This window comes from Frigoribacterium sp. VKM Ac-1396, from assembly GCF_015350895.1.
Taxonomy (GTDB): Bacteria; Actinomycetota; Actinomycetes; order Actinomycetales; family Microbacteriaceae; genus Frigoribacterium.
Genome location: NZ_JADKSD010000004.1, coordinates 113,300 through 226,448 on the forward strand (window position 1 = coordinate 113,300; position 113,149 = coordinate 226,448).

A 113,149-nucleotide genomic window follows, 5' to 3' on the forward strand; every position below is an offset into this window, starting at 1 on the left:
GATCGAGATGGCGATCAAGAACAACGGTCGGCGGCCGAAGATGTCGCTGAGCTTGCCGTAGATCGGCGTCGAGATGGTCGACACGACCAGGTAGGCGGTGGTCACCCACGCTTGCAGGCTGAGTCCGTCGAGGTCGTCGGCGATCGTGCGCATCGAGGTGCCGACGATCGTCTGGTCGAGGGCCGAGAGGAACATGCCAGCCATCAGGCCGAAGATGACGTAGAGGATCTGACGGTGGGTCATGAGGCCCTCGCGTTCGGCGGGGGCCGTGGTCGTGGGGGCGGGGACAGCGCTCGACATGATGTCTTCCGGTCTGGTGAGGAGGGGCGCGACTCGACATTGCGCGGTACGCAAAGTTACTTCACGGGCAAGAATTCGACAAGAAGAGGGATCGTCCGTTCCTCCCTCGCACGCCGGCCCTGACGCCACCCATGACTAGGCTCGACGCGATGTCTCGACGCCCCTCCCTGCCGCGCCCTGCGACGACCGTCCTGGCCGTCGTCCTCACCACGGGCCTGCTCGCCGCCTGCTCGGGCGGTGCATCCGAACCGAGCTCGAGCCCGGCCCCGAGCACGTCGGCCGCGACCGCGACACCGACGGCCACCGAGACCCCGACCCCGACCGAGGAGGCGCCTCCCACGTCCCCCACGACACCCGCGTTCGACAAGACGGCCCTGTCGGTCGACGACCCCGCCAGCCTCTGGGTCGTCAGCGACAAGCTGCGTCCGCTCGATCCGGTCGACTACGCACCCACCGACCTCGTCACGCCCGACGTCGTCCACCAGAACCCACCCACGCTGCGGGCCGAGCCCGCTGCCGCCGTGGTGGCGATGTTCCAGGCCGGCGAGGCCGAGGGGGCCGGGTCGTTCCAGGTGCAGAGCGCCTACCGTTCGTACGACACCCAGGTCAGCGTCTACGCCGGCTGGGTGCAGCGCCTCGGCCAGGCCCAGGCCGACGCCCAGAGCGCACGCCCGGGCTTCAGCGAGCACCAGACCGGGCTCGCCCTCGACATCAGCCCGGTGCCGCTGAGCTGCGCGCTGCAGGCGTGCTTCGGCGACACGACCCAGGGGCGGTGGCTGGCGGCGAACGCGTGGCGCTTCGGCTTCTTGCTGCGCTACCCGGCCGACAAGGTCGCCGTGACCGGCTTCACCTACGAGCCCTGGCACTTCCGGTACGTCGGCGTGCCGCTCGCGACCGAGATGCACGACACGGGCGTGACCACGCTCGAGGAGTTCTTCGGCCTGCCCGCCGCTCCCGACTACGCCCGCTGACGCACGTGTTCGTCCGACGCCCGCCCTCTGACGAGAAGCCCGCCACGGGCTGGCAGCTCGTCGTCATCGGTCTGGTCTTCATCGCCCTCGGCGTCGGGGCGTTCCTGGCCTTCAGCTACTGGGACTGGCAGGGGCGCATCGAGGGGCTCGCCCTGTTCGGCGTGCCGATCGGCATCGTGGTGATCATCTGGGGCATCACCCGGCTCGTCCGTGACGCGGTGCGCATCCGACGGGCCCGCCGCGCCAGCTGACGCCGGAGCCCGCCACCGGAAGACGGGCGTGTCCAGCGGACAGGGGCGACCGTAGTCGCCCGTCGTCGCCGGACAAGCCCGTCGGGCGATGCGGGAGGCCCGGTTCAGGCGCCCAGCGCCGCGTCGACGATCGTCTTGGCCTCGGCCTGCACGCGGGCCAGGTGCTCGGGGCCCTCGAACGACTCGGCGTAGATCTTGTAGACGTCCTCGGTGCCGCTCGGGCGGGCGGCGAACCAGGCCTTGTCGGTGACGACCTTGACGCCCCCGACGGCCGCATCGTTGCCCGGAGCCTTGCTGAGCTTGGCCGTGATGCGGTCGCCCGCCAGCTCGGTGGCCTCGATGGCGTCGCCGTCGAGCTTGCCCAGACGGGTCTTCTGCTCTTTGGTGGCGGCCGCGTCGACCCGTTGGTACACCGGGTCGCCGAACTTCTCGACCAGCTCGGTGTACAGCTGCGAGGGGGTCTTGCCCGTCACGGCGATGATCTCGCTCGCGAGCAGGGCCAGCAGGATTCCGTCTTTGTCGGTCGTCCAGACGGTGCCGTCCTTGCGCAGGAAGGACGCACCGGCGCTCTCTTCGCCACCGAACGCGACCGAGCCGTCGACCAGGCCCGGGACGAACCACTTGAACCCGACCGGGACCTCCCACAGGCGACGCCCGTGCGACTCGGCGACCTTGTCGATGATGCTCGACGAGACGAGGGTCTTGCCGATCGCCGCGTCGTCGCGCCACTCGGGGCGGTGCGTGTAGAGGTAGTCGATGGCCACGGCGAGGTAGTGGTTCGGGTTCATCAGGCCGCCGTCGGGCGTGACGATGCCGTGGCGGTCGGCGTCGGCGTCGTTGCCGGTCAGCACGTCGAACTCGTCCTTGCGGTGCACGACGCTGGCCATGGCCGAGGGGCTCGACGGGTCCATGCGGATCTTGCCGTCCCAGTCGAGCGTCATGAAGCGCCAGGTCGGGTCGACGCCCGGGTTCGTGACGGTCAGGTCGAGGCCGTAGACGTCGCGGATGGCGCCCCAGTACTCGACGCTCGCGCCGCCGAGCGGATCGGCACCGATCTTGACGCCGGCCGCCTTGATGGCGTCGATGTCGATGATGTTGACGAGGTCGCCCACGTAGCCGCGCAGGAAGTCGTGGCGGCCGGGGGTGCCGACGCCGCGCTTCACGTCGACGTTGCTGGCGGCGATGATGTCGTTGGCCCGGTTCGCGATCCACGTGGTGGCGTCGCTGTCGGCCGGGCCGCCGTGCGGCGGGTTGTACTTGAAGCCGCCGTCACGGGGCGGGTTGTGGCTCGGGGTGACGACGATGCCGTCGGCCTTGTCGGTGTTCGCCGGGTCGTTGTTGTAGACCAGGATCGCGTGGCTCAGCGCAGGAGTCGGCACGTAGCCGCCCTCGGCGTCGGCCAGCACCGTGACGTCGTTGCCGGTCAGCACCTCGACGGCGGTGCGCTCGGCCGGGCCGCTCAAGATGTGGGTGTCGCGCCCGATGAACAGCGGGCCGGTGATGCCCTGCCCGGCGCGGTACTCGACGATCGCCTGCGTGATGGCGGCGATGTGGGTCTCGTTGAACGCCGCGTCGAGCGACGAGCCGCGGTGACCCGAGGTGCCGAAGACGACCTTCTGCTCGACCTTCGTCACGTCGGGGACGAGGTCGTAGTACGCGGCCGAGACCGCTTCGGGGTCGATCAGGTCGCTGGCTTCTGCGGGGGTTCCGGCACGGTCGGTCATGGGGACATCCTGGCACCAGCCGACGACCTTCGTCGCGGTGCCCCGACGGCTCTCAGTAGGCTCCTCGACATGCCGACCCGCGCCTCCTCGACGACCTACAGCTACCTCGGGCCCGCGGGCACCTTCACCGAGGCGGCGCTGAAGCAGGTGCCCGAGGCCGTCGGCGCCACCTGGAAGAGCGTCAACAACGTCGGAGAGGCGCTCGCCGACGTCGTCTCGGGCGTCAGCACCGCGGCGATGATCGCCATCGAGAACAGCGTCGAGGGCGGCGTCAGCGCCACGCAGGACGCCCTCGCCACGGTGCCGGGCCTGCGCATCGTGGGCGAGTACCTGGTCCGCGTGAACTTCGTGCTCGTCGCCCGACCCGGGACGCGCCTCGAGGAGGTGCGGCTCGTCAACGCGCACCCGGTCGCCTACGCGCAGACCCACCGCTGGCTCGAACGCACCCTGCCGGGCCACGGGCACCTGCCGGCCTCGTCGAACGTGGCCGCCGCCGCGTCGCTGCTCGAGGCGGGCGGGGCCGGGGGCTCCGCGGACGCCGCGGTCGCGCCTCCCGGCATCACCGACCACCACGACCTCGAGGTGCTCGCCCGCGAGATCGGCGACAACGACCAGGCCGTCACGCGCTTCGTGCTGGTCAGTCGCACCGTGCCCGTGCCGCCCGCGACCGGGGCCGACAAGACCAGCCTGATCGTCGAGCTGCCGACCGACGGCTCGGGTGCGCTGGTCGACATGCTCGAGCAGTTCGCGACGCGCGGCATCAACCTGAGCCTCATCCAGTCGCGACCGATCGGCGACGCCCTCGGCCGGTACCGGTTCGTCATCGACCTCGAGGGGCACGTGCTCGACGAGCGCGTCGCCGACGCGCTGCTCGGGCTCAAGCGGTTCAGCCCGAACGTGATGTTCCTCGGGTCGTACCCGCGCGCCGACGGGGCCCCTGCCGAGGTCTCGTCGCGCTACGTCGACGAGGCGTTCGTCGAGGCCCGTGACTGGCTACGGGGCCTGATCAGCGGCCTGCGCTGACGCACGGACGCCCCCGTCCCGCGACCCGGGCTCCGGGTAGGGGGAAGGAGGCGTCGTGGGGTGACGGACGGTGATCAGGAGTCGGCCGGCACGCGGACGGTCAGCCCGCCCGGGTCGACCACCGCGCGCAGGGCGACGGCCTTGCCGACCGAGTCGCCGTCGATCTCGAAGTCCTGGGGGGAGTCGAGGCGCAGGACGAGCTTCTTGCCCTTGTTGTAGCGCAGGGTGCGCACCTCACGGCTGTTGGCGGCGAGGATGCGACGGCCGACCTGGGTGCGACGCAGCACGCCGTTCTCCCACACGATCTTGACCCAGATCTGAACCCAGCCGAAGAAGCCCTCGGGGCGCAGGGCGACGATGTCGAAGATGCCGTCGTCGACCGCGGCGTCGGGCAGCAGCATGATGTTCGCGGGCAGCAGCCCGCAGTTGCCGACGATGATCGTGTGGGCGCGCATCGACTTGCGGCCCTGGTCGTCGAGCTCGTAGCGGACGTCGATCTTGTTGTCGTCGCGCAGGGCGCGGGCGATGGCGTCGACGTAGGCGAGCCAGCCGACCCGCTTCTTGAGGTCGTCGTTGGTGTTCGCGAGCATCTTGGCGTCGAGGCCGACGCCGGCCATGACGACGAACGCCTTGGTCTCGCGCGAACCGTCTTCACGCTCGATGTCGACGACGCCGAGGTCGATGTCGCGGTCACGACCGCTGAAGGCCGTGGCGATCGAGTCGTCGAGGTTGTCGAGCGAGAGGTCGAGGTTGCGCGCCAGCAGGTTGCCGGTGCCCGAGGGCAGCAGGGCCAGCGACGCGTCGGTGCCCTGCAGGGCCTCGGCCACCGCGCGGACGGTGCCGTCGCCGCCGGCCGCGATGACCATGTCGGCGCCGTCGGCAAGGGCCTGCTTCGTGACCTCGCCGCCCGGGTCTTCTTTGCTGGTCTCGTAGTACTTGGTGGGGGCCCAGTCGTTCGAGAACTCGTGGCGCTCGACGGCCGTCTTGATCGCGTCGAGGTCGACCTTGATCGGGTTGTAGACGACCGCGGCGGTCTGGCGAGCCGTCTCGGGCTCGGGCGCGGAGGCGCGCTCGGCGGGGGCGGGGGAGGTGGCGGTCATGGGGCGAGCGTATTGGACGTGACCCGGCGAGGTAACGGGATGGCGATGGCTCTGTGCAGATCGTCGGCCGCGCGGGTGCCGTTGCCTAGGATGGGCGGGTGATCGATCCCCAGTTGCTTCGTGAATCCCCCGACCTCGTCAAGCAGAGCCAGCGGGCCCGGGGCGACTCCGAGTCGCTCGTCGACGACGCCGTGGCGGCCGATCAGGCCCGCCGGGCCGCCATCGCCTCGTTCGAAGAGCTGCGGGCCGAGCAGAACGCCTTCGGCAAGACCGTCGCCAAGGCACCGAAAGACGAGAAGAAGGCGCTGGTCGCGCAGGCGCAGCAACTCGCCGCCCGCGTGAAGGAGGCGCAGGTCGCCTCGAACGAGGCCGATGCGGTCTTCGACACGGCCGCGCGCGGCATCGGCAACGTCATCGTCGACGGCGTGCCGGCCGGTGGCGAAGCGGACTTCGTGACGCTCCGCGAGCACGGCACCCGCCCTTCCTTCGATTTCGAGCCGCTCGACCACGCCGACCTCGGCGAGAAGCTCGGCGCGATCGACATCAAGCGCGGCACCAAGGTGTCGGGCTCACGCTTCTACTTCTTGCGCGGCATCGGCGCCCGCCTCGAGCTCGGCCTGATGAACATGGCGCTCGACCTCGCGCTGGCGAACGACTTCACGCCCCTGATCACCCCGACGCTGGTGCGACCCGAGGTCATGGCGGGCACGGGGTTCTTGGGGTCGCACGCCGACGAGGTCTACCACCTGCCCGCCGACGACCTCTACCTCACGGGCACGAGCGAGGTCGCGCTCGCCGGGTACCACTCCGACGAGATCCTCGACGTCGAGGCTGGCCCGATCCGCTACGCCGGCTGGTCGACCTGCTACCGCCGCGAGGCCGGGGCCGCCGGCAAAGACAACCGGGGCATCTTGCGGGTGCACCAGTTCAACAAGCTCGAGATGTTCAGCTACGTGCACCCCGACCAGGCCGAGGCCGAGCACGACGCGCTCGTCGGGTTCCAAGAGACCATGATGCAGGCGCTCGGCCTCAGCTACCGCGTCATCGACGTCGCGGCCGGCGACCTCGGCTCGAGCGCCGCCCGCAAGTTCGACATCGAGGCCTGGGTGCCGACGCAGGGCACCTACCGCGAGCTGAGCAGCACGTCGAACTGCACCACGTTCCAGGCCCGCCGCCTCGACACCCGTTACCGCACCGAGAGCGGCAAGACCGCCCCCGTCGCGACCCTCAACGGCACCCTGGCCACGACGCGCTGGCTCGTCGCGATCCTCGAGACGCACCAGCGGGCCGACGGTTCGGTCGTCGTGCCCGAGGCCCTGCGCGGCTACCTCGGCGGCCTCGAGGTCATCGAGCCGGTCGCATGAGCCAGGCCGACGCCACCCAGCCCGACGGCGAGCCCGTGTCGGCCGCCGACCGGTGGCTCGTCGCACTCGACGTCGACGGCACGATCATGCCCGAAGACGGGTCGATCTCCGAGGGCGTGCTCGGTGAGATCACGCGCCTGCACGACGAGGGCCACCAGGTCATGATCGCGACCGGGCGGTCGGTGTCGATGACGCTGCCCGTCATGGAGCGCCTCGGCCTCGTGTCCGACTACGTCGTCTGCGCGAACGGCGCGATCACCCTGGGGCGCGACGAGTCGGCGCCGTCCGGTTACCGCCGCGTGCACGTCGAGGAGTTCGACCCGACCGAGGTGCTGTCGACGATCCGCGAGGCCCTGGCCGACGCCGGTGCCGGCTACGCCGTCGAGGACCAAGAAGGGCTGCTGCGGTACTGCGGCACGTTCCCGGCCGCGGCGGCGGCCTTGAACGCCGAGAAGGTCGAGTTCGACGACCTCGTCCGGCGGCCCGCCACCCGGGTGGTCGTGGTCTCGCCCGACCACGACACCGAGGACTTCCTCTCGGTCGTCGAGCGCATGGGGCTGCAACACGTCAACTACAACGTCGGCTGGACGGCGTGGCTCGACATCGCCCCCGACGGCGTCACCAAGGCGACGGCGCTCGAGCGCGTGCGGCAGTGGCTCGACGTGCCGCGCTCACAGGTGCTCGCCGCGGGCGACGGGCGCAACGACATCGACATGCTGCGCTGGGCCGCCGCCGAGGGGCGCGGCGTCGCCATGGGCCAGGCCCCCGACGACGTCGTGGCCGCGGCCGGCGAGCAGACGGCGAGCGACCTCGACGACGGTCTCGCCGAAGTGCTCGCCACGCTCTGAGCGGTTAGACTCGGGCCCGGTTGCCCGGTGCCCGCACCCCGCCACGAGATGGACACGACGCCACGGTAAAACGTGGTGCTGTGCCCACATCGTGGCGGCGTAGCTCACCAGGCCACCGGGAGGGCTGTCCGAGCGGCCGATGGAGCTTGTCTTGAAAACAAGTGGGCAGAGATGTCTCGTGGGTTCGAATCCCACGCCCTCCGCCGGACGGGCCGCGCCCTCGACACGGCGCGGTGAGGCCGGGGGCCTGCACCGCGCCTCCCGGGGTGGGGGCCGTCAGGCCTTGGCGGCGGCGTAGGTCGAGAAGGCCTCGCCGATCAGCGTGCTGAGCTCGCGCCAGGTGGTGTCGTCGACCGAGACGGGGGAGTCGCCGTCGACGAAGCCGGCGTGCTTGTGCAGCACGTCCGAGCCGACGGCGGGCAGGACGAAGAAGTCGCGGGTCCAGTCGTCGGTGTCGCCGCTGACGGGCGCGCGGTACCAGTCGAGGTAGGCGTCGAAGACGTCGTTGCGCTCGTCGCCCTTGAGTCAGGTCTCGACCGAGTCCCGCCAGGCGTCTCGGTTGGTCTCGCCGTTCATGTGGTCCTCCGGGGGCCGGTGCGTGCGGGAGCGTCCGCGACCGCCGGTCCAGTGTCCCAGGTCGGGCTCCGCGACGACCACGCGTGCCCCCCGAAGGGGAACGCCCCGTCCCCCCGAACAGGGACTGAACGCCGTCGCGCCCGCGTGTTGCACTGTTCGAGCCTTCCGATGCGGCCTCGCACCGGCCGGCACCCCGGGCGGGCCGAACACCGCCCGGGCCCTCGACTCCAGGACCGACACCCATGACCCACATGACCCCGACGACCCGCGCCGCCGTCGTCATCGGCGCCGCCGTCGCCCTCGTGGCCGGCCTCGCCGCCACCCCGACCGCCGCCCACGCCGCCGGCCCCACGCCGACGTCCACGTCGAAGGCCGCCGCGCGCTCGAGCGCCACGACGACCCCGCAGACCATCCGCACCGCGAGCAGCGCCACCCTGTACAAGGGCGGCCTCTTCGTCGACGCGAACGGCGAGGCCGCCCGGGCCGCGACGACGCTCTCGTCGCAGGGGCGCACCGCCGAGGCCTCCGCGGCCAGGACGATCGCGCAGCAGTCGGTCGCGACCTGGCTCGGCGGTTGGTTCTCCGACGCCCAGCTCGTGAAGAAGATCGACGCGACCGTCGCCGCCGCCGAGAAGAAGGGGACGACCCCGGTCTTCGTCACCTACAACATCCCCAACCGCGACTGCGGCAGCCACTCGGCCGGCGGATCGGCCGACAACGCGGCGTACCTGCGCTGGAACCAGCTCGTCGCCTCGCGTCTCTCGGGCCACCGTGCCGCGGTGGTCGTCGAGCCCGACGCCCTCGCGTTGATCAGCAACTGCCCCACCCAGACGAACGGGCGCGAGGCGACCATCGCGGCGGCCGTGCGGGCTCTCGCCGACGCCGGGGTGCCGGCCTACATCGACGCCGGCAACTCGAACTGGGTGCCGCCGCAGACGATGGCCGCGCGCCTCAAGGCCGCGGGAGTCGACCGGGCGCGGGGCTTCGCGACCAACGTCTCGAACTACTACCCGGTCGAGGCCGAGCGTGCGTACGCCGAGAAGGTCTCCCAAGCGGCAGGAGGCGCCCGTTACGTGATCGACACGTCGCGCAACGGTCGCGGCTGGAAGGGCACGTGGTGCAACGCCCCCGGCGCCGGTCTGGGGTCGGCGCCGTCGGTGCAGGGCGGCACGACGAAGCTCGACGCGCTGCTCTGGATCAAGACCCCCGGGGCGAGCGACGGCGAGTGCAACGGCGGCCCGTCGGCCGGCACCTGGCACGCCTCGTACGCGGTGGCGCTCGTCGCGAACCGCAAGGTCGGTTGACGTCGGGCTCACCCAGGGTGGTCTGCGTACACTCTTCTTCTGCCCGTACACCGAACGGCGCCATCCTGCCCACCAGACCCGGGGGACCGATCCAGTCACTCCGGTCCGGGCGGGCGTCCGGCGCCCTCGATGACCGAGAGGACACCGCGTGAGCGACCTTCGCGACCGATCCGGCCGTGGCCGCCGAGCCGCCCGCCCCCAGAAGGCCCCCTTCTGGCGCCGCCCCGCCCCCGTGTCGACGGGCGTGGCCCGTCATGGGCGCCTCAAGGACGGAGGCGCGGTGCGGGCCGTCACGAAGGTCGTCGCGGCCTCGGTGGCGGTCCTGCTCGTCAGCGGCGCCTCGGTCGGCGCCATCGCGGCGTACCAGGTGCGCAGCGACCTCGGCACGGGTGTCGAGCTGCAGGCGGCGAAGGGCCAGACCAACAAGGCCGCACCGCCGTCGATCAGCGAGTACGAGGGCGGGTTCAACATCCTCGTGGTCGGCACCGACAACGACGCCAGCCAGGACGAGGGGGCCTTCGGCAAGCGCGACGCCACCCTCAACGACGTCAACATCCTGCTGCACGTCTCGGCCGACCATAGCAACGCGACGGCCGTCAGCATCCCGCGCGACCTGGTCGTGCCGATCCCGTCGTGCGCGAAGGAGGACGGCTCGGGGTACTACTCGGCCATGGCGGCCCGTCCCATCAACGAGGCCTACTCGTACGGCGGCCTGAGCTGCGTCGCCTCGACCGTGTCGGCCCTGACCGGCCTCGACATCCCCTTCGCCGGGATGATCTCGTTCAACGGCGTCATCGAGATGTCGAACGCCATCGGCGGCGTCCCGGTCTGTGCGGCCACCCCCATCGAGGACCGCTACACGGGCCTCGACATCCCCGCCGGCGAGTCGGTCCTCTCGGGGGCCGACGCCCTCGCCTTCCTGCGCACCCGGCACGGCGTCGGCGACGGCTCGGACCTCGGCCGCATCAGCAGCCAGCAGGTCTACCTCTCGTCGTTGCTGCGGACGGTCAAGAGCGCCGACACCCTGAGCAACCCGACGAAGCTCTACTCGCTCGCCCGCGCCGCGGCGAGCAACATGACCCTCTCGGAGGGCCTCACCAAGATCGACACCATGGTGCAGATCGGACTCGCGTTGCGCGACCTGCCGCTCGACGACGTGAACTTCGTGCAGTACCCGGGCACCACCGGCGGCACCGGGGTCTACGCGGGCAAGGTGCAGCCGAACACGGTCGTCGCGAAGCAGTTGTTCGACGCCGTCCGGAGCGACGTGCCGTTCTCGATCCCCGAGGGCAGCACCGGCATCGGTTCCGAGAGCACGGCCCCGGCCGCGACGCAGGCGCCGACGGCGACGACCCCGCCGGCCACGGGCGACACGACCGCCCCCGCCGACACGGCGGCTCCCGCCGACACGGCGGCTCCGGCCGACCCGGGCACGGGGTCGCAGACCACGGCCCCGTCGACCGAGGTCATCGAGGGCCTGACCGGCCAGACGGCCGCCGACCAGACCTGCTCCGTGGCGTTCGGCTCGAACTAGGCGCACCGACCGAGAGTCGTCCCGGCGAGTAACCAGCTCGCCGGGACGACCGGTGACCTCAAGCGGCGGCCCGAACGCGCGCGCATGAGAACCCCGCGGTGCCGGGATCAGGGGTTCGGCACCGAGGGGGGTGTGGAGGCCGGCGTCGGTGCCGGCGACGAGCCCCTCGGACGCCACCGTTCGGGTGCGGCGTTCGATCGTGGGGCACGTGACGCGGCGACCGTCGGAGGGCGTGTTCGGCAAGGGTGAACGGGCCCGTGCTGTCAGGCCCCGGCCCCTCGGCCGTCGTCGGCGTCAGGGGTACTCTACGTGTCGGCACAAATGCCGACAAGCCGATCGCGGCCCTCGGAGCGGGTGGGCCGAGGGTGGTTCTGCCGCCGCCCGCCTCGGTTCGGCATCTGGCCCGCGGGCCGCTATGCTTGTCCCTGCGCGTTCGCTCGCGAGCCGCTCGGAGCCGTCGCATAGTTCGGCCTAGTGCACCACCCTGCTAAGGTGGAGTTCCCTTTGTGGGAACCGTGGGTTCAAATCCCACCGGCTCCGCGGAAAGCCACGTCGGTCCTCTCTCTCGCCAGAGATGTTCCGGGGTGGCTTTTCTTCTGCCCTCTCTCGGTCGCACCGGCGTCCCCCGGTGTGGTGCTCTCCCAGACGGCTGCGGCGTAGCGTGATCGGCGACGACGAGTCGTCTCGACCGCAGGAGGCCCCCGGGTGAAACGCATCCACTACACCGACGAGTACATGGTCACCGGCGACACGATCGCGGCCGCCGTCGTCGAGTACGCGCGGGCGCTGGCGATGAAGAACAAGTCCGACATGGTCGACCTGCCGGGCATGGACCGCATGGGTCTGCACCAGAGGTTCCAGATCCTGCTCGGCCCGGCCAGCCAGATGCTGGTCTCCGAAGAGCAGACGGACGAGGCCGAGATCGACGATCCCGGCCTGGTCGACGACATCGAGGCGCGCATCCAACGCCTGCGGGGCGCCGAGCCGCAGTCCGGCGAGCCCGCCGACGGCATCCCCCTCGATTCCGACGAGTTCTGATCGACGACAGGTTCTGATCGCCGACAGGCGTCGTCCGCGTGTCGCGAGGCGACATCTGTCGTCGAGACGCTTGTCAAGGGCCCGCCGAGCGGGGCCGGACCGACTAGCGTCGGCACGATGACCCCCACCGCGCCTCCTGACCCGACCGAGCCCGTGGTCCCGGTCACCCTGGGAGGCGCCGGCCCGGTGGTCGGGACGGCCACCGCCCTCGTCGTCGACCGGTTGCGATCGCGGGCGACACCGCCGGTGGCCGATGCGCTCGACCTCGCGGTCGAGCTCGGGCGGCACGGTGCGTTGCCCGGACTCGGGTCGACCGCCGACCTCTGGCAGGCCCTGGCCACGCTCGCGGCCCACGACCTCGGTGCCGCCCGGGCCGCGGAGCCGCACCTCGACGCGATCGCCATCCTCGACCAGCACGCCGGGGACGCCCCGGCAGTCGCCGCAGCGACCGGCGACGGCGACGGCGAAGACGGCGACGTCCCCTCGCCCCTTCCCGCGCGGGCCCGCGACGACGACTCCTTCACATGGGGCGTGTTCGCCGCCGAGGGGCCCGGCGTCCGCCTCGCCGCCGAGCCCCGGCCGGGCACGGCGTCCGAGCCCGACGGCGCCGCCCCCGCCTGGTCCCTCTCGGGCACGAAGCCCTGGTGCTCGCTCGCGGGCACCGTCGACGGCGCCCTGGTCACCGCCTGGGTCGGAGACGACCGTCGGCTCTTCTCGGTCGACCTCCGCCAGCCCGGGGTCACCGTCGAGGCCGACGCCTGGCACGCCAGGGGCCTCGTCGAGATCCCGTCCGGCCCGGTCTCGTTCGACGACGTCGAGGCACACGAGGTCGGTGCGCCGGGCTGGTACCTCGAACGGCCCGGGTTCTCGTGGGGCGGCATCGGCGTCGCCGCGTGCTGGTACGGCGGCGCGGTCGGGGTGGCCCGCACACTGCTCACCGCGGCGGTGACCGCCTCGGGTCGCGCGCCGGGGCGTCCGGCCGACCCGCACCTCCTGCAGGCCCTCGGCCTCGTCGACACGCGGTTGGCCGACGCTCGTCGCGCGCTGGTCGAGGCGGCCGACCTCGTCGACGCCGGCGAGGCGACCGGCGACGCGGGGCGCCTCCTCGCGAAGCGCGTCCGCGGCACCGTCGCCCACGCCTGCGACGAGGTGCTCGCCCGGGCGTCGCGCGCCCTGGGCCCCGCGCCGCTCGCCACCGACGCGGCCCACGCCAAGCGCGTCGCCGACCTCCAGCTGTACCTGCGCCAGCACCACGGTGAACGTGACGACGCCTCGCTCGGCCAGACGGTGCTGAGCGACGCCGTCGCGGACGGACGCGCCGCGTGGTGAGCTTCGACGGTCGCGCGCCGGGCACCCCGGTCGAGACCTGGGAGGCCGACCCGCGCCTCCTCGCCCTGCCGCCGCTCGACGGCGCCGTCGACCCCGCCACGGTGTCGCGACTGGTCGTGCTGGCCGCCCACCCCGACGACGAGACGCTCGGTGCCGGCGGCCTGATCGCCGACGCGGCGGCGCGTGGGCTGTCGGTGACCGTCGTCGTCGTCACCGACGGAGCCGCCTCGCACCCCGGGTCGGCCACCGCCGCCGAGAGCCTCGTCGCGACACGGGCCGAGGAGGCGCGGGTGGCGGTCGGCCTGCTGGGTCACGACGTCGAGCTGGTCCGGTGGGCCGTGCCCGACGGGGCCGTGCGCGAGGCCCGCGCCGAGATCACCGAACGCCTGCGGCCCCTGCTGCCCGGGCCGGGCGGCGTGCTCGTCGCCCCCTGGCGCGGCGACGGCCACCGCGACCACCGGGTGCTCGGCGAGATCGCGGCCGAGCTGGTCGACGAGGCCGGTGCCTCGGCACCCCGGCTGCTGCAGTACCCGATCTGGCTCTGGCACTGGGGTTCTCCCGAGCACCCGGACGTGCCCTGGGCGTCGATGAGGCTGTCGCCGCTCGACGCCGCCGCCGAGGCCGCGAAGCGCTCGGCCCTGGCGGCCTATGCGTCGCAGCGTCGACCGCTGTCGGCTGCGCCCGCGGACGCGGCGGTGCTGCACCCGGTGTTCGAGCGGCACTTCGCCCGCGGGCGCGAGGTGTTCGTCGTCGACGATCACGGGACCTCGAGCCCGCCGGCGGCCGCGACCGAGGCCACCTTCGACCGGACGCACGCCCGCCGGGCCGACCCCTGGCGCGTCACCACGCGCTGGTACGAACGGCGCAAGCGCGCCCTGACCATCGCGTCGCTGCCGCGCGAACGCTACGGCCGCGTGCTCGAGGTCGGCTGCTCGATCGGCGTGCTGACCGGCGACCTGGCCCCGGCAGCCGATCGCCTGCTGGCCCTCGACGTGTCGTCGGTCGCCGTCCAGGCCGCCCGCGAACGACTCGCGAACCTGCCGCACGTCACGGTCGAGCAGGCCGACGCCGCCGTGGACTACCCCGCGGGTGCCTTCGACCTCGTCGTCCTCAGCGAGGTGGGCTACTACCTGGGCCCCGACGCGTTCGGGCGACTGGTCGACTCGATCGTCGACGGGCTCGCCGACGACGGCGACGTCGTGGCCTGCCACTGGCTGCAGCCCGAGGGGGACTTCCGCCAGAGCGCCGGCGACGTCCACGCCCGGCTGGGGGCCGACCCGCGCCTCCACCGGGTCTCGCACCACGTCGAGGACGACTTCGTGCTCGACGTGTTCTCGCGCGACCCGCGCTCGGTCGCGCAGCGGACGGGGCTGCGATGAGCGACGCGCCGGACCGCCCCGTGTCCGCCGGCCCTGCGTCCGTCGGCCCCGTGCCCGCCCGGGCCGTGCGCGCGGTCGCGGTCGTCGTGCCCGCGCACGACGAGGAGGAGCTCGTCTCGCGCGCCCTCGTCGGCGTCGAGCGCGCCCGTCGGCACACGGCGCGGACGCACCCGGAGGCGCGGGTCGTCGTCGTCCTCGTGGCCGACGCCTGCACCGACGGCACGGTCGCGGCCGCCCGGGCGCACCCCGGCGTGAGCGTGGTCGAGATCGACGCCCGCGGTGTCGGCGTCGCCCGGGCCGTCGGGGTCGACGCCGCCCTGACCGCCCTCGGGCTGCCGGCGGGCGGATCGCCGGCCGACGCACCGTCGGGGGAGTCGCCGTCGGCCGACGCGCTGCCCCTCGACGCCGTGTGGCTCGCCTGCACCGACGCCGACTCGGTCGTCCCGGTCGGCTGGATCGACGACCAGCTCGACCGGGCCGCCCTCGGAGCCGACGTCGTCATCGGCACGGTGCGCCCCGACTTCGCCGACCTCGCGCCCCGCCAGATCGCGGCGTGGACGGGGCGGCACACGCCGGGCCGACCGAACGGTCACGTGCACGGCGCCAACCTCGGCGTGCGGGCCTCGTCGTACACGGCCGTCGGGGGGTTCGCCCCCGTCGACCTGCACGAGGACAACGACCTCGTCGACCGGCTGCGCGCCGCGGGTGCGACGCTCGTCGCCTCGGACGTCGGCGAGGTGCTGACCTCGGGCCGGCGCGACGGACGCACGTCGGGCGGCTACGCGGGCTACCTCGCCGTCGACCTGCTGGCGTGACGGGGCCGACCCGCGCCTCCTGACGGGGCCGCCGCGGTGTCTTCGCCCTGCCGGCGGTGTCGCCGCCGTGCCGGCGAGGGCACGGGCGACCCCGGGAGGCGCGCGCGGCTCAGTCGCGCAGGGTCGCCAGGTACGCGGCCTCGCGTTCGTACCCGTCCGCGTCGGCGGCGAGCTCGGCCTTGCCCAGCTCGACCGCCTTGTCGCGGCTCATCTCGGCCAGGTCGTGCAACCGGACGATCGCGACCCGCAGCACGTCGGCCCAGGTCGCCTCGCTGCCGTAGGCGTCGAGCATCAGTCGCACGCGGCGCTCGGCATCGGCCATGCCGGGTGCGTTCGGGGGAGTGCGGTCGGTGAGGGGGACGGCGCGGGTCGCGTAGTAGGCGAGGTCCCAGAGGCGGGGGCCGGGCGAGGCGAAGTCGAAGTCGATGACGCCCACGACGTGACCCGCGGCGTCGTAGGCGAGGTTGTGGGGTGCGAAGTCGTTGTGGCAGATCACCTCGGACGGCACCTTCGCCGGTGCCTGCCAGACGGCGCCGTCGAGGCCGAAGCCGATGCTCGCGTCGTGCAGCCGCCGCAGCAGTCGGGCACCCTCGACCAGGGCCTCGTCGGTGAAGACGTGGTCGGGCAGCGGGTAGACGGGCACGTCGGCGTCGACGAAGCTCAGGCGTTCGCGGCCGCCCTCGATGCCGAGCGGTCGGGGGATGCCGACGACGCCCGCCCGCGCCAGGTACGCCAGGTGGCGGTGGACGGTGGGCGTCCAGGGGCCGGCCACGCGCAGGACGGTGTCGCCCTGGCGGACGACCGCGTTCATGTTGCCGCCGGCCAGCACCTCACCGTCGGGCGGACCGGCACCCCGGTCGTCGCCGGACGGGACGGTCACGGCTCAGGCGACCGGGCCGAAGCCCGTGCGGAACCGGTCGAAGGTCGTCACCCAGTAGGCCCGGAGTGCCTCGACGCGCTCGTCGTCGGTGGTGGCGTCGGCCCACGGGTCGTAGACGCCGCGGAGGACGGCGATGACCGCGCCCCAGGTCGAGTGGATGAGCAGCGACGTCGTCAGGGGGTCACGCGACGGCCCGACGGCGAGGGCGATGACGTCGCCGACCCGCTCGGTCATCGGGACGCCGACCGCGAGCACGTACGGCAGCAGGGGCTCGTGCGTCCGCAGCAGGTGCCGCAGGCTGATCATGTACTCGCACAGCTGCGTGTCGACCGCCGAGAGCAGCAGCAGTTCGAGCAGGTCGATGTCGGTGCCCTCGAACGACGCCAGGGCCGAGAGGTCGGACGCGTCGACGGCGGCGCCCGCCTTGTTGAGCAGCACCGAGGCCACGGCGTCTTCTTTGCACGAGTAGTGGTTGGCGAACGTCCGCCTCGAGTAACCTGCCAGGGCGGTCACGTCTTCGACGACGAAGCCGTCGAAGCCCTTCTCGGTCGCCAGTCGGAAGGCTGCGTCCGCCAGGCCGCGACTGGTCGCGCGACGCTTCTCGTCACGCCCGCCGACGGCCTCGGTCGCGAATCGGGGCGGGCCGCCGCGTGCCGAGGTCTGCTGCATCCGACCATGGTGCCGCGAGTTCCTGAGAATTTCCATGCCCAATGGGCAACGGCGTGCGGGGATCGCGTACTCTGGGGGAGTCCGATTCGGGTCGGACGGCCTCGAGAGGCACCGGGCACAAGACCTCCGTGAGATCGCGAAGGGCCGCGTCGGGTGCGACCCTCCTGCTGAACCACGAGCGGGGTCCTGGTCCTCTCGAGACACACGCCTCGTGGCCCCCGCGGTCACGGGGCGTTCCCGTGTGCTCGTCGATCCGCTTCCGGGGTGACAGGCTGAGCGCATGAGGCGAGGTCGGTTGCGGGTGCTGCTGGGGGCGGCGCCCGGCGTGGGCAAGACGTACACGATGCTCGAAGAAGGAGCGCGGCTGCGCGACGAGGGGCTCGACGTCGTCGTGGCCGTGGTCGAGACGCACGGCAGGCGGGCGACCTCGGCGCGCGTCGGCGACCTCGAGACGGTGCCCCGGCGGACGGTCGTCCACCGCGGGGTGACGTTGGACGAGCTCGACCTCGAGGCCGTGCTCGCACGGGCGCCACAGCTCGCGCTCGTCGACGAGCTCGCCCACACGAACGCCCCGGGCTCGACGCACGAGAAGCGGTGGCAGGACGTCGAGGCGCTGCTGGACGCCGGCGTCGACGTCGTCTCGACCGTCAACGTGCAGCACGTCGAGTCGCTCACCGACGTCGTCGAGCGCATCACCGGGGCCGCCCAGCGCGAGACCGTGCCGGACGCGGTGCTGCGCGCCGCCGATCAGGTCGAGCTGGTCGACCTCGCCCCCCAGGCCCTGCGCGACCGGTTGGCCGAGGGCGTGGTGTACCCGGCCGACCGGGTCGACGCGGCGCTGTCGAACTACTTCCGCCTGGGCAACCTCACGGCCCTGCGCGAGCTCGCCCTGCTCTGGCTCGCCGACGAGGTCGACAGCGCCCTCAAGGCCTACCGCGACGAGCACGGCATCGACAGCACGTGGGAGGCCCGAGAACGCGTCGTCGTCGCCCTCACCGGTGGGCCGGAGGGCGAGACGCTCATCCGTCGCGGGGCCCGCATCGCCGCCCGGTCGTCGGGCGGCGAGCTGGTCGCGGTGCACGTCAGCGGCCAGGACGGCCTCCGCCAGGGGGCACCGGGCGCCCTCGCCGCGCAACGGTCCCTGGTCGAGAAGCTCGGCGGCACGTACCACCAGGTCGTGGGTCAGGACGTGCCGCGAGCGCTCGTCGACTTCGCCCGCGGGGTGAACGCCTCGCAACTGGTCATCGGCGTGAGCCGGCGCGGGCGCCTCGCCGCCGCGCTGACCGGGCCCGGCATCGGCGCGACGGTGATCCGCGAGTCGGGCAGCATCGACGTCCACATCGTCACCCACGCCTCGGCCGGCCGCGAGCGGGTGCTGCCGCGCCTCGGCGGGGCGTTGTCGCGGGGCCGCGTGGTGGCCGGCTTCGTCCTCGCCCTCGTGGCCGGGCCGCTGCTCACCGGGTTGCTCGCCGGGCACCGGTCCGAGGACGGCATCGCGGGCACCGTGCTGGTCTTCCAGCTGCTCGTCGTCGTCGTGGCCGTCACCGGCGGCCTGTGGCCGGCGCTGCTCGCCGCGCTCCTCTCGGGCGTGACGCTCGACCTCTTCTTCATCGCGCCGATCTACCAGCTGACCATCGCCGAACCGCTGCACCTGGCGGCCCTCGTGCTCTACGTGCTGAACGCCGCGATCGTCAGCTACGTCGTCGACCAGGCCGCCCGCCGCAGTCGGGCCGCCGCGCGCGCGCTCGCCGAGACCGAGCTGCTCGCCACGGTCGCGGGCAGCGTGCTGCGCGGGCAGGACGCCCTGCAGGCTTTGATCGGCCGCACCCGCGAAGCGCTCGGCATGACCCGCGTCCGCGTCGTCCAGGGGGGCGTCGAGATCGGGGAGGCGCGGCTCGCCGACGAGGGACGCGCGGCACCCGGGGCCCCCGGCGAGACCACCACCGCGATCGCCGCGGGCGCCGACGCGACCCTCGAACTGACCGGACCCGAGCTGCAGGCGGCCGACCGGCGCCTCCTGGACGTCGTCGCGGCGCAGGTCGAGGCGGCCCTCGAGCACTCCGAACTGAGCCGTGCCGCGGGGCAGGTCGCCCCGCTCGCCGAGGTGGACCGCATGCGCAGCGCCCTGCTGGCCGCCGTCGGCCACGACCTGCGCAGGCCGCTCGCCGCCGCGACGGCCGCCGTCAGCGGTCTGCGTCAGACCGACGTCACCTGGAGCGACGCCGACCGCGACGAGCTGCTCTCGACCGCGCACGAGAGCCTCGACTCGCTCTCGACCCTCGTCACCGACCTGCTCGACGTCAGCCGCGTGCAGGCCGGGGCACTCGCCGTGAGCCCCGCCGCCGTCGACCTCGACGAGGTCGTGCTCGGCGCCCTCGACGAGCTCGGCCTCGGGCCCGCCGACGTCGAACTCGCGCTCCGGGCCACGGTGCCGGCCGTCCGGGCCGACCCGGTGCTGCTGCAACGCGTCGTGGTCAACCTGCTCGACAACGCCCTGCGACACTCGCCGCCCGACACGGGGGTGCGCATCTCGACCAGCGCGTTCGGCGACCGCGTCGAACTGCGCGTGGTGGACCGCGGCCCCGGGGTGCCGGTCGAACGGCGCGACGAGATCATGGTGGCCTTCCAGCGGCTAGGCGACACCGACAACGGCACGGGCCTCGGACTGGGCCTGGCGCTCAGCAAGGGGTTCGTCGAGGCGATGGGCGGCAGCCTGGCGCTCGACGACACCCCTGGCGGCGGGCTGACGATGGTGGTCGGGCTGCCCGCGGTCGGTGGCGCTGCGGCGGCCGGAGGCGGGGGTGCGGCGAGCGGGGGCGGTGCGGCGAGCGGGGGCGGGGCTGCGGCGAGCGGTGCGGCGACCGGGGGCCGGGCTGCGGTCGGCGGGGTGGCCGGCGACGATCGGGTACGGTCGGCGTCGTGAGTGCCGTGAAGATCCTGATCGCCGACGACGACCCGCAGATCCTGCGGGCGCTGAAGGTGACGCTCGGCGCCCGCGGCTACGACGTGGTCACGGCCGCCGACGGGCGCGAGGCGCTCGACCTGGCGGCGTCGCGGCACCCCGACCTCGTCATGCTCGACCTCGGCATGCCGCACCTCGACGGCGTCGAGGTGATCCAGGGGCTGCGGGGCTGGTCGACGGTGCCGATCCTCGTCGTCTCGGGCCGCACCGACGCAGCCGACAAGGTCGAGGCGCTCGACGCAGGGGCCGACGACTACGTCACGAAGCCGTTCTCGATGGACGAGCTGCTCGCCCGCATCCGGGCACAGACCCGCCGCCTGCCGTCGGGCGCCGACGACGAGCAACCCGTGGTGTCGTTCGGCGACGTGCAGGTCGACCTGTCGGCGAAGACCGTGCTGCGGCGGCCGCGTGGCGATGCGGGTGCGGGTGCCGGTGCCGGGGCTGGTGCGGGTGCCGGGGCCGGTGCTGGTGCCGGGGTGCCTGTTGGTCCGGGCGGTGGTGGCGGCGGCGTGTCGGTCCGGCTGACGCCGACCGAGTGGAAGATCCTCGAGCTGCTGCTGCACAGCCCCGACAAGCTGATCACCCGCGAGGCCATCCTGACCGAGGTCTGGGGCCCGTTCCACGCGAAGGACACCGGTTACCTCCGGCTCTACTTCGCCCAGCTGCGCAAGAAGCTCGAGCCCGTGCCGTCCGCTCCCCGCCACCTCGTCACCGTGCTCGGCATGGGCTACCGCTTCGTGCCCGACGGCGGCCCGGCGTCCGACGCCGCCGCTCTCGACGCCGACTGACCGGGCGGAGCGTCGATCCTCACGACTTCCTAACGCTCGGGGTCGCCACCGGGAGGCGCGCGAGGCCTAACGTGAGAGGGCGCGTGCCTGCCTCCCGGCCGGTGCGCCCTCCGCACCTCCGAGAGGATCCCGTGACCGCGCACCCCGAGTCACCCGCCAGGGTCGAACCCTCGACCCCGAACGCGACCAGGCGGCGCATGCGCAGCTGGCTGCTGCACGGCCTCACCGAGACCGCGGGCACGCACCAGGGGCCGCACGCCGAGGTGCCCGAGAAGACCCACTCGTGGTGGCGGGTGATGTGCCTGACCGGCGTCGACTACTTCTCGACGCTGGGCTACCAGCCGGCCATCGCCGCCGTCGCGGCCGGCCTGCTCTCGCCCCTCGCGACCATCGTGCTCGTGCTGCTCACGCTCTTCGGGGCGCTGCCGGTGTACCGCCGCGTCGCCCGCGAGAGCCCGCGCGGCGAGGGTTCGATCGCCATGCTCGAGCGCCTGCTGCCGTGGTGGGGCGGCAAGCTGTTCGTGCTCGTGCTGCTGGGCTTCGCGGCCACCGACTTCATGATCACGATCACCCTGTCGGCGGCGGACGCCACGGCCCACGCGGTCGAGAACCCCTTCGCCCCGGCGTGGTTCCACGGCGCCGAGGTGCCCCTGACCCTCGTGCTCGTCGCGCTGCTCGCCGCCGTGTTCCTCCGCGGGTTCCGCGAGGCGATCGGCATCGCCGTCGTGCTCGTCGCGATCTTCCTGACGCTCAACCTCGTCGTCATCGTCGTCTCGCTGTTCCACATCGGCGAGAATCCGGTCGTCATCGGCGACTGGTGGGCCGCGCTGACCGTGCAGCACGGCAACCCGTTCGTCATGGTCGGCATCGCGCTGATCGTCTTCCCGAAGCTGGCGCTCGGCCTGTCGGGCTTCGAGACCGGCGTGGCGGTCATGCCGCAGATCACCGGCGACCCGACCGACACCCCGGCCGAGCCCGTCGGGCGCATCCGTGGGGCCCGGCGGTTGCTGGCCACGGCGGCGATCATCATGAGCTCGTTCTTGATCCTGTCGAGCTTCGTCACGACGCTGCTGATCCCGCAGCAGGAGTTCCAGGCCGGGGGGTCGGCCAACGGCCGCGCCCTGGCCTTCCTGGCGCACCAGTACCTGGGCGACGGGTTCGGCACGCTCTACGACGTCAGCACGATCTGCATCCTCTGGTTCGCCGGGGCGTCGGCCATGGCCGGGCTGCTCAACCTCGTGCCTCGCTACCTGCCGCGCTACGGCATGGCGCCGCAGTGGGCCCGGGCGGTCCGTCCGCTCGTGATCGTCTTCACGGTCGTCGCGTTCGTCATCACCATCGTGTTCGACGCGGACGTGGACGCCCAGGGCGGTGCCTACGCGACGGGGGTGCTGGTCTTGATCACCAGCGCCTCCGTGGCCGTGACGCTGTCGGCGCGACGCGCCCGCCAGCGCAAGCGGACGATCGGCTTCGGCGTCGTCGCCCTGGTGTTCGTCTACACGACGATCACCAACGTCGTCGAGCGCCCGGACGGCGTACGCATCGCCGCGATCTTCATCATCGGCATCCTCGCGGTGTCGCTCGTGTCGCGCGTGCAACGGTCGTTCCAGCTGCGGGCGACGTCGGTCACCCTCGACGACGCCGCGCTGTCGTACGTGCGCGAGGACGCCGACGAGTACGGCACGATCCGCGTCATCGCCCACGAACCGGGGCGCGAGGTCGCCGAGATCTACAAGAAGAAGCTGATGGCCGAGCGGAAGTACAGCGGCATCCCGCAACGATCGCCGGTGATCTTCGTCGAGGTGCACAAGGGTGACTCGTCGAACTTCGAGGAGGACCTCGTCGTCACCGGGCACGCCGTCCACGGCTACCGCGTGCTGCGCACCACGAGCGGCGCCGTGCCGAACGCCCTGGCGAGCGTGCTGCTGGCGATCCGCGACGAGACCGGCATCGTGCCCGACATCTACTTCGAGTGGACCGAGGGCAACCCGCTGTCGAACATGGGGCGCTTCTTCTTGACCGGGGTGGGCGAGGTCGCGCCGGTGACCCGCGAGGTGCTGCGCCGGGCCGAACCCGCGCGTGGCCGCCGCCCCGACGTGCACGTCAGCTAGCCGCCGGCCGGCCCCCGCCCTGCCCGCCCTGCCCGCGCCCTGCCCGCTCGCCCTGCCCGCGCCCAGCCTGGAACCCCGTTCGCGAAGATGAACCCCGATGAATCGGGGTTCATCTTCGTGAACGGGGTTCATGCGGACGCTCCCGAGAAGCGGCGTCCCGCGATCCGGGCGGCAGCCGACACCCGGCGCGGATCGATCGCGACGCCGGCCGTGCGGAGCAACTCGACCAGTCTCTCGGGGAACACCAGGTCGGCGTATTCACAGTGCACGACGTGACGGATCTCGGGGTGGCGCAGGAGGCGTCGGTCGCGCCGCCCCCGCTGTCTGACGACTTCGGCCGGCGTCCGCCCCGCCAGCATCGTCGGATCGGTCAGCTTGACGTGACCGTCGAACTCGAGGGCCACGCCGAAGGCCCGCAGGAAGACGTCACAGCGCCCGACGAACAGTCCGTCGAGTTCGAAGGCCTTCTGCAACTCGACGGAGGACAGGCCCAGTTCGAAGAGCACGACCCTCAAGAGGCTCTCACCTCCGTTCTCCGCCCAGGCGGACGAGAACTCGAGAGCGCGCCGAGCGGTTCGTCCGCCCGGACTCGACGCCGGACCGAGCCGAGAGGAGATGCGGGCACGGGCCCGCTGGAATTCGGCCTGGACCACGGCGCCGGTGCGGTGTCCGTCGGGCAGCACCAGGCGACGGAGGACGGCGTCCAGGCACATCACGGCGTCCGCGAACGATGCCGTTCGAGACACGTCGACAGCAGTCCGTTCCAGCGAGGTCAGCCGGAGGCCGTGGAGTTCCGCCCTGTCGTCGGACGGGACGAACCCGGGTCGTCGGAGGAGGTGGGTCGAGCGCCTGGCGGTCGTGCGTCGCGGATCGACGACGGTGACGACGTCCCCCGGGTCGTCGTGGACCCGAGGCAGCCCCCAGCACGCCGCCGCGGAGGCATGCGAGACCGTGCACTGCGGGTCGAGACCGGCGACGACCGCCCTGGTCAGCACGACGTGGCGTTCTACCGCGTCGAGTTCGCGCCAGCGCTGGGCATCCGCGTAGACCCCTTGATGCACTCGGACCAACGCCCCCCGACGGGCTCGGAGCTGCAGCTGCCGCGCCTCGCGGGTCGTCGCCCCGTGGGTCGAGGTGAAGAGCAGGGGGCATGGGAGGGGTTCGAGGAGGGACATGACGCGAGCCTGGCGGGCGGGACGTCGGGAACCGCAGCCGCGCCTCCTCGGATGGGGATGAGGGCAGCCGTCCCAGGCCTGTGGAGGAGACGAGCGTGTCGCGACTCTCACACGATGAACCCCGTTCACGAAGATGAACCCCGAGAAAACGTGGTTCATCTTCGTGAACGGGGTTCAAGGTGCCCGCCAGGCGGGAGGTGGGAGGCGGGAGGCGGGAGGCGGGAGGCGGCAGGCGGGAGGCGCGGGTGGGGAGGGCGGACACGGAGCGCAGGTGCGGGGCCGTTCGGCGGGGTACGGCGCTCAGCTTGGCCGCCGACACCGCGCCTCCTGTACTGCTGGGAGCATGACCGACTCCCGCTCCCTGCCCTACCCCCTCGGCGTGACGCCCCTGCCCGACGGCGGCGCCCACGTCGCCGTGTACTCCGAGACCGCCGACCACGTCTGGTTCTGCCTGTTCGACGACGAGGCCGACGGCGGCGCCGAGCACCGCTTCGAGCTGACCAACCGCACCGGCCACGTGTTCCACGACGTGGTCCAGGAGGCGCGGGTCGGCTCCCGCTACGGCCTGCGGGTCGCGGGCCCCTGGAACCCGGCCGCCGGCCTCCGTCACAACGAGCACAAGCTGCTGCTCGACCCGTACGCGACCGCCCTCGACGGCGGCTTCGACTGGGGTCAGGCCGTCTTCGGCCACGACATGGACGAGCCCGAGACGATGGACGAGTCCGACTCGGCCGACGCCATGCCCCGCAACGTCATCGCCGACCGCGACTTCGACTGGGGCGACGACGAGCGCCCGCTGACGGCGATGGAGGACACCGTCGTCTACGAGGTGCACGTGAAGGGCTTCACGCAGACGCACCCCGACGTGCCCGAGGACATCCGCGGCACCTACGCCGGCATGGGCCACCCTGCCGCGATCAAGCACTTCACCGACCTGGGCGTCACCGCGGTCGAGCTGCTGCCGACGCACCAGTTCGTGCAGGACAGCCACCTCGAGGAGAAGGGCCTGCGCAACTACTGGGGCTACAACTCGATCGGCTTCTTCGCCCCGCACGACGAGTACGCCTCGAAGGCCGCCGGCACCCGCGGCGGTCAGGTGGCCGAGTTCAAGCAGATGGTGAAGGACCTCCACGCCGCCGGGCTCGAGGTGTGGATGGACGTCGTCTACAACCACACGGCCGAGGGCAACCACATGGGCCCGACCATCTCGTTCAAGGGCATCGACAACGCGGCCTACTACCGCCTGGTCGAGGGCGACGAGGGCAACTACTTCGACACCACCGGCACCGGCAACAGCCTGAACGTCAGCCACCCGGCGGCCCTCGGCCTCATCATGGACAGCCTGCGCTACTGGGTCACCGAGATGCACGTCGACGGGTTCCGCTTCGACCTCGCCACCACGCTCACCCGTCAGGGCGGCGAGGCCAGCGAGCACAGCGCGTTCCTCACGTTGATCCACCAGGACCCGGTGCTGCAGAGCGTCAAGATGATCGCCGAGCCCTGGGACACCGCCGGCTACCAGGTGGGCGGGTTCCCCGCCGACTGGTCCGAGTGGAACGGCAAGTTCCGCGACGACGTGCGCGAGTTCTGGAACGGCGAGCCCGGCGTGCTGTCGACCTTCTCCGACCGCGTGCTCGGCAGCCCCGACGTGTACGAGGCCGACCGTCGCTCGCCCCTGTCGAGCGTCAACTTCGTCACCGCCCACGACGGCTTCACCCTCGCCGACCTCACGAGCTACGCCGAGAAGCACAACGAGGAGAACGGCGAGGACAGCCAGGACGGCGAGAGCGACAACAAGTCGTTCAACGGCGGCGACGAGGGCCCGACCGACGACCCGGCGGTCAACGAGTACCGCGACCGCCAGCGACGCAACTTCTTGGGCACGCTGCTGCTCAGCGCGGGCGTGCCGATGATCCTCGGTGGTGACGAGATCGCCCGCAGCCAGGGCGGCAACAACAACGCCTACTGCCAGGACAGCGAGATCTCGTGGTTCGACTGGGAGCGCGCCGACCGCGACCTGCTCGCCTTCACTACCGAGCTGATCACGCTGCGCCGCGAGAACCCGGCCCTGCGCCCCGACTGGTTCCGTTACGCGCCCGAGGTCGAGAGCGACGACCACGTGCAGGTGCGCCGTGCCGACGACCACTCGTTCTCGAGCGGCGACTGGCAGCAGGGCGAGAATAAGGCGATCACGTTCGTGCTGACGCACAAGGACGCCGACGCGTTCGCCTACCTGGTCAACGGGTCTGACAGCGTCGTCGAGTTCAACGTGCCCGACGCGCCGCACGGCGAGTGGGAGCTCGCCGCGTCGAGCGACCCCGGCCAGCAGGTCGAGGGCGCCGTGACGACGCTGCTCGTGCGCGACGCGAGCTTCACGCTGCTGCGGAGCCGCGCCTCCTAGGCGTCGACGACGCGAGCGCAGGAGGCGCGGTGAGGGTCCTCGGGGCCGGCACCGCGCCTCCTTCGTCCGTCGGACACAGGAAAGACCGCCGCCCCCGAGGGGACGGCGGTCTCGGATCGCGTCGGCCGAGGCCGAGCTGGGTCAGGCCGTGGCGAGCTGCTGCGCCGCGGGGGCGAAGAAGTCCGCGTAACGCGGGCCCGGCGTGATGTCGACGACGGTGCCGCAGACGACGGGCCCACGGTCGGCGTGCGACCGGGGAGCCCGGCCGTCGCGTCGGCGCTTGGGGTAGACCTCGATGCGGGCGGCGGGCACCCGCTGGTCGGCCACGTAGAGATGGCCGGTCACGTCGACGGAGCGACGGACGTGTGCCACGAGCTGGTCGTGGCTGAGACGGGCGAGGTCGGCGGCGTTCATGCCGAGGCCTCGGCCAGGAGGAGTGCGCTGATGTCGATCGGCTCGGTCGGAGCCAGGTCGTGCGCGAAGGGGTGGTGCCCGGAGGCGTGGACGATGTTCATCTTGTTCTGCTCATCTCTGCGGCCCTGCGACCGCGTGCGGAACGGGGTGGTGCGGGTCGCGTCGCCGTGAATCGACGCATTCCGAACTCTCGCAGGTCACCGGGGCATCGCCACCATCGGCCGGGACATCGTTCGCAAGGTGGACATCTGTTCGAACGCGCGGGCGCGTCGTCGCGCGGGCCGGCGTCAGTCGCGCCGGGCCCAGAGCGCCTCGACCAGTGACCGGGTCAGCTCGTGGTCGATCGCGACGGCCTGCCCGTCGAGCGTCGACACGGGGGCGATCTGCCGCCCGCTCGACACGAGCCACAGGGCGTCGGCCTCGCGGACGCGCTCGAGCGGCACGAGCTCGTAGGCGGTCTCGTGGCCGAGGGAGGTGAGGGCGTCGAACACGGCCTCCTGCGTCGTGCCCTCGAGGATGCCCTGGTCGGTGCGTGGCGTGACGAAACGATCGCCGAAGCGGGCGACCAGCGAGGCCGACGGGCCCTCGAGGGCGTAGCCGTCGCTGCTGACGAAGAGCACGTCGTCGGCGCCGCGGCGGGCGGCCTCGCGCAGGACGCTCTTGTTCACGGCGTACGACAGGGTCTTCGCGCCCTGCAGCAGCCACGGAGAGGTCTGCGCGACGTCGTGCCGGTAGCCACGGTCGAGCGAGACCACGCGGATGCCGTCGCGGCGTTCGGCGGCGTGGTCCTCGAACACCTCGGTGCGCGCCCAGGCGGTCGGCTCGCTGTCGGGCACGCCCTCGAGGCCGCGGGTGACGATCAGCTTGGTCAGGGCGAACGGGACGGGTGCGTGGGCCGCGGCCGAGGCGAGCACGGCCTCGCGGATCACGTCGAGGTCGAGCTCCGGCAGGTCGAGCAGGGCCGCCGAGCGGGCCAGGCGGCGCAGGTGCGGCTCGAGCGCCTGCACGGCTCCGTCGACCACGCCGAACGCCTCGAAGATGCCGTCGCCGCGCGTCACGCCCAGGTCGACCGCGGTGACGACCGGCCCCGTCGGGTCGGTGACGTGCCAGCCGGGGCCCTCGCCGACGGCCCCGGCGCGGGCCCGGTCGATCACCACGAGCACGGGGGCAGGAGGCGCGGTGTCGGTGGTGGGCGAGGCGTCGGCAGCGAGGTCGGTCACGTCATCGACCGTACCTCGGGTCGCGGTTTTCGCTTTGTGGACAGGCTGTGGAAAGTCGCTCGAGGGCGAGAGGTTAGACGCTCACGCGACTGCGCGGTGGGCCGGAGTCCCGGACGGCGTGCGATGCCACGCCGCCGTGCCCGGGTCGCTAGGCCGTCTAGCTGATCTGGGGTCCTGATCAGGGGTTTCTCGTCGCCTCAGCCCCTCGTGCACCCAGACGGCGGAGGTACCGTGAGCGAGCCCGCCCATGGTGGGCGCGTGGTGCCGGTGGGCTGGGAGCTTCTTCACGGGGCGGCCCGCCCGGCACCACACCACACGCGCCGAAGGGCCGCACCGTCGAGACGGTGCGGCCCTTCGTGGTCGGTGCGTGCGGAGCGTCAGTCGCGGGGCTTCGGCGGCCCGGGCTTCGGGCTGGTCTGCGTCGCCCCGCCGGACGCCGGGTCTGCCGGGTCGGCCTCGCCCGGCTTGGGGTGGCCGGGGATCGAGTCGCCCGAGAGGTTCAGGTCGTCGGGGTCGACCTCGATGTCGCCGCCGTCGTCGGGACCGCCCTCACCGGGCAGGGTCTGGACGGCGTCGAGGTCGGTGTCCTCGTCGACGGCGGGGGAGTCCTCGGTGGCCGACCGCTGCATCTCGGCGGTGGTCTGCTCGCTGCGCGGGAAGTCCGCCGTCGGGTCGTCGGCGTCGCGACGGTCGGGGGCGGTCTCGGCGGTGCCGGCGTACCCGACCCCGTCGGTGGTCGCGGAGGCGTCGCTCGGGGTGGAACCGGTCGTGGTGTCGTGCTCGTCATCGTGCATGCGCGCACGGTACGCCGCCGGGGTGCGTGCCGCATGTGCGCCGGGGCAGACTGGCGGCATGACCACACTGACCTGCCGCGCGATCGTGTTCGACATGGACGGCACGCTCGTCGACTCGACCGCCGTGGTCGAGCGCATCTGGACCGACTTCGCGGCCGAGCACGACCTCGACGCGGTCGAGCTGCTCGCGTTCGCGCACGGGCGGCAGACCCACGACACGGTGCGACGGTTCCTGCCCCGGCTGCCCGAGGGCGAGGCTCGCGCGCTGACCGACGGGCTGCAGGCCGTCGAGGCCGGGGGTCGCGACGGCACCGTCGAGATCCCGGGTGCGGCCGCCTTCGTCGCGAGCCTGCCGACCGACCGCGTGGCCCTCGTCACGAGCGCGAACCTCGACCTGGCACGGTCGCGCATGGCCGAGGCCGGCGTGCCGTGGCCGGCGGTCGTCCTGGCGTCCGAGCACGTCGCGGTCGGCAAACCGGCGCCGGACGGCTACCTGCGGGCTGCCGAGCTGCTGGGCGTCGACCCCGGCGAGGTCGTCGTCTTCGAGGACGCCGCGGCGGGACTCGAGGCCGCGCGCGCCTCCGGGGCCTCGGTCGTCGTCGTGGGCGACCACGACGGGCCGGCGGCCGACGGGCTGCCGCGCGTCACGGGGTACGACGGCGTCACCGTGCGGGTGCACGACGACGGGGTGCTCGAGCTGACCCTGCCGTAGCGGGACGGGCGGGCCGGGCCAGGTCTGGCTGGGGCTGGTCGGGCCGGCCGGGCCGGGCTGGGGCTGGTCGGGCCGGGTCTGCCTGGGGTTGGTCGGACTGGGGCTGGGCGGGCCGGGTCTGCCTGGGCCGGGCCGCGGGGCCGGGCGACGTCAGCCGTGCAGCGGGTGCGACCCCTCGTGGTTCGTGCGCTGCGCCAGGGCGTGCGCGAACTCGCGCAGGGTCTCGTCCGAGGTGTGGCGGGGAGTCCAGCCGAGCACCGTGCGGGCCTTCTCGGTCGACATGACGGGGATCTTCGCGGCGATGTCGAGCCAGCCGGGCTCGGTGGGCTGCAGCCGGGCCAGCCAGGTCAGCTGGACGACGGCGCGCAGCAGGCGGTAGGGGACGGGCAACAGCCGCGAACCGAAGGCCCTCGCGACGAGGTCGGGGTCGACGACGGGCTCGGCCGCCAGGTTGAAGGCACCACCCGCGCGACGGTCGATCGCCCGCCAGAAAGCGTCCGCGACGTCGCTCGCGTGCACGACCTGCGACACGAAGCGCGGGGCGAGCGGGACGAACGGAGGGCGCACGCGCTGCATCCAGCGGGTCGGCACCCAGCGGCCGACGAACAACCCGACGATCTCGCTCGCGGCGGCGGCCTGGAACACCAGCCCCGGACGCATCCGGGTCAGCGTGACCTCGGGGTGCTGCTCGGCGAAGGCGTCCATGACGCGTTCGTTGATCGCCTTGTGCTTCGAGTAGCTCGACCGGCGGACGCCCTTGGTCTTGTAGCTCTCGTCGACCCGACGCCCCTTCGGGCCGCGCGAGTAGGCGCCGACCGACGAGGCGACGAGCACGTGCGGCACGCCGGCCCGCGCCGCGGCGTCGAGCACGTGCGACGTGCCGAGCACGTTCGTGCGGTACATGACGGCCTTGCGGTGGCTCGGCTGCAGGGCCCAGCCGAGGTGCACGACGGCGTCGGCCCCGGCGAAGGCTCGCTCGAGGGCCAGAGGGGAGTCGTCGGCCCCGACGTCGATCGAGAACCAGGTGACCTCGCCGTAGGGCGGCGTCGCCATGCGGGGGCCCCGACGCGCCACGCCCACGAGGGAGGTCACCTCGGGCTCGGCCTGCAGACGGGTGAGCAGGGCGGTGCCCAGGTTGCCCGTGGCTCCGACGACGACCACGCGCATGGGGTCCCACTTTCACGACTCGACGGCCTCACGCCGGCCCCGGGTGGGCGGCAGACCTGCGGCGAGCCTACGCGCGGCCCCTGGGGGCGGGGCCGGTCGGCGCGGGTCGGCCCGGGCAGGCGCGTGGCGTGCGTGTCGGCGCGTGTCAGGTCGCCGGGGGCGGCCCGGCCTCGGCGGCGATGCGGGTGACGGCGGTCTCGTCGAGCACGAAGACCTCGTCGCCGTCTCGCGGGTCGTGCGCGCGGACGACGGTCGAACACACCGCGCCTCCGGCCGACAGCTCGACCACCACGAAGCCCGAGCCGCGCACGGCCCGCTCGGTGCCCACGGTGGCCAGCACGTCCGTGTCGTTCGCCACCCCGGGGGCGACCACCACGGGCACGCCCGCCAGATGGCCGACGATGTGGTGGTGGTAGTGCCCGGCGAGGACGACGCGGACGTCCGACGCCTCGACGACCGCGGCCAGCGCCTCCGGGCACTGCAGGGCGAGCGACTCGTGCAGGGTCGTCGGCGCGGCGATCGGCGGGTGGTGCAGCACCAGCACGGTGCCGCGTGCCGCCGGCGTGGCCAGCTCGTCACGCAGCCGGGCGAGCTGCTCGGGCCGCACCAGGCCGTAGCCGGCCCCGGGCACCGAGGTGTCGAGCCCGATCACGCGCCAGCCGTCCACCTCGCGGACGAGGTCGAGCGGCCCGGCCGGGTCGCCGCCGAGCACCTCGGCGAAGCCCGCGCGCACGTCGTGGTTGCCGGGCACGAGCACGACCTCGGCGCCCGCCGCGCGGGCCCAGGCGTCCGTGCGCTCGCGCAGGTGGCGGTAGGAGGCGCGGCTGCCGTCGTCCGACAGATCACCCGAGCCCACCAGCAGGCGCACCCCCTCGACCCGCGCGGCCTCGGCCAGGACGAGGTCGAGTGCCTCGGCCGTGTCGACGACGCCCTGGTGCAGGGCCCCGTCCGCGAGCAGGTGCGCGTCGCTGAGGTGGACGATGCGGAGGGCTCCGGGCGGCAGGGCGTGCATGCCGCGACGTTATCGGGTGCGGGGTGGTGCCGGGTGGTGCGGGTGCGGGGCGGTGCGGGGTGCGGCCCGGGCGGGGCCGGGGCCGTGGTCGCGCGTGCGGGGCCGGGGCCGGGGCCGGGGCCGTGGTCGGGCGCGTGCGGGGCCGGGCGGGGCGGGTCGCACCACCGTCGCGTCGTCGAACCACGCTCCGGGGTGGTTCGACGACGCGCAGGTGGTGCGACCTCGTGTGCGTGAGCCGTGCGGCCGGCAGGGACGGTCGAGTTCAGCCGCGGAACTGGTCGGCGGGGGCCAGCCGGCCGTGCACGCGACGGCCGAGCTCGGCGAACATGTCGGTGACGGTCGCCCAGTCCTCGTGGCTCGGCGAGGTCGGCTCGACGAACAGGCCGTAGAACCGTCGGCCCGTGTTGAGCGTCTCGACGAGCACGGTCTCGGAGCGGTCGAAGAACTGCGTCCCGTCGTGCTTCAGGGCCGCGGCACGGACGGGTTCGCCCGTGAGGTTGCAGAACCCGGCCGACGCGAGGGCGCGAGCCGTCTTGCGGCGGGACAGCCGGGGCAGCACGCGGCCGGTCTTCCCCGGGTCCAGCACGGCTCGCACGTGTGCGAACACGAGCTCTTGCTCGTGGACGGGGTGCGAGGCGTTGGTCGGAGAGTTCGTCACCCCCTCACCGTGCCAGGTCGCGGACGTCCAGGCGACTCCCAGTGCGGGGGCGGCCTGTTGGGGTGCGACCCGGACTGGGGAGCCGGGTCGGTGCGCCGCCGGCCCGCCCGCGGTGTAGCCCGTACGGCCGGCGCGCGGCGCAGCCCCGGCCGAGACCCTCGACCGTGTCGGCCCGTCGTCGACGGGGGTGCCGGTGAGGGGCCGATGGCGACGTTGGTGCCAGTGCCAGTGCCAGTGCCGGTGCCGGTGCCGGTGCCGTTGCCGGTGTCCGTGTCCGTGTCCGTGCGACGGTCGGTGCGGGTAATTCCGGGCTGGTGCTGCGGCCGGGTGCCGGGGGCGGCGTGGAAGGGGCGCGGCCGCGGCAGGGAGAAGGAGTTGCCGTCAGGGGCAGGGGCAGGGGCAGGGGCAGGAGCTAGGACGTGTCAGGTGCGGAACGTGTTGGGCTGGAGCGCGGTGCCAGGAACCGACGGTCGGTGCGGGTAATTCCGGGCTGGTGCTGCGGCCGGGTGCCGGGATGGGCGTGGACGGGGCGCGGCCGCGGCAGGGAGAAGGAGTTGCCGGCAGGGGCAGGGGCAGGGGCAGGGGCAGGACGGGGCGGGGCGCATGCGGGGCGTCGGGGGCCGGGCCGGGCCATGCCGGGGTGCCGTGCCGGAGAATGGCGCGATGACCTCTGCTGCTCCGACCGACGGCCGCGACCTCGACGACTCGGCCCGCTGCCCCTGCCTCAGCGGTGAGGCCTACGGGTCGTGCTGCGGGCCGGCGCACCACGGCACGGCGCCTGCCCCGACGGCGGAGCGGCTGATGCGCTCGCGGTACTCGGCCTTCGTGCTCGCGCGGGCCTCGTACCTGCTCGAGACCTGGCACCCGGCGACGAGGCCGGCGACGCTCGAGGTCGACCCGGAGACACGCTGGTTCCGGCTCGAGATCGTGGGGACACGTGCCGGTGGGCCGTTCGACGACGACGGCACGGTCGAGTTCGAGGCGCTCTTCCGCGATGCCGACGGGGTCGGGGTGCAGCACGAGGTCAGCAGGTTCGTCCGGGTCGACCGGCGATGGCTCTACGTCGACGGCACCGCGGGCTGACGCCAGGCGCGATCGGCGCATCGGGCGTCACGAAGAGGACGTCGGGTCCGTCGGGGCCCGGCGCCCTCTCCGTGACGCCGCCGGGCCGCAGGGAGAGCTTCACGGGCAGGGACCCACGGTCCGGACGACACCGATGCAAGACTCGCGCCCTCCATCCCGACGAACGCTAGGCCGCACGGGCTGGCGCGGTTCAGACGTGGACGCGCCTCACAGGCACGGCTGTGCTCCGGTGCGTTTCGGGGGACACGGCCGGTGGCGTCCGTCCGGGTGAGGTGGCCACCGTCACCCCTCACGAGGTGTCGCGGTCCGGGGCGCCTCGGCCCCGCGTGCTTCGGCCCCGGGGGCCGCGGCCCGGCGCGCCGCGGCGACCTCCTCGAGCGACCGGACCAGCCCGCCGACGGCCCGCTGTGCCCGCACGACGCCGACCGGTCCGCCCAGCACCGCCGTGCTCGACGCGTGCACGACCCGCGCGACGAGGCGTGCGTGGTCGTCGACGAACCACTGGACGTCGAGCGTCAGCAACTGCGTCCGCCCGGCGAAGGCCCTCAGTGCCAGCGTCGAGACCAGCGTGCCGCGGACGGCCCTGGTGCTGCCGTCCGGTGAGAGCGACAGCGTGAAGCCGTGATCGGTCAGCGTCCGCTCGACGAGCTGCCGCGACTCGTCGTGCGGACCCTCGAAGAAGACGTCGTACGAGCTCGCCACGGGTCGGTCGACGTCGTCAGCGCAGGGGCGCGAGCATCTCGAGCTCACGCGCCGTCGGGTCGAGGGCGTAGGCGTTCGTGTGACCGGTCGGCTCGTAGCCGCGGCGACGGTAGAAGCCGATCGCCCGCTCGTTCTGCTCGTGGACGTGCAGGCGCAGGGCGTCGCCCTCGGTCGCGGCCCAGGCCTCGACGCCGTCGAGGAGCAGGTCGGTGACCCCGGCCGCACGGCCGCGGTGTGACGGGGCGACGTACACGCCGACCAGCAGGGGCTGCCCGGCCGCCTGAAGGAACCCGCCCATGGCGCCGACCCAGTCGCCGGTCTCGTCGTCGATCGCGACGAGCGAGGTGCCGTGCTCGGCCTCGCCCCGGGCACCGCGCATGCGCCACTCGGCCTCGCCGTGGCGCCGCGCGACGGCAAGCGTCTCGCCGTACGCGATCGGGGTGTCGGCCAGCATCGCTAGGCGGAGGTCGCGGACGCGCTCCCAGTCGTCGGCGGTCGTGCGGCGGACGGTCACGGGTCGTGCGGGCATGCGGTCAGCCTGCCACACGGGCGGCACGAGCCGGGGTCGGGAGGCGCGGCTCGACCCCGCCGCCGGCTCGCGCCCCGAGGGCGTCACCCGAGGAGGCGCGGGTCGCACCGAGAGGACGTCACCCGAGGAGGCGCGGCTCGCGCCGAGAGGGCGTCACCCCAGGAGGCGCGGCTCAGCACCTCGCCCGAGCCGCGCCACGGGGGCGGGGCCGAGTCGTTGCTCGGGGCGGGCCGGCGAGATGAGGGTCGCGCGCCTCCCGCGGTCGTCCGCCTCGGTGTCGACGCCGAGCACCTGCAGGCGTTCGGGCGTGCGGGCGCGCAGTGCCGCGGTCCAGGCGCAGACCAGGGCGTCGAGGAGGTCCTCGCGGTGCTTGTACGCACGGTCGACGAGCGGTGACGGCTCGTCGAGCAGCGCGGCCGACACGGGGTGCGAGCCGAGCCGCAGCGGCACCTCGGCCCCGGCCAGCCCGCCCAGGCGGCGCAGCAGCTCGTCGCAGGCCGCCGCTCGCGCCTCGCGCCGCGCCTCCTTCGGCAGCGTCAGGTCGGGGCGCTTGTACCGCGGACGCTTGTCGTCGTAGCCGAGCTCGGCCATGCCGACGAGCGTCGTGTACGGGTAGCACTCGAAGTGACCGACGGCGTGGGCCGGCAGCGGCACGACGCCGTCGTCGTAGACGCCTCCGGCGCGTTCGAGGCGCTCGCCGAGGGTGCGTCCGCCGAGCCAGGGCAAGGAGGCGCTGCTCGCGTTGGCCGAGACGTGCCACCGACCGTAGGCGCGCGCCACGAGCCGCTCGCTCGCCCGCATGCCGGTCGCGTTCGGCACCAACACGGGGGCGTCGACGGCGACGACGGACCCCGGGGTCGACCAGTGCAGCACCCAGGCCTCGACCTCGTCGACCCCTCGGGCCCAGCCGGCGTCGAGCACCGTGCCGTCGGCGTCGATCACGGCCAGGCCGGTCTCGTTCGCCGGGCGCTCGGGCGTCGAGTCGCGCCAGGCGAGGTCCACGCCGAGGTAGCGCGGCGGAGGCGTCGCAGCCGTGGGCGGGGTCGGGGTCACCGGTCGACCGTACCCGCGGGACCGGCCGCCCACCCCCGCGCCGGCCCGACCTCGCGCCGGCCCGACCCTTCGCCGCCCCACCCCGCGCCGGCCCGACCCCGCGGTGCGGCGCTCGGCGATTTGCCTAGGCAGGGTTCGAGCGCCGGTCGCGGGGGTGGGCCGACGGCGATACTGAGCCCATGCCCACCAGCACCACCACCAGCAGCACCACCCGCAGCCCGGCCGACCTCCGCCGCTGGCGCCGTTACCTCGCCGACGAGCGGGCCGAGGAGTCCACCTACCGTGACCTCGCCCGCCGCCGCGACGGCGACGAACGGGCGATCCTGCTCGCTCTGGCCGACGCCGAGGGGCGCCACGCCCAGCACTGGGTCGACCTGCTGGGTGACGACGTCGGGCGCCCGGCCCGCACCGACCTCCGCACCCGCGTGCTCGGCCGGCTCGCCCGGCGGTTCGGCTCGATCTTCGTGCTGGCCCTCGTGCAGAGCGCCGAGGCGCGCTCCCCGTACGCGACCGACGCCGACGCCACCGACGCGATGGCGGCCGACGAGCGCATCCACGGCGAGGTCGTCCGCGGGCTCGCCGAACGGGGACGCAACCGGCTGTCGGGGTCGTTCCGCGCCGCGGTGTTCGGGGCGAACGACGGTCTCGTCAGCAACCTCGCGCTCGTGCTCGGCATCAGCGCCTCGGGCGTCGCGAACCACGTCGTGCTGTTGACCGGGCTCTCGGGGCTGCTCGCCGGTGCGTTGTCGATGGGGGCCGGTGAGTACGTCTCGGTGCGGTCGCAGCGCGAGCTGCTCGACGCCTCCACGCCCGACCCGACGGCTCGTCAGGTGCTGCCCGACCTCGACGTCGACGCCAACGAGCTGGCGCTCGTTTACCGGGCACGGGGCATGTCGCCGGACGAGGCCGAGGCCCACGCGCGGCAGGTGCTCGCGGGCGCGGGGCGAGGGGCGTCGTCGCCGAGCGCGCCTCCTGCGGGTGCCGCGCCGGGCGCCGCCACGGCCGGCTGGGCCGACGCCCCCGACCAGGAGGCGCGCGCGGCCGACGAACCCGCCACCCACGAGACCCTCGGCACGGCGTTCGGGGCTGCCGCCTCGAGCTTCTGCTTCTTCGCGTCGGGGGCCGTGATCGCGGTGCTGCCCTACCTGTTCGGGCTGTCGGGGCTCGCCGCCGTGGTCGTGGCCGCCGGCCTGGTCGGCGTCGCGCTGCTCGGCACGGGCGCCGTGGTGGGGCTGCTGTCGGGTGCGAGTCCGCTCAAGCGCGCCCTGCGGCAGCTCGGCATCGGGTTCGGCGCCGCGGCGGTGACGTACCTGCTGGGGTTGCTGTTCGGCACGGGCGCCGCGGGCTGAGCCGTCGGGCCGGAGGCGCTGGGCCGCCGGGCCCGAGGCGCTGGGCCGCCGGGCCCGAGGCGCTGAGCCGCCGGGTCCGAGGCGCTGAGCCGTCAGGCCGGACGCGCTCAGCCGTCAGGCTTTGCGGTCGAGCTTCCAGGCGATCCAGCAGGTGACGAGCACGACGCCGGCGGCGGCCAGGCGTGCGCCCATGAGGACGCCCTGCCCGGTCGAGGTCGTGAGGCTCATGTCGGCGCCGATGCCGATGCTCCAGATGGCGCCCGAGAGCGTGAGGCAGACGACCAGGGCGAGGCCGAGGACGACCGAGGTGGCTCCGTGCGACCGGGGGCCGACGTCGTCGCGGCCGCGGGGGTCGCGTGAGAGGCGGGCGGCGGCGATGCGGACGACTCCGAGCCAGAGCAGGGCGACCGTGCAGGCTCCGACGACGTCGCTGCAGCGGTGCCAGCCGAAGGCCACGGTCTGCTCGGCGACGACGGCCGCGAACGCCGCGCCGATCATGAAGAACAGGGGCCGCACGTGCCGGCCGAACGTGGTCATGATGGCCAGCACCGCGGCGACGGCCACGGTGACGTGACCGCTGGGGAAGCTGTTGCCGTAGAGCTCGCCGGTCAGCTCGGGCCGCGGGGCGAGCTGCTTGAGCACCTGGGTGGTGAGGGTCGCGCCGACGATGAGGACGCCGGCCTGCACGGCCGAGCCAGGGCGGCGCCGGAGGAACGCCACGACCATCGTGACGCCGACCACCAGCAGCACGGCCGGGGGAGAGATCGCGTCGAGGGCGGCACCGGACTGCAGCAGCGTGGTGCCGTCGACCGATCGCAGGATGCTGTCTTCGATCGACTGCCCGGCCTCGGTCAGGACCGCGATCGTGTAGACGCCCGCCAGCACGACCAGCGACGCCGACGAGGCCACCACCCAACGGCCCGTGACCCGTCGGCGGACGGCCGGGGTCGTCGAGAGGGCGGGGTGAGCGGTCACCGGACGAGCTAACTACACGCCGCCTGGAAACCGGCTCGGTCCGACCTGCCGAAGCGCCTGGGCCGCCACGACTCACAGCGTCGGCGCAGGTGGCGGGCCGTCAGGGGTCGGGCGGCGCTCCATCTGACGCCATGCGCCACCGGTCAGCGGGGTCAGCGTGACCACGGTGTAGACGGCGGCGACGATGCCGAACGCGACCGTCAGGCCGATCGTGTCGGCCGCGATTCCGCCGAGCAGGGCACCGGCCGGGATGCCGGCCCAGGCACCCGCGTTGAGCAGGCCGAAGACCCGCCCCCGGAGGCGCTCGGGCACGCGCTCGAGCTCGACCGCACCGAGGATGGGGTTGAGCGCCCCGGCGGCCAGGCCCGAGAGGGCGGTCGCGGCGACCAGCACCGGCAGCGGCGCCGCGAGGGCGAACGCCAGGCTCGAGGGGCCTCCGGCCAGGGCGAAGCAGACGACGAAGGTGAGGCGCCGCGGCACCCGGTGGGCGACGAAGCCGAAGGCGACGTTGCCGGCGAGGGCGCAACCGCCCAGGGTGGCGACGAGCAGTCCCAGCGCGGCCGCGCCTCCCAGGCGGTCGTTCGCGTAGAGCGGCAGCAGGGTCGAGCCGCGAGCCGCGTCGAGCAGGTTCGTCACCAGCACGAGCGCGACGATCAGCCGCATCAGCGGGTCGCGCACGACGAACCGGGCGCCCTCGGCCAGGTCGGCCCGGTAGGAGGCGCGGGCCGGCTCGGTTGCGCCGGTCGCGCCGGTGGTGCGGTCGGTGGGGCCGACGGTCGGCGCCGCAGTGGTGGCCGGGTGGTCGTGTCTCGAATCCGGTGATCCGATACGTGTCGGATCGTCCGCCGGGGGATCAGCGGCGACGGAGCCCGGTGATCCGGTACGTACCGGATCGTCCGCCGGGGGACGGGCGGCGACGGAGTCCGGTGATCCGGTACGGACCGGATCGGGCGCGGGGACGAGCGCCCAGGTCAGCACGGCCGAGATCGCGAAGGTGGCGGCGTTGACGAACAGGGACGCGATCGGACCGACGGCGGCGACGAGCAAGCCCGCGATCGAGGCTCCGATCAACTTCGCGAAGCGCTCCGACCCGTCGAGCAGCCCGACGCTCCGCTCGATCCGCACCCCGGCCCGCTCGGTGAGCCCGGGCAGCATGACGCGGCGGGCGGTCTGACCCGGGGTGTCGAGCAGCCCGCCGACGAAGACGAGTGACAGCAGCGCCCAGAACGGCAGCCCGACGGTCAGGGCGAGCACGGGCATCGAGAGGACGGAGGCGCCGCTCACCAGGTCGGCGACGATCGCGGCCCGGCGGTGCCCGACCCGGTCGACGACCACGCCGCCGAGCGGACCGCCGATGATCACCGGAGCCGTCGCGAACGCCGCCGCGAGGCCGACCTCGGCCCCCGACCCGCCGAGGCCCAGGAGGTAGAAGGGGACGGCGAAGGCGGTCACGACGTTGCCGGTCTGCGAGATCGCGTGGGCGGCGACCAGGGACGACAGGGCCACCCGGGCCGCGCGGGCGCCGCGCCGACCGCGGGGTTCGTCGGTACGGCCGTCGCGACGGGCGCTGTCGGTGACCCGCGCCTCCTCGGCTCGTCCGTTCTCGTTCACGACGGGCCTCAGGGGCGGCGGTAGGCCTGGTAGACGAGGACGACCGGTTCGGCGCCGTCGTCGACCGACGGGTCGTGCGCGGCGCTCGCGTCGAGCCAGCGGTCGACGACGGACTCGAGCTCGTCGCGCAGCCGGGCGAGCTCGTCGACGGTCAACCGCAGGCTGCGGTCGCCGCTGGCCCCGGCCGCGACCCACTCGCGGGGCAGGGTGGGCGTCGCGTCGATGTACTCGACGAAGCGGGCCGCGTACGCCTGCGCGATGGCCTTCTGCAGGGCGGACGACGCGACGAGGCGGTCGGGGTCGTCGAGCAGGTCGGCCGGCTCCCAGGTCGTGAGCTGCGTGGTGGCCTGCCACCAGCGCTCGCGGCGGTCGGCGCTCGGTCGCTCGGCGGGGCCGATCAGGTCGATCGAGGCGAGCTTCGACAGGTGGTAGCTGATCGTGCCCGGCGCCTCGTCGACGACGTCGCCGAGCTGGGCGGCGGTCTGCGGGCCGCGTTCGCGCAACAGCCCGAGGAGGCGCAACCGCGTCGGGTGGGCGAGCACGCGCATCGAGGCGGCGTCGGTGAGGGTGCTGCGAGAAGTGTCACGTGGGGTCATGGCGTCGACCCTAGGTGCACAAGAAGCATTGTGCAACGGTTCTTGTGGTGTGATGCGGCCACCGAGCCGTGAGTGTGATGGGTGTCGCGGGCGGGGGTGGGACCGGCGGCGCATGCTCTGAAGACGACGGCCGGACAGCCCGGCTCGCAGGAGGAACCCGATGACGAAGACCCCGGACGACCCGCACGGCGCCGACGAGACCGAACTCGAACGCAGCGGCAACAGCAGTGGCGAGGGTCACGGCGACCACACCGTCGGCGAGCGGGACGACCGCCCCGTCGAGATCACCAGCGAGAACCACCCCGACGGCGGCACCGGCTCGCGCACGCTAGACGACGGCCCGGCCGAGGACGCCGTCCCCACCCGCCAGCCCGGGCAGGCCGACGCCTCCGAGGTCGACGACCTGATCGGGGACTACAAGGGCGACGGCGAAGGCAAGCACACCTACTGACGTGACCCGAGGAGGCGCGGGTCGGCCTCGATTCGCGCCCCGCGCCTCCCTCGTGTAGTGTTTCCTCTGGCCAATCGGCCGAAGAAATGCGCCTGTAGCTCAACGGATAGAGCATCTGACTACGGATCAGAAGGTTGGGGGTTCGAGTCCCTCCAGGCGCACGCGACTCGAAAGCCCCTGCCCTACACGGCAGGGGTTTTTCTCGTCTTGAGTGCTTGTCTGGCCGCCTCCGGCGGCGTGCGCCTACGGCGCGACTCGAAAGCCCCTGCCCTACACGGCAGGGGCATTCTTCGTCTTGGTGCTTGTTTGGCCGCCTCCGGCGGCGTGCGCCTTCGGCGCTTGCCGCGGAAGCCGAGATGGCGGCGGCTTGGCGAGCGCCTCGTCACTCGTCGACGGCGGGAGGGGCGGGGCGGGGGTGCCGAATGGTCGCGACGGTGCCCGTCACGCAGACAGCCGTCGCGACGAGCAGCGCGACGAGGATCAACACGTCCACGAGCGCAGCGCCTCCGTCGCCGGTCGCCATCCTGACGACGACGGTCACGACACAGGACAGCCACACGACGGCGGAGATGCCCCAACCCACCGACGACCCCCGGAACGTCGGCCTCTGCAGGCGCAGCCGGCCCCGGTCGCGGTTCGTCTCGTCGTCCATCGTCGCGGTCCCCTCGTCGTCGTCGACCCTTCCACCGTACGTCGGGCTCGTCCCCGGCTGAAGGGAACGGCGCGAGCAGGGTCGTCCTCGAGGAGGGGGAGCATGGTCCTGCAGGCGGTCGGCGCGCGGCCGTCGACCTGTGATGCTCGCGGGATGATCCGTTCACTGGTGACGACCCTCGCGTGGTGGCTGCTCGGCGCGGCCGTGGGCCTCGTGCTCGGCGGCGCGACCTCCCCCGCCCAGCAGTACCTGCCCGGCGGGCTGAGCTCGTTCGCCAACTCGAGCGGCGGCTGGACGGTCCTCACCTTCGCGACGGTGGTCGTGGTCACGCGCAGGCCGAGCGCCCGCAGGTGGTGGACGGCGGCCGGGCTCGGCCTCGTCGTCTTCCACGCCGCGGTCCAGGGCTACGTGATCGTGTCCACCCTGCGGGGCTTCCCCGACTCGTACGGCCCGGGAGACTTCTGGTTCACGGCGGCGACCCTGGCCGGGCCCGTCATCGGGCTCGCCGGGCTGTGGTGGTGGTCGCCGCGCCCCGTCCTCCGTGCGGCGGGGATCGCGGTCCTCGCCGCCGTCATGATCGGCGACGGCGTCTCGGGCCTCGTCCGCGTCGCCGAGACGACCGGCATGGCCTGGTGGCTGATCAGCATCGCCGTGGGCGTCGCGGCGCTCGGCTGGGTCGTGGTCCGTCGCCTCGACGGGTGGCGGGAGCGCGCGCTCGCCGTCGGGCTCACGGCCCTCGGGGCGGCGGTCTACGTCGCCGTCTTCAGCCTGCTCTGAGGGTGCTGCCCCGCACGATCAGACGGGGCGGCAGCACGACCGTCTCGTGACGGTGGGTCGACGGGTGGTCGAGTTCGTCCCGCAGGAGGCGCATGGCCTGGCCTCCCATGTCGACGCCGGGCTGCCCCACGGTCGTGAGCGGGAGTGTCGTTCCCTGGGCGAAGTGGTTGTCGTCGTAACCGGTGATCGACAGATCGCGGGGGATGTCCACCCCGCCGAGCAGCAGTGACTGCACGATCCCCGACGCGAGCGCGTCCGAGGCCGCGACGATCCCGTCGGGCCTGTCCGCCGCCGCCTGGGCGAGCAGTTCGCTCCCCACGGTGAGGCCCGCACGCACCGTCAGTGCCGAGGTCGTCATCAGGCGCAGCGGGACGCCGGCGTCCCGTGCCGCGGCCGAAGCGCCCTCGAACCGGTGCCGCACGGCGGTGAGATCGAGGGGGCCGCCGACGAAGACGAGCTCCCGCCGGCCCTGCTCGAGGAGGTGCTCGGCCGCCAGCCGTCCGCCGAGTTCCTCGTCGACGACGACGCCGCAGCTCTCGTCGGCGTCGCCCGGCCAGTTGACGTAGACGACGCGCAGCCCGCGACGCCGCAGTCGACGTGCCTCGTCCATCGGGCCGTCGAACGGGGCGAGGACGATGCCCGCCGCCTGGGCCTGCTCGAACAGGTTCAGGTACCCGGTCTGCTTGTCGAGGTCGACGTCCGAGTTGCCGAGCAGCACCGACTGCTGGGCCAGGTCGGCCTCGCGCTCGACGCCGCGCGCGATGTCGAGGAAGTACGAGTTGCCGAGGTCGACGGCCACGAACCCGACCAGGGTGCCCCGACCCGCCGCCAGGGTGCGGGCGGAGGTGTTCGGCACGAAGCCCAGGGATGCGATGGCCGACTCGACCTTGAGCCGCGTCGCAGGACGGACCCGGTCGGGAGTGTTCACCACGTTCGACACGGTGCCCAGCGAGACCCCGGCGAGCCTGGCGACGTCGGCCATGACCGGCGGCCGGTGCGGGGAGGAGGGGATCGAGACGCTCATCGTGGAGCCGAGCCTAGCCCGCAGTCGATCGAGACGGGGTGTTGACAAGCCCGGGGTGTCCGGTCAATTATGAAGCGCTTCAAGTTTTCCGAGGCGCCCACCATTCAAGGAGGAATGATGTCCCGCACCGCACGTCGTGTCGCTGCCTTTGCCGTCGCCGGCCTGACCATCGCAGGCCTCTCCGCGTGTTCGGGTGGCGGAGCGGGCGAGGCGGCCACCGAGTTCACCGTCCTCGGCAACGTCGAGAACGAAGTCGTCCCTGCAACGCTTCAGACCCTGGCCGACGGCGCCTGCTCCACCGAGAACGACGCCATGCCCCTCAAGGTCGAGACCGTCCCACAGACGAACCTCAACCAGCAGGTCCAGCTGCTCGCAGGCCAGGGCGGGCTCCCCGTCATGTACGCCGTCGACACCAACGAGCTCGTGCAGCAGCTCGACGACGCCGGCTTCGTCGCGCACTTCGACGAGCTGCTCGACGAGATCGGCGCGGCCGACTCGATCGAGCCCGCCGCGCGGTCGACCGTCGAGTCGCTCTACGACGGTGAGTTCCTCGTGCTGCCGACCGAGTACAACATCGAGGGCATCTGGTACAACAAGACGCTCTTCGCCGACAACGGCGTCGACGTGCCCGAGAGCTGGGACGACGTGGTCGCTGCGGCCGGCACGTTCCAGGACGCCGGCCTCACCCCCTTCGCCGCGAGCGGTGAGCAGGGCTGGCCCCTGACGCGCCTCGTCGGGAACCTCATCGAGCGCGAGCTCGGGCCCGACGCCCTCCAGGCCGTCGCCGACGGCGACGCCGAGCTGACCGACCCCGAGTACGTGGCCGCGGCCCAACAGGTCGCCGACCTCGGTGCGGCGGGCTACTTCGGCGAGGGAGTCGGCTCGATCGACTACGACACGTCGATCAACCAGTTCCTCAACGGCAGCTCGCCGATGCTCTACATGGGCAGCTGGGTCCTGAGCAATTTCGCCGACGACACGGCGAACCAGATCGGCGAGGACGCCATCGGCTACCTGCCGTTCCCCGACGTCGACGGGGGCGAGGGCGACAGCAGCCAGCTCGTGGCCAACGTCGGCCTGCCCTTCACGATCAACCCGAGCGTGCTGAACGACGACAGCAAGGCCTGGGTCAAGTGCATCGCCGAGAACTACGGCCAGGTGGCCCTCGAGGACAGCAGCCGCATCTCCGGCTTCACGGTGTCGGGCGACGCCGCTGGCACCGCGCTGACGACGGAGGTGCGCGACCGCATCGCGGACACCGACACGACCATCCCCTGGTTCGAGGCGTACTTCAGCACGCAGGCGACGACGACCTCGCAGCAGAACGCCGCCCAGCTCGTCACCGGCGCCATCACGGCCGAAGAGTTCATGACGCTGGTCCAGGGCGACCTGGGCTGACGCCTCCTCGACGGGGGTGGGGGCGCGCCCCGTGCGCCTCCCCGCCCCCGTCCACCCCTCCTCGACCCCCAGCTCGGACCGAAGGCACCCCCATGAATCCCCTGCTCGGCGACCGGCGCGCCACCCTGATCCTGATCGGGCCCGCCCTGCTCATCTACTCCGTCGTGATGCTCGTCCCGATCGTCGTCTCGTTCGGGTACACCCTGACGAGCGGCAACGCGATCACGGGCTTCACGTTCTCGGGACTCGAGAACTACCAGCGCCTCGTCACCGACACCCGGGTGCGGGACGCGTTGCTGCTCACGGTCCGCTATGCGGTTCTGATGACGATCCTGCAGGTCGGCTTCGGCTACCTCCTGTCGCTCCTCTATGTCTTCGTGCTGCGGAAGTGGTCGAGTGCCGTCCGCACGCTGGTCTTCTTCCCCGTGGTCCTGCCCACCGTCGCGGTCGCACTGCTGTTCCAGCAGATGTTCGCGATCGCCCCGCAGAACGGGCTGGTCAACACGGCCCTCGAGGCCGTGGGTTTGTCGTCCGTCGACTGGTTCGGCGACGGCGGCACGGCGTTCCTCGTCATCATCGTGATGGACGTGTGGCGCTCCATGGGCTTCTACGGGGTGCTGCTCTACGCCGGGCTGCTCGACATCCCCGAGGAGGTGTTCGAGTCTGCCCGCATCGACGGCGCCTCCGGCTTCGGGCTCGTCCGTCGCATCGTCCTGCCGCTCTCGCTGCCCGTGCTGGTCTCGTCGCTGATCTTCTCCGTGAACGGAACGCTCAAGGTGTTCGACAGCATCCTCGCCCTCACCAACGGCGGCCCCGGCACGTCGACCAGCCCCCTGACGATCTACATGTTCGACACGTCGTTCCGCTTCGGTCAGTACGGCTACGGAAGCACCGTCGCGTTCCTGCTCACGATCGTGTCGCTGCTGGTGACCGTCTTCATCTTCCGCGCCAACCGTCGCGACCTCACGAAGGACTGACCGATGACCTCCGTCGACACCGCCGTCCCCGCGACGTCCACGCCCCTCCGCCGTCCGACGCCGAGGCGCCGCACGGCTCCCCGGCGACGCGCCGGACAGGTCGTGAGCATCGCGCTCGTCGCACTCCTCCTCGTCATCGTGGTCGGCCCGCTCGTGTGGATGCTCCTCGGCTCCTTCAAGACGCAGACGGAGTTCCTGGAACAACCCGTCTGGGCGCTGCCGCAGCAGTGGAACTTCGACAACTACGTCTTCGCGTGGACCCAGGGCAACTTCGCGCAGTACGCGTCGAACTCCGTCCTGACCGTCTTCCCGTCGCTCCTCCTCGTGCTGCTGTTCGGCTCCATGGCGGGCTTCGCACTCGAGGTGCTCGTCTGGAAGGGGCGCGGCGCGATCCTCATCACCTTCCTCGCCGGCATCATGGTGCCGACGCAGATGATCCTCCTGCCGCTGTTCGCCGCGTACTTCCGGCTCGGCCTCACCGGCACCCTCTGGCCGCTGCTCATCACGTACACGGCCACGAGCCTCCCGCTGGCCGTCTTCCTGATGGCGACGTTCTTCCGAGCCGTCCCGCGTGAGATCTTCGAGGCGGCGATGCTCGACGGCGCCGGGCTGATCCGGTCGTTCTTCCTGGTCGGCCTGCCGATGGTGCGCAACGCGCTCTTCACCGTGGGGTTGGTCCAGTTCTTCATGCTCTGGAACGACCTCCTCATCGCCCTGACCTTCACGAACTCCGGGTCGCTGCGCACCCTGCAGGTGGGCCTCCTGAACTTCACCGGCCAGTTCGGCTCGGTGCAGTACGGTCCGCTGTTCGCGGCGATCTGTCTCAACGTCGTGGCGATCCTCGTCATCTACCTGTTCCTCAACAAGCAAGTGCAGAAGGGGCTGACCGCCGGTGCGGTCAAGGGCTGACCATGAGCGCGCGAGTCACCGACCTCCGCGTCGAGCACGGCCGTGAGGCACTGGGCCTCGGCACCCCCCGTCCCCGTCTGAGCTGGCAACTGGACGGCCCGGCCGGCTGGCAGCAGAAAGTCGTCGAGATCGCCCTCGAGGCGGGGGAGCGACAGGTCGCGACGGCCGTGATCGTGACCCGCGACCAAGTGCTCGTGCCCTGGCCCTTCGCAGACCTTGCATCCCGGCAGCGGGTCGAGGTCCGTGTGCGCGTGACGGGCGGCGACGGCTCGACGTCGCCCTGGAGCCCGGCGACGTCCGTCGAGGCGGGCCTCCTGGAGCCGTCCGACTGGCGCGCACGACCGGTCGGCGGATCGTGGCCGGAAGAGGCCGGCACGGACCGCCGCCCCTCCCGGGTCCGGCGGGACTTCCGCCTCGACGGCGAGGTCGTCTCCGCCCGCCTGTACGCGACGGCCCACGGCGTCTTCGAGGCCGAGCTGAACGGGGTCCGCGTCGGCGACGACGAGCTCTCGCCGGGCTGGACCTCGTACGACACCCGGCTGCGCTACCGGACCTACGACGTCACCGACCTGGTCGAGACCGGTGAGAACGCGATCGGCGCGTGGCTCGGCGACGGCTGGTACCGCGGGCGCCTCGGCTTCAACGGCGGGTACCACGATCTCTACGGGACGGATCTGTCGTTCCTCGCCCAGCTCGAGGTCGAGCTCGCCGACGGGACACGCGTCGTCGTCGCCACCGACGACACGTGGGAGGCGGCCCCCAGCCCCATCTCGTTCAGCGGGCTCTACGACGGCGAACGCCACGACCTGCGGCTCGACGACGACGGCTGGTCGCGGGCGGGGTCGGATCGAGACGGCTGGACGCCGGTGACCGTCCGCGCGCGTGATTCGCGCACGCTGGTCGCGCCCGAACAGCCGCCGGTGCGCTGCACCGAGGAGATCGCCCCGCTCGCGCACTGGACGACGCCTCGCGGCTCCGTGGTGCTCGACTTCGGCCAGAACCTCGTCGGTCGGCTCCGCATCACGGTCGACGGCGAGGCGGGCCGCCAGGTGACCCTGCGCCACGCCGAGGTGCTGCAGGAGGGCGAGCTCTACCGGCGCACGCTCCGCCTGGCCGCGGCGGAGGACGTCGTGACCCTGGGAGGCGGCGGCCCGGTCACCTGGGAGCCCCGCTTCACGATCCACGGCTTCCGCTACGCCGAGGTCGAGGGCTGGCCGGGCGAGTTCGACCCGGCCTCGGTCGTCGCGCGCGTGCTGCACACCGACATGGAGCGCACGGGGTGGTTCGCCTGCTCCGACCCGAGCCTGGAGCGCCTGCACGAGAACGTGCTGTGGAGCACCCGCGGCAACTTCGTCGACATCCCGACCGACTGCCCCCAGCGCGACGAGCGCCTGGGCTGGACGGGTGACATCCAGGTGTTCGCGCCCACCGCCTCCTACCTGTACGACTGCTCGGGCATGCTCGGCTCGTGGCTGCAGGACCTCGCCGTCGACCAACTGCCCGACGGCACCGTGCCGTGGTTCGTGCCGCGGATACCCGGCGGCCCGTCGTGGGAGCCGATCGAGCCGGGCGCGGTCTGGGGCGACGCCGCCGTGCTCACACCGTGGACGCTCTGGGAGCGGTTCGGCGACGCCGGCGTGCTGGCCCGACAGTGGGACTCGGCCAAGGCCTGGGTGGACCTGATCCTCGCCCGGGCCGGGGACGACCGGATCTGGGACGAGGGCTTCCAGCTCGGCGACTGGCTCGACCCGGCGGCCCCGCCGGACGACCCGGCCGACGCACTCACCGACCGGTACCTCGTCGCCACGGCGTACCTGTACTGGTCGACCCGCCACCTGGCGGACACCGCCGTCGTCCTGGGCAAGGACACCGAAGGTGCGCGTTACGACGCGATCGCCGAGGAGGTGCGCGAGGCCTTCGCGGGTCGCTACACCGACGGCGGCGGCCGGACGACGAGTGACGCGCAGACCGCGTACGGCCTGGCCCTCGAGTTCGGGCTCGTCCGGGGCGAGGAGGCGCAGGCGGCCGGAGACCGGCTCGCCGAGCTCGTGAGCGAGGCCGGGAACCGCATCGCGACGGGCTTCGCCGGCACCCCGGTCGTCGCGCCCGCCCTGACGCGGACGGGCCACGTCGCGAGGGCGTACGACCTGGTCCTCGAGCGTTCGTGCCCGTCGTGGCTGTACACCGTCGACATGGGCGGAACGACCATCTGGGAGCGCTGGGACAGCATGCTCCCGGACGGCACGGTCAACCCGGGCGAGATGACGAGCTTCAACCACTACGCGCTCGGCGCCGTGGCGGACTGGATGCACGCCACCGTCGCGGGGCTGGCGCCCTCGGCACCCGGCTGGCGCCGGGTCCGCTTCGCCCCGCGACCCGGCGGCGGGCTGACGCACGCGTCGGGTCGACACCTCTCGCCCTACGGCGAGGTGTCGTCGTCGTGGCGTGTCGAGGGCGAGGTCTTCACGCTCACGGTGGCCCTGCCCGTCGGCACGACCGGCGAGGTCTCGCTGCCCGACGGCACGATCGTCGAGGTGTCGCACGGGCGGCACGAGTTCACGTGCGCCGCGGTCGTTCCCGTCGTCGGCGCGGCGGGCTGATCAGGCCTCGGGCACGGTGCTCGCGCGGACCACGAGCTCGGGCGCGAAGACGACCCGGCGCGGCTCGCGTGCCGGATCGTCGATCTCGTCCTGGAGGATGTCCATCGCCGTCCGCCCGATCAGGGCGCTGGGCTGGCGGATCGAGCTGAGCGGCACCACGGCGGCGCGGGCGAAGTCGATGTCGTCGTAGCCGATCAGGGCCACGTCGTCGGGCACGCGCAGGTCGCCGAGCATCACCAGCGACTGCAGCACGCCCATCGCGACGAGGTCGTTCGCGGCGAAGACCGCGTCGGGTCGCTCGTCCGCCGGGCGCGACATGAGCCCGGCGGCGGCGGCGCGACCGTGCTCGACCGTGAGTGCCGGCACCTCGACGACCTCGAGCGCGACCTGCTCGGAGACCGTGGCCTCCGCGTTCGCGGCGCGCACCGCCTCCTGCGCGCCCTGCAGCCGGTCGGCCACCTGCTGCAGGTCGAGGGGGCCGCCGACGAACGTGAGACGGCGGCGACCGATGGACAGGAGGTGCTCGGCGGCCAGCTGACCCCCGCGCACGTCGTCGACCGAGACCGACGAGAAGTCGGTGAGCTCGGCCTGCCGGTCGACGAGCACCGCGGGGGTCCCGCGTCGCCGCAGTCGCGCCAGCCGGGCGGTGACGTCGCCGACCGGGGAGATGAGGATGCCGAGCACGCGGTTCTCCTCGAAGAGGTCGAGGTAATGCGCCTCGCGTTCGACCTGCTGGTCGCTGTTGCCGAGCAGGACGACGCGGCCGGCCTTCTCGGCGGCGGTCTCCGCCCCGCGGGCGACGTCGGAGAAGAACGGGTTGCCGCCGTCGAGGATCACGAGCCCGATGGCCCGGCTCGCCCCGGCTCGGAGCTGTCGGGCGGCGTCGTTCCGGACGAAGCCGAGCTCGTCGATCGCCGCATGCACCCGCTCCACCGTGGCGGGGCTGACCTTGTCCGGCCGGTTCAGCACGTTGGACACGGTGCCGACCGAGACGCCCGCGCTCGTCGCGACGTCACGGATGCTGACCGACTCCACCCGCGCCTCCTGCCCTGGGTCGTGCTCTCTGACGACGGGGCCGAGTCTAGGCCGGGCCTCACCGGGGGCGCCGACCGGCGAGCCGCGGGCAGCCGAGACGCAACTGGTGCTTGACGTCGTCCCGGCCCGCCCCTACTGTCATCCCCAACACCTTTTGAAACGATTCATTTCTCGATGAGGAGAACGATCGATGACGATCGACCCCACGCCCGTCGGCCTCTCGCCGACGGCCCCCGTGCTCGAGCTGAGGGGGGCTCGCAAGACGTTCGGCGCCGTAGTCGCCCTGGCCAGCGGCAGCGTGCAGCTTCGGGCCGGCGAGATCAACGCCCTCGTCGGCGAGAACGGCGCAGGCAAGTCGACGATGGTCAAGATCCTCGCCGGGGTGCACCAGCCCGACAGTGGCGAGTTCCTCTTCGACGGGCACCCGATCGTCTTCCGCACGCCGGCCGAGAGCAAGGCCGCCGGCGTGAGCGTCATCTACCAGGAGCCGACGCTCTTCCCCGACCTCACCGTCGCCGAGAACATCTTCGTCGGCCGCCAGCCCACCTCGCGCCTCGGCTTCATCGACCGTGCGAAGATGCGTGCCGACGCGCGCGCCCTGTTCGAGCGGCTCGGCGTGCCCATCGACCCCGACCGCGTCGCCGAGGGCCTCTCGATCGCCGACCAGCAGATCATCGAGATCGCCAAGGCCATCTCGCTCGACGCCAAGGTCCTGATCATGGACGAGCCCACGGCCGCCCTCAGCGGCGTCGAGGTCGAGCGCCTGTTCGGTGTCGCCCGGGCGCTCCGTGACCGCGGCAGCGCGATCATGTTCATCTCTCACCGCTTCGACGAGGTCTTCGGCCTCAGCGACCGCATCACGGTGATGCGTGACGGCGCCTTCATCTCGGAGCACGCGACCGGCGACGTCACGACGGCCGAGATCGTCCGCGCGATGGTCGGCCGCGACGTCGACCAGCTGTTCCCCAAGCAGGAGGCGCGGATCGGCGAGCCAGTCGTCACCGTCGAGGGCCTGACGCGGCAGGGCGTCTTCCACGACGTGTCGTTCGAGGTGCGGGCCGGCGAGATCGTCGGCCTCGCCGGCCTCGTCGGCGCGGGCCGCACCGAGGTCGCCCGCGCGCTCTTCGGCATCGATCGCTACGACGCCGGCAGCGTCACGGTGAACGGCAAGCCGCTCGCCCGCCGCGACCCGATGGCCGCCATCACCGCGGGCATCGGTTTCGTGCCGGAGGACCGCCGCAAGCAAGGCCTCGTGATGGACATGTCGGTCAGCCGCAACACCACGCTGACCCTCCGCAGGACGCTGAGCCGCTTCGGCCTGGTCAGCGCCCGACGCGAGCGGGAGGCGGCGGCCGACTGGTCGCAGCGACTCCAGGTCAAGACCGGCAGCCAGGAGCTCGCCGTCGCGACCCTGTCAGGCGGCAACCAGCAGAAGGTCGTGCTGGCGAAGTGGCTGGCGACCGACCCGACCTTCCTGATCGTGGACGAGCCGACCCGTGGCATCGACGTCGGCACGAAGAGCGAGGTGCACCGGCTGATCAGCGACCTCGCCGGCCGCGGCATCGCCGTGCTGATGATCTCGTCCGAGCTGCCGGAGGTGCTCGGCATGGCCGATCGGGTGCTCGTCATGCACGAGGGGCGGCTCACGGCGACCCTCGACCGCGCCGACGCCACGGCCGAGCGCGTCATGCACGCGGCGACAGGGTCGGACGCGGCGGACCTGACCGAGGCCGCGCCGACCGCTCCCGCAGCCAGCCCGACCACGCCCCCGACAGCGACCGCAGAGGCCACCCGATGACCACCTCCCACGCCCTCGCGCCTGCCCCCACGTCGGGACGGAGCCCTCTCGCCTCGGTGTTCCGGCAGCGCGAGGTGCCGGTCGCGTCCGCCCTCGTCGTGCTGGTGATCGTCACCACGATCGCGAACCCGCTCTTCGTCTCGGCCCAGGGCGTCAAGGACCTGATGCTCAACGCGACGATCACGGTGATCATGGCCGTCGGCCTCGGCACCGTCATCATCACGAACAACATCGACCTCTCGGTGGGCTCGATCCTCGGCCTCGTCGCCTTCGCGACCGGCACGGTGTTCGCCGCCGCCCCGGACATCCCGATCGTGTTCGTGTTCCTGATCGGGCTCGCGATCGGGGCGGTGCTCGGGGCCGTGAACGGGTTCCTGGTGACCGTGGCGAGGGTGCCGTCGCTCGTGATCACGCTCGGCATGCTCTACATCTACCGCGGCCTCAACAACGCCTGGGCCGGCGGTCAGCAGTACTTCGCCGGCGACCGGCCCGCCGCCTTCGGGCGCCTGTCGGTCGACACCGTGCTCGGCATCCCGATCATCACGATCATCGCCGTGGTCGTCGTCGTGCTCGTCGCCGTGTTCCTGGCCCGCACGCGGCCCGGCCGCGACCTGTACGCCATCGGCTCGGACGAAGAGGCGGCGCGCCTGTTCGGGATCGCGGTGAACAGGCGGGTCGTCACGGCCTTCGTCCTCAACGGCACGCTGACCGGCCTGGCGGGCGTGCTCTACGCCAGCCGCTTCAACTCGGTCGGCGCGACGACCGGCACCGGGCTCGAGCTGGACATCGTCGCCGCGGCCGTCGTGGGCGGCATCGCCATCTTCGGCGGCTCGGGCAGCGTCGTCGGCGCGGCGATCGGCGCCGTGCTGCTGACCACCATCACGAGCAGCCTCACCGCCCTCGGCGTCGACAAGTTCTGGCAGCAGGCCATCGTCGGCGTCCTCATCCTGACCGCCATCCTCGTCGAGCGGATCGCCTCGATCCGCAAGGCCCGACGACTGCGCACGAGCGAGGCCACCAATGCCTGACCAGACCGTCACCCGAGCTCCCGAGGCCTCCGCCGACTCCTCGTCCTCTGCCCGCGCCGGCGCCCGTGACCCCGGTGCCCGCGCCGAGCGGGCCCTGCGCCGTCGCCGCCTGCTCACCGGCCGCGGGGCGATCATGGTCTGGGCCCTGCTCGCGACCCTGCTCGTCTGTGCCCTGACGGTGCCCCGGTTCGCCAGCGTGCAGACCACCGGGTTCCTGCTGCTCGACGCCATCCCGATCCTCATGATCGCGATGCCGATGGCGCTCGTCGTGATCACCGGAGAGATCGACCTCTCGGTCGCCAGCACCGCCGGCCTGACGAGCGCGACGATGGGCGTGCTGTGGGCCGCCGGCTGGGGCATCCCCGAGATCTTCGTCGTCTGCGTGCTGATCGGCGTCGTCTGCGGCGCCCTGAACGGCGCGCTCGTGACGACGATCGGGCTGCCGAGCCTGGCGGTCACCATCGGCACCCTCGCCCTCTACCGCGGGCTCGCCCTCGTCGTGATCGGCGACAACGCCGTCGCGAACTTCCCGCCCGGGCTCACCTCGTTCTTCACGTCGAAGATCGGCGGCACGGGCATCCCCACGGTGATGATCGGCGTCGTCGTCGTGATGCTCTTCTTCGGGGTGCTGCTGCACTTCAGCTCGTTCGGCCGGGCACTGCCCGCGATCGGCTTCAGCAAAGAGGCCGCGAGCTTCGTCGGCGTCCACGTCGGCCGTGCCAAGTTCTGGATGTTCGTCTCGACCGGCGTCGTCTCGGCCCTGGTCGGCATCTACTGGACCCTCCGCTACTCGAGCGCCCGCAGCGACAACGCGACCGGCATCGAGCTGGCCGTGATCGCCGCGGTGCTGCTCGGCGGCGTCTCGATCTTCGGCGGCCGCGGCTCGATCCCCGGCGTCGTCGCCGGCGTGCTGATCATCTCGAGCATCAGCTACGCGCTGCGGCTCGGCGGCATCAGCGACGTCGTGCTCAACGTCGTCACCGGGCTCCTGCTCGTCGGGAGCGTGGTGACGCCGAGCCTGATCTCGGTCGTCCGCGAGAAGACCCGAGCGAGACGGGCGGCGAGGGCCGTGCTGGCCCGGTCGGCCGAGCACGCCTGAGCCGCCCCCCGAACCCACCCGCACCACCACACCTCACCCGCACCGCCCCACCCACAGCAAAGGACAGAACGATGGAAATCCCCACCCACACCCGAGGCCGCGCCCTCCGGCGTGCCGCCGCCGCGGTCGCCGCCCTCGCGACCGTCACCCTCGTCGCCTCCGGCTGCGCCCTCACGGCGGCCAGCGACGACGCCAGCTCGGGCTCCGGCTCGGGCGGCACCGAGTCGATCGCCTTCGTGCCGAAGCAGCTCAACAACCCGTACACCGACGTCGTGCTCGGCGGCGGTGAGAAGGCGTCGAAGGCCATCGGCTACGACTACAGCGTCGTCGGCCCCCTCGAGGCCAGCGCCTCGTCTCAGGTCACGTTCCTCAACACGCTCACGCAGCAGGGCACGAACGTCATCGTCATCGCCGCGAACGACCCCGACGCGGTCGGCCCGGCCCTGAAAGAGGCGCGCGACGGCGGCGCGAAGATCGTCGCGTTCGACTCGGACACCAACCCCGACTACCGCGACGTGTTCGTCAGCCAGGTCGAGGCGAAGGACGTCGCGCTGATCCAGATCCGCCAGATGAGCGAGCAGATCGGCGGCCAGGGCGACATCGCGATCCTGTCGGCCACCGCGAACGCGACCAACCAGAACGAGTGGATCAAGTACATCCAGGAGGAGGTCGACACGAATCCCGACTACGCGGGGATCACCATCGTCTCGACCGTCTACGGCGACGACGACGACGCGAAGTCGTTCCAGGAGGCACAGGGCCTGCTCCAGGCCAACCCCGACCTCAAGGGCATCATCTCGCCCACCACGGTCGGCATCGCCGCGACGGCCCGCTACCTCTCGACCTCGGAGTACAAGGGCAAGGTCGCACTGACCGGGCTCGGCCTGCCGAACGAGATGCGAGAGTTCGTCAAGGACGGCACCGTCACCGCGTTCGCCCTGTGGGACCCGGCTCAGCTCGGAGAGGTCGCGGCCTACGCCGGCCAGGCCCTCGTCGACGGCACGATCACCGGTGCCGAGGGCGACACGTTCACCGCGGGCGACCTCGGCGAGCGCACGGTCGGCGCCGACGGCATCGTCATCGTCGGACCGCCGACGGAGTTCGACGTCGACAACATCGACGACTACGACTTCTAGTCGTTATCCGTGACCGGAGGCGACGGGGTCACCACCTGACCCGCCGCCTCCGGACACCCTCCCTCGACACCGGACCCGCGCCTCCTCGGCGCCGTCGCATCGGAGCGATCGCCCATGAGCACCACCGCCTCGCCGGTCGGCGACCTGTTGCCCCCCTTCCGCCGCCGTCGCACCCGCGTGGGTCTCGTCGCCGGAGGGCTCGGCACCTACTGGCCACAGTTCCCCGGGCTGCTGCCCCAGCTGCAGGAGTCCACCCGCTACGTCGTCGACCGCTTCGGCGGCCTCGACGCCGAGGTCGTCGACACCGGCTTCATCTCTGACGCCCAGGAGGCGCGGGTCGCGGCCGACACCCTGCGCACGGCCGACTGCGACCTCATCGTCGTCTTCCTGACCACCTACCTGACCTCGTCCATGGTCTTGCCGATCGCGCAGCGGGCCGGGGTGCCCGTGCTCGTGATCGACCTGCAGCCGAGCGAGAAGATGGACCACGACCGCTTCGACACGGGCCTGTGGCTCGCCTACTGCGGTCAGTGCCCGGTGCCCGAGGTGGCCAACGTCTTCACCCGTGCCGGCATCGAGTTCCGCTCGGTGACCGGACACCTGCGCAGCGAACGTGCCTGGGCGCGCATCGAGCGCTGGGTGCACGCCGCGGGCGTGCGGGCACGGCTGCGAGAGGCACGACACGGCCTGATGGGCCACCTGTACCCGGGCATGCTCGACGTCTCGACCGACCTGACCCTGCTCTCGACGCATTTCGGCTCGCACGTCGAGGTGCTCGAGTTCGACGACCTGCGCGTGCGGGTCGACGCCGTCACCGACGCCGAGGTGCGCGAGCGGGTCGGCCTGGCTCGCCAGGTGTTCGAGGTCGACGCCTCGGTCGACCAGGACGACTTCGACTGGGGCGCCCGCGTCTCGGTCGGGCTCGACCGGCTCGTGGCCGACTTCGACCTCGACTCGCTGGCGTACTACCACCGCGGCCTCGAAGGCGAGCAGCACGAGCGGCTCGGGGCCGGGATGATCCTCGGCGCGTCCCTGCTCAACGCCCGCGGGCTGCCGGCGGTGGGGGAGTACGAACTCCGCACGTCGGTCGCGATGCTCGCGGCGCAGGCGCTCGGGGCCGGTGGATCGTTCACCGAGATCCAGGCGATCAACTTCGACGACGACGTGGTCGAGATGGGGCACGACGGGCCCGCGCACCTGGCGATCTCGTCGTCGCGGCCGATCCTGCGTGGGCTCGGCGTGTTCCACGGCAAGCGCGGCTACGGGGTCAGCGTCGAGTTCGACGTGCAACCCGGCCCCGTGACGACGTTCGGCCTCGGGCAGGACCGGGACGGGGCGCTGTCCTTCATCACGAGCGAGGGTGAGGTCGTCCCCGGGCCCCTGCTCGCGATCGGCAACACGACCTCGCGCGTCGACTTCGGAGGCGATCCCGGCGAGTGGGTCGACCAGTGGTCACGGACCGGCATCGGGCACCACTGGGGGCTCTGCGTCGGCCACGTGGCACGTGATGTCGCGGCCGCCGCGTCTCTGCTCGGCATCGAGCACCGGCACGTCGCGGCGCCGTTCGACGACGCCGACGGCTTCGAGCGCAGCCTGGGCCGCGCGACGTCGTGAGCGGGCGAGCGGCCGGTCGCCGGATCGTCTTGCCGAGGGCCCGGACGCACGCTACGCTCGAGCTATTGAAACGATTCAACGACGAACCGGAGACCACCTGATGACCGCCCACGACCACGAGCGATACGCGTTCCGGCTGCAGGTCGCGCCCGACCGCCTCGACGAGTACGCCCGTCGTCACGCCGAGGTCTGGCCCGAGATGCTGCAGGCGCTCCACGACAGCGGCTGGCACGGCTACTCCCTCTTCGCCGCCCCCGACGGCCTGCTCGTCGGCTACGTCGAGGCCGCCTCCCTCGAGGCCGCCCAGACGGCGATGGCCCGGACCGAGGTCAACGCCCGCTGGCAGGCCTCGATGGCCGAGTTCTTCACCTCGCTCGACGGCACGCCCCCCGACGAGGGCTTCGAGCTGCTCACGCAGATCTTCAACCTGGAGGCGCAGCTCGGCCTCCCGGGCGGCGGCCGCCAGCCCGACCGCACGGGCCCCACGGCGGCGGCCCCCACGACCCCGGCTGCCACAGCCCCCACGACCACGGCGTCATCGACGACGACCGGCACCACGACAACGGGAGAAGCATCATGACCAACTTCGACGACATCGCCCCGACGCTCGAGCGCCAGGCCATCGAGCTGCCCAGCTGGGCCTTCGGCAACTCCGGCACGCGGTTCAAGGTGTTCGGCACGCCGGGCACGCCCCGCACGCCCGAGGAGAAGATCGCCGACGCGGCGCGCGTCCACGAGCACACCGGCCTGGCGCCGAGCGTGGCCCTGCACATCCCCTGGGACGAGGTCGACGACTTCGGCGCCCTCCGCTCGTACGCCGAGGGGCTCGGCGTCGCCCTCGGCACGGTGAACTCGAACACGTTCCAGGACGACGCGTACAAGTTCGGCAGCCTGGCCCACAGCGACGCGGCCGTGCGGCGCAAGGCGGTCGACCACCACCTCCGCTGCCTCGAGATCATGCACGAGACCGGCTCGCGCGACCTCAAGATCTGGCTCGCCGACGGCACCAACTACCCCGGGCAGGACTCGCTCCGCCAGCGCCAGGACCACCTCGCCGAATCGCTCGCCGAGATCTACGCCGGCCTCGGTGCCGAGCAGCGCCTCGTGCTCGAGTACAAGTTCTTCGAGCCGGCGTTATACCACACCGACGTCCCCGACTGGGGCACCAGCTACGCCCAGGTGAGCGCCCTCGGCGACCGCGCGCTGACCTGCCTCGACACCGGCCACCACGCCCCCGGCACGAACATCGAGTTCATCGTCATGCAGTTGCTGCGCCTCGGCAAGCTCGGCTCGTTCGACTTCAACTCGCGCTTCTACGCCGACGACGACCTGATCGTCGGGGCGGCCGACCCGTTCCAGCTGTTCCGCATCCTGTTCGAGGTCGTCGACGGCGGCGGGCTCGACGTGGGCTCGCCCGTGCAGTTCATGCTCGACCAGTGCCACAACGTCGAGGACAAGATCCCCGGCCAGATCCGCAGCGTGCTGAACGTGCAGGAGATGACGGCGCGCGCCCTGCTCGTCGACCGTCCGGCGCTCGACGCGGCTCGCGCCTCCCACGACGTGCTCGGCGCGAACGCCGTGCTCATGGACGCGTTCTACACCGACGTCCGCCCGGCGCTGGCCGACTGGCGCGAGGGCCGCGGCCTGCCGCGCGACCCGATGGCGGCGTACCTCGCGAGCGGCACGCCCGAGCGCCTGGCCGCCGAGCGCGTGGGCGGCAAGCAGCTCAGCTGGACCTGACCCGCGCCTCCTGACCCGCGCCTCCTGACAGGCGGCCCGCCCGGCCCGCACGCGACGACCCGACCCGCCCCTCCTGACCTCGACCCGCCCCTCCTGACCTCGAACGGACCCTCCTCGTGACCAGCACCACGACCAGCACCGCCGCCGACCTCGTCGCGCGCAGCAACCGCCTCGGCGCCGACCCGGCGAACACGAACTACGCCGGCGGCAACACCTCGGCCAAGGGCACCGCGACCGACCCGGCGACGGGCGAGCCGGTCGAGCTGCTCTGGGTCAAGGGCAGCGGGGGAGACCTGGGCACCCTCACCGAGCACGGCCTCGCCGTGCTGCGCCTCGACCGGCTGCGCGGCCTCGCGGGCGTCTACCGCGGCGTCGAGCACGAGGACGAGATGGTCGCCGCCTTCGACTACGCATTGCACGGCAAGGGAGGCGCGGCCCCGTCGATCGACACCGCCATGCACGGCCTCGTCGACGCGGCGCACGTCGACCACCTCCACCCCGACGCGGGCATCGCGATCGCGACCGCCGCCGACGGAGAACGACTCACGGCCGAGATCTTCGGCGGCGCTGTCGTCTGGGTGCCCTGGCGCCGACCGGGCTGGCAGCTCGGACTCGACATCGCCGCGATCAAGGCTGAGCACCCGGAGGCGCGCGGCACGATCCTGGGCGGGCACGGCATCACCGCATGGGGCGACACCAGCGAGGAGGCGGAGGCCGCCTCGCGCTGGATCATCGAGACCGCGCAGGCCTGGCTCGACGAGCACTCGCGGCCCGAGCCCTTCGGCCCGCCGCTGGCCGGCTACGCGGCCCTGCCCCTCGACGAGCGTCGCGCGAAGGCCGCGGCCCTCGCGCCCGTGATCCGCGGCATCGCGTCGCACGACCGGCCGCAGGTCGGCTCGTTCACCGACGGTGACGTCGTGCTCGACTTCCTCGCCGGCGCCGAGCACCCCCGGCTCGCGGCGCTCGGCACGAGCTGCCCCGACCACTTCCTCCGCACGAAGGTGCGGCCGCTGGTGCTCGACCTGCCGGCCGACGCGACCGTCGAGGAGTCGATCGCGCGCCTCCGTGAGCTGCACGAGCAGTACCGCCTCGACTACCAGGCCTACTACGACCGGCACGCGACCCCCGACAGCCCCGCCATCCGCGGGGCCGACCCGTTGATCGTGCTCGTGCCGGGCGTCGGCATGTTCTCGTACGGCGGCGACGCCCAGACGGCCCGCGTCGCCGGCGAGTTCTACGTCAACGCCATCAACGTGATGCGCGGCGCCGAGGGTGTCTCGAGCTACGCGCCCATCGACGAGGCCGAGAAGTTCCGCATCGAGTACTGGGCCCTCGAAGAGGCCAAGCTGCAGAGGCGGCCCGCGCCGAAGCCGCTCGCCACCCGCGTCGCGCTCGTCACCGGCGCCGCGTCGGGCATCGGCAAGGCCATCGCGACGCGCCTCGCGTCCGAGGGGGCCTGCGTCGTGATCGCCGACCTCGACCTCGCGAAGGCACAGGCCGCGGCGGCCGAGATCGGCGGCCGGGACGTGGCGCGCGGCGTCGCGGCCGACGTCAGCGACGAGGCCGCGGTCAAGGCGTCGATCGCCGAGGTCCTGCTCGCGTTCGGCGGGCTCGACCTCGTCGTCAACAACGCCGGTCTCAGCCTCTCGAAGTCGCTGTTCGACACCACCGAGGCCGACTGGGACCTGCAGCACGACGTGATGGCGAAGGGCTCGTTCCTCGTCGCGAAGAACGCGGCCCGGGTGCTCGTCGACCAGGGCCTCGGCGGCGACATCGTCTACATCTCGTCGAAGAACTCGGTCTTCGCGGGCCCGAACAACATCGCCTACAGCGCGACGAAGGCCGACCAGGCGCACCAGGTGCGGCTGCTCGCGGCCGAGCTCGGCGAGCACGGCATCCGCGTCAACGGCATCAACCCCGACGGCGTCGTGCGCGGCTCGGGCATCTTCGCCAGCGGCTGGGGCGCCAACCGCGCCGCGACCTACGGCGTCGACGAGAAGGACCTCGGCGCCTTCTACGCCCAGCGCACCATCCTCAAGCGCGAGGTCGTGCCCGAGAACGTCGCCGCCGCCGTCTACGCGATCTGCACGAGCGACTTCTCGCACACGACCGGGCTGCACGTTCCGGTCGACGCGGGCGTCGCCGCGGCCTTCCTGCGATGAACCCGGGCGGCTCGACCGGGGCGGGCGGCGGTGTGGTCGCGGCGGTCGACCTCGGGGCGACCAGCGGTCGCGTCGTGCTCGGGCACGTCGACCGCCACGGCGTGCGCCTGCAGCACGTTGCCCGGTTCGCGAACGAGCCGGTCACGCTGCCCGAGGGGCGGGGCGACGGCGAGGGCGCTGTCGAGAGCGCAGGAGGCGCGGGTCGCGTCGGCCTGCACTGGGACGTCCTGGGGCTCTGGCGGTCGGCCACCGCGGGGCTGGCCCAGGCCGTCCGTGACGAGCCGGGCGTGGCTTCGATCGGCGTGGACTCCTGGGCCGTGGACTACGGGCTGCTGCGTGACGGCCGCCTCCTCGGGGCCCCGCACCACTACCGCGACGAACGGTCGGCGGCGGGGGTCGAGGCGGTGCACGCCGTCGTGCCACCCGCGGAGCTCTTCGCCCGCACCGGCCTGCAGCACCTGCCGTTCAACACCGTGTTCCAGCTCGCCGCCGACCGTGCGGCGGGCGTCCTCGCCCCGGCAAACCGTGCCCTGCTCGTGCCCGATCTCTTCTCGTGGTGGCTCACCGGCGTCGCCGCGACCGAGCGCACCAACGCGTCGACGACGGGTCTGCTGTCGCCGGCGACGGGGGAGTGGGACGTCGAGCTGATGAGCCGGCTCGGGCTCACGCCCGAGCTGTTCGCACCACTCGTCGACCCGGGCGCCTCCCTCGGGCCCCTGCTGCCGTCGGTCGCCGCGGCGATCGGCGCCCCGGCCTCGCTCGGGGTCACGACGGTCGGCTCGCACGACACCGCCTCGGCCGTGGTCGCCGTGCCGCTCACGGGCGACGACGCTGCCTACGTGTCGAGCGGCACCTGGTCGCTCGTCGGCCTCGAGCTGCCGTCGCCGCTGCTCGGCGAGGACGTCCGCGCGGCCGGCTTCACCAACGAGGGCGGCGTCGACGGGCGGGTGCGGTTCCTCAAGAACGTGTCGGGCCTGTGGCTGCTGAGCGAGTCGATGCGTGCGTGGAGCCGTTCGGGCACCTCGGCCGCCGAGCGCAGCAGCGACCTCGCCTCCCTGCTCGCCGAGGCGGCGGCCGTGACCCGGCCCGTCGCCGTCTTCGACGCCACCGACGAGCGCTTCACCCCGCCGGGCGACATGCCCGCGCGCATCGAGGCGTGGTGCGTCGAACACGACGTCGAGCCGCCGCGGGGCCGCGCCGAGACCGTGCGCAGCATCCTCGAGTCGCTCGCGGCCGCGTACGCCGCGACGCTGCGTGACGCGGAGCGGCTCTCGGGCCGTGCCGTCCGCACCGTGCACGTCGTCGGGGGCGGCTCGCAGAACGAGCTGCTCTGCCAGCTGACCGCCGACCGCACGGGCTGCACCGTGCTGGCCGGGCCGGTCGAGGCCACGGCGCTCGGCAACGTCCTCGTCCAGGCGCGGGCCGCAGGGTTCGTGCGCGGGAGCCTCGAGTCCTTGCGCGCCTTGGTGCGTCACAGCTCATCCCCCGTCCGCTACGAGCCGCGGACCACCGCGGCCCCCACCTCGCAGAGAGGCTGAGACCATGGTCCAGCGTCAGTTCCCCAAGCCCGTCGAGCTGCTCGAGTACCTGAGCTTCAAGAAGCCCGAGCTCGACGGGCGCAAGCGCCGCCTCGAGGCCGCCCTGACGATCGAGGACCTGCGGGCGATCGCGAAGCGCCGCACGCCGAAGGCCGCGTTCGACTACACGGACGGCAGCGCGGAGGCGGAGATCTCGATCACGCGGGCCCGGCAGGCGTTCGAGGACGTCGAGTTCCATCCGGAGGTGCTGCGGGACGTGGCCGAGATCGACACGACGGCGACGGTGTTCGGGGCGACGTCGGCGATGCCGTTCGCGATCGCGCCGACCGGGTTCACCCGGCTCATGCAGACCGAGGGAGAGACGGCCGGCGCCTCGGCTGCGGCGGCGGCGGGCATCCCGTTCACCCTCTCGACGCTGGGGACGACGTCGATCGAGGACGTGAAGGCGGCCAACCCTCACGGGCGCAACTGGTTCCAGCTCTACGTCATGCGGCAGCGCGACATCTCGTACGGCCTCGTGGAGCGGGCGGCGGCCGCCGGGTACGAGACCCTCTTCTTCACGGTGGACACCCCGGTCGCGGGGGCGCGCCTCCGGGACAAGCGGAACGGGTTCTCGATCCCGCCGCAGCTGACGCTGGGGACGGTGCTCGACGCGTTGCCCCGACCGTGGTGGTGGTACGACTTCCTCACCACGAACAAGCTGGAGTTCGCGTCGTTGAGCGCCACCGGCGGGACGGTCGGCGATCTGCTCGACCTGGCGATGGACCCGACGATCAGCTTCGACGACCTGCGGATCATCCGCGAGATGTGGCCGGGCAAGCTGGCGGTGAAGGGCGTGCAGAGCATCGACGACGCGAAGAAGTTCGTGGATGCGGGCGTCGACGGCATCGTGCTCTCGAACCACGGCGGGCGGCAGCTCGACCGGGCGCCGATCCCCTTCCACCTCCTCCCGGAGGTGGTGCGCGAGGTCGGCGCGGACACGGACGTCCTCGTCGACACCGGCATCATGAACGGCGCCGACATCGTCGCGTCCGTCGCGCTCGGGGCCAAGACGACCCTGATCGGGCGGGCGTACCTCTACGGGCTCATGGCCGGCGGGCGGCAGGGCGTCGACCGCACGATCGAGATCCTCTCGGACCAGGTCGTGCGGACGATGAAGCTGCTCGGGGCGCACTCCCTCGACGAGCTCGAGCCGCGGCACGTGACGCAGCTGGAGCGCTTGCAGCCGCGCCCCCGAGCCTGAGGCTCGGAGCCGACGGGGAGTCGACCCCACCTCCAGGTCGCTCGCCGGCTCGGGCGACGCGGCTCAGCGGGGCGCGTCCACCAGCCGGGCCGACACCGACACGACGACGTCGTCGCGCGACAGGCCGGTCGACGCCAGGTGCTCGCGCAGGGTGTCGGCGGCCCGGGCCAGGGTCTCGGGCGTGGGGGTGTCGAGCGCGGTCGCGACGTGGGCCGTGACCGACACCGACGCCCCCGAGCGCTCGACCTCGACCAGGCCGGTCGAGCCCGCGAGGTCGAGTCCGGCGGCGACGACCCGCACCGCACCCTCGACGACGGGGTGCGCGTCGAACACGTCGACGACCCCGGCGACCCCGCGCAACAGGTCGGTCAGCTCTCGAGACAGCGCGTCGTCGCTCATCGGTCGTCCTCCCCGGCCACGAACACGTCGTCGACGAGGACGTCGACGCGCGTGACGGTCAGCCCGGTGTGCCGGGTGAGCGCCTCGGTGATCCGGGCGCGAAGCTCGTCCGCCACCGCCCCGAGGTCGAGGCCGAAGCGTGCGGCGGCCGTCACCCGGACGGCCACGTCTGCACCGGCGGTCGAGAGGTCGCCCTCGAAGCTCGTCGACCCGAGCACGACCCCCGGCTGGGCATCGCCCGCACGGCGCACGAGCCCCCGCGCGGCAGCTTCGGTGACGCTCAGCCGCACCCCGGCGTCGGGGTGGCTGATCGGGATCTCGCGTCCCCGGACGACCTCGCGCTTGATCGAGTCGAGCAGGCCGTCGATCCAGGCGCCGTCGCGGTCGGGCTGGCGGGCGGCCTCGTTCTCGAGGGAGGCGCGGGACAACTCGCGCACCCGGGCAAGCGACTGCAGGTAGAGGCGGCAGGCGGCCGAGCCCTCGATGGTCGCGTCGCGCGGCGTGCGGCCGGCGTCGAGGTAGTCGCTCAGGCGGTCGACGGAGACGCCGTCGACGGTGTCGTCCGGCGTGACGGTGCCGTCGGACTCGGGCTCGGGCGCGCCGAGTGGGAGGTGGTCGTCGGTGCTCATCGCCACGCCTCCATCTCGGTGATCAAGAACGTCCGGGCCCGCGCGATCTTGCCGCGGACCGTCGAGACGGGCAGGTCGAGGGCCTCCGCGATGTCGGCGTACGAGTAGTCGGCCGTCTCTCGCAACAGCCAACACCGTCGTTGGTCGAGGGGCAGCTTGTCGAGGGCGGCCCACATGGCGTCGAGCTGCAGTCGGGCCTCGACGACGCGCTCGGGCGTCTCGTGCCGGGGCGCCGACACCTCGAGCCGGTCGACGTCGTCGTGGTCCCGTCGGACCCGCAACCGGTCGACGGCCTTGTTGCTGACGATGCGCATCAACCAGTTGCGCACCCGCGACGGGTCGTCGAGGTCGGCCAGGCGCCTCCACGCCGTCAAGAACGCGTCCTGCACGACGTCGTCCGACTCGAGCTCCGAGCCCAGGAGGCGCGCGGCGTACACCCGCATCAGCGGTCCGTGCCGTCGCGCGATGACCTCGTACGCGTGCACGTCGCCGTCGCGGGCCCGGACGGCCAGGGTCGCGTCGGCCGCGACGAGCAAGGGGTCGGTGGGGTGGGCCTCGGAGGGCGGGACGGCGTCGGAGCGGGGATCGTCGGTGGGGATGACGACCTCCTCGGATCGGTTCGACGGCGTGCCGGGACGCGATCGTCCCTCGGTAAGTGACTACCACCCCACGGCGGGATCGGGGGACGTGATGGCCGATTAGTGAGTGCCCTCGGATCGTTCCCTGAAAGCTGGCTGACCCACCATGACATGTGGCGTGGCCGATGCGTCTGAATGATGTGTCCCGCTTCACGGGCACGCAGACACCGGTCGGGCTCGACCCCGGCCCCAGCGCAAGGAGAAACCATGAGCAACGTGACCCCCGCCACCAGCACCAGCACCGCTGCCGCGAAGAACACCCAGAGCGACGCCGCAGGCAAGAACACCATCGCCGAGGGCGTCGTCTCGAAGGTCGCCGGCATCGCGGCCCGCGAGGTGCGTGGCGTGCACGACCTGGGCAACGGTGCCGCTCGTGCCATCGGCGCGATCCGCAACGTGATCAACCAGCAGGACCGCGGCCAGGGCGTCTCGGTCGAGGTCGGCGAGAAGCAGGTCGCCGCCGACATCGTCATCGTCGCCGAGTACCCCGTCGAGCTCCAGAAGGTCGCGGACGACGTCCGCAAGTCGGTCACCGAGGCCATCTCGCAGGTCGTCGGCATGGAGGTCACCGAGGTCAACGTCACGATCTCGGACGTCTACATCCCCTCCGAGGACGACAACAAGGACGACGCCGACGACAGCCGCGTCAAGTGACCGCCACGACCACCGGCATGCTGGTCGGCGCCGTCCTGGCGCTGACCGCCCTGGCCTTCGGGTTCTGGGCCTTCGTGTTCGTCGCGATCGCCATGGCGATCGGTTTCGGCGTCGGCCGCGTCGTCGAGGGCAAGCTCGACATCCGCGGCCTCGCTGACGCTCTCCGCGGGCGGCGGTCGTCGTGACCGCGGCGGTGACGGCCGACCAGGCCCTCCACGGCCGGAACAAGATCACGTCACGTGCCGTGCGTCGGGTCGTCTCGGCCGTCACCGCGGAGGCCCTCGAGGTCTCCGCGTCGAAGGTGTCGGTCGAGCTGGCCGACCACGACGGCGCACTCAGCGTGATCGCCAAGACGCCCATCCGCGTCTCGCCCCTCGGGGTGGCCGAGCGTCGCTCGGGCACCCTCCTGGACCGTCTCACGACGGCCCAGACCACCATCCGTGAACGCGTGCTGCAGTTGACCGGGTCGAGCATCGACAAGGTCGACCTGCAGATCACGAGCGCCGACGTCCGAGAGAGGAAACGCGTCGCATGAGCACCGCATCGCTGTACAAGCGCATCGTGCGCCGCGAGACGCACTCGTCTCGAGCCGGCATCGCCATCACGCTCGCCGTGCTGCTGATCGTCGTCTTCGCGTGGATCGGCACCGAGTCGGTCCTCGAGGCCGTCGGCCAGGCGCCGTTGCTGCTCGCGCCGACCGACCTGGTCGCCGCGACGCTCGACGCCGCGAGCGCCCCCGTCGGGGCGTTGACCGCCGTCGCGGTCGTCGTCGCGCTGATCGGGCTCGTCCTGATCGTCGTGTCGCTCGCCCCCGGTCGCCGGGGTCGTCGTGGCGCGAAGGCCGACCGCACCGTGGCCGTGGTCGACGACCGGGTCATCGCCCGTTCGCTGGCCCGCACCGCGAGCTACGCCGGTGACGTCGACCCTTCGCAGGTCAGCGTCAGCGTCGGCAAGCGCAGCGCGCTGATCGAGGTGACCCGCACCTCCGGTCGTCAGACCGACGTCCGCAGCATCGACGAGGCGGTCCGCGACGAACTCGACGCCTACGACTTCAGCCCGGCCCTGCGTCACAAGGTCAAGCTGTCCGAGAAAGGAACGGTCGGAGCATGAACAACACCAACCGCGCTCTGAACCGCATCGTCGTCTTCGTCATCGGCCTCGTGCTGCTGCTCGCCGGTGGAGCGGTCGCCGTCGGCGCCCTGCGGCCCGACGTCCAGCAGACGGTCTCGCAGGCCGCCTCGGACGCCAAGGGCCCCGCGACGGACGCCCTCGACCAGCAACCGTGGATCCTCTGGGTCGCCGCGGTCGCCTGCCTCGTGCTGATCGTCCTGCTCGCCTGGTTCGCCCTGCGTCAGGGTCACGGCCAGACCGACACGCTGCTCACCGTCGGCGAGGGCTCGCGTGGTGACCAGACGACCGGTGGTCGCTTGGTGATCGACGCCAAGGTCGCCGAACAGGTCCTCGAGGAGGCGCTGGCCGCCACCCCGGGCATCGTCTCGGTGGACGTCACCGCCTTCGAGGTCAAGCGCCAGTCGGTCCTCCGGGTCACCGCGAACGCCCGTCGTGGCGTCTCGCCGACCGAGATCCGTCGCAGCATCGACCAGGCCGTCGCGCACTGGGACGGACTGCTCGGCACCGAGACCCCCGTCGTGATCCAGATCAACGGCGGTCTCCGCACCCAGATGTCGTCCGCGACCCGGCTCGACTGACGACCGTCGACACACCGCGCGGACGGCCCTCGCCCTCGACCGAGGACGGGGGCCGTCCGTCGCTCCACCCCACGCACCACGATGAAAGGCCGGTCTCATGAGCGAGTCCACCCACCACGTCACCCCCATCGACATCGACGCCGCGGCGTCCACCCAGGCCACCTCGCCCGAGGAGGTCCTCGAGCACACCATCGGCGTCACCGTCCTCGGCGTCTCGGGCGTCCACGCCCTCGGCACCACGACGCAGCGACTCGCGGGCGCCCTGCGCACCGCCATCGGCACCGGTTCGGTGCCCGGCGTCCGGGCCGGCACCACCGACGAGGGGCTGGTCGTCGACATCGCCGTCGTCGCCGAGTACCCCACGAACGTCACCACGCTCGCCGACACCGTCCGCACCCAGGTGCAGCACGCCGTCGGGCAGCTCGACGGCGAGGAGGTCACCGTCAACGTGACCGTCACCGATGTGCACGGCCCGTTCGACGCCGACGAGGACGCCGCCGACAAGGTGAACGCCGCGGCCGACAAGACCAAGCAGGCCGTCTCGGACGCCGGCGAGAAGGTCGGAGCCGCCGCCTCGGCCGCGGGCGACCGCGCCAAGGAGGCCGGCGAGAAGACGAAGGCCGCCGCCGGCGAGGCGCGCGACCGCGCCGGAGCCGCCGCGAGCGACCTGTCCGACAAGGCCCGCGCCGCGGCGGACGACCTGTCCGACAAGGCCCGCGAGCTGGGCGACAAGGCCGGCGAGGTGGCCGATCAGGCCAAGACCACCGCGGCCGAGGTCGGCGACAGGGCTGCCGACAAGGCCGACGACGTGGCCGACAAGGCGCGCGACGTGGCCGACCAGGCGAAGGAGGCCGCCTCGGACGCCCGCGACTCGGCGGCCGACACGAGCGCCGACGCCCGCGAGAAGACCGCCGACGCCACGGACGCCGCCCTCGACAAGACGTCCGACGTGGTCGCCGGTGCCCGCGAGAAGGCTGCCGACGCGGTCGACGGCGTGGCCGACGCGGTGGACGAGAACCGCGCCTCCGGGGACGACGAGAACCGCGCCTCCCACGACGACGAGAACCGCGCCTCCGAGGGTGACGCTACGCGCGCCTCCGACGGTGGTGCCCACGACGCCGACGGCGCCGACGTGGTCGTCACGGTCGACGGCGGCACCGTGACCGTCGAGGTCGACTCCGACAGCGACGCACACGTCGTGGTCGACGGCGACGACGCCTCGACGACGGAGAAGTGATGTTCGGCCGACGCACCACGACGAGGACGAGGCGACCGCGACCCCGCGCCGTCTGGGCCGCCCTGGTGACCTCGGTCGTGATCTGCCTGCTGATCGTCGTCGGCGTGCTGCTGCCGGTCCTCACGCTGATCGGCGCGGCCGACGGCGGCACGGCCGGAGCCCTCGACGTGCCCGTCGGCTCGATCGCCGCCGCGATCGCGATCGGCTACGTGCTGGCGCTGCTGTTGCTGCTGCTGATCGTCAAGGTGCGCAACGGCGCCCTCGCCTGGGTGCTCGGCGTGGCCGCGGTGATCTCGACGCTGGTCGTGTCGCTGTGGCCCCTCGTCGCCGTCGCGATCGCCGGCGTCGACCAGGTGCAGGACGTCATCCCGTTCATCCAGGACCTCATCGCCAGGTTCTGGCCGGGCAACTGACGCGACCCACTCGAGGAGGCGCGGTGCCGGGCGACCAGCACCGCGCCTCCTTCGTGCTGTCCCCCTTTTGGTGGTCATGACCAGAGGCGGCGTCTGTGGCATCGTTGATGCGTTCGGAAAAGGCGCGTCCCCACCAGGCGGGTCGTGCGAGGGGAGCCGTGTGGTCAGGGACGAATCCCGCGAGGGACGGCGTCAACGGGCGGTCGAGAGCCTCGGCATCGTCGAGTCCGGCCACGAGGACCGACTCGACCGCGTGGCCCGCGTCGCCCGATCCGTCTTCGGCGTGCCGCTGTCGTCCGTCACCGTCATGGACCACGAGCGCGCGCTCTTCGTCGGCCGGGCCGGCTTCGACGACCCCGAGTCCGGTCGCTCCGACACGCCCTGCAGCCTGGTGACCGACACGGGCGAGGTCATCACGACCGACGACGCGCGGATCGACCCCCGCTTCGCCGACCTCGGCGCCTTCAACGACAACGGGCTCGGCTTCTACGTGGGGCACCCGTTGCGCGACGGTTCGGGCAACGTCGTCGGCTCGTTCTGCCTGATGGACGCCGAGCCACGCCAGCTGACGAGCGACGAGATGGTCGAGTTCCGCGACCTGGCCGCGTGGGCGCAGGCCGAGCTGTTGGCCGACGCCGAGGAGTCGGCCGCCCGGGCGACCCAGCAGGCCCTGTTGCCCGACGGGCCCCTCGTCGTCGACGACGTGCGCGTCGAGGGGGTCTGCCTGCCGTCGCTCAGCGTCGGCGGGGACTACTTCGACTACGGGCTCATCGGCCGGTTCGTGCACGTGGCGGTCGGCGACGTGATGGGCAAGGGCGTCGGGGCCGCGATCATCGGCTCGTCGGTCCGCGCCGCCTGCCGCGCGGCCTCGCCCCACGTTGCCGCGGGTCGCGAGCTCGGTCTGGCGGTGGACCGCATCGAGCGGGCCGTGCAGCGTGACCTCCAGCGCACGAGTTCGTTCGTCACGTACTTCCACGCCGTCTTCGACCTCGACACGGGCGAGCTCTCGTACGTCGACGCCGGCGCCGGCCTGTCGCTCGTCGTCCGCTCCGACGGCACCGTCCAGCACCTCGCCGGCACGGGCCTGCCGCTCGGCCTCGACGACCAGGAGCACGTCACCGAGACCACCCGGCTCGAGCCGGGCGACCGCCTGATCGTGATGAGCGACGGCGTGCTCGACGTGCTCGACGACGACCTCGACTGGGCGCTCGAGGTCGGACGCCTCGCGACCCGCACCGACGGCCCCGGGCTGCTCGACTCCGTCGCCGCCCTGACGCACCGCCGGTTGTCGCGCGACGACGTGACCGTCGTCGTGATGGAACGGCACGCGTGACGGTCACCCTCGGTCGTCGCGACCAGCGGTTGCTCGACCGCACGACCCCGGGTCGACGCCTCGTCGCCGTCCGGGTCGTCGTGCTGCTGGCGTCGCTGGCGGGCCTGAACTACATCGTGTGGCGCTGGGCCGCGTCGGTGAACTGGTCGTCGTGGTGGATCGCCGTGCCGCTGATCCTCGCCGAGACCTACAGCGTCGTCGACTCGCTGCTCTTCGGCCTCGGCGCCTGGCGGCTGCGCGAGCGCGGCGAACCGCCGACCGCCCCCGACCCCGACGACCCCGAGACCCGGGTCACGGTCGACGTCTTCGTCACGACGTACGACGAGCCGGTCGACCTCGTGATGCGCACGGCCCTCGCGGCGCAGCGCATCGGCTACCCGCACGCGACGTGGATCCTCGACGACGGCGGTCGGGCCGAGATCCGCGCCGCCGGTGAGGCCGCCGGCATCGGCGTCATCACCCGTTCGGACGACTGGGCCGACCGTCCCCGGCACGCCAAGGCGGGCAACCTCAACAACGCGCTGCTGGCGACCGAGGGCGAGTTCCTGCTGATCCTCGACGCCGACCAGGTGCCGGCCCCCGAGATCCTGCACCGCACCCTCGGCTACTTCAAGGACGAGCGGACGGCGCTCGTGCAGACGCCGCAGTGGTTCGAGAACGTGCCCGAGTCGGACCCCCTGGGCAGCCAGGCGCCCCTGTTCTACGGGCCGATCCAGCAGTCGAAGGACGGCTGGAACAGCGCGTTCTTCTGCGGCTCGAACGCCGTCCTCCGTCGGGAGGCGCTGATGCAGTTGGGCGTCGCGCGGTACGTCACCGAGGTCGAGGCGGCCGTCCGTCGTGCCGTCCGCACCTCGCGCAAGCTGTTGGCCCGGGCCCGCGAGGAGGCCGTGGGTCAGCCCCGCGTGCTCGAGGCCCTGGACGACGCCGAGACCGTCGTCGAGCGGGCCAGGGCCGAGTTCGCGTCCGGCGAGTCGATCGGCGACGTCACCTACCGGTTCCAGCGCGGCATCGACACCATCGCCTTCCGCTTCGCCGACGCCGACCTCGCCGCCATGAAGGGCGACCTCGCCGAGCTCGCCGCGATGCAGCTCGGCCCCGACACGTTCGACGCCCTCGACGAGGCCGCGCTCGACCTGCTCGCCCAGCGGTCGTCCTCGCCGCTCGCCGCCATCGAGTCGATCTCGCTGCTCGTCGGCGCACTCGACGTCGACCGCGGCGGCGAGGCCCAGGCGATCATGCCGCTCGCCACGATCTCGGTCACCGAGGACATGGCGACGGCGATGCGGTTGCACGGGCTCGGCTGGAAGTCGGCGTACCACGACGAGATCCTCGCGGTCGGGCTCGCCCCCGAAGACCTGTCGACGATGATGACGCAGCGTCTGCGCTGGGCCCAGGGGACCATGCAGGTGTTCTTCCGCGAGAACCCCCTCGTGCAGAAGGGGCTGTCGTGGGGGCAGCGCCTCATGTACTTCTCGACCATGTGGAGCTACCTCTCGGGCTTCGCCGCCGTGGTCTACATCGCCGCGCCGGTGCTGTGCCTCTCGTTCGGCGTCGTGCCCGTCCAGGCGTACAGCGTCGACTTCTTCGCGCGCCTGATCCCCTTCCTGGTGCTCAACCAGCTGCTGTTCTGGGTGGTGGCCGCAGGACGGCCGACCTGGCGCGGCCAGCAGTACTCGCTCGCGCTCTTCCCGGTGTGGATCGCCTCGGTGACGACGGCGTTCCAGAACGTGTACCGCGGCCGGGCGCTCGGCTTCTCGGTGACCCCCAAGACCCGGCAGGCGGCCACCGGCCCCCGCTGGGACCTCGTGCGACCCCAGATCTGGGCGGTGGCGTGCCTCGTGGCCGCCCTCGTGCTCGTGGGCGTCCGCTACGCGACCGGGCAGGCCGAGGGCGTCGCGCCGCTCGTCAACATCGCCTGGGTGCTCTTCGACCTGGTGATCTTCAGCATCATCGTCCGGGCCGTCCTCTATCCGGGGCCCCCGGCACCCCACGACAAGGAGCCATCATGATGACCGTCACCGTCGAGGCCGTCGAGGGCGGCTGCGTCCTCTCCCCACAGGGCAGGCTCACCGTCGTCTCGACACCCCAGCTGCGAGACGAGGTGGCGGCCCGTCTCGCGGCCGGCGACCGGCTGATCGTCGTCGACCTGTCGGGCACGACCTTCGTCGACTCGTCCGGCCTCGGCGCCCTCGTGTCGTGCCTCAAGTCGGCGCGCCAGGCCGGGGGAGACCTGCGGCTCGTGGCCCCCACCGAGCAGGTCTCGATGGTGCTGCGCCTGACCAACCTCGACCGCATCCTCAAGCCCCGCGCCTCGGTCGCGGCCGCCCTCGATGACTGAGCGGCCCGGCTCCGTCGTCATCGACGTGGCCGTCGAACCCGAGAGCATCGACCTGGTGCAGAACGCGTTCGAGACGTGGTGGACGTCGCTCGGCGACGACTCGCTCGAGACCCGCTTCTCGTTCGAGACCGCCATCGTCGAGATCGCGGCCAACGTCGTCGAGCACTCGCGTCGCTCCGACGCCGACCACGGTCGCCGGTTCACCCTCGAGCTCTCGGCGACCGACGACCGCCTGACCGCCGTCTTCCACGACAACGGCATGCCGAGCGAGATCGACCTCAGCGCCGTCTCGATGGCCGACCTCGAGGACGAGGACGGCCGCGGGCTGGCCCTGGCGCTGCTCAGCCTCGAGAGCCTCGACTACGAGCACGTGGACGGCAAGAACGTGTGGACGCTCGTGTGCCGACGCTGAACCACCCGGTGGTGCGGCCGGGCCGACGGCTCTCCCGTCGGGTCGGCGCCGTCCTGCTGGCGGTCGCGGCCCTGCTGCCGGTGACGCTGGGGCCGGCGGTGGCCGGGGACGCGACGAGCGCGTCCGCCGCAGCCGCGCCTCCTGAACCGGCGGGCGCCTGGTTCGGGCCCGACCTCGACTGGGGCTCCGACGGCCCCGACGGCTACGCCGGACGACTCGGCGCCACGCCGTCGCTGTACGGCGTCAACGTCGACTACCCGCTCGACGGCCGGGCCGCCGACGAATGGCGACGCTCGGCGCGGGCCGCCGCCGCCCAGGGTGCCGTGCTCGTCGTCAGCCTCGAGCCGACCGGCCGGTTGTCCGACCTCGACGACGCCGACGCCCGCCGGGCCGACGAGCTGCTGACCGAGATCGAGCAGCAGTACGGCACGCTGCAGCTCGTGCGCTTCGCCCCCGAGATGAACGGCAACTGGCAGCGTTGGGGGCAGCAGCCCACGGCGTTCGTCGGGGCGTTCCGCGAGTTGGCCGACGTCGTGCACGCCGGCGACTCGCAGGCGCGCATGGTGTGGGCTCCGTCGTACGGCGCGGGCTACCCGTTCTCGGACGCCGACGGCCGGTTGCCCGAGACGCCGGCCGGCGACGTCGGCCTGCTCGACACGAACGACGACGGGCGGGTGACCGAGGGCGACGACCCGTACGGCCCCTACTACCCGGGTGACGACGCGGTCGACTGGGTCGGCCAGTCGATGTTCTACTTCGCCAAGGGCAGTGCCTCGACGGCCGCCGGCACGTCGGTGCCGCTGGTCGAGAACCAGGCCCCGGCCGCCGGCGAGGTCGAGGGGCGCTTCGACGAGACCTGGGGCTACGCCGAGGCGCAGGCGTCGTCGTTCTACGAACGGTTCGCCGAGGGGCGTGACCGCCCGATGCTGCTCGACACCGGCGCCCTCTACGCCCACGAGCTCGAGGGCGCCGCCGAGCTCGACGTCAAGCAGGGCTGGTGGCGCCAGGTGCTGGCCGCCCTGCCCGCCCACGATCGCATCGCCGGCGTCACCTGGCTCGAGGTCGAGCGTGACGAGGCCGAGGCGGGCGGCCGGCCCGTCGACTGGCGGGCCACGGCCGAGCCGGGCATCGCGGGGTCGCTGCGCACCGACCTGCAGGGCAGCGACCGCATCGACCTCGGCCCGGTCACCGACCGGGTCACCTCGACCGACGGCGACGCCGCCACCGTCCAGGTGCGCGACGGCGGCGGCGACGAGATGGGCTGGATCGTGGCCTGCGCCGGGGCCCTCGCCCTGGCCTTCCTGGTGAGCGGACTCGTCGGCCGGCTGCTGCCCCGCTGGCGCTACCCCGACGACGGTTCGCCGGCGCGCGACCTGCGCATCGACCTCTTCCGCGGGTTCATCATCCTGGCGGTCGTCATCACGCACATCGAGGTCGCGGGGCCGTTCTCGTTCGTCACGCTCAAGGCCGTCGGGGCGATCACGGGGGCCGAGATGTTCGTGTTCCTCAGCGGCATCGTGCTCGGCATGGTCTACCCGCTGGGCATCAAGAAGTACGGCGAGAAGGCCGCGGCGATCGGCGCGTTCGTCCGGGCCCGCAAGCAGTACGTCGTGACGCTCGCCGTCATCCTGATCGTCTTCGCGCTCAGCTTCGTGCCGTTCCTGGCGACGGACGCGATCACGACCTTCACCGACCGCGGCACCGGGTCGACGGGCACCTCGGCCGAGGGGCGCGTCTACGACCTCTACCCGAACGCCGACCGCCTGCTCGACTACCCGCCGCCGTGGTACGCCGTCCGGCAGTTCCTGCTGCTCGAGATGGGGCCGTGGCCGTTCAACATCATGGGGCTGTTCGTCGTGCTCAGCCTGACCATCCCGGCGCTCATGTGGGCGATCAAGCGGCGCGCCTGGTGGGCCGTGCTGCTGGTCAGCTGGGCCGTCTACCTGGTCGGCGTGGCCTTCCCCGACGTGCACCTGTTCCCGTCGCAGTTCGAGGCGGTCTTCCCGTTGTTCGCCTGGCAGGTGCTCTTCACCCACGGCCTCGTCATCGGCTGGTACCGGCGGCAGATCGTGCGGGCGCTGACCACCCGTCTCGGCAAGGTGCTGGTCGGCGTCGGGGTCGTCGGCTACGCGGGGTTCCTCGCGCTGATCTGGGCCGGGCACGCCTATGGCTTCAGCCCCGGACCGATCCCGTCGGGCCTCTACGACACGCTCTACGCGACCGGCTACCAGCGGGTCGACATGCAGTGGGGCCGGCTCGTCGACGTCGCCCTCGTGGTCGTCTGCGTCTACTCGGTGCTCACGGTGTTCTGGGTGCCGCTGTCGAAGGCGTTCGGCTGGCTGTACGTGCCCCTCGGCCAGGCGAGCCTCTACGTGTTCATCTGGCAGGTGTTCTTCGTGCTCGCCGTCGCATCGATCCCGGGGCTCGACCGGTCGAGCGTGCTCGTCGGCACGGTTGTCCACGCCGCGTCGGTGCTGCTGCTCTGGGTGATGGTCAAGAAGAAGTTCCTGTTCTCGGTCGTGCCGCGCTGAGTCGCGGCGCTGCCCGGGCCTGACGGCCTCGAGGACGCAGGAGGCGCGGGTCGCGTGACCCGCGCCTCCTGCGTTCTCGCTCTTCTCGCAGGACACCCAAACGGCTGAGGCGGACCGCTCCGAAGACATGCCCGGGTGCCGCCTAGGGTGCCCCGTGCCCGACCGAGTCGTGGCACGCCGTTAGCGGCCCGAACCGCTGGCACCGTCGGGAGCCCGAACTCCCGTCACGGGGCTCTGGTGTCAAGGGCGACACCGGGGTCTGCGGGGGCTAGGCGAAGGCGAGTCTGAGGCGCTCCACCACGATCGGGTCGACGTCGGCGACGCGGCAGACGAGAGGGTCGCGCTCGATCAGGCTCAAGGCGGCGCGGATGCGGCGCCGCTCGGTGTCGGTGACGTCCGTCGCCACTCGATCACGCCGTGAGACGAGCGAGCCGAGGGTGGCGATGTCGACGAGGTGTCTCGTGTGGTCGTCGCCCGGGATCTCGACGGCCGCGGCCTTGGCGAGGAGCGCGCCCTGCAGGGTCGGCCTCGAGACGACGCCTTCGCTTCCGTTCACCCGGACTTCGACGGGGCGAGCGCGGTCGAGGGCTCCCTGCGCGCCCGGAGCCGCGATGGTCGTGCCGCCTCCGACCCCACGGCGCGACGACGCCCGCTCGCCGAGGAAGCGCGGGACGAGGACGTCGATCTGAGCCTGGCCCCGCACCCAGCGGTGTTGGTGGCCCTCGAAGCTCTCGCCGTCCGCGACGAACCCGCAGTCTCTCAGCAGCGTCGTGAACCGCAGCAGCATCGTCGGATGGGCGCGGACGTCGAGCACCGTGTCCGCGTCGTTCGTCGCGCGGTTGGGCGCCGCTTCGCGCTCCCAGCAGTGGGACTGGACCATCTGGCCCCCGACGAGTGCCCAGCCGGTCGGTAGACGGGCGTACAGCTCGAAGAGGGCGTGCCACGCCTCGGCCTGGGCGGAGCGGAGCACGGGGGCGACGATCATCGCGCGCCCTCGCGGACCAGCGCGTCGGCCGCGGCTCGTTCTCGGGGGCCGTCGCTCGTCGCGAGGTCGGCGATCAGTCCGCCGAGAGTGAGGGGCCGGGGGGCGTCCTCGTCGTGGACCCTCAGCAGGACGTTCGGCCGGCGTGAGGGAACGAGCAGATACTCGTGGATCAGGGCGTCGAGGTCGACCGCGGACACGTGTGCCTCGAGTCGGCCGCCGACGCTCATGCCCGACCGGTCGTCGCTGCTGCCGCCGGGTGTGAGTCGGTCGTCCAGACGCAGATCTGGTAGGTCGTCAGCCGGCGCCTCGAACCCCAGGGGCAGGGGGTACGCGGTTCGCAGCCAGAGCGCGAGCCTCTCGGACGGCTTCGTCCCCCGCCGGAGTTCGTCGACCCGAGCGATCGTGCGGCCCCGCTCGCTGGGAGAGAGTCCGACAGCCCAGTCGGGCGTGTCGGACAGCCGCGCGACGAGGGCATCCGCCGACCGCCGCGAGAGAGGTCGACCGGGAACGTGACGATGGGGAACGGCGTCGTCGATCAGCCATCGTCCGCCGACCCACCGGGCGTCGAGCTGACCGGCCGCGGCGGCCGCCTGGGCGCGCCGGGTCGAGATATCGTGATGCCTCGCGTACTCGGATGCGCTCAGTTCGGCCATGATGACCACAACCATACGCGATCGCGAATGTTTGTGGTAGTCCTCATCGCGGCCTCCTCACCCGCCCGGCGGCCCCGTCGTCCCGCGCACCACGAGCCGCGTCGGCAGCTGCACCTCGGGGGCGGTCGGCGTCCCGCCTTCGAGCATCGTGAAGAGCATGCCCGCGGCGGCGCTGCCGAGTCGCTGCATGGGCTGCTGCACGGTCGTCAGCGGGGGCGACTCGCGCGAGGCCTCGGGGATGTCGTCGAAGCCGACGATGCTGAGGTCGTCGGGCACGCGCAGGCCGAGGTCGAGGGCGGTGCGCAGCAGGGCGATGGCCGAGAGGTCGTTGGCGGCGAAGACCGCGGTCGGCCGGTCGGCGCTGGTCAGCAGCGACCGGGCGGCCTGGCGCGAGGCCGTCAGCTCGAAGTCGCCGTTGCGGGTCAGGCCCGGGTCGCGCGTGATGCCGCCTGCCCGCAGGGCCTGGACGTAGCCCGCCTCGCGCAACGACGCCGAGCGCAGGTCGGGCCGGCCGGCCAAGAACCCGATGCGCCGGTGGCCCAGGCCGATCAGGTGCTCGACCGCGAGCAGGGCGCCGCCCCGGCTGTCGGCCTCGACCGAGGGTAGGTCGGTGCGCCCGGTGTGCGGGTCGACGGCCACCACCGGGATGCTGACCGTCGTGGTCAGCACCGACGGGGTGACGAGGATCGCCCCGTCGATCAGGGTGCCGCTCAGGCGGCTGAGCGAGCGACGCTCCCACCCGGTGTTCTCGCCGCGGTGCGCCCCGCTGTAGGCGAGCAGGTCGTACTCGGCGCCCCGCGAGCGGACGGCGGCGCCGACGCCCTTGAGCACCTCCGAGCTGAACGGCTCGAAGTCGGCCACGAGGACGCCGATCACGCCCGTGCGCCGCGCCCGCATGCTGCTGGCGACGAGGCTCGACTCGTAGCCGAGCTCGTCGACGGCGGCCATCACCCGCTCGACCGCCTGCGCCGAGACGCCGTACCGGCCGTTGACCGCCTTCGACACGGTCGCGACCGAGACCCCGGCCGCCCGTGCCACGTCGTGGATCGTCACCCGAGGCGTCATCACGTCGGCAGCCTAGCGCCGACCGAAATGGTTTTCGAAAACGTTTGACACCCGCCCGGCGTTTTTTCACACTGACTTCACGCCGCGCATCGGAGCGCGGCACGCTCGGTCGACCACGGCCGCTCAACGAAGAGGAAAAGGTGGAACCATGACCACATCTCGACGGCTCCTGGCCGGGTCTGCGGCCCTGCTGATCGGAGCGGGACTGCTGACAGGCTGCAGCGGCGGCGCGGGGGGCGGCTCGGACGACGGCACGCTCACGCTCTGGCAGAACTCGACCACCGGCCCCGGCCAGGACTTCTGGACGGCCACCGCGGCCGACTTCGAGAAGGCCAACCCGGACGTGACGATCGACGTCCAGACCGTGCAGAACGAGGACTTCGACAGCAAGCTGCAGACCGCCCTCAACTCGGGCGACGCACCCGACGTCTTCCTGCAGCGCGGCGGTGGCAAGCTCCAGGCGATGGTCTCGGCCGGCCAGGTGAAGGACATCACCGACGGCATCTCGGCCGACGCCAAGAAGGACATCAGCGAGGGCACCTTCGGGGCAGGCTCGATCGACGGCAAGGTGTACTCCATGCCCATCGCCGTGCTGCCCGGTGGCTTCTGGTACAGCAAGGACCTCTTCGACGCGGCCGGCATCACCGAGGCCCCGACGACGATGGACGAGCTCGACCAGGCCGTCACCGCCCTCAAGGGCTCGGGCGTCTCGCCCGTCGCGCTCGGCGGCAAGGACGCCTGGCCCGCCGCCCACTGGTACTTCTTCTTCGCGCTGCGCTCGTGCAGCTCGGACGTGCTCGAGCAGGCCGCGACCGACCGTGACTTCAGCGACGACTGCTGGGTCAAGGCCGCCGAGGACCTCGCCGACTTCCGCGACACCGAGCCCTTCAACGACGGGTTCCTGACGACGGCGGCCCAGCAGGGCGCCGGCAGCTCGGCCGGCCTCATCGCCAACCACCAAGCCGGCATGGAGCTCATGGGCGCGTGGGACCCGGGCGTCATCGCCTCGCTCACGCCCGACGCGCAGCCCCTGCCCGACCTGGGTTGGTTCCCCTTCCCCGCCGTCGCCGGCGGTGACGGTCAGGCCGGCGCCATCATGGGTGGCGTCGACGGGTACTCCTGCTCGGCCGGTGCTCCCGACTCGTGCGTCGACTTCTTGAACTACCTGGCGACCCCCGACGTGCAGACGGCCTACTACAAGGCCTTCAACGCGCCTCCCGTGAACACGGTCGCCCAGCAGGCGGTCACCGAGCCCTACCTGCAGGACGTGCTCAGCGCCTACAACGACGCCCCGTTCGTCTCGCAGTGGCTCGACACCGTCTACGGCCTCAACGTCGGCAACGCGATGAACGTCGCCGTGGTCGACCTGCTGTCGGGCGACGGCACGCCGCAGCAGTTCGTCGACGCCGTCGACTCCGCCGCCAAGAAGGCGTAGGGCCCCGTCGTGAGCCTCCGCGAACCCGCCGTGCGGCCCGCCGCACCCTCGCGGGCTCACGCCACCGCCGGGGGCGACGCACTCGCGTCGCCCCCGGCGGCCTCCCGGGCCGTGTCCCGGAAGGGGCGTGGCGCCCGCGTCCTCGAGATCTCCCTGCTGGTCGGACCCGCCCTCGTGGTCTTCTTGGCCTTCGTGGTGTTCCCGATCGTGATGGCCGCCTACTACGGCTTCTTCAGCTGGCAGGGCTTCGGCCCGCCGACCGACTTCGTCGGGTTCCGCAACTACGTCACGATCTTCCAGGACTCGACCTTCCTCGACGCGCTGCGGCACAACGCCACGATCGTCGTGCTCTCGCTCGTGCTGCAGGGCCCGGTCGCCATCGGCCTCGCGCTGCTGCTCAACCGCAAGCTGCGCGGGCAGTCGCTGATCCGCGTGCTGATCTTCGTGCCCTACGTCATCAGCGAGGTCGTCGTCGGCACGGGCTGGAGCCTCATGCTGCAGGGCAGCGGTGCCGTCAACGACCTGCTGACGAAGGTGGGCCTCGGCTCGCTCGCCAAGGACTGGCTCGCCGACCCGAGCATCGCCATCTGGACCCTGCTGGTGATCATCACCTGGAAGTACGTCGGCTTCGCCGTCATCCTCTTCCTCGCCGGCCTCCAGGGCGTGCCCGAAGAGCTCAGCGAGGCCGCGGCCATCGACGGTGCGAGCTGGTGGCAGATCCAACGCCGCATCACGCTGCCGCTGCTGGGGCCGACCCTGCGCATCTGGGCGTTCCTGTCGATCATCGGCTCGTTGCAACTGTTCGACCTCGTCTACATCATCTGGGGTCAGTACATCGCGGCGACCGCCGGCACCTCGACCATGGCGACCTACATGGTCGCGAACGGCCGCACCTCGGGCAGCTACGGGTACGGCAACGCCGTCGCCGTCGTGCTGTTCCTCATCTCGCTCGTCGTCGCCCTCGTCTACCAGCGCTACGTGCTGCGGCGCGACACGGCGGGCGCCGTCACGACCGCCGCCACCACCGCAGGAGAAGAACGATGACCGCCAGCACCCTGCCCGCCCGCCCGCGCGGCGGCACCCCCGCCCCGGCGGCGCCCCGGCCGACGAGGCGCAGGAGGCGCGGCATCGCCGACCCCGGACGCGGCGTCGCGTACGTGGTCGCGGCGGTCGTCATCGCGGCGATGCTCGCGCCCGTCGCGTTCATCGTGATCGGCGGCTTCCGCACCAACGCGCAGATCACCACCGACCCGTCGGGGCTGCCGAGCCCGTGGCAGGTCGGCAACTACCTCGACGTGCTCACCGGCGGCACGTTCTGGCGTCAGGTCGGCAACTCGCTGATCTCGGCGGGCGCGACCACGATCGGCACGGTCGCGCTCGGCCTGGCCGCCAGCTACGTGCTCGCCCGCTACCGGTTCGCCGGCCGCGGCGTGCTCTACGCGCTGTTCGCCGCCGGGCTGATGTTCCCCATGACCGTGGCCATCACCCCGCTCTACCTGGTGATCCGCGACCTCGGGCTGACGAACTCGTTGGCCGGCGTCATCCTGCCGCAGATCGCGTTCGCGCTGCCGACGACGATCATCATCCTCGTGCCGTTCCTCCGGGCGATCCCCGACGAGATCGAAGAGGCCGCCTTCATCGACGGCTGCAGCCGCCTCGGCTTCTTCTTCCGCATGGTGGTGCGGCTGTCGCTGCCCGGCGTGATCACCGTGGGCATCCTCGCGTTCATCGGCGCCTGGAACTCGTACCTGCTGCCGCTGTTCATCCTCAACGACCCGTCCACCTTCACGCTGCCCCTCGGCGTGCAGGCGTTCTCGTCGCAGTACTCGGTCGACACCGCCCGGGTGCTGGCCTTCACGGCCCTGTCGATGCTGCCGGCGCTGATCTTCTTCAGCCTCTTCGAACGCCGCATCGTCGGCGGGCTCACCGGGGCGGTCAAGGGATGACCGACACCGACACCGCGACCGCCACCGACACCGACACCGCGACCGCCACAGACCAGGAGGCGCGAGCCCACATGACCGACACCGCTCACCGACCGCAGGCCCTCACGGTCGGCGAACCCCGCGCCTCCGACCGGGTGGCGTCGCTGCTGGCCGAGATGACCCTCGACGAGAAGCTGGCACAGCTCGTCGGCTGGTGGGTCGACCAGGGAGCCGACAACGTGGCCCCGATGCAGGGCGAGATGGCGTCGTCGGGCGACTACGAACAGGCCACCCGCCACGGGCTCGGCCACTTGACGCGGGTCTACGGGACGCGGCCGGTGGACCCGGCCGAGCGCGCCTCCTGGTTGTGGCGCGAGCAGCGCCGCCTGCGCGACGAGACCCGACTGGGCATCCCCGCGCTGGTGCACGAGGAGTGCCTGACCGGGCTGGCCGCCTGGCAGGCCGCGACGTTCCCGACGCCGTTGGCCTGGGGCGCGTCGTTCGACCCCGAGCTGGTCGAGCAGATGGCGCGACTGATCGGCGGGTCGATGCGCGACCTCGGCGTGCACCAGGGCCTCGCGCCCGTGCTCGACGTGATCCGCGACCCGCGCTGGGGTCGCGTCGACGAGTGCATCGCCGAGGACCCCTACGTCGTCGGCACCATCGGCACGGCCTACGTGACGGGGCTGCAGTCGGCCGGCGTCCACGCGACGCTCAAGCACTTCGTCGGGTACTCGACCTCGGCGGCGGGCCGCAACCACGCCCCCGCGCAGGTCGGCCCGCGGTTCGTCGAGGACGTGCTGCTGCCGCCGTTCGAGATGGCCGTCCTCGACGGAGGCGTGCGCTCGGTGATGAACTCGTACGCCGAGATCGACGGGGTGCCCGTCGCCGGGTCGCCGTCGTACCTCACCGACGTGCTGCGTCGGCGCTGGGGGTTCGACGGGGTCGTCGTGTCGGACTACTTCTCGGTGGCCTTCTTGCAGGTGATGCACGCGGTCGCGGCCGACCGCGGCGAGGCCGCCGCCCTCGCCCTCGAGGCCGGCATCGACGTCGAGCTGCCCACGGGCGACGCCTACCTCGAGCCCCTCGCCGAGCGCGTGCGTGCCGGAGAGGTCGACGAGGCGCTGGTCGACCGGGCCGTGCTGCGCGTGCTCGCCGAGAAGGAGGAGCTCGGGCTGCTCGACGAGACCTTCGAGACGCCGCCCCCGACCTCGATCGACCTCGACTCGGCCGAGCACCGCGCGGTCGCGCGTCGTCTGGCCGACGAGTCGGTCGTCGTGCTGACCAACGACGGGGTGCTGCCCCTGGTGTCGGGTGGTGCCGACGGTGCCGGGCCGGCCTCGGTCGCGGTCGTCGGGCCGAACGGTGACAGCGCCGAGGCCCTGATGGGCTGCTACTCGTTCGTCAACCACGTGCTCGCGCACCACCCCGGCGTGCCGCTCGGCATCGAGCTGCCGACCGTCGCCGACGGCCTGCGCGCCGAGCTGCCCACGGCCGAGGTCGTCGTCGAGAGCGGCTGCGACGTCGAGGGCGACGACCGGTCGCGGATCGCCGCCGCCGTCGAGGCCGCCCGCGGGGCCGAGGTGGCCGTCGTGGTCGTCGGCGACCGGGCCGGCCTCTTCGGCCGCGGCACCGTGGGCGAGGGCAACGACGTCGAGAGCCTCGAGCTGCCGGGGGTGCAGCGCGAGCTCGTCGAGGCGGTCGTCGCGACGGGCACGCCCACCGTCGTGGTCGTGCTCTCGGGCCGGCCCTACGCCATCGGGTGGGCGATCTCGGGCGAGTCGGCGCCGGCGGCCGTCGTGCAGGCGTTCTTCCCGGGGGAGGAGGGCGGCGCAGCCGTCGCGGGCGTGCTGACCGGCAGCGTCGAGCCGTCAGGGCACCTGCCCGTGTCGCTGCCGCGCTCGGCAGGGGCGCAGCCGTTCTCGTACCTGCACCCGGTGCTCGGCGGGCCGTCCGAGGTGACGAGCGCCGACAGCACGCCGGTGCTGCCGTTCGGCCACGGCCTCTCGTACACCTCGTGGCGTCGCTCCGACCTGGTCGTCGACTCGGCCGACGTGCCGGCCGGCGGCTCGTTCGTCGCGTCGGTCACCGTCGCGAACACCGGCGACCGCCCGGGCACCGACCTCGTGCAGCTCTACGCGCACGACGTCGTCGGCTCGGTCACCCGACCCGTCGCGCAGCTGCTCGGCTACTCACGCGTCACCCTCGACCCCGGTCAGGAGGCGCGGGTCGCGTTCCGCGTGCCGACCTCTCGCCTGGCGCTGACCGACCGGCACCACCGACGGGTCGTCGAGCCCGGCGACGTCGAGCTCTGGGTCGGCGGCTCGTGCGCCGAGCGCGAGACCGAGTCCTCCGTGCGGATCACGGGCGAGGCGTACCCGGTCACGATCGCGGACGAGCGGATCGTCGGAGTCGAGATCGAGGCGCTCGCCGGCGCCTGAGGCGGGCCTGCTCGGGCGGCCGACCCGCGCCTCCTGCGCCTGAACCCCGTTCACGAAGATGAACCCCGTTTTCTCGTGGTTCGTCTTCGTGAACGGGGTTCGTCGCGGCGCGTCGCGGCGCTGCGCGGCGCCGCGCGGCGCTGGGAGGCAGGAGGCGCGGGGCGGCCACCGCGGTCAGGGGCCAGTAAGGCGACACGTGTAGCGTTACTGACGACCGTGCACCGTCGCACGGCGACTGGCCCGGCGCCGTGTCGGGCCCCGCACACGAGAGAACCGGAGCCCGCACCATGGAGCGTTTCACCGACAAGGTCGTCCTCATCACCGGCGGGGGGTCGGGCCTCGGCCGGGCCGCCGCCGTCCGCGTCGCCGGTGAGGGGGCGAAGCTCGCCCTCGTCGACGTCTCGGAGAAGGGTCTCGCCGACTCGCAGGCCGCCGTGCTCGAGGCCGTCCCGGGCGCCGAGGTGCTGACCGTCACGGCCGACGTGTCGAGCGAGGACGACGTCGCCCGCTACGTCGCGGCCACCGTCGAGCGCTTCGGTCGCATCGACGGGTTCTTCAACAACGCCGGCATCGAGGGCAAGCAGAACCTCACCGAGCGCTTCGGTGCCGACGAGTTCGACAAGGTCGTCTCGATCAACCTGCGAGGGGTGTTCCTGGGCCTCGAGAAGGTGCTCGGCGTCATGCGCGAGCAGGGCGACGGCGGCGCCGTGGTCAACACCGCGAGCGTCGGCGGCATCCGCGGCGTCGGCAACCAGTCCGGCTACGCCGCCGCCAAGCACGGCGTCGTCGGCCTGACCCGCAACTCGGCCGTCGAGTACGGCCAGTTCGGCATCCGCGTCAACGCGATCGCGCCCGGCGCCATCTGGACCCCGATGGTCGAGGCCTCGATGCGCCAGATCGACGCCGACGACCCCAAGGGCGCCGCCGAGCAGTTCATCCAGGTCAACCCGACCAAGCGCTACGGCGAGGCCGCCGAGATCGCCTCGGTCGTGGCGTTCCTGCTGTCGGACGACGCAACGTACGTCAACGCGGCGGTCGTGCCGATCGACGGCGGGCAGTCCGCGAAGTACTGACGCACGCGGCGGTCGCGTCCCGGGGTGCCGACCCGCGCCTCCTGCGCCCTCGAACCCCGTTCGCGACGATGAACCCCGAGAGATCGGGGTTCGTCGTCGCGAACGGGGTTCGTCGTCGTGCGGAGGCGCGGCGCGTCAGCCGGTCGACTCGCGCTCGTGCACCCGCACCGCGCCGTAGGTGACGCCCGCCGAGGTCGTCCCCCCGATGGCGTCGACCAGGTGCTGGGCGGCGGCCCGGCCGAGCTGCTCGAGGTTCATGTCGACGCTGCTGAGCGTCGGGCGGGACTCGCGCACGAGGACGTCCCAGTTGTCGAAGCCGATCACCGCGACGTCGCCCGGCACCGTGCGGCCCTCGTCTCGAAGCGCGTCGAGCACCCCTCGCGCGATGTGGTCGCTGCCGGCGATGACGGCGTCGATCGTCTCGTCACCTCGGACGAGGAGGCGCGCGCAGTCCCGCCCCCAGGCCTCACCCCACTGCCCGTAGAGAGCCGCACCCCCGACGAGCTCGAGCCCGGCCGCCTGCGTGGCCGCCACCACCCCCGCCGCCCGGTCGCGCGCCGCGGCGTACGACGATTCGCCGTTCACCAGGGCGATGCGACGGCGCCCCTTGCCGATCAGGTGCTCGGCCGCCAGGCGGCCGGCCTGGACGTTGTCGGGCGTGAAGGACGCGTCGGCGGGGTCGGTCGACGGGGCGTAGACGTAGACCACCGGAACGTCGGACGCCAGGGGAGCGGGCGGCCGGGGGTTGGTGGTCCGCCCCACGATCAGCAGGCCGTCGACGCGTCGGGTGAGCAGGTTCTGCAGGTGCAACTGCTCGCGCAGGGCGTCGTCTCGCGCGTCGGCCAGCAGCACCGAGAGCGACCCCGAGCCGAACGCGTCCTCGGCGCCGAGCAGGACCGGCAGCACGAAGCGGTTGTCGAGGTCGCTGGTGACCATGCCGATCGTGCCGGTGCGTTGAGAGTTCAACGCCTGGGCGAAGAAGTTCGGGGTGAACGACAGGGCGGCGGCCGCCTCTTCGACCTTCACCCGCGTGCTCTCGCGCACCTGCGCCCGCCCGTTGAGCGCCTTCGAGGCGGTCGCGACCGAGACGCCGGCGGCGCGCGCCACGTCGGCGAGCGTGACGGGTGCCGCCGTGCCCCGCCCGCCGTTGCCTGTGCCCATGCAGCGAAAATAGTTCACGAACGTGTTGACAAGCAACTGCGCCGAATGTAGCTTTCAACCCGAAACCGGTTTCGGTTCTAAGATCTCGACGGCGAGACGGTCGTGCACCCGCACCGCACGACGCTCTCTGGGCGAGCAACCCGCAGCATTCAGAGAGGAATCCCTGTGATCTCGTTCATCCGCAGCAAGACGGCGGCCGTCGCCGTCGTCGGCATCGCCGCCGCGTCCCTCGCACTCACCGGCTGCGCCGGCGGTTCGGGGTCGGGTGGCAGCACGTCCGCCGCCTCGGGCACGTACACCTTCTGGGATCCGTACCCCCAGTTCGACGACTCGTCCGACTGGGCGAAGCTCGTGCAGGCCTGTGGCACCGAGGCCGGCGTCACGGTCGAGCGCACCGGCTACGACACCTCCGACCTGACGAGCAAGGCGCTGCTCGCGGGGCAGCAGGGCAACTCGCCCGACCTGCTGCTCGTCGACAACCCCGTCGTCTCGACGCTCGCCGAGGCGGGCCTGCTCACCGACACCGACGAGACCGGCGCCGACACGGCCGACATCGAGCCGAACATCCTCGCGGCCGGTCAGATCGACGGCAAGACCTACGGGGTTCCCATCGGCGCCAACACGCTGGCGCTGTACTACAACAAGAGCGTCCTCGACGCGGCAGGCGTCGACCCCGCGTCGATCACCGACTGGGACAGCCTGACCGCGGCGCTCGAGAAGGTCACGGCCGCCGGGAAGAAGGGCATCACCTTCTCGGGCATCGGCACCGAGGAGGGCAGCTTCCAGTTCCTGCCCTGGTACTGGGGTTCGGGTGCCGAGCTCACCGACCTCTCGTCGGACGACGCCGTGTCGGCGCTCAGCCTCTGGACCGACTGGGTCGACCAGGGTTACGCGCCCAACTCGGTGATCGGCAACACCCAGACCACGAGCTGGCAGGAGTTCTTGACCGGCGACTTCGCGTTCGGCGAGAACGGCACCTGGCAACTCGTCGGCGTCAAGGAGTCCGGCATCGACTACGGCATCATCTCGATCCCGGCGAAGGACGGAGGCGCGGCGCCGGCCCCCACCGGCGGCGAGTTCCTGACGGTCCCCGTCCAGGGCGACGACGCCCGGTACGACGTCAGCGAGAAGATCCAGTCGTGCCTGACCAGCACCGACAACCTCGTCGCGACCGACACGACGCTGTCGTACGTCGCCCCGACGAAGGACGCCCAAGAGCAGCAGGTGCAGGCAGACCCCGACCTCGAGCCCTGGGTGACCGCCGTCGGCGACGCCAAGGGGCGCACCAGCGACGACCTCGGCACGAAGTACCCGAAGATCTCGGAGCAGCTCTGGAAGGCCGTGCAGAACAGCCTCAGCGGCTCGGCCTCACCCGAGGACGCGCTCGACGAGGCCCAGCAGGCCGCCGAGTCGGCCACGAAGTAACCGTCCACCCCTCGCGGGCCGGCCTCCGACGACGACACGACGACACGACGACACCCGGAAAGGGCAACCATGAGCACCGACATCCTCGAACGTCGTGAAGCCGTGCCGGACGGACGGCCGGGCGGGACGCACGTCCCGCCCGGCACGTCCGGGCGTCCGCGGCGTCGCCGCCGCCCCGACGCGAGCCAGCTGACCGCCTGGGCCTTCATCGCCCCGGTCGTGACCTACCTGGCGGTGTTCTACGCCTACCCCTTGATCCGCAACGTCGACCTGTCGGTTCGGGACTACACGGTGCGGTCGTTCATCGACGGCACGGCACCGTTCATCGGGCTCGACAACTTCACCGACGTGGTCACGAGCCCCACCTTCGGCCCGGCCCTGACGAACACCCTGCTCTTCACCGGGGTGTCCATCGCGTTCCAGTTCTCGATCGGCATGGCGCTGGCCGTGTTCTTCTTCCAGCGCTTCCCGTTGTCGGCCACCCTGCGTGCGCTGTTCCTGGTGCCGTGGCTGCTGCCGCTGATCGTCAGCGCCTCGACCTGGTCGTGGATGCTCAACAGCGAGAGCGGCGTCGTGAACTCGGTCCTCGAGACCCTCGGCGGCAGCCAGGTCAACTGGCTGACCTCGCCTCGATGGGCGCTGACCAGCGTGATCGTGGCCAACATCTGGATCGGCATCCCGTTCAACCTGGTGATCCTGTACAGCGGCCTGCAGAACATCTCGGGCGACATCTACGAGGCTGCGTCGCTCGACGGGGCCGGCGCCTGGCAGAAGTTCTGGCGAATCACCTTCCCCCTGCTGCGCCCGGTGTCGGCCATCACCATCCTGCTCGGCCTGGTCTACACGCTGAAGGTCTTCGACATCATCTGGATCATGACCCGCGGCGGCCCGGGCGACGCCTCGACCACCTTCGCGATCTGGTCGTACCAGCTGGGCTTCGGGTCCACCCTGCCCGACTTCGGCCCGGCCGCCGCCGTCGGCAACCTCCTGATCGTGATGGCCCTCGTCTGCGGATTCGTCTACCTGCGCGTGCAGAGGAAGCAGAACCAGTCATGACCGTCACCTCCCGAGCGTCGGCACCGCGATCGGACGTGCGCCGCGCCTCCTCACGTCGTGCCGGCCGGCGCAGCCTGGCCACGACCGTCCTCGGCGTCGTCTTCACGGCGATCATGCTGTTCCCGATCTACTGGATGATCAACGTCTCGCTGACGCCGACCGCGCAGATGCGGCAGAGCCCGCCGTCGTGGTTCCCGACGAACCCGACGCTCGACGGTTACGCCGCCGTCGTCTCGGAGCAGCTGCCCTACCTCGGCACCAGCCTGCTCGTGGGCCTCGGCACGGTCGTCGTGACGATCGCGCTGTCGGCACCGGCCGCCTACTCGCTCGCCAAGCTGCGCCCCAAGGGCGGAGGCGCGCTCAGCTTCGTCCTGTTGGTCGCGCAGATGATCCCCCAGGTCATCATGGCGATGGGGTTCTACGCGATCTACCTCAACCTGGGCATCCTCAACCAGTGGTGGGGGCTCGTCATCGCCGACTCGACGCTCGCGGTGCCGTTCGGCGTGCTGATCTTCACGGCCTTCATGAGCGGCATCCCCGACGAGCTGATGAGCGCCGCGAAGCTCGACGGTGCGAGCGCGTGGCGCACCTTCGTCTCGGTGGTGCTTCCGGTCAGCCGCAACTCGGCCGTCACCGTCGGGCTGTTCGCGTTCTTGTGGGCCTGGTCGGACTTCGTCTTCTCGTCGACGCTCAACAGCGGCGGATCGGCGCAGACCATCACCCTCGGCATCTACCGCTACATCGGCAACAACAACCAGGAGTGGAACTCGATCATGGCGACCGCCGTCGTCGCGTCGATCCCCGCCACCGTCCTGCTCGTGGTCGCCCAGCGCTACGTGGCCGCCGGCGTCACCGCCGGTGCCGTCAAGGACTGACCCGACATGACCACCACGCAAACCCCGAGGAGCACGCCCGTGACCACCACCCACCCCTCGACGACGGCTTTCGCCGGGCCCGTCTCGCCCAGCCGGTCCGCCCTCACGCCGCTCGACGCCTCCGAGATCCGCCTCACCGGTGGTTACTGGGGTCAGAAGCAGCGCCTGAACGCCGACGTCGTGCTGCGGCACTGCGAGGACTGGATGGAGCGCATCGGCTGGACCGGCAACTTCGACCGGGCCGCCTCGCACGAGACCGGTTGGGAGCACGCGGGCATCGAGTTCGTCGACAGCGAGGTCTACAAGCTGCTCGAGGGCATGGCCTGGGAGCTCGGCCGGTCGCACGACGACGACCTGGCCGCGCGCTACGACCGGCTGGCGTACCGCGTCGCCTCGGCACAGGAGGAGGACGGCTACCTCCACACCAGCTTCGGGCGGCCCTGGCAACGTGCCCGGTACTCCGACCTCGAGTGGGGTCACGAGCTCTACTGCTTCGGCCACCTGATCCAGGCAGCCGTGGCCGCGGCCCGGACGGGCGTCGAGGGTCCGCTCGTCGACGTCGCGCGCCGGCTCGCCGACCACCTGTGGGAGGCCTTCGGGCCGGAGGGGCGGGTGGCGGTCTGCGGACACCCCGAGATCGAGGTCGCCCTGGTCGAGCTCGGCCGCGCCCTGGGCGAACCCCGGTACGTCGAGCTCGCCCGCCAGTTCGTCGAGCGCCGCGGCCACGGTCTGCTCGCGCCGATCGAGTACGGGCAGGAGTACTTCCAGGACGACGTGCCGGTGCGCGAGGCCGAGGTGCTGCGCGGGCACGCCGTGCGAGCGCTCTACCTCGCGGCCGGTGCCCTCGACGTCGCCGTCGAGACCGGTGACGACGAGCTCGCCGACGCCGTCCGCCGTCAGTGGGAGGCGACCGTCGCCCGGCGCACGTACGTCACGGGTGGCATGGGGTCGCACCACCAGGACGAGGCGTTCGGCGCCGACTTCGAGCTGCCGCCCGACCGGGCCTACTCCGAGACGTGCGCCGGCATCGCGTCGAACATGGTGTCGTGGCGGTTGCTGCTGCAGGACGGCGACCCCCGGTACGCCGACCTGATCGAGCGGACGCTGCTCAACACGGTGATGGCCTCGCCGCGCGAGGACGGCCGGGCCTTCTTCTACACGAACACGCTGCACCAGCGCACCGACGGCGTCGCCCCCGACGAGGACGAGCTGAACGCCCGGGCCCTGTCGAGCCTGCGGGCGCCGTGGTTCGAGGTGTCGTGCTGCCCGACGAACGTGGCCCGCACGCTGGCGAGCGTCGAGCTGAGCTTCGCCACGACCACGGCGGACGGACTGCAGCTGCACCAGTACGGCGACTACGACGTCGACACGGCCCTGGCCGACGGCACGCCCGTCGCGGTCTCGGTCCGCAGCGGCTACCCGTACGACGGCGACGTCACCGTCACCTGGCGTGAGGACGCCGGGCGCGAGGTCGGGCTCGACCTGCGCATCCCGTCGTGGGCGGGGTCCGCCGCGGTCGGTGGCCCCGGTGAGGAGCCGTCGACCCGGGTGGGGCGCGTGACGACGGTCCGGCGTTCGTTCCGCGCCGGTGACGTCGTCACGGTCCGGTTCCCCGTCGAGGCCCGCTGGGTGACGCCGGACGCCCGCATCGACGCCGTGCGCGGACAGGTCGCCGTGCAGCGGGGGCCGCTCGTGATGGCCCTCGAGTCGACCGACCTGACCGAGGGCGACGTCAACGACGTGGTCGTCGACATGTCGGTCGAGCCCGTCACCACGGCGCAGGGAGCCACCGTCGAGGTGTCGCGCCTGACCGACGACGGCGACGACTGGCCGTACGGCCGGTCGCACGACTCCCGTCGCCCGCTCGGTCCCGTCGACCTCGTGCCCTACGCCACCTGGGCGAACCGCGGGCCGTCGACCATGCGCGTCTGGCTGCCGGTCGCCGAGGAGGCGCGCCCCGCGTGACAGCCCCGGGCTCCTGAGAAGGCCCGGTCGCCCGACGGCTCTTCCCGTCGGGCCGGGCGGTGGGTCGTGGTCGGGTACCGTGACCCACCGCTCCTCCGTGCGCCGCGCCTCCTGACCGTCGTCCGGAGGCGCGGCGCCTCAGCGGACGGTGACCTTGACCGCCTTCGAGACGCTCGTCGACACCGCGCTCGTCCCCGCGTACGAGGCCGACAACGAGTACGTGCCCGCCCGGGTGAACTTCGACACGGGCACGGTGACCTTGCCCGCGCCCGTCGCCGGCAGCTTCGCGGTGCCCACGACGCGGGTGCCGACCTTGACGGTCACCGTGCCGGTGGGGTTGCGCACGCCCTTGGCCGCCACCATGACCGTCACGGTCGGGGCGGTGTTCTTCTTGACCGAGGCCGATCCGGTCGCGAGGGCGCTGGTCGACGGTGCCTTCGCCACGGTCAGGGTCGCCGTGCCGCTCGTCGACGCGGTGATCGACGCGTCGCCCGGCGTGAAGGTCGCCACGAGGCGGTGCGTGCCCACGGCGGTCGTCGCGGGCACCGCGTAGCTCGCCTTGCCGCCCGAGACAGCGACCTGGGCCACGCGTCGGCCGTCCATCGACACGGCGACCGTGCCGGTCGGCGCGACCCCGGCCACGCCGGCGACGGTGACCGTCGCCGTCACGGGCGACGAGCCGTAGGTCTGCGTGCTGCGGCTGAGGGTCAGCCTGGCCGTCGAGGCGGCCTTGTCGACCGTGACCGCCACCGTCGTCGAGTCCGAGCCGGCCTGGGCGGCCGCGTCGGGGACGAAGGAGGCGCGGAGCGAGTGGGCGCCCGCCTTGGTCGTCCCCGGCAGGGTCACCGCGGCACGCCCGTCGGTCCCGACCCGCACGGAGCCGACCGCGCTCGTGCCGTCGCGGAGCGTGACGGTGCCGACCGGGGTGGACCCGTCGGCCGTGACGACCCTCGTGGTGGCGGTGATGCGCGTCGCCGAACCGTAGGTCTGCCGCGTGCGGTCGACGGTCAGGGTGCTCGTCGTGGCGACCGGGGTGACCGGGGCGGGGGCGGCGACCGGCTTCTGCTTGGCGGCGCCGGCGAGCGTGACGTCGAGCACCGCGCCTCCGGAGGGCGTCATCGACCGCACCGACACGGTGAAGCCGTCGTTCGCGCTCGTGAACGACTCGCCCGCGTCGAGGTGCGTGTCGCGACGGCTGGGGTCGCCCTTCGCGTCGAGGCCGACGGCCAGGGCGACGGTCGAGGTGACGGTGCCCGAGAGGGTGAGGGGCCGCAGCACCCGCACGCTGCCGGTCGTCCTGTCGCTGGTGAGCGCGCAGCGGGTGTAGCCCGGGGCGACGAGCGCGCACGACGACGACCGGCCGGCGAACTCGGCGCTCGTGGCGTCCTGGCCGGTGGCGGTGCGGTACTCGAGGTAGTAGTCCTGACCGCTGATGGGGTCGACCACCTTCACGGCCCGGCCGGTCGCGGCGCCGTCGAGCGAACCGACGACGACCTGGCGCGTGGTGCCGGCCCCGCTGACGGTCGTGACGTCGTTCAGGTAGCCCGCCCGCACCCGCTGCACCGACGACAGGTGGGGCCGGGCCGACGAGACCGAGTAGCCCATGATGTCGAGGAAGTCGCCGTACTCGAGCACGGGGCAGGCGGCCGGGGTGTCGGTCGACGTGGCGTAGCGGTAGTCGCCGGCGGCGCCGTCGAACGAGGTCGTGCTGCGGCACATGCCGGCCCCGGCGTGGCCGAAGCCCAGGTTGTGGCCGAACTCGTGCAGCAGCACGGGGACGCCGAGCGCGGTGCCCGTGCCGTACGAGCTGAAGATCTCGCCCCCGTCGCCGCCGACCGTGCCGAACGCGGTCGTGCCGCAGGTCTCGCGGGTCAGCACGAGCAGGTGCTCGTTCGTGCCGGCCCAGGCGTAGCGGGCGAACCGGCCGTCGAAGGCCGCGGTGTGCACGGTGTTGAGCACCGTCGAGGGGTTGCACGAGGCCTGGTCGAGGGGGCGCGTCTCGATGCCGCCGAGCGTCACGTCGACGGTGTGGCCGGACTCCTCCCACCAGTAGTCGTGCAACTGGCTCACCGCGGTGCGGATCGAGGCCTCGTCGGGGGGCGTGGCGGAGTCGTCCGAGGTCGTGGCGGTCACGGTGGCGACGCTCACGTAGACCGGGTGCGTCGTCACGGTCGTGGCGCGCGAGACCTCGTCGTCGGTCTGCGCCTTCATCAGCGGCGACGCGGGCACCTCGACCATGTCGTCCGAGAGGTCGGCCGTGACGCCCGGCTCGGCCGAGGAGGCGTCGGCCGTCGCCACCGGAGGCGCGTCGTCGGTCGGCGAGGACGCGGCCTGGGCCGGGGCGGTCGCGAGGGCGGTGAGCAGCAGGGCCGCCGCGGCGGTGGTCGCCGCGAGGCGGCGGATCGGGGACGAGGGCATGGCAGGGCTCCGGGGCTGTCTCGGCGCGCGGGTCGTCACCGAGGGCGGTGCGCCTCCGGCGGACGTCGGGGAACGCCGGAGGTCCTGCCGCCTCGACGGACGTCGGGGAACGCCGAGGCGGCAGGGAGTGCTCCGGCGGACGTCGGGGAACGCCGGAGGGATGACGGCAGCGAGCCGTCCACGGGGGTTCATGCCCGTGCATCGAACACAACCACCGTCGGGCGGTGCCGCGAACCCCCCGTCCGAGGCCGCGCCCACCCCCAGAACAGGATTGTTCGGAATCTCGGCCGCCGCGCCTCCCCTGTCTGGGTGTCAGCCCTGACCGCCGCGGCGCCCGGGTATATCGTCCGGGTGTCGTTCGACCCCGTTCCACCCTCGAGAAGGAGAACACCATGAACAACACGTCATCTGCCGGAACCTTCGGCATGGGCACCGGCCTCGACGGCATGTGGCAGGCCATGGAGCAGCTGCGCTCGACCTTCGACCGCCGCGAGGGCACCCGGGCGCCCCGGGGCGAGGTGCGCGCCGCCATCCTCGCGCTGCTGGCCGAGCGACCGATGCACGGCTACCAGATCATCCGCGAGATCGAGGACCGCAGCGGCGGCGACTGGAAGCCCAGCGCCGGCTCGGTGTACCCGACCCTGCAGCTGCTCAGCGACGAGGGGCTCGTCGCTGCCGAAGAGACCGACGGCCGCAAGGTCTACTCGCTGACCGAGGCCGGTCGCGCCGTCGCCGGCGCCGACGACTCGGCACCGTTCCGGGCCGCCGGGCCGTCGTCGGGCGACCGCTACACGGCACTGCCCAAGGCCGGGGTCGACCTCGCCCGCGCCACGGCGCAGGTCGGTCGCTCCGGTTCGCCCGAGCAGGTGGACGAGGCCGTGGCGGTGCTCGACGACGCCCGGCGTCGCATCTACTCGATCCTCGCCCGAGACTGACGCGGGTGTCGTCCGCCGGACACGATCCGTCCCGTCCCGCCTTCCAGGACGCCGCGGGTCGCGCCCGATACCGCCGCATCCTCCGCTTCGCCTCGCGCCACCTGGCCGTCACGTGGTGGTTCGAACTCGTCCTGCCGCGCTTCGGCCTGAGGCGGCTGGCAGAACGGACGAGGGCGCGGCGCATGCGCCGGTTCGCCCGCGGGTTCCACGCGCTCGCCCTCGACCTCGGCGGCCTGATGATCAAGGTCGGCCAGTACCTGTCGTCGCGCCTCGACGTGCTGCCGCCCGAGATCACGAAAGAACTCGAGGGCCTGCAGGACGAGGTCACCCCGGTGCCGTTCGAGGGCATCCGCGCGCTCGCCGAGGCCGAGCTCGGGCGACCCCTCGACCGGGTGTTCACCACGGTGGCCCCGTCGCCCATCGCCGCCGCCTCGCTCGGTCAGGCGCACCGGGCGACGCTCGGCCCCGCCGACTCGGCCGACACCGGGCTGGAGGCCGTCGTGCTCAAGGTGCAGCGGCCCGGCATCGACGCGATCGTCGACGTCGACCTCGCGGCCCTGCGCCGCGTCGGCGGCTGGCTCAGCCACGTCCGGCTCGTCTCGGACCGGGTCGATGCCCCCGCGCTCGTCGAGGAGTTCGCCCGCACCAGCCTGGAAGAGATCGACTACCTCAACGAGGCGGCCAACTCGGCCCGGTTCGCGGCCGACTTCGCCGGCGACGACCGGGTGAGCGTGCCCGAGGTCGTCTGGGAGCGCACCACGCGCCGGGTGCTCGTGCTGGACGACGTCTCGGCGATCAAGATCACCGACGTCGAGGCGTTGGCCGCGGCGGGCATCGACCCGGCCGACGTCGCGCCGGTCTTCGCCGAGGTGATGTTCGACCAGCTCTTCACGCACGGGTTCTTCCACGCCGACCCGCACCCCGGCAACATCTTCGTGACCCCGGTGCCCGACGCGGTCGACGGCGCACGGCCGTGGAAGCTCACCTTCATCGACTTCGGCATGATGGGCGAGGTGCCGACGGGCACCCGCACCGGGCTCCGCAAGCTGCTCATCGCGGCGGCGTCGCGCGACGGCTCGGGCATGGTCACCGCCATGCGCGACCTCGGCGTGCTGCTGCCGAGTGCCGACACCGTGGGGCTCGAGCGAGCCGTCAGCGCGACCTTCGCCCGGTTCGGCGGCATGGGCTTCGCCGAGCTGCGTGAGGTCGACCCCCGTGAGTACCGCGAGTTCGCCGGCCAGTTCGGCGACCTGATCCGGTCGTTGCCGTTCCAGCTGCCCGAGGACTTCCTGCTCGTCCTGCGGGCCATGACGCTCACGTCGGGCGTCGCGAGCGCGCTCGACCCGAGCTTCAACCTCTGGGACTCGGTCGAGCCGTACGCGGCGCAGCTGATCCGCGACGAGCGGGGCAATGCGGTGCAGGACGTCGCACGGCGGGCGCTCGACGCCGCCTCCGTCGCCGCGCGACTGCCCGGCCGCCTCGACGGTCTGGTCGACCGCCTGCAGGACGGGTCGCTCGAGGTGGGCAGCCCGCGCATCGAGCGCCAGCTCGGACGCATCGAGCGGGTGGCGCGGCGGGTCGTCTCGGCCGTGCTCTTCGGGGCGCTGCTGGTCGCCGGGGCCGTTCTCCGCAGCGGCGACGACGTGCTGGGCACGGTGCTGATGGTCGTCTCGGCGGTGCCGTTGCTGCACGCCCTGCTGGCCGGCCGCGGTCGCTGACGGCGCGACCACCGGCCCGAAAGGGGTACAGGGGGTTCCCCCTCACTGGGGACACCGGGACCCTTACCCGGGGGACGATTCGTGGGTACTTTCGGCTCATCGGCACCGTGCCGACACGTCGCGCGCCCCCTCCCGACCCGCACCACGGGGGCCCGACGCACCCCACCCGAAGGACTCCCCGACATGTCCCGATCGATCAGTCGCGCCCGCTGGACGCGCCGTGCCCGCTGGGCCGCCGTGCCCGTCGCCGTCATCGCCTCCGGAGCCATCATCTCGACGGCCTCGTACTCGGCGTTCTCCGCCACCACCTCGAACCCCACCAGCAACTGGTCGACCGGCGCCGTCCAGCTCACGGACGACGACGCCGACGTCGCCCTGTTCTCGGCCTCGAACCTCGTGCCCGGCGACAGCGGCACGAAGTGCATCACCGTCACCTCTAAGGGCAGCGTGCCCTCGGCGGTCCGGCTCTACGGCACGTCGGCCACGACGACCAACTCGCTCTCGTCGTACCTCGACCTGACCGTCCAGCAGGGCACCGGCGGGTCGAGCACCTCGTGCGACTCGTTCACCCCCTCCTCGCAGAACGCCCAGGTCTTCTCGGGCACGCTGGCCGACTTCGCGAGCCAGCGGACCGGGTACGCGAACGGCGCCCCCACCTGGTCGCCCGCCGGCACGACCCCTGAGTCCCGGTCGTTCAAGTTCACCTACACGCTCAACCAGTCGACGCCGAACTCCGGTCAGGACTCCCGCGCCGCGATCGCCTTCACCTGGGAGGCCCAGACCCGCTGACCCGGTCGTCGACCCCCGTCGACCTCCGAGCCCGGCCACGCCGCCATGACGACCGCCACCACGAGCCCGCAGAGCCGAACCGCTCTGTCGTTCTGGGGTGCGCTGTGCCTGGCGACGACCGCGCGGGTCGTCCTCGCGACGGCCGTGTGCCTCCTGCTCTGGGCGGCCGTCCCGGCCCTGTGGGGCTGGTCGCCGACCACCGTCGTCTCGGGCTCGATGGCGCCCGCCATCGTCGCCGGCGACGTCGTCGTGGCGATGCCCGTCGCCGTCGACGACCTCGACGCGGGCCAGGTGCTGCTCGTCGACGACCCCGACCGTGCCGGCGCCCTGCGGTTGCACCGGCTCGTCGACACCACCGACGACGGGCTGCGGTTGCGGGGCGACGCCAACGCCGACGTCGACTCGAGCCTCGTCCCGACCGAGGCCGTCCGCGGCGTGGGCGTGCTGCTCGTCCCCGCGATCGGTTCGGCGATGCTGTGGCAGGGCGGCGACCGTGCCCTTGGCGTGCTGGTCGTGTCGCTCGTGGTGCTGCTGTTGCTCGCCGCCACCCGGCTCGAGCCGGCGACCGACGACGTGGCCGACCCGCTCGCCCTCTCACGCCACCGGGCGAGGACGCCACCGACGGGGCGGACCCGCGTGGCGCGCGTGTCGGGCGCGGTGCTCACGGTGGTCGCCGGGGTGGCCGTGCTCTTCGCCGTCGTCGGGTCGAGCCACGCCGCCTTCTCGGCCACGACGTCGACGCGCGCGACCCTCGCCACCTCGCGCTTCGCCTGCCTCGACCGTCCGGTCGCGGCCCAGGCACGGTTCGCCTACCAGTTCAACGACGGCGCCGGCACGACCGCCCGCGACGCCAGCGGCAACGGGCGGACGGGCACGCTCACGCAAGGGGCCACGATCCGCGACGGCACCTGCGCGGCCGGTGACAGCCCCTACCTCCGGCTCGACGGCGTGAGCGGGCAGGTGACCACCGCGCAGGCGCTCGACGGGCCGCAGGTCTTCACGGTCGAGACCTGGTTCCGAACGACCACGACGACGGGCGGCAAACTGATCGGCTTCGGCAACAGCCAGGCCGGGGCGTCCAGCCAGTACGACCGCCACCTCTACCTCACCGACAAAGGCACCCTGGTCTTCGGGGTCTACAGCGGCGGCTACTTCACGATCGAGAGCCCGCGGGCCTACGCCGACGGTGCCTGGCACCTCGCGACGGCGACCCTCGGTCCCTCGGGCATGGCGCTCTACGTCGACGGCACGCAGGTCGCGTCGTCGACCCAGTCCGCGGCGGAGAACGCCAGGGGGTACTGGCGCATCGGTTACGACGCGGTGAGCGTGTCCTGGCCGTCGTCGCCGACGAGCAAGTACTACAAGGGCGACCTCGACGACACGACCGTCCTCGACGTGGTCTCGACGCCGGCCGAGGTCAGCGCCCGGTACTCGGCAGGCCGCTGACCACGGGGCCCCAGACCGCGACCCCGTGTGCCCCCTACTGGGCGTCGATCGCGGCGCGGGGATTCCGTAACGTCGATCCGTGATCCACGAGACCCACTCCGACCCGGCCCTGACCCCCGCCGCGTCGCCCACCCCCACCACCCCGTTCGGGGCCCCCTCGGCCGCCGTCGAGCGACGCATCGCCATCGTCGAGGCGGCGATGCGCGTCTTCACCGACCACGCGTTCCACGAGGCCACGTTCGAGCTCGTCGCCGAGGCCGCCGGCCTCTCGGCCAAGACCGTGCGCGACGAGTTCACCCACTGGCACGGTCTCGTCCTCGCGACGGTCGACCTCTGGGTCGGCCGCCGCACGCGGCCGTTGATGCCCCTCGCCCAGACGCACGGCACGATCGCCCTGCTGCGCGCGATCGTCGCGGCCAACGCCGCCGAGCCCGCGCTCATGCGTCTGCTGAGTGCCGTCGTCAACGTCGCGGCGACCCCCGGCCACCCGGCGGCCCCGCTGCTGCACGACCAATGGCAGCAGTTCTACCGGCTCGTCCACGCCTCGCTGGCCCGCGACGTCGAGGTCGGGCGCGAGCCCGACACGATGCAGCCGTCGCGCGGTGCCGAGCAACTCATCGCCCTCTACGAGGGGCTGCAGCTGCAGTCGATGGTCCGACGAGACATGGACGTCGTCGCGTCGTTCGATCGCGCGGTGACGCGGCTGCGGGCCGGCTGGGGCTCGGTCTACGTGCCCCCGGCCTGGGACCTCGAACTGGTCTGACGCCCCGATGGTCGCCGGGACGATCTCGACGGGATCGGGGTACATCTGAGGCGACCTCATGGACAACGGGGGATCGTCGGCGTAGAAAAGACGGCACATCGCGTCTTACCAGCGTGGTGCAGGGGTGAGACACCCCGCCGCCGGGCCCGACCGACCCGGCTGGAGACGCGACCGAAGAAGGTGCGCCGTGGATCAGACGGCCGAGACGACGACGAGGCGACCCGCCCCGCTCCGTCTCGTGCGCCTCCTCGGCCTCTCGGGGCTCGCCGCCGTCGGCCTGGTGGGCCTCGGACTTGCGTTCTCGTCGACGTCGGCCTCGGCCGACGAAGCCCCCTCGTCGCTCCTCGGTGGCGTGACCTCGGCCGTCGGCCAGGTCGCCGGCTCGCTCGACGCCCCCGTGGCCGCCGTGGGTCAGACCGCAGGAGGCGCGGTGTCGCAGGTCACGGACGTCGCCGTCCAGGCCACGGCCGTCGCGCCCCCGGTGCAGCAGGTCGTGCAGGCCGCCGCGCCCGTGGTGCCCCAGGTCGTGCAGCACGTCGCGGCCCCTGCACCCGTCTCGTCGGTCGTCGCGCCCGTCGCCCAGACCGTGGACCAGGTCGTCGCGGCCGTGCCCGTGGTGTCGGCCGTCGCCGGCCCTGCTCCGGTCGCGACCGTGACCGACCCACTGACCGGCGTCGTCGACGACGGTCTCGCCGCGGTCGGTGACGCGGCGGCGGCCCCGGCCACCCCGATCGTGCCGCCGGTCGTGCCCGAGGGCATCACGCCCCGGCTGGGCAGCGACCTCCCCGCGGACGGCGCTCTCGTCGGCTCGAACCCGGACTCGCTCGACGCCCTCGGCTCCTCGGCCGGCGACCTCGCGGCCGCCGGGTCGAACGCCACCGCCGAGCTCGACGCGTCGTCGACCACGTCGGTCGGCGCGCACGCCCTCGCGACGCTCCGCGACCGCATCGCCTCCGGCTCGACCCGGGTCACCGACTCGACCACCGCGCCCCTGGCGCCCGCCCCCGGCCCTGCGCACTCGCCCTCGGGCGACGACCACGGCGCACCCGCCCTGCCCTCGACCACCGGCGGCAGCGCGAACGGGCAGGCCTCGGGCGGCGGCGCGACCGGCGGTGCCGTCGCGATCGACGCGACCCGCGCCTCCCAGCTTCCCGGACTCGCCGTCTCGGCGGGGTCCGCGGACGGCGACGACGACCTCCCGTCGACGCCTGCGTACGACACCGACTCTTCTCCCGACTGAGGCAGGTCGCGTCGCCCCTGCAGCCCCCGGCTGCCGGCGACATCAGCGACCCCGCCGCGACCACGCGGCACCACACACCTCATCTCTTGGAGAAGACCATGAACAAGTACGTCTCGAGAGGGCTCATGGGAGCGCTCTTCGTCGGGGGCATCTGGGCCCTCGGAACGACCGCCGCGAACGCGGCGACCACCACCGGCGACGACGGGCTGCTCTCGGGCACCCAGGTCGGCGCCGTCGTCGAGGCCCCGGTCTCGGCCTTCGGCAACGCCGTCAGTGTGCTCGGTGACTCGAGCAGCACCGCGGCACCGGCTGCGGCGCCTGCCGCGGCGCCTGCTGCAGCACCTGCTGCACCCGCCGCCGCACCTGCCGCACCTGCAGCCGCACCTGCTGCTCCTGTCGCTTCCGCTCCGGCGGCGCCGGTCGCGCCCGTCACGACGACGAGCGGTGACTCGGGCCTGCTCTCGGGCAGCCAGGGCATCGTCTCGGTCGACGTGCCCGTCACGGTCGGCGGCAACGCCGTCTCGGTGCTGGGCGACTCGTCCAGCACGGGAGCCACGGCCCCCGCCGCCGCACCGGCGGCCCCCGCCGCTCCTGCTCCCGCCCCGGCTCCGGCCGCCACCTCGGGTGACGACTCGGTCGGCTCGGGTTCGCAGGCCGTCGTCGACGTGACCCTGCCGGTCACGGTCGGCGGCAACGCGATCTCGGTGCTGGGCGACTCGGCCAGCACCGGCAGCACGACCGATGCCCCCTCAGGAGGCGCGGCGGACGACGCCACCGCCGGCGCCGGCACCACGAGCGGTGACGACGGCATCCTCGGGGGCACGCAGATCGTGCCGTCGGTGGGCCTGCCCGTGACCGTGGGTGGCAACGCCGTCTCGGTCGTCGGCGACAGCAGCAGCACGGGCACGTCGACGGCACCCGCGGCCGGCACGGGTCCGACGGGCTCCGGATCGACCGGTGCCGTCACCAGTGGTGACGACTCGGTCGCCGGGGGCACCCAGGTGATCCCGGACGTGACCGCCCCGGTCACCGTGGGCGGCAACGCCGTCTCGGTCGTCGGTGACTCGGCCAGCACGGGGACGACGACCGGTTCCGGTTCGACGGGCACCGGCACCGGCACCACCGGTGGCAGCACGTCGGGTGACGATGGCATCCTCGGTGGCACGCAGGTCGTGCCGTCGGTGGGCCTGCCCGTGACCGTGGGTGGCAACGCCGTCTCGGTCATCGGTGACTCGGCCAGCACGGGGACGACGACCGGTTCCGGTTCGACGGGCACCGGCACCGGCACCACCGGTGGCAGCACGTCGGGTGATGACGGCATCCTCGGTGGCACGCAGGTCGTGCCCTCGGTGGGCCTGCCCGTGACCGTGGGCGGCAACGCCGTCTCGGTCGTCGGTGACTCGGCCAGCACGGGCACCACGACCGGTTCCGGTTCGACCGGCACCGGCACCACCGGTGGCACGACGTCCGGTGACGACGGCATCCTCGGTGGCACGCAGGTCGTGCCGTCGGTGGGCCTGCCCGTGACCATCGGTGGCAACGCCGTCTCGGTCGTCGGTGACTCGGCCAGCACGGGGACGACGACCGGTTCCGGTTCGACCGGCACCGGCACCACGGGCGGCAGCACGTCGGGTGACGACGGCATCCTCGGTGGCACGCAGGTCGTGCCGTCGGTGGGCCTGCCCGTGACCATCGGTGGCAACGCCGTCTCGGTCGTCGGCGACAGCGACACCACGGGCGGGACGACCGGCACCACGCCGACCGACCCCACCACGCCGACCGACCCCACCACGCCGACCGACCCGACCGACCCGACGTTCCCCGTCGACCCGGCCGAGCCCTTCGACCCGACCGACCCGACCGACCCGACGACGCCCACCACCCCGGGTGACGACGGCACGACCACGCCCGGCACCGACGGCACCGTGGTCACGACCGGCACGACCGGCACCGAGTCCACGACCGGCACCACCGGCACCGTGCTCGTGACGGCGGCAGCGACCGACCGCAGCGTCCTCGCCTCGGGGGCCCGCGCCTCCTCGGCCCTCGCGGCGGACTCGTCGCTCGCCTTCACCGGCGGCGACGCGACCGCCCCGCTCACGGGTGGTCTGCTGGCGCTGCTCGCCGGGCTCGGCCTGCTCGTGGCGGCCCGCCGCCGCTCGGCCCGCGCATGACGGCTCGCGCCTGACACGCACTCGCGCCGCTCGCACCTGAGCGACGCTCCACACCGACGGTGCACCGCAGACCTGGTTCAGGGGCCTGCGGTGCACCGCCGTGCGCGTCGCCGCGTCGCCGCGTCGGCCCGTCGCGGCACATCGTGCGGAATCGACTGGCGGTCCGGCCTGTTGCACGACACATGACGTCTGCACCCACCATCGGCATCCTCGGCGCGGGCAAGGTCGGCACCGTCCTCGCCCGCCTGCTCCACGCCGCCGGCCACCCCGTCCTGCTCGCCGGCTCGGGCGACCCCGCGCGCATCCGGCTGATCGTCGACGTCATCGCGCCCGGTGCCCGGGCGGTCTGGTCGGCCGACGCCGCCCGTGAGGCCGACGTCGTCGTGCTGGCGTTGCCGCTCGGCAAGCTCGACTCCGTGCCGGTCGAGGCCCTCGCGGGCAAGGTGGTCGTCGACGCCATGAACTACTGGTGGGAGACCGACGGCCTCCGCGACGACCTCTCGGACGCCCGCACCTCGACGAGCGAACTCGTCCAGCGACACCTGCCGGCGTCCCGCGTGGTGAAGGGCTTCAACCACATGGGCTACCACGACCTCGACGAGGGAGCCCTGCCGGCCGGAGACCCCGACCGCAGCGCCATCGCCCTCGCGTCGGACGACCGAGCGGCCCTCGACGTCGTCGCCGCGCTCGTCGACGCCGTCGGCTTCGACGCCGTCGCGCTGCCCACCCTGGCCGACGGCATCGCGCTCGAGCCGGGCTCGTTGGCCTTCGGCGCTGACGTTGGGGCGGCCGAGCTGACCGACACGGTGCGGAGCTTCTGGTCGTCGCAGCGAGGCCTGACCGTGGCCCGGGCTCGTGGGTGGGCCACGCACCCCGACGGAGCCCCGGCCCAGTCAGTCGACGAACCCTCAGAGGTCACGGCCGGGTAACGAAGTCGATGCGTTCCAATCCTTTTCGGCACCGGTGGCGAACCCTGTACATCCCCACCGGGACCAACGACAAGGAGCACCACCATGAACGCCTTCACCCGCAAGAACGTCACCAAGGCCACGCTGGGCCTGGTCGCCTCGGGCGCCCTCGTCTTCAGCCTCGCCGCGTGCTCGATGGACTCCGGTTCGTCGACCGACACCTCGTCCTCGTCCGCGTCGGCCTCTTCTGAGCCCAGCGCCGAGGCCACCCCCCTGGCCTCGATCGCGGACCTCAGCAACGGTGTCGACACCCAGGTCACCGTCGACGCGTCCTTCGTCGAAGCTCTCACCAGCCTCGGCCTCACCCCCGGTGTCGTCGGCAACGCGACCTTCGACTCCGCCACGGGCACGTTCGCGTTCCCGATCACCGGCGGCAACGTCGACTACTACGACCCCAACGGCGACGTCCGACCCTACGTCCAGGGCGAGATCGACCACGACGGCTCCGGCCTGTCCCTGACCGCCGGCGACACCGTCGTCGAACTGACCGACTTCCGCATCGACCCGGGCGAGAGCAAGCTCTACGGCACCGTCACCGCCAACGGCCAGGTCGCCGCCGAAGACGCCTACCTGTTCAACCTCTGGGGCGGCACCCTCAAGCCCATCCAGATGGAAGGCACCAACGCCGTCCTCGAGGGCACCACCGTCCACATCAGCCCCGACGCCGCAGCCCTGCTGAACCAGACCTTCAACACCGACGCCGTCCAGGACGAGATGCTCGTCGGCGTCGCGAAGATCACCGCCGCCACGGAGTAGTGCCGTCTGGCCGGCTCCGCCGGCTTGGCCCGCCTGGCCGGCTACCTGCCGGCCCGGCCCGGAACGGCCTCGAACCCCGTTCACGAAGATGCACCCCGAGAAAACGGGGTTCGTCTTCGTGAACGGGGTTCTCCGCGTGTGCCCCCGGTCGACCAGGAGGCGCAGCTCACCTCACGCGAGCCGCCACCGACCCGGCCGGGTCGGCCTGCTGCTCGACCTTCTCGGCCTGCTACTCGACCTTCTCGGTCTGCCACTGCTCGGGTGCGCGGTCGCCGTTCGGGCGGACCGGGCGCACGTCGCCGACGATGGGGATCGCCCGCTTGCGCAGGGCCCAGAGGTAGCGCACGAAGAAGTGCGTCAGGGTCGACAGGCGGTTGCCGTTGCCGAGCAGGCTCGTGATGTGGACGAACACCCAGAGCAGCCAGGCGACCGGCCCGGTCATCGTCATGCCGCTCGGCAGCTGCACGACGGCGGCGTTGGTGCCGACCGTCGCCATGGTGCCCTTGTCGTGGTACTTGAAGCTCGTGAGTTTCTTACCCGCGAGCATCCGAACGATCTGCTCTCCGATGTGCTCGCCGCCCTGGATGGCCGGCTGTGCCAACTGGGCGAGCGCGTCGTCGGTGGCGGCGATGTCGCCTGCCGCGAAGATGCGGTCGAGGCCCTTGACGGTCAGGTCGTCGTTGACCTGGATGCGACCGCCGTGGGTCTGCGGCACGCCCCACCCCGCCACCTCGGCGTGGGCGGCGACGCCGGTCGCCCAGACGACCAGCTCGGCCGGGACGAACTCGCCGTCCGCGGTGACGACGCCGTCGGGGCGGACCTCTTCGACGCCGGTGTCGAGGCGGAGGTCGACGCCGCGCTTGCGCAGCACCTTGGCCGCGTACTTGCGCAGGCGGGGCGAGAACGGCTTGAGCAGCTCGGCGCTGCGGTGCACGAGGGTGATCGTGATGCTCGACGCGTCGATCTCGGGGTAGGCGTCCTTGAGGGCCTGGTCGCGTAGTTCGGCCAGGGCGCCCGCCATCTCGACGCCGGTGGCGCCGCCGCCGACGATCACCACGCGCACCTCGCCGCTGCCCTGAGAGGCCGCCGCGTTCTCGAGCTGGGTGAACAGCTCGTCGCGGATGCGCAGGGCCTGTGAGCGCGAGTACATCGAGTAGGCGTACTCGTAGGCGCCCTTGGTGCCGAAGTAGCTCGTGTTGACGCCGTTGGCGAGCACGAGGGCGTCGTAGGCGATCTCTTCTCCGTCGCGCAGGGTGATGATGCGGTCGTCGGCACGCACGGTGGTGAGCAGGCCGTGGCGGAACTCGGCGTTGGACTGCTTCGAGCGCAGGCTCCGCAAGAAGTACGTGACGTCGCCGGCGTTGAGGCCGCCGGTCGCGACCTGGTACATGAGCGGCTGGAACATGTTGTAGACGTGACGGTCGATCAGGGTGATGCGGACGTCGGCGTCGCGCAAGGACTTCATCGCCGCGATGCCGGCGAAGCCGCCGCCGACGATGACGACGTGGGGACGGGTGTCTGCGGTCATGGGGGTGCTCCTGCGATGTCGATCGTGTCGTCGGATCGTCGTCGACCCCGGTTGGCCGGACCCGCCCGGCGAGTCCGCCGCGAGTTTACTCGCCTCACGAGCCCGCCCGTACCCTCCCGTCGTGCCCGGCTCCCGGCCCGTCCGGGGGTCTTGTCGGTCACGGCACGGGATGTTACGTTCGTCGAACTACTCGCTGGTCGAGTTGCTTGCCGTCAAAGCGACACGTGTCGCTGAGGCAGGCCCGGACCCGATCGCGGTGGCACCCGAACCCCCGGAGACCCCATGAACCCCTCACCCACGACCCCGGCGCCCGCCGCACACCGCACCGACGAGTCCCGACCCGTCGAGCCCCAGAGTGGTGACGTCGCCACCGTGCTCATCGCGCTGCAGCACCTGCAGTCGCAGATCGCGTTCGCGAACGACCAGCTGGCCAAGCGCATCGGCGTCGGTTCGACCGACTTCCTCGCCCTCGTGCACCTGTCGGTGCAGGGCGACACCCCGCCCAAGAAGGTGGGCGAGGCGCTCGGGCTCTCGTCGGGGGCGATGACGGCCCTCGCCGACCGCCTGGAGTCCGCCGGCCTCGTGACCCGACTGCAGCACCCGACCGACCGCCGCAGCTTCGTGCTCGCCCTGACCGCCGACGGCTCGGCGGGCGTCAACGACGCCGGCGCCCTCTACGGACGGGCCGTCCAGGAGGCGCTGCCCGCCTCGCGCAGGCCCGTCGCCGAGGCGGTCTTCCGCGACCTGGGCACCGCCCTCGGGTCGCTCGTGGCGTGACGGGCGCGGCCGCGCCTCCTCGTCCCGGCGTCGGTCCGGGCCGTGCCCGCCCGCGAACCGCTAGGGTCGCCTCGTGAGACTCTCGGTGACCTGGACGTCAGGCGACGCGCAGCACGGCATGCAGGTGCACGACGACCGTCTCGTCTACGTCCTGCGTGACACCGCCGGCCGGCCCACCACGCGCGAGATCGCGGCCGACTCGCTGGCCACGGTCGACTACGCACCGGGCACCGACCAGCCCGTGATCACCCTGGCCGAGCACGACGGCACGCGGACCTCGTTCCCGTGCCCCCGCAAGATCGCCCGGGTGCTCTACCCGGCGATCAAGTGGATGACCGTCTGACGCCGACCGCGTCTCGGGCTGACGCAGGTGCGACCGACGATCGGTCGGTGGTGTGTCGGCATCCGGCGACTCGTCCCAGCGCGTCACGACCTCGGCGCACGGCTGGACGAGCTCGGCGTTCCGTGCAAAAATACCTCCCGAACAGGAGGGTTTCTTGCGCATGATGTCGACCACCGAAGCCGCCCGACGTCTGGGCATCAGTCCTCGACGAGTGCGAGAACTCGCGGCCTCCGGCGTGCTTCCGGCTCGTCGCGTCGGGGGGCGGTTCGTGCTCTCGGACGATGCCGTTGACTCACGAGCGGGCGCGAGGCCCGCCGCGGGGCGGCCCGGCCACCTGCTCGCCGACGTCGCCCTCGCCGAGCTCACGGGCACGACCGGTCGCCCGTCGGCCAGCCGCCGGACGCTCTCATCGGCTCGATCGCTGATCGCCTCGTCGACGACCGACGAACTCGCTCGTACGTTGTCGCTGGCCACGACGCGTCACGAACTGGTCGAGGTCGCCCGCTCGTTCGAACGGTCGCGCGGGCTCGAACGCCGCCGCGCCGCAGGCGTCCTCTCGTCGGCCCGGCGGTCGTGGCGCGAGCGCACACCCCGTGCGCGGACGACCATGGCTCAGCTCGGTCGGCCGAGCGCCCGCTCGGCGGCCGACGAGGCTCGACTCGCGCTTCGCGACGGTGACTTCGACTGGGCTCTGCGGGTGATCCTGCACGCCGATGCCTCGTTCCGCGTCGTGGACGACCCCGAGGCGCTCGGGGACTACCTGCGCGCGCCGGGTGGTACGGGTGACGTGCGGCTCGACGCCCTGTTGGCGGCCTTGACGGCGCACTCCTCTCGCGGCCGGGGGCTGCCCGTGCCCGAATGGACCTCGGTCGATCCCCTCGATCCGTCCTGGGTCGTCCGGTCGGCGGCGGCGCACCCCGATCCGACGGACGAAGCCAGGCGGCGCTCCCGCACGCCGCGGGACTTCGCCGATCGGGGCCTCGTCCTCACCGAAGAAGATCTGGAGCGGGCGTGACGGCCTTCGTCGAGGACGACATCCGTGAACTGCTCGACGAACTCGGCGCCCGTCTCGAGGCGGTCGGGCGACGTGCCTCGGTCTACGTCTTCGGCGGCTCCGCCCTGGCGCTCGCCCGCCTCCGGGATCGCAGCACAGAAGACATCGACGTGGTGTCACGCGACTGGGCCGAGCTCGTGGACGTCGTCAGCGCGATGGCGCTCGACTACGACCTTCCTTCCGACTGGATGAACGTGAAGGGTGCTGGCTTCGCCGTCGGCTCGGAGGACGACGCTGGTGCGGTGACCTTCGTGACGGGCGGTCTGACCGTGCGCGTCGCGTCCAGTCGCCACCTCCTGGCCTAGAAGCTGCGAGCGGCCCGCGTCACCGACGAGGCCGACATTCAGCACCTGCTCGACGACCTCGGGGTCCGATCCGTCGCTGATGCAGTCTCCGTGGCCCGGTCGGTCATCCGTGACGATCCGGTGCCCGACCTCGACTACGACGACCTCGTCCTGTACTTGGGGCGCTATCGGATCGGCCTATGACCCGACCGTTGGACGCCGATCGCTACGAGGTGCGCTCGAGGTCGGTGACGTGGGCGCGCCTGCGGATCGCGACCTCGCGCCTCCTGGCCTTGACCGCGCCGCGGAAGCCGACCTCGGCGACGATCGCGCCCGCGATCATCAGCGAGAAGCCCGCCAGGCCCGCGGGCAGGCCGAACATCGTCGGGGCGTCCCAGTCGAAGGTGAACGCCAGCACGGCCAGACCGATCGCCACGAGGGCGAAACCGGCGACCGACAGGCAGACGCGGCGGGCTCTCGGTGCACTCATCCGGCCAGCGTAGGCAACGGGTGCCGCCCACCGACGGCGTTCCCAGCGGACCTTGACCGTTCTGCCGCGAAGCCCCCAGGCAGCTCCACCGCCCGGCGGGTTCACAGGTAGCAAGATTGCACTCAAGCCCCTGGAGTGCAATCATCGATCTCGGCCATCCGGCCCCGGCGACGTCGCCGACCACGAACAGCGACGAGACCGAGGAGGCGCGCGATGGCCATCGCCACCGGCAAGACCGCCCAGCGTCGGCACCGCACCCGGTTCGACCTGACCGCCGCGGCCCGACGGATGACCGCCGAGCACGGGCTCTCGGGCTTCACCCTCGAAGAGCTCTGCGCCTCGGTGGGCATCTCGCGCCGCACCTTCTTCAACCACTTCGCCTCGAAGGAGGACGTCGTCGTCGGCGTCGCGCTGGACGACGACGACGAGGCGCTCGACGCGTACGCGTCCTCGCGACGTGACCCGCGCCTCCCGGCTCTCGCCACGGTCTTCGACGACCTGGGTGCCCTCGTCGTCGAGCGGGTCGAGAACGTCGGCCTCACCCGCGGGCAGGCCGCCGACTTCAAGGCGGCCCTCGACCGCGAGCCCCGCCTGTTCGGCGCGATGATGCGACAGGGTGACGAGCAGCGGCGGCGCGTCGTGGCCGCCGTCGCCTCGCACGAGGAGCTCGACGAGGGCGACCCGCGCATCGACGTCGCCGTGACCCTGCTCACCGGCCTCGTCCAGCGCGCCTTCGAACGGTTCTTCTCGGCCGACGGCCGGGCCGACGAGCGGTTCGACGCCGTCCTCGACGCCCAGCTGGCGATCGCCCGCGAGCTGTTCGCCGTGAGCACCGCCGCGGCTCCCTCCGCTCTGCCGACCCCTCCTGCCGCACCGACACCCTCCGCCGACCACGACCGAAAGGCGCTGTGACCCAGCCATGACGACCACCACCACGGCGAAGGCCGACGCGCCCTTCCTCTTGACGAAGAGACGCATCTGGATCATCTTCGGAGCCCTGATCTCGGGCATGCTGCTCTCGAGCCTCGACCAGACGATCGTGTCGACGGCCATGCCGACCATCGTCGGCGAGCTCGGCGGCGTCGAGCACCAGGCCTGGATCACCACGGCCTACCTGCTCGCCACCACCATCGTCATGCCGATCTACGGCAAGTTCGGCGACGTGCTCGGGCGCCGCAACCTGTTCCTCGTCGCGATCGCGATCTTCACGCTGGCCAGCATCGGGTGCGCCTTCGCGAGCGACTTCTGGATGTTCGTGGTCTTCCGCGCGATCCAGGGCCTCGGCGGCGGCGGTCTGATGATCCTGTCGCAGGCGATCATCGCCGACATCGTGCCCGCCTCCGAGCGCGGCAAGTACCTCGGCCCGCTCGGTGCGGTCTTCGGCCTGTCGGCGATCGGCGGCCCGCTGCTCGGCGGGTTCTTCGTCGACCACCTCACCTGGCAGTGGGCGTTCTACATCAACATCCCCGTGGGCATCGCCGCGTTCGTCATCACCTGGGCCGCCCTGACGCTGCCCAGCAAGAAGGCCACGAAGCGCATCGACGTGCTCGGGGTCGTGCTGCTGTCGGCCGCGACCACCTGCCTCATCTTCTTCACCGAGTTCGGCGGCCAGGACGAGCACGGCTGGGGTGCGCCCGAGACCTGGCTCTGGGGTGCCGGCGTCGTGATCGCCGCGTCGCTGTTCGTGCTCGTCGAGTCGCGCGCCGACGACCCGATCATCCCGCTGTCGTTCTTCCGCAACAAGGTGTTCGTCCTCGCGACGGCCGTCGGGTTCGTGCTCGGCATCGGCATGTTCTCGGCCATCGCGTTCGTCCCGACCTTCTTGCAGATGTCGTCGGGCGCCTCGGCCGCGGTCTCGGGCCTGCTGCTGCTGCCGATGATGGTCGGCCTGATCGGCACCTCGATCGTGTCGGGCAACCTGATCACCAAGACGGGCAAGTACAAGGTGTTTCCGGTGGTCGGCACCATCCTCACCGGCATCGCCATGGCGCTGTTCACCACGCTGACGGCCGACACCCCGCTCTGGCTGATCTGCGTGTTCCTGTTCCTGTTCGGCGCCGGCCTCGGCCTGATCATGCAGGTCGTGGTGCTCGTCGTGCAGAACTCGGTCGACGCCCAGAACGTCGGCACCGCGACCAGCACGAACAACTACTTCCGCGAGGTCGGTGCCGCGCTCGGCGTCGCCATCTTCGGCGCGCTGTTCACGAGCCGGCTCACCTCGAACCTGACCGACGTCTTCACGGGTGCCGGGGCCTCGGCGGGCGACGCCTCGCAGGCCACGGCCACCCTCGACCCGGCGACGCTGAACCAGCTGCCCGAGCAGATCCGCCGCCTGGTCGTCGAGGCCTACGCCGACTCGCTGGCACCCGTCTTCGCCTACCTGATCCCGTTCATCGCGGTGGCGTTCGTGCTGTCGCTGTTCCTGCCGCAGATCACGCTGTCGGACGTCGCGGGCATGGTGTCGCGCGGCGAGGCGCTCTCGGGTGACGAGGCCGAGCAGCTCGAGGCCGCCGAGCGGGCCGCACACGGTCGCGGCGCCGGGCGTGCCGGGCGGCGCGGGGCCGGGGCGGCGTCGGAGGCGGCGACCGCCGGGGCGGTGGCGACCGGGGCTCCGGTCGCGCCGCTCGACGGTGTCGACGCGCGAGACGACGCCGACCGGCCGTAGTCGGCCGAGTCACGACACCGTCGAGTGGACGGCACACCGCGTTCTGCGGCGGTGCCCTGTCCACTCGACGGTGTTGTGCGTTCGGGCAGGGGCTGAGGCTGAGGCAGGCGTGGGCGCGGGGCGCCGGGTCAGACGGCGGCGGGGCCCGGGGTCGGCAGGGTCGCCGCAGCCGTCGAGGTGCGGGCGGGGGCGGACGCGAGGCGCGCCTCCTGGGCGGCGTCCCAGACGACGCCGTCGACGTCGTCCTCGCGCAGGCGGCTGGGGGTGCTGTGGGTGCTCATGGGTGTCTCCTCGGGCGGGCCCGTCGGGTCGGACGCGTCTGACGATGGTGCGGCACGGTGGGGTCGTGCCGCGGCCCCCAGTTCGTGGGCGACCGCGCGATCACCGTAGCGGATCTGCGGGGTGGCGCGAGACGCGAGATGCGAGGGGCGAGACGTGAAGGACGAGGCGCGCGGGTGGCGTCCCGGCCGTGGCCCTTCGTAGGCTGGTGGCCATGAGTGCGCGAGGCGGAGTCCGGTGATCCACGACGTGCGGCTGGCCGGCGGCGGCGTTCGGCTCGACCCGATCGAGGTCGACGACGCGGCCGCGCTGTGGCCACTGACCGACGACGGCTTGTGGGCGGGCATGGTCAGCGCCCGACCGGCGAGTGTCGCGGCCTACGCCCGGCACGTGGAGGCGCAGCTCGCGAACCCGACGACCCTCGCGTTCACCGTGCGCGGCGCGGACGGCGGCGAGGTGCGCGGCACGACGACGCTCTACGACCTCGTGCCGGCACAGGGCCGGGTCGAGATCGGCAGCACCTGGTACGGCCGGGCGTTCTGGGGCGGGCGCACGAACCCCGCCACGAAGCT

The 113,149-nt window shown here is 72.4% G+C and carries 104 protein-coding genes and 3 tRNA genes (2 of these 107 cut by a window edge); 74 read left to right on the forward strand and 33 right to left on the reverse strand.

Annotated elements, in window-relative coordinates; all coding sequences use genetic code 11:
- A protein-coding gene (locus ITJ55_RS15165; protein WP_194596158.1) for an MDR family MFS transporter crosses the window boundary here: on the reverse strand, positions 1 to 300 show its 5' end (the start). Its footprint begins 1,530 nt before the window's first position; only the first 300 of its 1,830 coding nucleotides appear in the window; the start codon lies at positions 298 to 300; its stop codon lies beyond the left edge, outside the window.
- 149 nt (positions 301 to 449) lie between these two features.
- On the opposite strand from ITJ55_RS15165, the gene ITJ55_RS15170 reads away from it, so the two are divergent.
- On the forward strand, positions 450 to 1,271 hold the full coding sequence (locus ITJ55_RS15170) for a M15 family metallopeptidase (RefSeq protein ID WP_194596159.1): 822 nt from the start codon (positions 450 to 452) through the stop codon (positions 1,269 to 1,271).
- Between the two features lie 5 nt (positions 1,272 to 1,276).
- Positions 1,277 to 1,522: a hypothetical protein gene (locus ITJ55_RS15175; protein WP_194596160.1), complete on the forward strand. Its 246-nt coding sequence runs from the start codon at positions 1,277 to 1,279 to the stop codon at positions 1,520 to 1,522.
- Positions 1,523 to 1,626: 104 nt separating this feature from the next.
- Here the strand turns inward: ITJ55_RS15175 and pgm are convergent, their stop codons facing one another.
- Positions 1,627 to 3,246 carry a phosphoglucomutase (alpha-D-glucose-1,6-bisphosphate-dependent) gene (gene pgm / locus ITJ55_RS15180; protein WP_194596161.1) on the reverse strand — a complete coding sequence of 540 codons (1,620 nt, stop codon included), beginning with the start codon at positions 3,244 to 3,246 and terminating at the stop codon, positions 1,627 to 1,629.
- Between the two features lie 69 nt (positions 3,247 to 3,315).
- Here pgm and pheA point away from each other — a divergent pair, with 69 nt between their 5' ends.
- Entirely contained in the window at positions 3,316 to 4,269 is a 954-nt protein-coding gene (pheA, locus tag ITJ55_RS15185) for a prephenate dehydratase (RefSeq protein ID WP_194596162.1), read from the forward strand.
- A 74-nt stretch (positions 4,270 to 4,343) separates the two neighbouring features.
- Here pheA and ITJ55_RS15190 read toward each other — a convergent pair whose 3' ends face one another.
- Positions 4,344 to 5,369 (reverse strand): diacylglycerol kinase family protein, encoded by a 1,026-nt coding sequence (locus ITJ55_RS15190; RefSeq protein WP_194596163.1) that lies wholly within the window; start codon positions 5,367 to 5,369, stop codon positions 4,344 to 4,346.
- A 98-nt stretch (positions 5,370 to 5,467) separates the two neighbouring features.
- Between ITJ55_RS15190 and serS the strand changes: the two genes are divergently transcribed.
- From serS to ITJ55_RS15205, 3 genes are all read left to right on the forward strand, one after another.
- The gene (gene serS, locus ITJ55_RS15195; protein ID WP_194596164.1) at positions 5,468 to 6,733 is read left to right on the forward strand and encodes a serine--tRNA ligase; all 1,266 of its coding nucleotides are present in this window, start codon (positions 5,468 to 5,470) and stop codon (positions 6,731 to 6,733) included.
- Positions 6,730 to 7,581: an HAD family hydrolase gene (locus tag ITJ55_RS15200; protein WP_194596165.1), complete on the forward strand. Its 852-nt coding sequence runs from the start codon at positions 6,730 to 6,732 to the stop codon at positions 7,579 to 7,581. The genes serS and ITJ55_RS15200 overlap by 4 nt, the downstream gene beginning before the upstream one ends.
- Before the next feature lie 118 nt (positions 7,582 to 7,699).
- Positions 7,700 to 7,784, forward strand: a tRNA-Ser gene (locus ITJ55_RS15205).
- A gap of 73 nt (positions 7,785 to 7,857) precedes the next feature.
- Here the strand turns inward: ITJ55_RS15205 and ITJ55_RS16335 are convergent.
- Positions 7,858 to 7,983 carry a hypothetical protein gene (locus ITJ55_RS16335; protein WP_255521300.1) on the reverse strand — a complete coding sequence of 42 codons (126 nt, stop codon included), beginning with the start codon at positions 7,981 to 7,983 and terminating at the stop codon, positions 7,858 to 7,860.
- 416 nt (positions 7,984 to 8,399) lie between these two features.
- Here ITJ55_RS16335 and ITJ55_RS15210 point away from each other — a divergent pair, with 416 nt between their 5' ends.
- From ITJ55_RS15210 to ITJ55_RS15240, 7 genes are all read left to right on the forward strand, one after another.
- Positions 8,400 to 9,461 carry a glycoside hydrolase family 6 protein gene (locus ITJ55_RS15210; protein WP_194596166.1) on the forward strand — a complete coding sequence of 354 codons (1,062 nt, stop codon included), beginning with the start codon at positions 8,400 to 8,402 and terminating at the stop codon, positions 9,459 to 9,461.
- A gap of 148 nt (positions 9,462 to 9,609) precedes the next feature.
- A complete protein-coding gene (locus ITJ55_RS15215) occupies positions 9,610 to 10,995 on the forward strand; it encodes an LCP family protein (protein WP_194596167.1) in 1,386 nt (461 codons plus the stop codon).
- Positions 10,996 to 11,445: 450 nt separating this feature from the next.
- A tRNA-Ser gene (locus tag ITJ55_RS15220) sits at positions 11,446 to 11,535 on the forward strand.
- 165 nt (positions 11,536 to 11,700) lie between these two features.
- Entirely contained in the window at positions 11,701 to 12,033 is a 333-nt protein-coding gene (locus ITJ55_RS15225) for a hypothetical protein (RefSeq protein ID WP_194596168.1), read from the forward strand.
- A 117-nt stretch (positions 12,034 to 12,150) separates the two neighbouring features.
- Positions 12,151 to 13,362 carry an acyl-CoA dehydrogenase family protein gene (locus tag ITJ55_RS15230; RefSeq protein WP_228498735.1) on the forward strand — a complete coding sequence of 404 codons (1,212 nt, stop codon included), beginning with the start codon at positions 12,151 to 12,153 and terminating at the stop codon, positions 13,360 to 13,362.
- Complete coding sequence (locus ITJ55_RS15235) at positions 13,356 to 14,741, forward strand: bifunctional PIG-L family deacetylase/class I SAM-dependent methyltransferase (RefSeq protein WP_194596169.1); 1,386 nt, start codon at positions 13,356 to 13,358, stop codon at positions 14,739 to 14,741. Before ITJ55_RS15230 ends, ITJ55_RS15235 begins: the two co-directional genes overlap by 7 nt.
- The gene (locus ITJ55_RS15240) at positions 14,738 to 15,556 is read left to right on the forward strand and encodes a glycosyltransferase family 2 protein (RefSeq protein WP_228498736.1); all 819 of its coding nucleotides are present in this window, start codon (positions 14,738 to 14,740) and stop codon (positions 15,554 to 15,556) included. Before ITJ55_RS15235 ends, ITJ55_RS15240 begins: the two co-directional genes overlap by 4 nt.
- A 109-nt stretch (positions 15,557 to 15,665) precedes the next feature.
- Here ITJ55_RS15240 and ITJ55_RS15245 read toward each other — a convergent pair whose 3' ends face one another.
- Positions 15,666 to 16,436: a phosphotransferase gene (locus ITJ55_RS15245; RefSeq protein ID WP_370544196.1), complete on the reverse strand. Its 771-nt coding sequence runs from the start codon at positions 16,434 to 16,436 to the stop codon at positions 15,666 to 15,668.
- A 3-nt stretch (positions 16,437 to 16,439) separates the two neighbouring features.
- Positions 16,440 to 17,105: a TetR family transcriptional regulator gene (locus ITJ55_RS15250; RefSeq protein WP_056261164.1), complete on the reverse strand. Its 666-nt coding sequence runs from the start codon at positions 17,103 to 17,105 to the stop codon at positions 16,440 to 16,442.
- A 280-nt stretch (positions 17,106 to 17,385) separates the two neighbouring features.
- Here ITJ55_RS15250 and ITJ55_RS15255 point away from each other — a divergent pair, with 280 nt between their 5' ends.
- From ITJ55_RS15255 to ITJ55_RS15265, 3 genes are all read left to right on the forward strand, one after another.
- Positions 17,386 to 20,028 carry an ATP-binding protein gene (locus ITJ55_RS15255; RefSeq protein WP_194596170.1) on the forward strand — a complete coding sequence of 881 codons (2,643 nt, stop codon included), beginning with the start codon at positions 17,386 to 17,388 and terminating at the stop codon, positions 20,026 to 20,028.
- Positions 20,029 to 20,033: 5 nt separating this feature from the next.
- The gene (locus ITJ55_RS15260) at positions 20,034 to 20,855 is read left to right on the forward strand and encodes a response regulator transcription factor (RefSeq protein ID WP_194596266.1); all 822 of its coding nucleotides are present in this window, start codon (positions 20,034 to 20,036) and stop codon (positions 20,853 to 20,855) included.
- A 131-nt stretch (positions 20,856 to 20,986) separates the two neighbouring features.
- Entirely contained in the window at positions 20,987 to 22,966 is a 1,980-nt protein-coding gene (locus ITJ55_RS15265) for an amino acid transporter (RefSeq protein WP_370544197.1), read from the forward strand.
- Positions 22,967 to 23,094: 128 nt separating this feature from the next.
- Here ITJ55_RS15265 and ITJ55_RS16135 read toward each other — a convergent pair whose 3' ends face one another.
- Positions 23,095 to 23,712 carry a hypothetical protein gene (locus tag ITJ55_RS16135; RefSeq protein WP_228498737.1) on the reverse strand — a complete coding sequence of 206 codons (618 nt, stop codon included), beginning with the start codon at positions 23,710 to 23,712 and terminating at the stop codon, positions 23,095 to 23,097.
- 772 nt (positions 23,713 to 24,484) lie between these two features.
- Between ITJ55_RS16135 and glgX the strand changes: the two genes are divergently transcribed.
- Positions 24,485 to 26,542: a glycogen debranching protein GlgX gene (glgX, locus tag ITJ55_RS15275; RefSeq protein WP_194596173.1), complete on the forward strand. Its 2,058-nt coding sequence runs from the start codon at positions 24,485 to 24,487 to the stop codon at positions 26,540 to 26,542.
- 141 nt (positions 26,543 to 26,683) lie between these two features.
- Here glgX and ITJ55_RS15280 read toward each other — a convergent pair whose 3' ends face one another.
- From ITJ55_RS15280 to ITJ55_RS15290, 3 genes are all read right to left on the reverse strand, one after another.
- A complete protein-coding gene (locus ITJ55_RS15280; RefSeq protein WP_194596174.1) occupies positions 26,684 to 26,956 on the reverse strand; it encodes a hypothetical protein in 273 nt (90 codons plus the stop codon).
- A 287-nt stretch (positions 26,957 to 27,243) separates the two neighbouring features.
- Positions 27,244 to 28,176 (reverse strand): aminodeoxychorismate lyase, encoded by a 933-nt coding sequence (locus ITJ55_RS15285; protein WP_370544198.1) that lies wholly within the window; start codon positions 28,174 to 28,176, stop codon positions 27,244 to 27,246.
- Positions 28,177 to 28,553: 377 nt separating this feature from the next.
- Positions 28,554 to 28,970 (reverse strand): hypothetical protein, encoded by a 417-nt coding sequence (locus tag ITJ55_RS15290; protein WP_194596277.1) that lies wholly within the window; start codon positions 28,968 to 28,970, stop codon positions 28,554 to 28,556.
- Between the two features lie 58 nt (positions 28,971 to 29,028).
- On the opposite strand from ITJ55_RS15290, the gene ITJ55_RS15295 reads away from it, so the two are divergent.
- On the forward strand, positions 29,029 to 29,682 hold the full coding sequence (locus ITJ55_RS15295) for an HAD-IA family hydrolase (RefSeq protein ID WP_194596175.1): 654 nt from the start codon (positions 29,029 to 29,031) through the stop codon (positions 29,680 to 29,682).
- A 150-nt stretch (positions 29,683 to 29,832) separates the two neighbouring features.
- On the opposite strand, the gene ITJ55_RS15300 is transcribed toward ITJ55_RS15295, so the two are convergent.
- The 3 genes from ITJ55_RS15300 to ITJ55_RS15310 all read right to left on the reverse strand — a co-directional run bounded on the left by ITJ55_RS15300 (position 29,833) and on the right by ITJ55_RS15310 (position 32,519).
- The gene (locus tag ITJ55_RS15300) at positions 29,833 to 30,849 is read right to left on the reverse strand and encodes an NAD-dependent epimerase/dehydratase family protein (RefSeq protein WP_194596176.1); all 1,017 of its coding nucleotides are present in this window, start codon (positions 30,847 to 30,849) and stop codon (positions 29,833 to 29,835) included.
- Between the two features lie 145 nt (positions 30,850 to 30,994).
- Positions 30,995 to 31,861, reverse strand: a complete 867-nt coding sequence (locus ITJ55_RS15305) for a metallophosphoesterase (protein WP_194596177.1) — start codon at positions 31,859 to 31,861, stop codon at positions 30,995 to 30,997.
- 262 nt (positions 31,862 to 32,123) lie between these two features.
- Entirely contained in the window at positions 32,124 to 32,519 is a 396-nt protein-coding gene (locus ITJ55_RS15310) for a hypothetical protein (protein WP_194596178.1), read from the reverse strand.
- Positions 32,520 to 33,182: 663 nt separating this feature from the next.
- On the opposite strand from ITJ55_RS15310, the gene ITJ55_RS15315 reads away from it, so the two are divergent.
- Positions 33,183 to 33,602 (forward strand): YchJ family protein, encoded by a 420-nt coding sequence (locus ITJ55_RS15315; protein WP_194596179.1) that lies wholly within the window; start codon positions 33,183 to 33,185, stop codon positions 33,600 to 33,602.
- A 282-nt stretch (positions 33,603 to 33,884) separates the two neighbouring features.
- Here the strand turns inward: ITJ55_RS15315 and ITJ55_RS15320 are convergent, their stop codons facing one another.
- From ITJ55_RS15320 to ITJ55_RS15330, 3 genes are all read right to left on the reverse strand, one after another.
- Positions 33,885 to 34,304 (reverse strand): hypothetical protein, encoded by a 420-nt coding sequence (locus tag ITJ55_RS15320; RefSeq protein WP_194596180.1) that lies wholly within the window; start codon positions 34,302 to 34,304, stop codon positions 33,885 to 33,887.
- A 16-nt stretch (positions 34,305 to 34,320) separates the two neighbouring features.
- Positions 34,321 to 34,833, reverse strand: a complete 513-nt coding sequence (locus ITJ55_RS15325) for a GNAT family N-acetyltransferase (protein ID WP_194596181.1) — start codon at positions 34,831 to 34,833, stop codon at positions 34,321 to 34,323.
- A 153-nt stretch (positions 34,834 to 34,986) separates the two neighbouring features.
- Complete coding sequence (locus ITJ55_RS15330; protein ID WP_194596182.1) at positions 34,987 to 35,886, reverse strand: DUF429 domain-containing protein; 900 nt, start codon at positions 35,884 to 35,886, stop codon at positions 34,987 to 34,989.
- A 179-nt stretch (positions 35,887 to 36,065) separates the two neighbouring features.
- On the opposite strand from ITJ55_RS15330, the gene ITJ55_RS15335 reads away from it, so the two are divergent.
- On the forward strand, positions 36,066 to 37,235 hold the full coding sequence (locus ITJ55_RS15335; RefSeq protein WP_194596183.1) for a VIT1/CCC1 family protein: 1,170 nt from the start codon (positions 36,066 to 36,068) through the stop codon (positions 37,233 to 37,235).
- Positions 37,236 to 37,349: 114 nt separating this feature from the next.
- On the opposite strand, the gene ITJ55_RS15340 is transcribed toward ITJ55_RS15335, so the two are convergent.
- From ITJ55_RS15340 to ITJ55_RS15350, 3 genes are all read right to left on the reverse strand, one after another.
- Positions 37,350 to 38,210, reverse strand: coding sequence for a phosphatase PAP2 family protein (locus ITJ55_RS15340; protein WP_194596184.1), 861 nt, complete (start codon positions 38,208 to 38,210; stop codon positions 37,350 to 37,352).
- Positions 38,211 to 38,282: 72 nt separating this feature from the next.
- Complete coding sequence (locus ITJ55_RS15345) at positions 38,283 to 39,821, reverse strand: MFS transporter (protein ID WP_194596185.1); 1,539 nt, start codon at positions 39,819 to 39,821, stop codon at positions 38,283 to 38,285.
- 8 nt (positions 39,822 to 39,829) lie between these two features.
- The gene (locus ITJ55_RS15350) at positions 39,830 to 40,417 is read right to left on the reverse strand and encodes a helix-turn-helix domain-containing protein (RefSeq protein WP_194596186.1); all 588 of its coding nucleotides are present in this window, start codon (positions 40,415 to 40,417) and stop codon (positions 39,830 to 39,832) included.
- A 160-nt stretch (positions 40,418 to 40,577) separates the two neighbouring features.
- Between ITJ55_RS15350 and ITJ55_RS15355 the strand changes: the two genes are divergently transcribed.
- Together ITJ55_RS15355 and ITJ55_RS15360 are read left to right on the forward strand one after the other, a co-directional pair.
- Positions 40,578 to 40,868 (forward strand): hypothetical protein, encoded by a 291-nt coding sequence (locus ITJ55_RS15355; RefSeq protein WP_194596187.1) that lies wholly within the window; start codon positions 40,578 to 40,580, stop codon positions 40,866 to 40,868.
- 88 nt (positions 40,869 to 40,956) lie between these two features.
- Positions 40,957 to 41,029 (forward strand) — tRNA-Arg (locus tag ITJ55_RS15360).
- 221 nt (positions 41,030 to 41,250) lie between these two features.
- On the opposite strand, the gene ITJ55_RS15365 is transcribed toward ITJ55_RS15360, so the two are convergent.
- Positions 41,251 to 41,520, reverse strand: a complete 270-nt coding sequence (locus ITJ55_RS15365) for a hypothetical protein (RefSeq protein WP_194596188.1) — start codon at positions 41,518 to 41,520, stop codon at positions 41,251 to 41,253.
- Between the two features lie 153 nt (positions 41,521 to 41,673).
- On the opposite strand from ITJ55_RS15365, the gene ITJ55_RS15370 reads away from it, so the two are divergent.
- Positions 41,674 to 42,297 (forward strand): DUF6518 family protein, encoded by a 624-nt coding sequence (locus tag ITJ55_RS15370; protein WP_194596189.1) that lies wholly within the window; start codon positions 41,674 to 41,676, stop codon positions 42,295 to 42,297.
- Here the strand turns inward: ITJ55_RS15370 and ITJ55_RS15375 are convergent.
- Complete coding sequence (locus ITJ55_RS15375) at positions 42,284 to 43,321, reverse strand: LacI family DNA-binding transcriptional regulator (RefSeq protein ID WP_194596190.1); 1,038 nt, start codon at positions 43,319 to 43,321, stop codon at positions 42,284 to 42,286. The genes ITJ55_RS15370 and ITJ55_RS15375 overlap by 14 nt on opposite strands.
- Positions 43,322 to 43,438: 117 nt before the next feature.
- Here ITJ55_RS15375 and ITJ55_RS15380 point away from each other — a divergent pair, with 117 nt between their 5' ends.
- From ITJ55_RS15380 to ITJ55_RS15395, 4 genes are all read left to right on the forward strand, one after another.
- On the forward strand, positions 43,439 to 44,719 hold the full coding sequence (locus tag ITJ55_RS15380) for an ABC transporter substrate-binding protein (RefSeq protein WP_056261678.1): 1,281 nt from the start codon (positions 43,439 to 43,441) through the stop codon (positions 44,717 to 44,719).
- A gap of 92 nt (positions 44,720 to 44,811) precedes the next feature.
- Positions 44,812 to 45,696 (forward strand): carbohydrate ABC transporter permease, encoded by an 885-nt coding sequence (locus ITJ55_RS15385; protein ID WP_056261282.1) that lies wholly within the window; start codon positions 44,812 to 44,814, stop codon positions 45,694 to 45,696.
- Between the two features lie 3 nt (positions 45,697 to 45,699).
- Entirely contained in the window at positions 45,700 to 46,605 is a 906-nt protein-coding gene (locus ITJ55_RS15390; protein ID WP_194596191.1) for a carbohydrate ABC transporter permease, read from the forward strand.
- Between the two features lie 2 nt (positions 46,606 to 46,607).
- A complete protein-coding gene (locus ITJ55_RS15395; RefSeq protein WP_194596192.1) occupies positions 46,608 to 49,205 on the forward strand; it encodes a glycoside hydrolase family 78 protein in 2,598 nt (865 codons plus the stop codon).
- Here ITJ55_RS15395 and ITJ55_RS15400 read toward each other — a convergent pair whose 3' ends face one another.
- Positions 49,206 to 50,240: a LacI family DNA-binding transcriptional regulator gene (locus tag ITJ55_RS15400; protein WP_370544199.1), complete on the reverse strand. Its 1,035-nt coding sequence runs from the start codon at positions 50,238 to 50,240 to the stop codon at positions 49,206 to 49,208. It abuts the gene before it with no gap.
- Between the two features lie 190 nt (positions 50,241 to 50,430).
- On the opposite strand from ITJ55_RS15400, the gene ITJ55_RS15405 reads away from it, so the two are divergent.
- The 10 genes from ITJ55_RS15405 to ITJ55_RS15450 all read left to right on the forward strand — a co-directional run bounded on the left by ITJ55_RS15405 (position 50,431) and on the right by ITJ55_RS15450 (position 63,598).
- Complete coding sequence (locus ITJ55_RS15405; protein WP_194596193.1) at positions 50,431 to 52,038, forward strand: sugar ABC transporter ATP-binding protein; 1,608 nt, start codon at positions 50,431 to 50,433, stop codon at positions 52,036 to 52,038.
- Positions 52,035 to 53,066, forward strand: coding sequence for an ABC transporter permease (locus tag ITJ55_RS15410; RefSeq protein WP_056261290.1), 1,032 nt, complete (start codon positions 52,035 to 52,037; stop codon positions 53,064 to 53,066). The genes ITJ55_RS15405 and ITJ55_RS15410 overlap by 4 nt, the downstream gene beginning before the upstream one ends.
- Positions 53,059 to 54,165, forward strand: coding sequence for an ABC transporter permease (locus tag ITJ55_RS15415; RefSeq protein ID WP_194596194.1), 1,107 nt, complete (start codon positions 53,059 to 53,061; stop codon positions 54,163 to 54,165). Before ITJ55_RS15410 ends, ITJ55_RS15415 begins: the two co-directional genes overlap by 8 nt.
- 71 nt (positions 54,166 to 54,236) lie before the next feature.
- Positions 54,237 to 55,301 carry a rhamnose ABC transporter substrate-binding protein gene (rhaS, locus tag ITJ55_RS15420; protein WP_194596195.1) on the forward strand — a complete coding sequence of 355 codons (1,065 nt, stop codon included), beginning with the start codon at positions 54,237 to 54,239 and terminating at the stop codon, positions 55,299 to 55,301.
- 114 nt (positions 55,302 to 55,415) lie between these two features.
- Entirely contained in the window at positions 55,416 to 56,915 is a 1,500-nt protein-coding gene (locus ITJ55_RS15425) for an L-fucose/L-arabinose isomerase family protein (RefSeq protein ID WP_194596196.1), read from the forward strand.
- 100 nt (positions 56,916 to 57,015) lie between these two features.
- Complete coding sequence (locus ITJ55_RS15430) at positions 57,016 to 57,495, forward strand: L-rhamnose mutarotase (RefSeq protein WP_194596197.1); 480 nt, start codon at positions 57,016 to 57,018, stop codon at positions 57,493 to 57,495.
- A complete protein-coding gene (gene rhaI / locus ITJ55_RS15435) occupies positions 57,492 to 58,655 on the forward strand; it encodes an L-rhamnose isomerase (RefSeq protein WP_194596198.1) in 1,164 nt (387 codons plus the stop codon). Before ITJ55_RS15430 ends, rhaI begins: the two co-directional genes overlap by 4 nt.
- Positions 58,656 to 58,771: 116 nt before the next feature.
- Positions 58,772 to 60,817 carry a bifunctional aldolase/short-chain dehydrogenase gene (locus ITJ55_RS15440; protein ID WP_194596199.1) on the forward strand — a complete coding sequence of 682 codons (2,046 nt, stop codon included), beginning with the start codon at positions 58,772 to 58,774 and terminating at the stop codon, positions 60,815 to 60,817.
- Positions 60,814 to 62,355 (forward strand): rhamnulokinase family protein, encoded by a 1,542-nt coding sequence (locus ITJ55_RS15445; RefSeq protein ID WP_194596200.1) that lies wholly within the window; start codon positions 60,814 to 60,816, stop codon positions 62,353 to 62,355. Before ITJ55_RS15440 ends, ITJ55_RS15445 begins: the two co-directional genes overlap by 4 nt.
- A gap of 4 nt (positions 62,356 to 62,359) precedes the next feature.
- Positions 62,360 to 63,598, forward strand: coding sequence for an alpha-hydroxy acid oxidase (locus tag ITJ55_RS15450; protein ID WP_194596201.1), 1,239 nt, complete (start codon positions 62,360 to 62,362; stop codon positions 63,596 to 63,598).
- 63 nt (positions 63,599 to 63,661) lie between these two features.
- Here the strand turns inward: ITJ55_RS15450 and ITJ55_RS15455 are convergent, their stop codons facing one another.
- Genes ITJ55_RS15455 through ITJ55_RS15465 form a run of 3 tightly spaced genes read right to left on the reverse strand, consistent with a single transcriptional unit; the run spans position 63,662 to position 65,162 of the window.
- Complete coding sequence (locus ITJ55_RS15455) at positions 63,662 to 63,997, reverse strand: hypothetical protein (protein WP_194596202.1); 336 nt, start codon at positions 63,995 to 63,997, stop codon at positions 63,662 to 63,664.
- A complete protein-coding gene (locus tag ITJ55_RS15460; protein WP_194596203.1) occupies positions 63,994 to 64,626 on the reverse strand; it encodes an Asp23/Gls24 family envelope stress response protein in 633 nt (210 codons plus the stop codon). Before ITJ55_RS15460 ends, ITJ55_RS15455 begins: the two co-directional genes overlap by 4 nt.
- Positions 64,623 to 65,162, reverse strand: coding sequence for an RNA polymerase sigma factor (locus ITJ55_RS15465; RefSeq protein ID WP_194596204.1), 540 nt, complete (start codon positions 65,160 to 65,162; stop codon positions 64,623 to 64,625). Before ITJ55_RS15465 ends, ITJ55_RS15460 begins: the two co-directional genes overlap by 4 nt.
- Before the next feature lie 309 nt (positions 65,163 to 65,471).
- On the opposite strand from ITJ55_RS15465, the gene ITJ55_RS15470 reads away from it, so the two are divergent.
- From ITJ55_RS15470 to opgC, 12 genes are all read left to right on the forward strand, one after another.
- Entirely contained in the window at positions 65,472 to 65,918 is a 447-nt protein-coding gene (locus tag ITJ55_RS15470; protein WP_194596205.1) for an Asp23/Gls24 family envelope stress response protein, read from the forward strand.
- The gene (locus ITJ55_RS15475) at positions 65,915 to 66,103 is read left to right on the forward strand and encodes a DUF2273 domain-containing protein (RefSeq protein ID WP_054144850.1); all 189 of its coding nucleotides are present in this window, start codon (positions 65,915 to 65,917) and stop codon (positions 66,101 to 66,103) included. The genes ITJ55_RS15470 and ITJ55_RS15475 overlap by 4 nt, the downstream gene beginning before the upstream one ends.
- Positions 66,100 to 66,453: a hypothetical protein gene (locus ITJ55_RS15480; RefSeq protein WP_194596206.1), complete on the forward strand. Its 354-nt coding sequence runs from the start codon at positions 66,100 to 66,102 to the stop codon at positions 66,451 to 66,453. The genes ITJ55_RS15475 and ITJ55_RS15480 overlap by 4 nt, the downstream gene beginning before the upstream one ends.
- The gene (locus ITJ55_RS15485; RefSeq protein ID WP_194596207.1) at positions 66,450 to 67,028 is read left to right on the forward strand and encodes a DUF6286 domain-containing protein; all 579 of its coding nucleotides are present in this window, start codon (positions 66,450 to 66,452) and stop codon (positions 67,026 to 67,028) included. Before ITJ55_RS15480 ends, ITJ55_RS15485 begins: the two co-directional genes overlap by 4 nt.
- On the forward strand, positions 67,025 to 67,627 hold the full coding sequence (locus tag ITJ55_RS15490) for a hypothetical protein (protein ID WP_194596208.1): 603 nt from the start codon (positions 67,025 to 67,027) through the stop codon (positions 67,625 to 67,627). The genes ITJ55_RS15485 and ITJ55_RS15490 overlap by 4 nt, the downstream gene beginning before the upstream one ends.
- A 97-nt stretch (positions 67,628 to 67,724) precedes the next feature.
- Positions 67,725 to 68,864, forward strand: coding sequence for an Asp23/Gls24 family envelope stress response protein (locus ITJ55_RS15495; RefSeq protein WP_194596209.1), 1,140 nt, complete (start codon positions 67,725 to 67,727; stop codon positions 68,862 to 68,864).
- A gap of 65 nt (positions 68,865 to 68,929) precedes the next feature.
- Complete coding sequence (locus ITJ55_RS15500; protein WP_370544200.1) at positions 68,930 to 69,277, forward strand: hypothetical protein; 348 nt, start codon at positions 68,930 to 68,932, stop codon at positions 69,275 to 69,277.
- A 160-nt stretch (positions 69,278 to 69,437) separates the two neighbouring features.
- Positions 69,438 to 70,610: a GAF domain-containing SpoIIE family protein phosphatase gene (locus ITJ55_RS15505; protein ID WP_194596210.1), complete on the forward strand. Its 1,173-nt coding sequence runs from the start codon at positions 69,438 to 69,440 to the stop codon at positions 70,608 to 70,610.
- A 29-nt stretch (positions 70,611 to 70,639) separates the two neighbouring features.
- On the forward strand, positions 70,640 to 72,619 hold the full coding sequence (locus ITJ55_RS15510; protein WP_194596269.1) for a glycosyltransferase: 1,980 nt from the start codon (positions 70,640 to 70,642) through the stop codon (positions 72,617 to 72,619).
- A complete protein-coding gene (locus ITJ55_RS15515; protein ID WP_055977855.1) occupies positions 72,616 to 72,948 on the forward strand; it encodes an STAS domain-containing protein in 333 nt (110 codons plus the stop codon). Before ITJ55_RS15510 ends, ITJ55_RS15515 begins: the two co-directional genes overlap by 4 nt.
- Positions 72,941 to 73,360, forward strand: coding sequence for an ATP-binding protein (locus ITJ55_RS15520; RefSeq protein WP_194596211.1), 420 nt, complete (start codon positions 72,941 to 72,943; stop codon positions 73,358 to 73,360). Before ITJ55_RS15515 ends, ITJ55_RS15520 begins: the two co-directional genes overlap by 8 nt.
- Entirely contained in the window at positions 73,348 to 75,891 is a 2,544-nt protein-coding gene (gene opgC / locus ITJ55_RS15525; protein ID WP_370544201.1) for an OpgC domain-containing protein, read from the forward strand. Before ITJ55_RS15520 ends, opgC begins: the two co-directional genes overlap by 13 nt.
- A gap of 268 nt (positions 75,892 to 76,159) precedes the next feature.
- On the opposite strand, the gene ITJ55_RS15530 is transcribed toward opgC, so the two are convergent.
- From ITJ55_RS15530 to ITJ55_RS15540, 3 genes are read right to left on the reverse strand one after another with little or no spacing between them, the layout of a single operon-like run.
- Entirely contained in the window at positions 76,160 to 76,876 is a 717-nt protein-coding gene (locus tag ITJ55_RS15530; protein WP_194596212.1) for a hypothetical protein, read from the reverse strand.
- Positions 76,873 to 77,529: a hypothetical protein gene (locus ITJ55_RS15535; protein WP_194596213.1), complete on the reverse strand. Its 657-nt coding sequence runs from the start codon at positions 77,527 to 77,529 to the stop codon at positions 76,873 to 76,875. The genes ITJ55_RS15530 and ITJ55_RS15535 overlap by 4 nt, the downstream gene beginning before the upstream one ends.
- Positions 77,530 to 77,586: 57 nt before the next feature.
- Positions 77,587 to 78,594, reverse strand: coding sequence for a LacI family DNA-binding transcriptional regulator (locus ITJ55_RS15540; RefSeq protein ID WP_194596271.1), 1,008 nt, complete (start codon positions 78,592 to 78,594; stop codon positions 77,587 to 77,589).
- Between the two features lie 148 nt (positions 78,595 to 78,742).
- Between ITJ55_RS15540 and ITJ55_RS15545 the strand changes: the two genes are divergently transcribed.
- The 5 genes from ITJ55_RS15545 to ITJ55_RS15565 all read left to right on the forward strand — a co-directional run bounded on the left by ITJ55_RS15545 (position 78,743) and on the right by ITJ55_RS15565 (position 85,468).
- Positions 78,743 to 80,029, forward strand: a complete 1,287-nt coding sequence (locus ITJ55_RS15545; RefSeq protein WP_194596214.1) for an ABC transporter substrate-binding protein — start codon at positions 78,743 to 78,745, stop codon at positions 80,027 to 80,029.
- A 9-nt stretch (positions 80,030 to 80,038) separates the two neighbouring features.
- A complete protein-coding gene (locus ITJ55_RS15550) occupies positions 80,039 to 81,073 on the forward strand; it encodes a carbohydrate ABC transporter permease (protein ID WP_194596215.1) in 1,035 nt (344 codons plus the stop codon).
- On the forward strand, positions 81,070 to 81,975 hold the full coding sequence (locus tag ITJ55_RS15555; protein ID WP_194596216.1) for a carbohydrate ABC transporter permease: 906 nt from the start codon (positions 81,070 to 81,072) through the stop codon (positions 81,973 to 81,975). The genes ITJ55_RS15550 and ITJ55_RS15555 overlap by 4 nt, the downstream gene beginning before the upstream one ends.
- Positions 81,976 to 82,046: 71 nt before the next feature.
- On the forward strand, positions 82,047 to 84,395 hold the full coding sequence (locus ITJ55_RS15560; protein ID WP_194596272.1) for a beta-glucosidase: 2,349 nt from the start codon (positions 82,047 to 82,049) through the stop codon (positions 84,393 to 84,395).
- Between the two features lie 287 nt (positions 84,396 to 84,682).
- Entirely contained in the window at positions 84,683 to 85,468 is a 786-nt protein-coding gene (locus tag ITJ55_RS15565; RefSeq protein ID WP_194596217.1) for an SDR family oxidoreductase, read from the forward strand.
- A gap of 135 nt (positions 85,469 to 85,603) precedes the next feature.
- On the opposite strand, the gene ITJ55_RS15570 is transcribed toward ITJ55_RS15565, so the two are convergent.
- Entirely contained in the window at positions 85,604 to 86,629 is a 1,026-nt protein-coding gene (locus ITJ55_RS15570) for a LacI family DNA-binding transcriptional regulator (RefSeq protein WP_194596218.1), read from the reverse strand.
- A 165-nt stretch (positions 86,630 to 86,794) separates the two neighbouring features.
- Here ITJ55_RS15570 and ITJ55_RS15575 point away from each other — a divergent pair, with 165 nt between their 5' ends.
- The 4 genes from ITJ55_RS15575 to ITJ55_RS15590 all read left to right on the forward strand — a co-directional run bounded on the left by ITJ55_RS15575 (position 86,795) and on the right by ITJ55_RS15590 (position 91,950).
- Positions 86,795 to 88,054, forward strand: coding sequence for an extracellular solute-binding protein (locus tag ITJ55_RS15575; RefSeq protein ID WP_370544202.1), 1,260 nt, complete (start codon positions 86,795 to 86,797; stop codon positions 88,052 to 88,054).
- Positions 88,055 to 88,123: 69 nt separating this feature from the next.
- Positions 88,124 to 89,110 carry a carbohydrate ABC transporter permease gene (locus ITJ55_RS15580; RefSeq protein ID WP_194596219.1) on the forward strand — a complete coding sequence of 329 codons (987 nt, stop codon included), beginning with the start codon at positions 88,124 to 88,126 and terminating at the stop codon, positions 89,108 to 89,110.
- Positions 89,107 to 89,985, forward strand: a complete 879-nt coding sequence (locus ITJ55_RS15585) for a carbohydrate ABC transporter permease (protein ID WP_194596220.1) — start codon at positions 89,107 to 89,109, stop codon at positions 89,983 to 89,985. The genes ITJ55_RS15580 and ITJ55_RS15585 overlap by 4 nt, the downstream gene beginning before the upstream one ends.
- 39 nt (positions 89,986 to 90,024) lie before the next feature.
- Positions 90,025 to 91,950 (forward strand): glycoside hydrolase family 127 protein, encoded by a 1,926-nt coding sequence (locus tag ITJ55_RS15590; protein ID WP_370544203.1) that lies wholly within the window; start codon positions 90,025 to 90,027, stop codon positions 91,948 to 91,950.
- A 138-nt stretch (positions 91,951 to 92,088) separates the two neighbouring features.
- On the opposite strand, the gene ITJ55_RS15595 is transcribed toward ITJ55_RS15590, so the two are convergent.
- Positions 92,089 to 94,368: an Ig-like domain repeat protein gene (locus ITJ55_RS15595; RefSeq protein ID WP_194596222.1), complete on the reverse strand. Its 2,280-nt coding sequence runs from the start codon at positions 94,366 to 94,368 to the stop codon at positions 92,089 to 92,091.
- A 392-nt stretch (positions 94,369 to 94,760) separates the two neighbouring features.
- Between ITJ55_RS15595 and ITJ55_RS15600 the strand changes: the two genes are divergently transcribed.
- The 9 genes from ITJ55_RS15600 (at position 94,761) to ITJ55_RS15640 (ending at position 105,157) form a co-directional block, all read left to right on the forward strand.
- Positions 94,761 to 95,303 (forward strand): PadR family transcriptional regulator, encoded by a 543-nt coding sequence (locus ITJ55_RS15600; protein WP_228498739.1) that lies wholly within the window; start codon positions 94,761 to 94,763, stop codon positions 95,301 to 95,303.
- A 5-nt stretch (positions 95,304 to 95,308) separates the two neighbouring features.
- Positions 95,309 to 97,021: an AarF/UbiB family protein gene (locus ITJ55_RS15605; protein WP_194596223.1), complete on the forward strand. Its 1,713-nt coding sequence runs from the start codon at positions 95,309 to 95,311 to the stop codon at positions 97,019 to 97,021.
- A 183-nt stretch (positions 97,022 to 97,204) separates the two neighbouring features.
- A complete protein-coding gene (locus ITJ55_RS15610) occupies positions 97,205 to 97,810 on the forward strand; it encodes a hypothetical protein (protein WP_194596224.1) in 606 nt (201 codons plus the stop codon).
- Between the two features lie 45 nt (positions 97,811 to 97,855).
- Positions 97,856 to 99,256 carry a LamG-like jellyroll fold domain-containing protein gene (locus ITJ55_RS15615; RefSeq protein ID WP_194596225.1) on the forward strand — a complete coding sequence of 467 codons (1,401 nt, stop codon included), beginning with the start codon at positions 97,856 to 97,858 and terminating at the stop codon, positions 99,254 to 99,256.
- Positions 99,257 to 99,335: 79 nt separating this feature from the next.
- Positions 99,336 to 100,019, forward strand: coding sequence for a TetR family transcriptional regulator (locus ITJ55_RS15620; RefSeq protein ID WP_194596226.1), 684 nt, complete (start codon positions 99,336 to 99,338; stop codon positions 100,017 to 100,019).
- Between the two features lie 187 nt (positions 100,020 to 100,206).
- Positions 100,207 to 101,259 carry a hypothetical protein gene (locus ITJ55_RS15625; protein ID WP_194596227.1) on the forward strand — a complete coding sequence of 351 codons (1,053 nt, stop codon included), beginning with the start codon at positions 100,207 to 100,209 and terminating at the stop codon, positions 101,257 to 101,259.
- A gap of 98 nt (positions 101,260 to 101,357) precedes the next feature.
- Entirely contained in the window at positions 101,358 to 103,433 is a 2,076-nt protein-coding gene (locus ITJ55_RS16380) for a cell wall anchor protein (RefSeq protein WP_305038579.1), read from the forward strand.
- Positions 103,434 to 103,615: 182 nt separating this feature from the next.
- A complete protein-coding gene (locus ITJ55_RS15635) occupies positions 103,616 to 104,362 on the forward strand; it encodes an NADPH-dependent F420 reductase (RefSeq protein ID WP_194596228.1) in 747 nt (248 codons plus the stop codon).
- Positions 104,363 to 104,446: 84 nt separating this feature from the next.
- Positions 104,447 to 105,157: a hypothetical protein gene (locus ITJ55_RS15640; RefSeq protein ID WP_194596229.1), complete on the forward strand. Its 711-nt coding sequence runs from the start codon at positions 104,447 to 104,449 to the stop codon at positions 105,155 to 105,157.
- A 229-nt stretch (positions 105,158 to 105,386) separates the two neighbouring features.
- Here ITJ55_RS15640 and ITJ55_RS15645 read toward each other — a convergent pair whose 3' ends face one another.
- Complete coding sequence (locus ITJ55_RS15645) at positions 105,387 to 106,685, reverse strand: NAD(P)/FAD-dependent oxidoreductase (protein WP_194596230.1); 1,299 nt, start codon at positions 106,683 to 106,685, stop codon at positions 105,387 to 105,389.
- A 282-nt stretch (positions 106,686 to 106,967) separates the two neighbouring features.
- Between ITJ55_RS15645 and ITJ55_RS15650 the strand changes: the two genes are divergently transcribed.
- From ITJ55_RS15650 to ITJ55_RS15665, 4 genes are all read left to right on the forward strand, one after another.
- Complete coding sequence (locus tag ITJ55_RS15650; RefSeq protein ID WP_194596231.1) at positions 106,968 to 107,462, forward strand: MarR family winged helix-turn-helix transcriptional regulator; 495 nt, start codon at positions 106,968 to 106,970, stop codon at positions 107,460 to 107,462.
- Between the two features lie 73 nt (positions 107,463 to 107,535).
- Positions 107,536 to 107,805 carry a hypothetical protein gene (locus ITJ55_RS15655; protein WP_194596232.1) on the forward strand — a complete coding sequence of 90 codons (270 nt, stop codon included), beginning with the start codon at positions 107,536 to 107,538 and terminating at the stop codon, positions 107,803 to 107,805.
- A 52-nt stretch (positions 107,806 to 107,857) separates the two neighbouring features.
- The gene (locus ITJ55_RS15660; RefSeq protein WP_194596233.1) at positions 107,858 to 108,820 is read left to right on the forward strand and encodes a helix-turn-helix domain-containing protein; all 963 of its coding nucleotides are present in this window, start codon (positions 107,858 to 107,860) and stop codon (positions 108,818 to 108,820) included.
- Positions 108,817 to 109,164, forward strand: coding sequence for a DUF6036 family nucleotidyltransferase (locus tag ITJ55_RS15665; protein ID WP_194596234.1), 348 nt, complete (start codon positions 108,817 to 108,819; stop codon positions 109,162 to 109,164). The genes ITJ55_RS15660 and ITJ55_RS15665 overlap by 4 nt, the downstream gene beginning before the upstream one ends.
- A 205-nt stretch (positions 109,165 to 109,369) precedes the next feature.
- Here the strand turns inward: ITJ55_RS15665 and ITJ55_RS15670 are convergent, their stop codons facing one another.
- Positions 109,370 to 109,633, reverse strand: coding sequence for a hypothetical protein (locus ITJ55_RS15670; RefSeq protein WP_056261424.1), 264 nt, complete (start codon positions 109,631 to 109,633; stop codon positions 109,370 to 109,372).
- A gap of 213 nt (positions 109,634 to 109,846) precedes the next feature.
- Between ITJ55_RS15670 and ITJ55_RS16145 the strand changes: the two genes are divergently transcribed.
- Together ITJ55_RS16145 and ITJ55_RS15680 are read left to right on the forward strand one after the other, a co-directional pair.
- The gene (locus ITJ55_RS16145; RefSeq protein WP_228498741.1) at positions 109,847 to 110,545 is read left to right on the forward strand and encodes a TetR/AcrR family transcriptional regulator; all 699 of its coding nucleotides are present in this window, start codon (positions 109,847 to 109,849) and stop codon (positions 110,543 to 110,545) included.
- A gap of 7 nt (positions 110,546 to 110,552) precedes the next feature.
- Positions 110,553 to 112,298, forward strand: coding sequence for an MDR family MFS transporter (locus ITJ55_RS15680; RefSeq protein ID WP_194596235.1), 1,746 nt, complete (start codon positions 110,553 to 110,555; stop codon positions 112,296 to 112,298).
- 128 nt (positions 112,299 to 112,426) lie between these two features.
- On the opposite strand, the gene ITJ55_RS15685 is transcribed toward ITJ55_RS15680, so the two are convergent.
- A complete protein-coding gene (locus ITJ55_RS15685; protein ID WP_157490230.1) occupies positions 112,427 to 112,579 on the reverse strand; it encodes a hypothetical protein in 153 nt (50 codons plus the stop codon).
- A 235-nt stretch (positions 112,580 to 112,814) separates the two neighbouring features.
- Between ITJ55_RS15685 and ITJ55_RS15690 the strand changes: the two genes are divergently transcribed.
- Positions 112,815 to 113,149, forward strand: partial view of a GNAT family N-acetyltransferase gene (locus ITJ55_RS15690; RefSeq protein WP_194596236.1) — the 5' portion only. Its footprint extends 235 nt past the window's final position; only the first 335 of its 570 coding nucleotides appear in the window; its start codon is at positions 112,815 to 112,817; the stop codon falls past the right edge of the window.

Bases quoted from the DNA above. Each gene is read 5' to 3' on its own strand.
- ITJ55_RS15170 (WP_194596159.1), top strand. From the start codon at position 450: ATGTCTCGACGCCCCTCCCTGCCGCGCCCTGCGACGACCGTCCTGGCC.
- pgm (WP_194596161.1), bottom strand. From the start codon at position 3,246: ATGACCGACCGTGCCGGAACCCCCGCAGAAGCCAGCGACCTGATCGAC.
- pheA (WP_194596162.1), top strand. From the start codon at position 3,316: ATGCCGACCCGCGCCTCCTCGACGACCTACAGCTACCTCGGGCCCGCG.
- ITJ55_RS15190 (WP_194596163.1), bottom strand. From the start codon at position 5,369: ATGACCGCCACCTCCCCCGCCCCCGCCGAGCGCGCCTCCGCGCCCGAG.
- ITJ55_RS15200 (WP_194596165.1), top strand. From the start codon at position 6,730: ATGAGCCAGGCCGACGCCACCCAGCCCGACGGCGAGCCCGTGTCGGCC.
- ITJ55_RS15210 (WP_194596166.1), top strand. From the start codon at position 8,400: ATGACCCACATGACCCCGACGACCCGCGCCGCCGTCGTCATCGGCGCC.
- ITJ55_RS15230 (WP_228498735.1), top strand. From the start codon at position 12,151: ATGACCCCCACCGCGCCTCCTGACCCGACCGAGCCCGTGGTCCCGGTC.
- ITJ55_RS15240 (WP_228498736.1), top strand. From the start codon at position 14,738: ATGAGCGACGCGCCGGACCGCCCCGTGTCCGCCGGCCCTGCGTCCGTC.
- ITJ55_RS15250 (WP_056261164.1), bottom strand. From the start codon at position 17,105: ATGCAGCAGACCTCGGCACGCGGCGGCCCGCCCCGATTCGCGACCGAG.
- ITJ55_RS15255 (WP_194596170.1), top strand. From the start codon at position 17,386: ATGAGGCGAGGTCGGTTGCGGGTGCTGCTGGGGGCGGCGCCCGGCGTG.
- glgX (WP_194596173.1), top strand. From the start codon at position 24,485: ATGACCGACTCCCGCTCCCTGCCCTACCCCCTCGGCGTGACGCCCCTG.
- ITJ55_RS15280 (WP_194596174.1), bottom strand. From the start codon at position 26,956: ATGAACGCCGCCGACCTCGCCCGTCTCAGCCACGACCAGCTCGTGGCA.
- ITJ55_RS15290 (WP_194596277.1), bottom strand. From the start codon at position 28,970: ATGCACGATGACGAGCACGACACCACGACCGGTTCCACCCCGAGCGAC.
- ITJ55_RS15295 (WP_194596175.1), top strand. From the start codon at position 29,029: ATGACCACACTGACCTGCCGCGCGATCGTGTTCGACATGGACGGCACG.
- ITJ55_RS15300 (WP_194596176.1), bottom strand. From the start codon at position 30,849: ATGCGCGTGGTCGTCGTCGGAGCCACGGGCAACCTGGGCACCGCCCTG.
- ITJ55_RS15305 (WP_194596177.1), bottom strand. From the start codon at position 31,861: ATGCACGCCCTGCCGCCCGGAGCCCTCCGCATCGTCCACCTCAGCGAC.
- ITJ55_RS15315 (WP_194596179.1), top strand. From the start codon at position 33,183: ATGACCTCTGCTGCTCCGACCGACGGCCGCGACCTCGACGACTCGGCC.
- ITJ55_RS15325 (WP_194596181.1), bottom strand. From the start codon at position 34,833: ATGCCCGCACGACCCGTGACCGTCCGCCGCACGACCGCCGACGACTGG.
- ITJ55_RS15335 (WP_194596183.1), top strand. From the start codon at position 36,066: ATGCCCACCAGCACCACCACCAGCAGCACCACCCGCAGCCCGGCCGAC.
- ITJ55_RS15350 (WP_194596186.1), bottom strand. From the start codon at position 40,417: ATGACCCCACGTGACACTTCTCGCAGCACCCTCACCGACGCCGCCTCG.
- ITJ55_RS15355 (WP_194596187.1), top strand. From the start codon at position 40,578: ATGACGAAGACCCCGGACGACCCGCACGGCGCCGACGAGACCGAACTC.
- ITJ55_RS15365 (WP_194596188.1), bottom strand. From the start codon at position 41,520: ATGGACGACGAGACGAACCGCGACCGGGGCCGGCTGCGCCTGCAGAGG.
- ITJ55_RS15370 (WP_194596189.1), top strand. From the start codon at position 41,674: ATGATCCGTTCACTGGTGACGACCCTCGCGTGGTGGCTGCTCGGCGCG.
- ITJ55_RS15375 (WP_194596190.1), bottom strand. From the start codon at position 43,321: ATGAGCGTCTCGATCCCCTCCTCCCCGCACCGGCCGCCGGTCATGGCC.
- ITJ55_RS15380 (WP_056261678.1), top strand. From the start codon at position 43,439: ATGTCCCGCACCGCACGTCGTGTCGCTGCCTTTGCCGTCGCCGGCCTG.
- ITJ55_RS15385 (WP_056261282.1), top strand. From the start codon at position 44,812: ATGAATCCCCTGCTCGGCGACCGGCGCGCCACCCTGATCCTGATCGGG.
- ITJ55_RS15390 (WP_194596191.1), top strand. From the start codon at position 45,700: ATGACCTCCGTCGACACCGCCGTCCCCGCGACGTCCACGCCCCTCCGC.
- ITJ55_RS15395 (WP_194596192.1), top strand. From the start codon at position 46,608: ATGAGCGCGCGAGTCACCGACCTCCGCGTCGAGCACGGCCGTGAGGCA.
- ITJ55_RS15405 (WP_194596193.1), top strand. From the start codon at position 50,431: ATGACGATCGACCCCACGCCCGTCGGCCTCTCGCCGACGGCCCCCGTG.
- ITJ55_RS15410 (WP_056261290.1), top strand. From the start codon at position 52,035: ATGACCACCTCCCACGCCCTCGCGCCTGCCCCCACGTCGGGACGGAGC.
- ITJ55_RS15415 (WP_194596194.1), top strand. From the start codon at position 53,059: ATGCCTGACCAGACCGTCACCCGAGCTCCCGAGGCCTCCGCCGACTCC.
- rhaS (WP_194596195.1), top strand. From the start codon at position 54,237: ATGGAAATCCCCACCCACACCCGAGGCCGCGCCCTCCGGCGTGCCGCC.
- ITJ55_RS15425 (WP_194596196.1), top strand. From the start codon at position 55,416: ATGAGCACCACCGCCTCGCCGGTCGGCGACCTGTTGCCCCCCTTCCGC.
- ITJ55_RS15430 (WP_194596197.1), top strand. From the start codon at position 57,016: ATGACCGCCCACGACCACGAGCGATACGCGTTCCGGCTGCAGGTCGCG.
- rhaI (WP_194596198.1), top strand. From the start codon at position 57,492: ATGACCAACTTCGACGACATCGCCCCGACGCTCGAGCGCCAGGCCATC.
- ITJ55_RS15445 (WP_194596200.1), top strand. From the start codon at position 60,814: ATGAACCCGGGCGGCTCGACCGGGGCGGGCGGCGGTGTGGTCGCGGCG.
- ITJ55_RS15450 (WP_194596201.1), top strand. From the start codon at position 62,360: ATGGTCCAGCGTCAGTTCCCCAAGCCCGTCGAGCTGCTCGAGTACCTG.
- ITJ55_RS15455 (WP_194596202.1), bottom strand. From the start codon at position 63,997: ATGAGCGACGACGCGCTGTCTCGAGAGCTGACCGACCTGTTGCGCGGG.
- ITJ55_RS15460 (WP_194596203.1), bottom strand. From the start codon at position 64,626: ATGAGCACCGACGACCACCTCCCACTCGGCGCGCCCGAGCCCGAGTCC.
- ITJ55_RS15470 (WP_194596205.1), top strand. From the start codon at position 65,472: ATGAGCAACGTGACCCCCGCCACCAGCACCAGCACCGCTGCCGCGAAG.
- ITJ55_RS15485 (WP_194596207.1), top strand. From the start codon at position 66,450: ATGAGCACCGCATCGCTGTACAAGCGCATCGTGCGCCGCGAGACGCAC.
- ITJ55_RS15490 (WP_194596208.1), top strand. From the start codon at position 67,025: ATGAACAACACCAACCGCGCTCTGAACCGCATCGTCGTCTTCGTCATC.
- ITJ55_RS15495 (WP_194596209.1), top strand. From the start codon at position 67,725: ATGAGCGAGTCCACCCACCACGTCACCCCCATCGACATCGACGCCGCG.
- ITJ55_RS15515 (WP_055977855.1), top strand. From the start codon at position 72,616: ATGATGACCGTCACCGTCGAGGCCGTCGAGGGCGGCTGCGTCCTCTCC.
- ITJ55_RS15520 (WP_194596211.1), top strand. From the start codon at position 72,941: ATGACTGAGCGGCCCGGCTCCGTCGTCATCGACGTGGCCGTCGAACCC.
- ITJ55_RS15530 (WP_194596212.1), bottom strand. From the start codon at position 76,876: ATGATCGTCGCCCCCGTGCTCCGCTCCGCCCAGGCCGAGGCGTGGCAC.
- ITJ55_RS15535 (WP_194596213.1), bottom strand. From the start codon at position 77,529: ATGGCCGAACTGAGCGCATCCGAGTACGCGAGGCATCACGATATCTCG.
- ITJ55_RS15540 (WP_194596271.1), bottom strand. From the start codon at position 78,594: ATGACGCCTCGGGTGACGATCCACGACGTGGCACGGGCGGCCGGGGTC.
- ITJ55_RS15545 (WP_194596214.1), top strand. From the start codon at position 78,743: ATGACCACATCTCGACGGCTCCTGGCCGGGTCTGCGGCCCTGCTGATC.
- ITJ55_RS15555 (WP_194596216.1), top strand. From the start codon at position 81,070: ATGACCGCCAGCACCCTGCCCGCCCGCCCGCGCGGCGGCACCCCCGCC.
- ITJ55_RS15560 (WP_194596272.1), top strand. From the start codon at position 82,047: ATGACCGACACCGCTCACCGACCGCAGGCCCTCACGGTCGGCGAACCC.
- ITJ55_RS15565 (WP_194596217.1), top strand. From the start codon at position 84,683: ATGGAGCGTTTCACCGACAAGGTCGTCCTCATCACCGGCGGGGGGTCG.
- ITJ55_RS15570 (WP_194596218.1), bottom strand. From the start codon at position 86,629: ATGGGCACAGGCAACGGCGGGCGGGGCACGGCGGCACCCGTCACGCTC.
- ITJ55_RS15580 (WP_194596219.1), top strand. From the start codon at position 88,124: ATGAGCACCGACATCCTCGAACGTCGTGAAGCCGTGCCGGACGGACGG.
- ITJ55_RS15585 (WP_194596220.1), top strand. From the start codon at position 89,107: ATGACCGTCACCTCCCGAGCGTCGGCACCGCGATCGGACGTGCGCCGC.
- ITJ55_RS15595 (WP_194596222.1), bottom strand. From the start codon at position 94,368: ATGCCCTCGTCCCCGATCCGCCGCCTCGCGGCGACCACCGCCGCGGCG.
- ITJ55_RS15600 (WP_228498739.1), top strand. From the start codon at position 94,761: ATGAACAACACGTCATCTGCCGGAACCTTCGGCATGGGCACCGGCCTC.
- ITJ55_RS15610 (WP_194596224.1), top strand. From the start codon at position 97,205: ATGTCCCGATCGATCAGTCGCGCCCGCTGGACGCGCCGTGCCCGCTGG.
- ITJ55_RS15615 (WP_194596225.1), top strand. From the start codon at position 97,856: ATGACGACCGCCACCACGAGCCCGCAGAGCCGAACCGCTCTGTCGTTC.
- ITJ55_RS16380 (WP_305038579.1), top strand. From the start codon at position 101,358: ATGAACAAGTACGTCTCGAGAGGGCTCATGGGAGCGCTCTTCGTCGGG.
- ITJ55_RS15635 (WP_194596228.1), top strand. From the start codon at position 103,616: ATGACGTCTGCACCCACCATCGGCATCCTCGGCGCGGGCAAGGTCGGC.
- ITJ55_RS15640 (WP_194596229.1), top strand. From the start codon at position 104,447: ATGAACGCCTTCACCCGCAAGAACGTCACCAAGGCCACGCTGGGCCTG.
- ITJ55_RS15645 (WP_194596230.1), bottom strand. From the start codon at position 106,685: ATGACCGCAGACACCCGTCCCCACGTCGTCATCGTCGGCGGCGGCTTC.
- ITJ55_RS15650 (WP_194596231.1), top strand. From the start codon at position 106,968: ATGAACCCCTCACCCACGACCCCGGCGCCCGCCGCACACCGCACCGAC.
- ITJ55_RS15670 (WP_056261424.1), bottom strand. From the start codon at position 109,633: ATGAGTGCACCGAGAGCCCGCCGCGTCTGCCTGTCGGTCGCCGGTTTC.
- ITJ55_RS16145 (WP_228498741.1), top strand. From the start codon at position 109,847: ATGGCCATCGCCACCGGCAAGACCGCCCAGCGTCGGCACCGCACCCGG.
- ITJ55_RS15680 (WP_194596235.1), top strand. From the start codon at position 110,553: ATGACGACCACCACCACGGCGAAGGCCGACGCGCCCTTCCTCTTGACG.
- ITJ55_RS15685 (WP_157490230.1), bottom strand. From the start codon at position 112,579: ATGAGCACCCACAGCACCCCCAGCCGCCTGCGCGAGGACGACGTCGAC.